Genomic DNA, 115343 nt, shown 5'->3' on the forward strand with positions numbered 1-115343 from the left:
GTGCTGGTGGGGGAGGCGGGGGCGCACGTGAAGCTGCGCGGCTTCGGGCGCACGCGGCCGGTGATGTCAGAGTCGGCCCGGCTGTCGGTGCGGGAGCTGACCGAAGGCGACGCGGGGCTCGGCTCGCCCGCGTACATGGCGCCGGAGCGGGCGCGCCACGTGGCCGACGCGCGCGGCGACATCTACTCGCTGGGCGTGGTGCTCTTCCACATGCTGATGGGGCGGGCGCCGTTCGAGTCGGACGACCTGCTCGAGCTGGTCTTCGCGCACCACAAGGAGCCGCCTCCGCGCTTCTCGGAGCTGGGGCCTCGACTGGCCGTGCCGGAAGCGGTGGAGGCGGTGGTGCGGCGGTGTCTGGAGAAGCGGCCCGAGCAGCGCTTCGCGTCCATGGAGGCCCTGCTGGAGGCGCTCGGGGACGTGGCGCCGCGCCAGGTGGAGCCGGAGGAGGCGCCGGTGCGCGCGGCGTCGGACGCGCACCGGACGCGGGGGCCTAGTTGGTGGGGCCGTTGGCGGGCTTCTTGAGGTACTGGTCGAGGAACGCGCGGGTGCGGGAGTAGGCCTCCTCCTCGTTCTTCTTCTTGGTGAAGCCGTGGCCCTCGTCGGGGAAGAGCACGTACTCGACGGGGACCTTGCTCTTGCGCACCGCCTGGACGATTTCGTCCGACTCCGCCTGCAGCACGCGCGGGTCATTGGCGCCCTGGATGACGAGCAGCGGCTGGCGAATCTTCTCCGCGTGGAACAGGGGGGAGATTTCGCGCAGCATCGCCTCCTGCGTCTCCGGGTTGCCCACCTCCTGGTAGAGCGCCTGGCGCCGGGACTCCCAGTGGGCGGGCATGCTCTTGAGGGTGCGCAGCCAGTTGGACACGCCGAAGATGTCCACGCCCACGTTGAAGACGCCCGGGTGGTACGTCAGCGCGGCCAGCGTCATGTAGCCGCCGTAGCTGCCGCCGATGATGCCCACGCGCTCGCCGTCCACGTACGGCAGGCTGGCCAGGTACTTCTTCGCCTCCACGCAGTCGAGCAGCGGCTCCTTGCCGTGCTTCTGGTCGTCCGCCGTGTAGAACGTCTTGCCGTAGCCGGAGCTGCCGCGGTTGTTGATGGCCAGCACCACGTAGCCGTGGTTGACCAGGTACTGAATCATCGGGTTGTAGCCCTTGCGGGACTGGCCACCGGGGCCGCCGTGCACCCAGATGAGCGCGGGCGCACGCGTCTGGGCGGTGGCCTGGTGCGGCTTGAAGAGGATGTTGGGAATCTCCAGCCCGTCGAACGACTTGAAGCGCACCACCTCCGCGTCGACCAGGTCCTTGGCGTCGATTTCGGTGGTGAGGTTGTCCGTCAGGCGCGTGGCCTTCTTCGTCGTGAGGTCGAAGACGTAGAGGTTGTTGGGCGAGCGGTCCCCGCGGTGGTGGAAGGCCAGGCGCTTCTCACCGCGGCCGATGGACACGCTGGTGATGTCGCCCTCGGGCAGCCTGGGCAGCTCCAGCTGCTTGCCCGTCTTCGTGTCCTGCACGCGGATGAGGGTGCTGGCGTCGGCGTTGATGCCGGTGACGCGCAGCGCGCCGTTGCGGGAGAAGTACGTGTACATCACGTCCCAGTCCGTCTTCTCCACCTCCTCCATCTTCCCGGTGGCGAGCACGTAGCGCACCACGCGGGTGAACTCGGAGCCCTCGTCGGTGATGAGGTAGAGCGCGGTGGAGGTGGTGTCGAACTCGGCGGGGCTCCAGGTGGCGGTGCCCTGGTGCTGGCTGATGTGCTTGCGCTCCTTCGTGGCCAGGTTCAGCAGGTACACGTCGCTGTCGGCCGTGGTGTTTGTCTTCTCCACGGCGATCCACTTCTCGTCCGCGGACACGGCGCCCACGTCCAGGCCGTCCTCGTTCTGGTACAGCCGCGTGCGCTCGAACGACTTCGCGTCGTAGCGGTACAGGTCCATGAAGCGCTCGTCGCGCTCGTTGGTGAGGACGTAGAAGCCCGCCTCGTCCTGGCTCCAGCCGAAGAAGACGGCGCGGTGCTTGTCGCCCGGGGTGATGTCCTTCTCCTTCCCGTCGGGCGTGCGCACGTAGAGGTGGTGCTGCTCGTTGCCGCCCTGGTCGCGCGTGAAGAGGATGCGGTCGTCCTGGGGGAAGTAGCTCACCGCGAAGGTGCTGTCCGTGGTGGAGCGGGTGAGCTGGGTGGGCTTGCCGCCCTTCACCGGCGCGGAGAAGACGTTGTAGATGCCCGTCTGGTTCGACGAGTACAGCACCCGCTGCTCGTCGAAGGAGAAGGACGCGCCCCGAATCAGGGTCGTCTTCATGAACTGCTGGATGGTGTAGTGCTTCGAGGGGCGCGTGGACGCGCGCTCGACCCGGGCCTTGCCGGAGGCGGCGGCCTTGGGCGCGGCGGGGTTGGCCAGCGCGAGGGTGGGGACGAGGGTCGCGAGGGCCATGGCCCGCGAGACGGTGAACCAGGACGGCATGGTGGACTCCAGTGGGGGTGTGGAACCCGGAAGCGGCGCCGCCGTCCGGTGTCCCACCTTGTACACGAACGGCGTCGGGCGGGATTGCATGCGCTCGTGAGGCCGCTTCAAGGAGCGAGCGGGCAAGGGTTTTTCGCGGGAAGAGGAGCCGGGGCCCTCCGGGGTTGTGTTGGACGATGCAAGACCCCCAGAGGACCCTGGTCCGACGCGCGCTCGAGCCTGGCTGTCACGCCGAGCGCAACCAACTCGTCCTGCCCGTCCCGGAGCGTCCAGCCGAGGAGGCTCTCGCGGAGGCGCGCGTGTGGCTCGACGGCATGCACGCGCGGATGATGGAGGCCGACGATGACGTGCTGCACCAGGACATGCACTCGCTGCACCTGGGGCTGCTCACGCTGCGGCGCCGCTGGAGCCCGGAGGACTGGAAGGCCTTCTGCCAGGACACCGCGCGCAAGCACCCGCTGCGCTCGTTCCTCCACCAGTGCCCCTTCACCCGCCGCGCCTTCGAGCGGCCCCGGGGGTACGCGGGCGACGCGGCGCTCATCGACTACCTGTACCTGGACCGCGCCGCGGACGAACTCCACGCGGGCCGGGAAATCTATCGGTACATGCACCAGCAACCCAGCGCGGTGAGCGTGCGCGAGCGCCGGGACCTCCTCGCGCGCGAGCTGGACGCCACGGCCGAGCGGGTGCCGGGCGAGGCGCGCATCCTCTCCGTGGCGTGTGGCCACCTGCGCGAGGCCGAGGCCTCCGCGGCGGTGAGGGAGCGGCGGGTGAGGGAGCTCATCGCGTTCGACCAGGATGCGCTGAGCCTGGCGGAAATCTCCCACCACCAGCCGCTGGACGTGGTGAAGCCGCACTGCGGCTCGGTGCGCGCGCTGCTCGCGGGCAAGGAGTCCTTCTCGGACCTGGACTTCGTCTACTCCGCGGGCCTGTACGACTACCTGTCCGACTCCGTCGCCACGCGGCTGACGGGGCTGCTCTTCAACATGCTGCGCGCCCAGGGGCGGCTCCTGGTGGCCAACTTCGCGCGCTTCCCTCCGGAGACCGGCTACATGGAGGCCTTCATGGACTGGTGGCTCCTGTACCGCGAGGAGGACGACTTGCGCGGCTTCCTCGGCGAGGTGCCGCTGGAGCGGCTCGACTCCGTGCGGCTGTTCCGGGATGGCCAGGACAACGTCATCTACCTGGAGCTGGTGCGCCGCTGACGCCGTTCAGTGCACCGGGGGACCCGGGGACTCCTGTTGGGAGGAGGGCCCGGAGCAGGGCAGGGTGACGGTGAAGGTGGAGCCCTCGCCCGGCGTGCTCTCCACGTCGATGGCGCCGCCCAGCGCCTGGACGATTTCGCGGACGATCCACAGGCCGAGCCCGAAGCCGCCGTAGTGGCGCACGGACACCGCGCGCTCGAAGCGGCCGAAGATGCGCGCGCGGTCCTCGTCGGCGATGCCGATGCCGAAGTCGCGCACCCGCAGCAGGGCCTGTCCGTCCTTCTCCTCGCGCAGGGTGATTTCAATCGGCTTGCCCGCGCCGTACTTCATCGCGTTGGAGAGGAGGTTGCCCACCACCTGCTCCAGGCGCATCACGTCCCAGGCGCCGGTGAGCCGGGGGACGCGCGCGTCGAGCCGCACCGGGCACTCCGCGCGCACGAGCGCCTCGCGGCTGCGCTCCAGCTGTCCCTGGACGAGCGCCACCAGGTCCACCTGCGAGAGCTTGATGTGCAGCTGCCCCTGGGCGAGCCGGGAGATGTCCAGCAGGTCGGACACCAGCCGCCCCAGCCGCTGCGTCTGCGCGGAGGCGGACTCCAGCTTGGTGGAGAGCTTGCGGGGGGACAGGCCCGCGTCGCCGCTGGCGCGGACCTGGGCCTGGAGGCCCTGGATGTGGAGCTGCAGCGAGGTGAGCGGCGTCTTCAACTCGTGGGCGGCGATGGAGAGGAAGTCGTCGCGGCGGCGCACCGCCTCCTGCTCGGCCTCGAAGTTCTCCGCGTTCTCCAGGGCGGTGCCCGCGAGCACGGTGACGAACTCCGCCAGGTGCTCCTCCACCTCGCCGAACAGCGCGCCCACCTGACGGTGCGTGGCCAGGACGCAGGCCACCGTCTTGCCCCGGACCTGGAGCGGCGCGCACAACAATGAGCGCACCCCGGCGAGCTCCATGCTCTCGCTCGCCCCGCCCGGCAGTCCCTGGCCCATCACGGTGATGCGGCCGGTCTCCATCGCGCGGGCGATGGCGGTGCGGCTGGGGCCCTCGGTGTCCTCGTCCCCGGACAGCTCGCGTGGGTCCACGATGGCGCAGTGCTCGGCGCGCAGCAGCTCCAACATCGACTGGCGCACGGCCTCGAACACCGCCTCGCGCGACAGGGCCGACGCGAGCCTCCGCCCCGCCTCCAGCACGCGCGGGAAGCGGTCCACCAGCGAGAGCGCGCGGGTGCCACCCGGCTCCGCGACCTCGGGCGACAGGCCGTCCTCCATCTCCGCCAGCTCGCGCGTGGCCAGCGACAGGTCCGCCTCCGCGCCGGGCCAGCCGAGCGCGCGGCCCAGCTCTCCCCGGGCCTTCAGGCTCCGGGCATGCTCGTGGCGCATCCGCAAGTCGCGCGCCGCCTGGAGGGACTGCTCGAGCCATTGACGGGCCCGGCGCTCCTGGCCCCGCAGCGCGGCGACCAGGGCCCGCTCCCGCAGGGCGTGAGGCAGGTTGTTGCGGTAGGTGCGCGCGAGGGTGTGCGCGTCCTTCGCCGTCTTCTCGGCGCGCTCCAGCAGGGCGCGGCGCCTTCCGGCGGCCAGGGGTGAGGTGGCCTCCGCGAGCTGGCGCAGCGCGGTGGCGAGCAGCGGGGTGATGGGGGCCACGTACTCCTGGCGCAGGTGGGCCTCGTCGACGAGCCGCGCGGCGCGCTCCAGCACCTTCACCGCGCCCTCCGCATCCCCCTGGCGCATCCGGTGGAGGGCGTCCGCCTGGAGCACGCCCGCGAAGCTCTGCGGGTCCGGCTGGTCCGGGTTGGTCAGCTCGCCCTCCAGCAGCGTGCCCGGCAGTCTCCCGTCGGACGCCTTGGCCCAGGCCTCCAGGCCCAGCCGCACCGAGTAGCGGTCGCCCAGCGCGAGCGCGGCCGCGTGCAGCCGCTGGCTCGTCTCCAGCGACTCGCGCAGCCGGCCCAGGCGGTAGAGGGCCATGGCCACCTGGAACGTGGCGTTGTTCACCTCCCACGGGTCCCCGGTGCGCTCGAGCAGGCGGATGGCCTGGGTGCACTTCTCGATGCAGTCCTCGAAGCGCGAGGACGCGTAGCAGGCGAGCCCGTAGAAGTGCAGCGTCTGGCCCTGGCCCCAGACGTCGTTCTGCTCCTGGCGCAGGGACAGCGACTTCTCCGCGTACGCGTAGGCCCGCTCGAACCAGGGCAGGGTGGTCAGCGCGGGCGAGTGCTCCGAGTACGCCTGCGCCAGCTCGGGCGTGGGCGGATAGCGCTCCGCGAGGTTCAGGTCCCTCAGGTGCGCCCACAGCACCGCCGCGCGGCCCCGCCGGTACCAGTAGCCGTACGCGAGCCGGCTGTAGAGCCGCACGGCCTGGAGGTCCTCGGTGCCGCTCTCGATGGGACGACGCGCGAGGAACCAGCGCGGCGCCACCGTGTGCGCGGCCTGCGCGAGGATCTCCCACGCCGCGCTCGCGCCGGTGAGCACACCCCGGGGCGGCACCCAGCGTCCCATCAGCTTCAGGCCCTGCTCCAGCGCGACCGTGGCCTCGCCGAAGTCGCCGCGCTTGAAGGCGAGCTCGCCCAGCTGGCCGAGGATGCGCGCCTGCTCCTGCTCCTGCCGCGCCAGCGACTGCGCGCGCTCGAGCTGCTGACGGGACTCCTCGTAGCGGCCGCGCAGCATGAGGACGTTGCCCAGGCCCGCGGCCACGAGGAAGCGGGTGCTCGCGTCCGCGCCCGCCGCGCCGCGCTCGGCGATGCGGTAGTTGAGCTCCGCGGACTCCAGCGCGAATCGCCCGCGCGCCAGCTCCGCCGCGACGAGCGCGTGAGGCAGCGCCTGCGGGTACTCGCCCGCGGCGTCGAAGTGGTAGGCCAGCTCGAACGGGTCCTTCGTCGGCTGGGCCGCCGCCGAGCGCGCGGCCTGTCGGTGCAGCTCCCTGCGACGCAGCGGCGTCAGCATGTCCAGCAGCACCTCGCGCAGCTTGTCGTGCACGAAGGTGTAGCGCGTGCCCTCCTCCCACAGCATGTGACGGCGGCGCGGCTCCTCCAGCGCGGCGCTCAGGTCCTCGCGGGACACACCCGACAGCGCCTCCAGGCGCGACAGCTCGAAGGACTTGCCCAGCACCGCGCCCACCGACAAGAGGCGCCGCGAGGCCAGGGGCAACAGGCGCAGGCGCCGCACGAGGAACCCCGCGGCCTGTCGGGACGAGCGCGCGTGCGCCATCGCCGCCGGCTCCACGCTCCAGCCCGAGGGCCCCGGCACCAGCACGCCGTCCTCCACCAGCCCGTGCAGCACCGCGCTGGCCATGAACGGATTGCCCTCGGACAGCCGCGTCACCAGCTCCGTGGCCTCGCGGGGCAGCGTGCCCGCCATGGACTCCGTCAGGCGCGTCACCTCCGCCGCGCCCAGCGCGGACAAGCGCAGGTGCACCGTGGGCGCCAGCTTGCGCAGCACGTGCGTGGGGCCGATGTCCTCGCCACGGAAGGCGACGATGACGAGCACCCGTCCCTGTCCCTGTCGCCTCGCCTGGGACCAACCCTCCAGGGCCCGCAGGGTCAGCTCATCCGCCCACTGACAGTCGTCGAGCACCACCACGGCGGGCTCGTCCCGCGTGCCCAGCGCGCCGAGCAGCGCGGTGAGTGCCTGGATGCCACGGCTCTCACCCAGGGACTCGGGCCCCAGCGCCCGCGCGGAGGCGTGCGGCGCGGGACACAGGAGCGGCTCCAACTGCGGCAGCACCATGCACAGCCCCGCCTCCTGTCCGACGAGCCGCCCCCGCAGCGCCTCGGCCAGCGCGGGCCGCGCCGCGAGCGCCTGGGTGATGGCCGAGGCCACGCCGGTGAACAGCTGGAAGGGCCGCCGCGCCGCCTGGTCCTGCGCCTGTCCTTGCAGCACCCACGCGTGGTGTCTTGGAGCGCGGGCGGAGAGCTCCTCGAGCAGCCGGCTCTTGCCGCCGCCGGACTCGGCCTCCACCACCACCAGTCGCCCCGGGTCCGTCAGCGTGTGCTCGAGCTCGCGCTCCAGCGTGGCGACCTCCTCGTGGCGGCCGACGAAGGAGGGCTCGGTGAGGCTGCGCCGGGCGTCCCTCGCGCCGATGATGAGCTCCGGCTCCGCGTGGCCCTGGGAGAGCGCGTCCTCCAGCTCCAGCAGGTCCGCCAGCGCGGAGGCGGCCGACTGGTAGCGGTCCGAGGGGTCCGTCTGCAGCAGGCGCGAGACCAGCTCCTCCAAGGCGCGCGGCGCGTCCACGCCCACCGCGCGCAGCCGGGGCCGCGCGGACAGGTGCTGCCGGAGGACCTCGCCCACCGAGTCGCCCGTGAAGACGGGGACCCCGGAGAGCGACTCGAAGAGGACGACGCCCGTGGAGTACAGGTCCGAGGTGGCCTCCACGGGGCGGTGCAGCAGGCCCGCCTGCTCCGGGGAGAGGTAGCGCGCGGTGCCCACCGGCAGGTCGCGCAGGGACGCATCCAGGCGCTCGCTGCGGGCGAGTCCGAAATCAATCAGCGTGGCGCGCGACAGCGGCTCGCCGGACACGATGAGGTTGGCGGGCTTCACGTCGCGGTGCAGCACGCCGTGGTGGTGGGCCTCGGCCAGCGCGGACAACAGGCCCCGGCCCAGCGCGAGCGTCTCGGGGACGCTCAGCACGCCGCGCTCCAGGCGCGCCTCCAGGGACTCTCCCGTCAGCCAGGGGGTGACCAGGTACAGCCAGTCCTCCGAGGTGCCGATGTGGCGCACGGAGACGATGAAGGGGCTGTCGAGCCGCGCGAGCGTGGCGGCCTCGTGCTCCATGCGGTGACGCGCGGCGGGGACGAGCGCCGTGGTGGAGGTCACCTTGATGGCCACGCGCTCCCCGGTGCGCACGTCCACACCGGCCCACGTGGAGATTCCCCGACCGACCTTCAGACGCTGGACGAGCTCGAACCGGTGGCCCAGTCGGCGGCCCGGCCGCGGCTCTCCTGGAACGGCGCTGGCGGATTGGATGCCTTCAGCCATTCAGTGCCCTCGCGCTCCACCCCGCGACGCAAAGGCGCCGTGGTTGGCCGCGCGTCCCGTCCTTCCCGGCAACGTTGGGTGTCGGACGGGCGCCGCCAAGGGAGTGGCCGGAGCACGCTTCCCGTGCGCCGACTCAGCCTTCAACAGCCGCACGCGCTCCGCTTCCCTCCTGCTTCTCGGCCATGCGGGCAGGCTGCTCGGACAGCGGGGGGGCGGGCGCGTCTGACTCGGGTGTGCCCGCACGTCGTCCGGCGGGCGACGGGGCAGGGGGCCGACCTTCCGGCAGGTGGGTGGCACATGCTACGCCGGTGCGTGAAGTCGCCGCTCCTTCCCTCCCCCTGAGGACCTGCTCCATGACGAAGTTCTCGCAGACGTTGCTGGCCGCGCTCGCGCTGTCCCTGCTGCTCCCCTTCGCCTCCGCGCGCGCCTCCGACTATCCGCCCGACTACCCCATCTGCAGCGTCTACGACTCCGTGACGACGGGGCCCTTCGAGGTCATCCGCCACACGCGCCGGCTGCCCGGCCGGCTGGCCACGCTCACCGTCAGCTACCGGGGCTTCCTGCGGGGCCTGTACCCGGACCATCAGATCTCCATCTACGTCAGCCTCAACGGCCGTCAGCAGACGCTGGCCGCGAGCGCGGGCGCGAACAACGACGCCTATGTCTTCCTGAACGCGGGGCCGCGCGCGTGCACCAAGTGCATGCGGTACATGAACACGCCGCTGTGCAACGCGCACTTCGCGGCCGGAGGCCAGGAGGGTGTCTGGGTGTGCGAGCAGCCCTCGGCGGTGGAGAACGACTTGTTCTTCTATGCCTTCGACCAGAACGGCAACCAGAACGCGTGGGACATCCACGTGGCCGCGACGGCCGGCGGCCAGTGGGACAGCAATCTGGGCAACAACTACTTCGCGCGACTGCCGGCGCGGTCGAGCTGCTGGTAGTTTTCCGCCGAGAGCGTTCGCGGGCTGCACCCGAAGCTTGACTCCCCGAGAGCCCCGGCGGAAAAGCCGGGCTCATGAGGCGGCCCCCGCTGTATCCACCGGGCCGCGGGGAGCCCGGGATTGAAGCTCGCGACGCTCAAGGATGGAACCCGTGACGGGCGGCTCATCGTCGTCAAGCGGGACAACTCGGCCTATGCGCTGGCCACCAACGTGGCGCTGACGCTGCAAGCGGCGCTGGATGACTGGGACACGAAGGAGCCGCAGCTGCGCGCGCTCGCCCAGCAGCTGGAGACGGACAGTGTGCAGAGCCGTCCGCTGGACGTGAAGGCGCTGCATGCGCCGCTGCCGCGCGCGTACGAGTGGATTGACGGCAGCGCGTACATCAACCACGTCATCCTGGTGCGCAAGGCGCGCAACGCCGAGCCGCCGGCCACGCTGAAGACGGACCCGCTGGTGTACCAGGGTGGCTCGGGTGACTTCCTGGCGCCCACCGCGGACATCCCGCTGGCGGACGAGGCGTGGGGCATGGACTTCGAGAGCGAGGTCTGCGTCATCCTCGGCGACACGCCGCAGGGGACGAAGGCGGAGGACGCGGGCAAGCACGTCAAGCTGCTGATGCTGGCCAACGACGTCTCGCTGCGCAACCTCATCCCGGAGGAGCTGGCGAAGGGCTTCGGCTTCTTCCAGAGCAAGCCGGCGACGGCGTTCAGTCCGTTCGCGGTGACGCCGGACGAGCTGGGCTCGGCGTGGCGCGAGGGGCGGGTGCACCTGCGCATGCGCTCGGTGCTCAACGGCGTGCAGGTGGGCGACACGGACGCGGGCCCGGAGATGCACTTCTCCTTCTTCGACCTCATCCAGCACCTGTGCAAGACGCGCAGCTACACGGCGGGCACCATCCTGGGCAGCGGCACGGTGTCCAACGCGGACCGCGCGCGGGGCATCTCGTGCCTGGCCGAGCAGCGGATGATCGAGACGATCGAGGAGGGCAAGCCGAGGACGCCCTTCATGAAGCCCGGGGACACCATCGACATCGAGATGTCGGGTGAGGACGGGCAGAGCGTGTTCGGGCGAATCTCGCAGAAGGTGGTGAAGGTCCCATGAAGGGCCTTCGGCTGCACAACTACTGGCGCAGCTCCGCGTCGTGGCGGGTGCGCCTGACGTTGCACCTCAAGGGCCTGCCCTTCGAGTACGTGGCGGTGCACCTGCTGAAGGACGGTGGGCAGCAGAACTCGGACGCGTACCGGGCGGTCAATCCGATGCGCACGGTGCCCACGCTGGAGTGGACGGAGGCGGACGGGACGGAGCGGCGGTTGTCGCAGTCGCTCGCCATCGTGGAGTTGCTGCAGGAGCGCTTCCCCACGCCGCCGCTGTTCCCGGAGGACAGCTACCTGCGGGCGCGGACGCGGATGATGGCGGAGTACGTGAACTCCGGCATGCAGCCGCTGCAGAACCTGGCGGTGTTGCAGCGCATCAAGAGCGAGCTGAAGGGCGACGACAAGGCGTGGGGCGCGTATTGGAACGCCCGGGGCCTGGAGGCGCTGGAGACGATGGTGCAGCCCACGGCGGGACGCTTCTGCGTGGGGGACACCGTGTCGCTGGCGGACGTGTGCCTAGTGCCGCAGCTGTATGGCGCGCGTCGGTTCGCGTTGGACTTGTCTCCGTACCCGACGCTGCTGCGCATCGAGGCCGCGTGCGCGGAGCATCCCGCCTTCCAGGCGGCGCACCCGGACCGTCAGCCGGACGCGGCGCCGGCCTGAGGCGTGGTCGAGGAGCGCCCCGCCGTGGATGGGGCGCTCCGAGCATTCAGGGTGTCGGCGCGAAGGTCGTGTCGATGCGCAGCGCGCGAGAGAGCGTGAGCGTCACAGGCGTCTTCGCGGCGATTTCGAGCAGGCGCGCCTTCTGCTCCTCGGTGATGGCGGGGCCAACCGAGAGCACTCGCTCCACGCGCTCCACGTCGTTCTCGCGCAGCAGCTTGAGCTTCACGGTGAAGGGGCTCAGCTCCCAGCCCTTGCGCGCCGCGTACATCTTCAACGTGATGGCGGTGCACGCGCCCAGTGAGCCCACCAGCAACTGGTAGGGCGCGGGGCCCTGGTCCGCGCCGCCCAGCGCCGCGGGCTCGTCCGCCTGGAAGTGGTGCTTGCCGGTGCGAATCGCCTGCGTGTAGCCGGACTGGCTCTCGACGACGGCCGCCGCGAGCAGCGTGGAGTCATGGGTGGTCATGGCGGACATGAATCCAGGACACGGCCCGGGTGACAAGCGTCCACCCGTCCCACATGCGTCGAGCCACACGGATGTTTCGAGCCACCCTCCCTCTTCCGGGGGTAGCGTCCTCGGTGGATGTCACCCCTGGAGCCCCAGAGCCCCTCCGTGCCGGACCGCGCCGCCGCGCTGCGCGAGCTGGCGTTGCTCTTCCTTCGCCTGGGCACCACGGCCTTCGGCGGCCCCGCCGCGCACATCGCCCTGATGGAGGACGAGGTCGTCCGCCGTCGGCGCTGGCTCACGCGCGAGGAGTTCGTGGACCTGCTCGGCGCGGCCAACCTCATCCCCGGCCCCAACTCCACCGAGCTGGCCACCCACATCGGCCACCGTCGCGCCGGCTGGCCCGGCCTGCTGGTCGCGGGCACGTGCTTCATCCTCCCCGCGTTCCTCATCGTTCTCGGCGTCGCGTGGGGCTACGCACGCTTCGGCGCGCTGCCGGACGTGGGCGCGCTGCTCTACGGCGTCAAGGCGGTCATCATCGCCGTGGTCGCTCAGGCCCTGTGGGGACTCACGCGCACCGTGGTGAAGGGCCCACTCGCGGCCGTCGTGGGAATCGCCGCCGCCACCGCGGCCTTCCTCGGCGTCGATGAGCTGCTCCTGTTGCTGCTGTCGGGACTGGCCGTGTTCGGCTGGCGCGCGGCGACACGTCGCGGAGGAGCCTCGGGGCCTTCGGCTGGAATGCTCGTCGCACCATGGAGCGCGGTGCTCCCGCTGGGCGCCGCGTCGGCGGCAGTGCCCTTCACGCAACAGGGCCTGTTCCTCTTCTTCCTGAAGGTCGGCTCGGTGCTCTACGGCAGCGGCTATGTGCTGCTGGCGTTCCTGCGCTCGGACCTGGTGCAGCGGCTGGGCTGGCTGACCGAGGCACAGCTGCTCGACGCGGTGGCGGTGGGACAGGTGACGCCCGGGCCCGTGTTCACCACGGCCACGTTCATCGGCTACGTGCTCGGTGGGCCCGTGGGCGCCACCGTGGCCACGGTGGGCATCTTCCTGCCCGCCTTCGTCTTCGTCGCGCTCAGCGGCCCCCTGGTGCCCCGGCTGCGCGAGTCCTGGGTGGCGGGGGCCTTCCTGGATGGCGTCAACGTGGCGTCCCTCGCGCTGATGGCCGTGGTGACGTGGCAGCTCGGCCGCGCGGCCCTGGTCGACGTGTGGACCGTGGGGCTCGCCGTCGTGTCGGCCGTGCTGCTCATCCGCTTCCGCGTCAACTCCGCCTGGCTGGTGCTCGGCGGAGGCGCGGTGGGGTGGCTCGTCCGAAGTGCTAGCGGGGCGTGAGCTTCGCCTCGCAGCGGAAGACCTCGACACCGGACAGGTCTGAGCGCCGGTCGATGCATGTCAGCCTCAGGTGCTCTGCCTCGCGCGTCGCCTCGCAGTGACGGTTGCCGTCCACCGCCGTCCCACCCGCGTCGGGCCGCACCACGCCGCCATCCGCGTCCACGTGGAGGGTGTGCGCCCGGTCATGCAACGACCAGTCACCCCGCTTCAAATCCACCTTGGCGCTGGCGCCACCGTACTCGGGGAAGCCCAGGGGCTCGTTTCCCACGGCCGTCAGGTCGCACGAATCCTCGGGGACCCTCAACTGGAAGGAGCCGTTGCCGCCGCAGGTGTTCTCGGTCACGTCGAAGGTGACCTCCTGCGCGTCCTTCTCACAGTCGGGCGCGGAGTCCGCGATGAGCAGGACACCGGTGGCGGCGAGCACTGCGACGGAGGCGAGGTTCCTCAAGAACGGCATCATGATGGAACTCCTGGGGATGCGAGGGGCACGGCCCGCGCCTGGGACAGCAGCGAGGCGCGGCCGTACAGCACGGCGAGGACGACGAAGGGCAGGGTGAGCAGGTCCGAGACATCCGCCACCGCGCGGAAGCCACTGAGCCCCAACGGCGCGCCGATGGGACGCAGCCACTCACAGAACAAGTCCGCGAACGGCTGGGACACCTTGAGCGCGGTGAACAGCCCCGTCGTCATCAGGGCACCCACGCCCAACCTCACGCGGAGACTCCAGCGCGTGACGAGCGCCAGCAGCGCGGACACATAGAGCGGCAGGAAGAAGCAGATGGCCACATCCGACAGCTTCCCGGTGAGCGTGTTGTGGAAGGTCGGCTTGAGGACGCGGTCATTCACCGCCATCAGCACCACGGCCGCCAGCGGCACGGGCGCGAGGAACTCCGACATCGACGGCAGGGGCCTGGTCCCCCACGCGCGCCAGCTCACTTCAGCGCCTCCGAGCCCATCAGCGCCTTGAGGAGGATGGCATCCGTCAACATCTCCACGGGCGCCCGGTCATCCGTGAGCGGCTGCGCCGAGGCCACCGGCTGCAGCTCCCCCACCACGCGTGTCGCCAGGGGCCGCAGCGACAGCGGCAGCGAGGACGTCCGCGCGCTCAACCGCTCCCCCATCCCCTCCGGGCCCGCGTAGAGCAGCGTGTTGCTCTGGTTGCGCGCATCCGCCGCCAGCACCTGCGGGAACACCGTCGCCAGCGTCCCACCCACCGCGCGCACCACCGCGCGCTCATCCCGGAAGCGGCCCACGTTGAAGCACGCCACGCCGCCCGGCTCCAGGTGCGCGGCCACTTCTTGAGCGAACTCGCGAGTCGTCAGGTGGAAGGGCACGTACGGGAAGCGGAACGCGTCCACGATGATGGCGTCGTAGCGCCGCGTGTCCCGGCGCAGGAACGTGCGCGCGTCCGCGATGTGCACCTCCACCTCCGTCCCCAGGCCGAAGTGCTGGCGCGCCAGCTTCACCACCATCGCGTCCAGCTCCACGCCCACCACGTAGGCCCCCGGGTACGTCTCCCGCAGCCCGCGCGCGCTCGTGCCCGCGCCCAGCCCCAACACCAGCACGCGCGGCGTCCGAGGCTCCGCGCGCGCCATCGCCGGCGTCAGCAGGTAGTGCGCGAACACCTCGTCTCTCACCGGCTGGCCCGGCACCCACGTGCTCTGCACCGCGAAGCCCTCGTCGAAGACCAGGCTGCGCGTGCCGCTCGGTGACTCCAGCACCTGGAGGAAGGCGTGTGGCGACTCGGCCACCTCGAGCGCCTGCGGATGTCGGGGCAGCGCGTGTGTCCCCAACACCAGCGCCGCCGCGGGCACCCCCACCGCCACCGCGCGCCACCGCCACCCCAGCCCCCACGTCGCCGTCAGCCCGAGCATCCCCGCGAAGCACGCCATGGCCCGCGCCGTGCCCAGCCACGGCAGCACCACGAAGGCCGCGAGCAACGTCCCGACGATGCTCCCCAGCGTGGACGCCGACGACAGCCTTCCTGCGTGCGCCCCCGCCGATGTCACGCCCCCCAGCCCCACGCGCACCAGGAACGGCCCCACCGCGCCCAGCGCGAGCAGCGGCGGAATCGCCACCACCACCACCAGCGCCACCCGCCCCATGGCCTCCATCGGCCTGCCCGTCATCACCGCCGTCGTGGCCCCCGGCAGCAGCACCCTCGCGAGGAAGGGCAGCGCCGTGAGCAGCAGCGCCGCCACGCCGAGCGCCACCCGGAGTGGCTCCAGCCTCGCGGCCCGGTCCGCCACCCTGCCGCCCAGGTGCGCCCCCAGCGCCAGCCCGCCCAGCACCAGGGAGATGAGCGCCGCCCACACCGGGGTGCTGCTCCCGAAGTAGGGCGCCACCAGTCGCGAGGCCGCCATCTCCGACGCCATCACCGTGGCGCCAGAGAGGAAGGACAACCAGGTCAGCGAGGAGGGCTTCATGGGCGGGGGCGCCAACAGCAAGCCCCGTTCCATATTCAACAGCCCGTAAGTCCGGGCCCCACGGGCAGACACACCGCGAGGCCCGCGACACCCCCGTCAGCGAGCCGTGGCCCGACTGACAGGATTGTCGTGCTCACCCCTTGAAGGGCAGGGCGGCCACCTTCACCGTCGCGGGGCCCTGAGCCAGGGTCAGCTCGGTGCCGGGCTCCAGCGAGTCGCGGTGCACGTACCCCAGGGCCACCCGCTGCCCACCCTGCGCGGGCGAGCGCACCACGCTGGTGAGCCAGCCCACCTTCTTCTCACCGCGGCGCAGCTCCGTGCCCGGCGCCGCCTCCACGTCGCCCAGCAAGAGCCCCGTCAGCTTGCGGTTCATGTGCCCGCGGAAGGTGGCCCGGGCGATGACCTCCTGCCCGATGTAGCACCCCTTGTTGTAGGAGATGGCGGACGGGCCCAGGTCCGCCTCCAGGGGGATGGTGGTGTCCACCATGTCCTGCCCGTAACGGGGCACCCCGGCCTCCACCCTCAAGAGCTCCAGCGTCTCGAAGCCCAGGGGCTTGAGGCCCAGGTCGGCGCCCGCCTGGCTCAAGGCCCGCCACACCGCCTCCAGGCCCGCGCGTGGCACCCACACGTCCACCCCGTGCGGCTCCAGCCGGGTGTTGCCCACCAGCAGGACGTCCTGCCCGGCCAGCGTCCCCGGGCGGGTGGCGTGGTGGGGCAGGGGGGCGAAGTCGGTGCCCAGTACGGCCGTGAGGAGCGCGCCCGTCCGGGGCCCGAGCAGCCGCAAGAGCCCGTGGTCGGCCGTGGCCTCATGCAGCTCGGCGTCCTCGGAGATGAGGTATTTCTCCAGGAACTCCCGGACCTTGGCGCCGGTGCCGGGCTCCACGTCCACGAGCAGGTCCGCCTCCCGCTTGAGGATGCGGGCGTCCGCCACCATGGCCCCCTTCACGTTCACCAGGGCGGCGTAGGCTGCGGTCCCGACGGGGAGGTTGTTCACCTCCTGTGTCACCATTCCATGTAGGAAGGTGACCCGGTCCTCCCCGGTGATTCGGAGGACCTCACGATAGGAGGCATCGTGCAGGGCCACGGCCTCACGGGCGGCCTTGTAGGCGTCCTCGGCGTTCCCGTAGTCGGCCACGACCTCCCGGCCGCCGACCTCGATGAAGCGGCCCCGCGCTTCTTCGTGAAGAAAATGCAGCGACAGCGGTTCCATGTCCGTCGCTATATAGAGGCGAAGGAGCGAATGCCACGATGGATGTGAAGCACCTGTCGTCCTTCCAGGACTTCTCCCCGGAGAAGCTCCGGAAGCACAACGTCTTTCAATCCGAGCGCTTCTTCCTGGATGTCTACTGCCTGGCGCCCGGGCAGGCCCAGAAGCCGCACCACCATGTGACCTCCGACAAGGTCTACGTCGTCCTCGAGGGCACCTGCCGCTTCCGCGTGGGTGCCGAGGAGGAGGTCCACACCGTGGGCGCGGCCGTGTTCGCCCCCGCGGGCGCCGAGCATGGGGTCACCAACGAAGGCCCCGCTCCCGCCCGACTGCTCGTCCTGATGACCCCGCCCCCGGAGCATGCATGAGTTCGAAGTCCTCCTCCCCCAAGGCCCCCGCCACCCCCGCGCCCTCCAAGGCCGCCGTGGCGCTGCTGGTGCTGGGCGTGGCCGCGAGTGCCCTGTCCATCTTCCAGTGGAGCCAGCTGCTCACGCTGCGCGCCGGCGGCGCCACCGTGTGCGGCGTGTCCGACACGGTGAACTGCGAGACGGTGTGGAACTCGCCTTTCGCCACCCGGTTGCATGAGCTGTTCGGCATCCCCGTCGCCGGCCTGGGGCTGGTGTGGGGGCTGACGGTGGTGGCGCTGTCGGCGGTGTACCTGGCGCGCGAGCGCTCGGGCAAGTCGGTGGCCCCGGCGTCGCAGGGGCTGAAGCTGACGGCGCTGGCGGGCGTGGCGTCGGTGTTCGTGTTCGCCTTCGCCAGCTACCAGACGGGCGTGGTGTGCCCCACGTGCCTGGGCACGTACGCGCTGGTGGCGCTCATCGCGGGCGTGGCCTTCAAGGGCCTGCCGAGCGTGGCGGGCGAGTGGGGCCCGGCGCTGGGCTGGACGGTGGGCGCCACGGTGCTGGTGTTCGTGGCGGTGGCCCTGCCGGGTCGCTCGCTGTCGACGCCCGCGCCCAAGGCGGGGGCGCTGCTTCCGCCCGCGCCCACGGAGGCGTCGGTGAACGCCACGACGGGGGCGGCGAGCGCGAACAGCTCGCCCGCGTCGCTGGAGGCGTACCTGAAGGGGCTGCCGATGGACCAGCAGCAGTTCATCTCCAACGCGCTGGCGATGTACCGCCGGGACACGCCGAAGCCCGCGGCGGCGCCCGCGCGCCGCCTGTATGGGCCGGCGACCGCGCCGGTGAAGATCGTCGAGTGGACCGACAGCAAGTGCCCCCACTGCAAGTCATTGGTGGAGGAGCTGGCGGTGCTCAAGAAGCGCGTGCCGGAGGGCAAGCTGTCCCTGGAGGCGCGGCAGTTCCCGCTGGACGGCGCGTGCAACCCGGCGATGCAGCGGCGCGGGCCGGACGCCCCCACGGTGCGGTGCGTGGCGGCGAAGGCGCAGATCTGCCTGGAGGGCGCGTCGGACTTCTGGGAGCTGCGCGAGAAGCTCTTCGCGGCGCAGGCGATGCTGGACACGGAGCGGGTGATGGAGATCGCCTCGTCCGGCTCGATGTCCCGCTCTCAGCTGGAGTCGTGCCTGGCGAGCGCGGACACGGCGGCGAAGCTGCAGGAGGACACGTCGTACGCGCTGCGCTACCACTTCACCGGCACGCCGCTGGTGGTGGTGAACGGCCGTCAGGCGCTGCCGTCGGCGCCGTTCCTGTACGCGCTGGTGATGGCGGAGGGCAACCCGAGCGCGCCCGCGTTCGACGTGCTGCCGCCGCCGCGCGCCATGCCGATGGACGACCACGCGGGCCACAACCACTGAGTCCCGGACGCCATGGGCAAGCGTGACAAGAAGGACGCGCCCGCCGCGCCCCCGGCTCCGTTCCACAACCCCTTCGCCGCGCTGGCGGCGAAGCGGGAGGAGCTGCCGGTGGGGACGGTGGCGCCCGTGGCCGCGCCCCCGAGCAAGTCCGAGCCGAAGGGCCCGGCGCGCGCGGTGGTGCGCATGGAGCGCAAGGGCCGCGGTGGGAAGGAGGTCACCGTGGTGGAGCACCTGGAGCTGCCCGCGCCCCAGCGCGAGGTGTGGCTCAAGGCGCTGAAGAACTCGCTGGGCTGCGGCGGCGTGGTGGAGGACGACACGCTGGTGCTCCAGGGCGACCAGCGCGAGCGGCTCCCCGCGCTGCTCGAGGCGCGCGGCGTGCGCAAGGTGACGGTGGGCTGACGAGGCGGGCCCTTCGCTTCGCGGCTCGGTGGACGTCGTCCCCTGGCCACGAAAAAGCCCGGGCGCCTTCGACAGGCGGCCCGGGCTCGGGGTGCCACGGCTTCGTGACGACTACAGCGCGGCGATGATGGCGTCGGTGAACTCGCGCGTGGTGGCGCCGCCGCCCAAATCACCCGTGCGGACCTTGGCCTCGGTGTAGACCTTGTGGATGGCGTTCTCCATCCGGCGGGCCTCGTCGCGCATGTCCAGGTAGTCCAGCATCATCACGGCGGACATCATCAGCGCCGTGGGGTTCGCGATGCCCTTGCCCGCGATGTCCGGGGCCGTGCCGTGCACCGCCTCGAAGACCGCCGTGCGCTCGCCGATGTTCGCGCCGGGCACCACGCCCAGGCCGCCCACCAGACCCGCGCACAGGTCGCTCACGATGTCGCCGTACAGGTTCTCCAGCACCATCACGTCGAAGCGCGTCGGGTCCTTCACCAACTGCATGCAGAGGTTGTCGATGATGACTTCCTCGTAGTGGATCTCCGGGAACTCACGGCCCACCTTGCGGCAGCAGTCCAGGAACAGGCCGTCCGACAGCTTCATGATGTTGGCCTTGTGGACGGCCGTCACCTTCTTGCGGCCGTGCTTGCGCGCGTACTCGAACGCGAACTTCGCGATGCGCGTGGAGGCCTTCTCGGTGATGATCTTCAGCGCCTCGACGACGCCCGGGACGATGATGTGCTCCAGGCCCGAGTAGAGGCTCTCCGTGTTCTCGCGCACCACCACCAGGTCCACGTTCTCGTAGCGCGTCTTCACGTTCGGCACGCTCTTGACGGGCCGCAGCGACGAGTACAGGTCCAGGCGCTTGCGCAGGCCGACGTTCGCGGAGGGAAGTCCGCCGCCCACCACCGTGCCCGTGGGGCCCTTGAGCGCCACGCCGCTGCGCAGCACCGCCTCCACCGACTCGTGGGGCAGGTTGGTGCCGTACTTCGCCACCACCTCCGTGCCCGCGTCCTTGTACTCGAACTCGAGGGGAACCTTGAGCGCCTCGAGGACGCGAATGGTGGCCGCCATCACCTCGGGGCCGATGCCGTCGCCATTGAGGACCGTAACAGTGCGCGTGTTCGCCATGGGTGCGGATTCACAGCACAAATCCCCCGCTCCCGGAAGAACGAAAACTTCCAGCCGGACAGGTCGGCACATGGGGGCCATGAGCATGCCGAACCCTTCGGGGCCACCCGGCCTGCGAGCGAGGGCCGGGGCCTCAGTGCTCGGACGCCGCGTCCGGGCGACGGGGGGCCCTGCGGGTCGGCCGGTGCCGGCGGCGGATGGCGTAGGGCCGGTAGAAGGACTCCCACAGCGCGGCGCGTCGTCCCCGGGGCCGGGTGCGCAGCTCGCCCAGGGGCGCCCGGATGAAGAACGAGGAGATGAACAGGTAGGCGGCGCCGATGGTGATGAGCGCCAGCACCGCCATGACCAGGAACCCGGGTATCCACGCCACGTGGGCCCGGGCGACGAACTCGCCGAAGTCCTCGGGCGGCTTCGGGTGGCTGTAGACCTTGAAGAACCAGGTCATGAGCAGGACCAGCAGGATGGGCCCGTAGGTGCGGTTGAGCCGCGTGGAGATGGCCGACATCAGCGACAGCTGGATTTGCGGCCGGGACATCTCCACCGCCAGCTCGCGCAGGGCGTCCGGGTCCACCGGCTCGCGGCGCAACATGGGGGCCCACCAGCCGTCCTCCAACAGGCGCACCCGCCGGTTCCACAGGTCGTAGTAGCGGTAGCGGCGCGCCTCGACGAGCAGGAAGGACACCACCATCCAGATGCCGACGAGGAAGGTAACGTGGGAGCTCTGCGGCGTGGCGAAGCCGAGCGAGATGACGGCGGCCGTCGTCGTCAGCGCCCAGTTGGTGGTGGTGTCCAGGCGCGTGCGCCAGGTGTCGGAGCGGCTCAGCTCGCCCCGGAAGAGCTGCGCCATGGCCTGCTGCGACAGCCATGGCGACTCCAGGAGGTCGTTCTTGATGGGCTCGTTGAGGGGCATCCGTTCCTGGAAGGTGGGCTGACGCGCCAGCGGGTGCAACGGCTCGCCCGGACGCCAGGGGGCGATCCGCGCGCCTTCCGCGAACGGCCCGTCGAGGGGCAGCCGACCGGACGTGTCTGGACGGCGTCGGGGACGGGCAGGCGGGCGGGCGCCTGGGTGGCCATGGCGGGCGGCCATGCACACCTTGGCTTTTCAACGTGGCCCGTCTCGACCCCATCGAAGCCTTGTCGGAGCTGCTCCAGGGAGAGCAGGAGCGTGTGACGCGCCTGTGGGCGAAGCGTCTGCGCGCGGAGGTGTACGAGGTGGAGATTCCGGGCCGCGACTTGCGCGCTCCCCTGCGGCGACTGGTGGGGGAGATGGCGCGGCTGCTCAAGGACCGGGGCGAGGACGCGGTGCGGCTGTGGCCGGAGGTGGCGCGCTCGCACGGCGCGGACCGGTACACGCAGAACTTCGAGTCCGAGGACCTCACCCGCGAGTTCAAGTCGCTGGAGGAGGTGCTGCTGCACGTCTACGCGCGCCACCACGGTGGGCTGATTGAGCCCGAGGTGGCGGGCCTCATCGCGGAGCTGGTGTGGGAGGGGGACGCGGCGGCGCAGGCGTCGTACGCGCGGATTCTAAAGACGGAGGAGGTGCGCTTCCGGGAAGCGGCGGTGATGGAGTCGGTGCTCAACCACGTGGACGTGGGCATCCTCCTGGCGGAGGTGGACGGCACGGTGTCCTTCGCCACGCCGCCGGTGAGCCGGCTGATGGGCGTGCCGATGCGCGCGGTGGTGGGCGGGCGCGCGGTGAACACGCTCGCGCCGGTGCTGACGCAGGTGAACGCGCGGCACGCCTCGGGTGAGCCCTTCAAGGTCGCGGACATGCCCTTCGTGCGCGCGCTGAAGGAGCAGGGCCCGGTGCGCGGGGTGATGATGGTGGTGGAGCGCCCCGGCGGTGGCGAGGTGACGCTGGAGATGAGCGCCACGCCCGTGTGGGAGGAGGAGGGCGAACTCGCGGGCGCCATCCAGACCTTCACGGACCGCACGGAGTCGGCGAACAAGACCAAGGCGCTGGAGAGCGCGTACGGGGAGCTTCGCCGGCTGCAGGGGCGGCTGTTGCAGCGCACGCGTCAGCAGGCGCTGGGGCAGCTGGCGGGTGGCGCGGCGCACGCGCTCAACAACTTCCTCAACGTGCTGCGGCTGCGAATCACGCTGTTGCAGCGCGAGTACAAGCCCGAGCACCTGGACGCGCTCGACAAGACGGTGCAGCAGATTGGCGAGCTGGTGGCGCGGCTGCAGGAGTTCAACGTCCAGCGCACCGAGGAGCGTCCCGTCGACGTGAAGGTGGACCAGACGGTGCGCGAGTCGCTGGAGCTGGCGCGCGGCGAGCTGGAGCAGCGCGAGCACCCGGTGTACGTGGAGCTGGACCTTCACGACCCGGGGGCGGTGCGCGCGGACGCGGCCTTCTTCCGCGAGCTGGTGGTGAACCTGCTGCTCGCGGCGCGGGACAGGATGGAGGAGGGCGGGCACCTGAAGGTGACGACGCGCGAGGAGGGCCCCGCGTGGCTCTCGCTGCGCATCCAGGACCAGGGCCCGTCGTATGCGTCGGAGGAGCTGTCGCACCTGTTCGACCCGCTGCGCAGGGACCCGGGGGCGCCGCAGCTGTCCTTGTACCTGGCCGTGGCGCGGGCGCAGGTGCAGCGCTGGGGCGGCGAGCTGACGGCGGAGAACGTGTCTTCGGGGAGCGGCGCGACGTTCGTGGTGCGGCTGCCCCGGGTGCGCGTGCAGTCGCCGAACGAGCCCACGCCGCCTCCGGAGAGCGTGACGAGGCCCCCGGTGTCGGCGCCCCGGCGCTTCCAGCAGACGCGCCGCGTGCTGGTGGTGGACGATGATTTGGACAACGCGCGGATGATGGCCGAGGTGCTGGGGGAGGAGGGCTACGAGGTTCAGGTGGCCCACGACCCCACCGTGGCGTTGGGCATGTGGGACCGGCGCCGCTACGACGCGGCCCTGCTGGACGCGGTGATGCCGGAGATGAGCGGCTGGGAGCTGGCGCGCGAGCTGCGCGAGAAGTCTCCCCAGGCGCTGCTCGCCATCGTCACGGGCATGGACGTGCGTGGTCAGAACCGCGCGAATCTGGCCCTGGTGGACGCGGTGTTCCGCAAGCCCATCGACGTGGGCGCGCTGGATGACTTCCTCGCGCAGACGGATGGTGGGGAGGATGAGGAGGACACGTCGCCGGACGAGGAGGCTCCCGCCAGTCCGGGGCCGGATTCACAGCACTAGCGTGCTGCTGTGACTGTTCCGCGGTGGAGCACCGACAGGGGCCGCCGCCGGCCCTCCACCGCGGCCTTCGCCTCGCGCCGTCATGCGCCAAGTCAGGACGGGCATGGTGCCCGCAGGACCCTCTACCCACCATCCAACATCAGGGCATGTGAGTGTTTCCTGTTGGGTTGTTTGTCCATTCCGTCGGTGGGTATTCCCTGACGCCGTGGGGTGGTTGTCTGGCGTTGGGTTTGCGGGCGCGGTGCGGGGTGGTTCTTGAATCGGGCCCGGGCGTCTAGAGTCGCGGGCGTGAGCTTCTTGCTGGAAGTGGAGCGCATCCGCCGCAAGGTGGAGGCGGGTGAGGTCCTGAGTGACGCGGAGCTGGAGGTGCTGCGCGCGCGGGTGAGGGATGAGGACGGGCCGACGCCGCGCCTGGCGGTGGCGCATGCCCTCATCAACGCGGGCGCGGAGCGTGAGGCCCTGCCGCTCCTGGAGGCCCTGCGGCGGGACTTTCCCCAGCACGTCCCGGTGCAGTTGGGGCTCGCCCGGGCGCTCCTGGGGTTGGAGCGGCACGGAGACGCGGAGGCGCTGCTGCGACAGGTGCGCGCGCGGGAGCCGGACGACCCGGAGGTCCTCAAGGTGCTGGCCGTGCTGGCCCTGCGCAGGGGCGAGATGGACAAGGTCCAGGCCTACGTGAAGGACGCGCTGGCGAGGGATCCGTTCGACGCGGAGGCGCGGCTGTTGAAGGAGGAACTGGAGGCCGCGGACCTGCCTCCGCCGCCGGTGCCCCAGGAGCAGGTGCTCCGCCCGGAGTTCACCGCCGCGCTGGCGGGGGCGCTCACCCGCGCGCGCGTGGCGTTCCGTCGGCAGGGCAAGGACCTGCTGGTGAAGCTGGCGTCGGGCGGCGTGGGGCGCGTGGACCTGGGCTCGCTGTACGCCGCCTATCAGGAGGCGCCGGGCACGCAGGGGCTGGCGGCCTATGTCGAGGCGCTGGCGGTACGGCTGGGCGGACTGGACTCAGGGCTCGGGGCGTCGGATGCGGCGTCGCTGGAGGCGAGGCTTCGGCCCGTGCTGCGGCCGGCGGACTTCGCGGCGAAGGCGGTGGGTGCGCTGCACCGTGAGGGGCCCGCGGGGCTCTCGGTCTTCTATGTGCTGGAGGACGCGGACTTCGTGCGCTACCTGCCGGAGTCGGCGCTGAAGGACTCGGGCCTGACGGTGGAGGCGGTGGACGCGGCGGCGTGGAGGAACCTGGAGCCCGCGCCCGTGAAGCCCGTCATCATCGACCGGGGCGAGGTGCGGCTGGCGGAGGGCTTCTCCGGCCTGTGGGCGGTGGCTGGCGGGGATGGGCTGGACGGCGCGCGGATGCTCACGGCGGGGCAGCGACGGCTGCTCACGGACCAGGTGGGCGAAGGCGCGCTGTACGTGTCCCTGGTGCGGCGCGAATTGGCGCTCGTGGCTCGGGTAGCCGACAAGTCGGCCTGGGAAACCCTGGCGGATCTGGTGCCGACCTCGGAGGGAATCGAAGGCCTTTACCTCCTGTCCCCTGAAGGGCTCACCAGAGACCGGGCCGCCGAGGACTGAGGGGCGGACGGACGCGCCTGAGAACCTGGTTCCGGTGGGGGCGCAATGGCTGCGCGTGGGAGGAACGCAAAGGCCTGCGGCTTCCGCGATGTGACAATGATTGGCGTGAGCGTTTTCTCAGGCTCGAGTATTGAGTTGATTTGAAGCTTCATGTTACTGAAACGCGGTCTGTGAGCCCTGTGAGGTGGGTTTGACTCCGGGTGAGCAGGCATGGATTCTGTGTGGATTTCGCGCTGTAAAGAATGGGACCATGAAGCTCTCGAGTCGAAGCCTGGAAGTCTTCGTCGTGGCAGGACTGTTGTCACTGGGGTGCAGTGGAAGCGGAGAAGAGCCCACTTCGCCAGCGAAGGAGCGCGGAGTCGAGGCCTCCCCTGTCTTCGGTGAACACCGCGTGAGGGAACCCGCCCAGAAGGGGCTGGCGGCGGTGGGGATGGACTGTACGGCGAGTGGAAAGGCCGAGTGCGCTTCCGGCCTCTGTCTGCACACGGGCAAGGACCCGGGCGAAGGGTACGTATGCAGCAAGCCCTGCGCTGCGCCCGCGGATTGCCCCTCGGAGTGGCGCTGTGCCCAGCTTCAGCCGGCCTCTCAGGCACGGGTGTGCATCCCGCCCGCGCGCTGAGCGCCGCCGCTCTTCACCGACAAGCCTTCCCTGACATTTTCGTACGCCTGTTCCAGACAACCGGACGACTTTCCATGCCTTCTCTCTTCAGGAGCTTGATGCTCCTTGCGGTCCTCTTGTGCGCTGAGTCCGCGAACGCGCAGCGTTGTTCTCCACCGGCATCGCGCGCATGTACCACCGAAGGTGGCTGCATCGGGCAGCAGACATGTCTTCAAGACCCGGAGCGGCCGGGCGTGGGCGAGTGGAGCGAGTGCGGCGCCACGTACGCCCACCAGGCTTGTAGCCAGTGCGGCACGGGGGGCTATGCGGTCTGCAACCAGTACGGGGAGCTGGGCCCCTGCAGGCCCGTGACGCCACTGGGCGGGGAGGTCTGTGGCAACCTCTGTGACGACAACAACAGCGGCGTCGCGGACGAGACTTGCGCCGGCTCGGAGACGTTCGACTATTGCGAGCCGAAGAGTGGAGGCGGCTACACGCGCTGGACATGCGCCTGTGGGGACAACCTCGATGTCGGCTACTGCCTGGGCTCGGCGGACTCCCAGTACGCTTGCTCCAGCCCGGAGGGCTGCATGAAGGCGCCGGCCTTCGGGACGAGTGGCGCCTCCCAGGGCGGAGGTAACTTCCGCTGCTGTGTCTCCAGCCTGCCGTGCACCAGCGGGGGGTACGTCTCGGGGGAGTTCCATTGCGCCTATGGAGGCAACCAGCAACTCCAGTACGAGTGTGCACCAGGGGCCTCCTGCGCCGACGCCAACCAATGCGGCAATATCTGTGAGGCCTTGGCTCCGAGCATCAATGCGACGACGGGGCAGGCCTCCGGGCATGGCACCGTGTGCCGGCCCGGTAGCTATAGCGATGCCTGCACCGCGGCACAGGGAGGGCTGGGTTCGGCGTCCTCCACGGGGGGCGTCAGGGCCATGGAGGACCGGGAGGCCTGTGCCGAGGTGGTCCATCCTGACGGCTTCGTGGAGAGTGAAGTCTGCACCGCGATGCCCTCCGTCACGCTCCCCGTGCCGGGACATACCCTGAACACCCGGCGCCCTGGCGGCGTGAGCGCACCTCGTTCTGGTGGCGGTGGCGGTGGCGGTGGCGGCCCGGGTCGAAAGAACATCCCTTCGCCGGAGCAGTGTGGTCCGGCTGCGGGAGGCGCCTCGACCTCCGCGCTGGCACAGTCGCAAGCGCCGGGCATCGCGCTGAGCGACCTGACCACCCGCTATGCGCAGGTGGACGTCAGCCTCCAGGGGTCGGTGGGAGAGCTCAGCTTCGTTCGCAAGTACGTCTCCAGTGATTGGACCTGGAAGTACATGTCCATGTTGAACGCGGGCGCCGCGCCCTTCCTGGCCAGCCCCTTCGGCGCGAGCCCCACGTCCCGTGGCTCGTTGCGCTGGTGGCATGGCTTCTACAGCTTCGTGCGCCCCAAGAGCTTCATCCCGGGGGTGAGCACCTGGGCTGTCAGGGACACGGATGGCGCCGCGCTGGAATATACGGCGTGTGACCCGGGCACCACCGGGTGCTTCGCCACGCCGCGTCCCACGACGCAGTGGTCCTCCTCCCAGTTGTTCTGGACGGGGGGCGCGCCGGGCAGCTTCATCCTCATCCAGCCCGGAGTGGGTCGCTTCGTCTACTCCTCCGTGTGGCAGGCGTCGCAGCCCTTCTTTCCGAACAAGTACTTCCTGACGCGGGTGGAGGACGAGGTTCTCTCGGGGACGGGCTCGCCTCGCGTCCGCCTGACGCTGCAGTACGCGGCGCCCTCGCTGCCGGACTGCCCCGGCCTGAGCGCCACGGGTAATGGCGTGCCTTTCCTGGACACGGTGACGTCGGCGGATGGCGCGAGGCTCAAGCTCTACTACAAGCAGGTGAAGAGCCACCATGATGCGGTGGACCCGGCGGGGAGCCCCCAGGGCAACGAGTGCGTCATCGACAGGCTGGCGCTGCGCGACAACCCGAACTCGGGAAGCACGGCGGAGACCGTCGTGGCGCGCTTCAACTACGTCAAGGTCGGCACCCTCGAGTACGCGGGGGCCCTCCAGTCCGTCGTCTACCCGGAGACTGGAGACGTCCTCACGTACGCGGACAATGGCGGGACCTCCTGGTCGGTGAGTGAGAACGAGGAGGAGGTCGGCGCCCACACCTATCTGGATGGAAAGGTCTCCGCCGCCACGACTGCCTCAGGCGGGGCGATGTCCATGGGCACGTCGACGGGGGGCTGCCCCCTCTCTCAGTCCACGGGCTCCATGGACTGCACCCCCACCGCCACGCAGTCCATGCTCGCGGGCGACAGTGCCGGCACCCAGGTGGAGGTGAAGCGGACCTACAACACCCGGTGGCTCACCCAGCTCCCCTACCTGGACGTCAACGGGGCCACGGAGACGTGCGTCTCCGGTAACTGCGCGAGCTTCGCCTCCGGGACCTATGTCTCGCTGCGGGAGGACCTGCAGGGCAGTTTCCTGTACCACTGGTACGACCAGAGCAAGTCGGGGCGGTCGCACATCTTCAGTCCCGTGGTGGCGACCAACAGCACCGCGTCGTCCGTGATTCCCCAGCCGCTGGCCTTGGAGTCACGCTCTTTCGGCGCTTCGGCGCCCGGCAACCCCTCGTCGGCGGTGTACAGCGAGCGGACCGAGTACGCGTACGGCGCCTTCGCCTCGGGCGCGCCGGTGGAGCCGTTCAAGCCCCTGGTGACGGAGCGGGACGTGCGGGCCTCCGTGCTGGTGCCGGGGCAGGAGACGGTGGTGACGAGCTCCTATGACACCCTCACGCACCGACTGAAGTCCACCATTCACGAGGGCTACACGGAGAGGTTCGACGTCGGCACGCAGACCTGGAGCGGCCCCGTGAAGCGCTACGTGGGAACATTCTACTTCAATCACCACAAGTGCTCGGGGCAGACGGACACCGGCGACGCACGGGTCCTCGAGGTGCATGGACCCTGCGAGGTCGCGGGCCTGGGCGCCACCGACTGCGCCGGCAATGACTTCCCCATCACCCAGTACCACTTCTACGGGGGCCCGGCGGTCGAGCTGTCCAACCGCGCCAACCGACTGTGGAAGATCAAGAACTTCGTCAACCACGGAGGGCCCACCCTCTGCTCGAACCAGGCGGCGCTCGAGACGGTCTTCAACGATTACGACGCGCGAGGCAATGCCACGCAGATCACCGACCCTTCGGGCGTGGTGACCTCGTACCTGTACACGGGGGGGCGGTTGGACCGGACGACCGTGAACGGGTTGGCGACGAACTACCTGTATGACGGCGCGGATGTCACCGCGGTGCAACTGCCGACGGGGGGCTACTCGGTGCGCTGCTACCGCAAGTGGACCGCGCCGGGGACCGCCTGCAACACGGGCTTCAAGACGAGTCACGTCCAGTGGGAGGCGATCGCCGCGGACGCGCAGGGGGTGGACTGGAGCGAGGCGGTCGTCTTCACGCGGTGGACCACGGCAGGGGAGCCGCTGAAGACGGCGGAGTATCGCAGCCGCGGTGCCAGTGGCGTGGTGGAGACGCGCAGGGTGGTGGAGTACCACCCTGACCCTCATGGCCGTCCCACGTACTCGCGCTTCGGGACGGGGAGCGGCGCGTTCACGAGTGTCGCCGCCTTCAACAAGGACGACGAGGTGACGGGCCTCGGTCTGCCGTTCAACGGCGCCCCGGACTTCTGCTTGAACACCCAGACGCAGGCACTGTCCGAGCTGTGCGCGAGGTTTGGCCGTGATGGAGGCGGACGGCTCACGAGCTTCACGGAAGCTCCGAGCACGGGAGTCACGCAGGCGTCCACCTTCGCATATGACGTCCATGGTCAGGTCCGCTCGGTGCGAACGGGCTGCTCCGACGCCGCCACCTGCCAGACCCCTGAGTCGACGTATCAATATGACGACTTCGGCAACGTGGTGAGGGTGCAGTTGCCCGGCACGCTGGGCCCGGTGCGCTATGCCTACAACGCGCGCGGCAACCTCGTGCTGAAGCAGACGGAGACCATGCGGCAGGCTGGCGAGTGGCAGCAGTACTCCCATGACCTGCTCTCTCGGCCCAAGGTCGTCACGCGCGAGGCTCCCAGCACCCCCGGACATGACTCGGAGGACCTCTATGCGCTGGGCTATGACTCGGAGGGCGGGCCGCTGCCGGCTTCATGCAACCGGTATGACGGCGAGGTGGTGAACCAAAACTCCCTGGGACGGCTGAGGTTCCGGGAGGACTCCTTCGGCCGTACCTGGTACCGCTATGACGCCTCCGGCCGGGTCCTGGGGGAGATGCGGCAACGGAGTGGGGAGGCCGCCTGCGACCGCACGCTGGAGACGATGTACCAGTATGACGCCGCCGGCAGGATGGTCGGGATGACACATCCCCATGGGCGCGCTGTCCGCTATGTGTACGGGACAGGGGCGAGGGCGCATCGTGTCTCCTCCATCGCCGTGTCGTTCTTCACCACGGGCGGTGCGGCGGAGCGGACGGTGGTGAGCAACATTGCCTGGGAGCCGTACGGTGGATTGCGCGGCTATCAGATGGACTTCTCGAATGGGGGCGCTCAATCGGTGGAGTACGCGCTGGGCGACGATGGCTCGGTGGCGCCGTCGGGCTGTGCGGCTGCCTTCCCCTCGGCGATGGCCTCGGACAAGACGGGCCGCCTGCGCTCGCTGCGAGTGTCCTCGGGAGCCTTCACCCCAGGCGCTGGAAGTGGGGGCACGTACAAGCGGACGTACACGTGGCAGGCGGACCAGGTGGCCCGCATCGACACCTGTCTGATGGGGGGCACCACGCCCCGCACCGAGCTGTACAGTCATGATCGGACGCTGCGGCTGACCTCGGCGACGCGGCCCGGCATGAACGACGACGCCGCGGGGGGGGCCTTCGCGTCACAGTCATTCGGTTACGACCGCCGTGGAAACCGTACGGTCCAGTCGTCCAACTCAGTCAACCTCCTGATGACATACGGCACCGCTCCAAGCGCGGTGGACCAGTTGCTGAGCGTGACGCCCCAGCATGACGCCCACCAGCGGGTGAGCTACGCGTACGATGCGGACGGGCGGGTGGAGCGCAAGGAGTCAGGTCTCTATAGCTCCAATCTCCCCGCCCATGTCCTGGACATGGACTACGGGCCGGCTGCGGCCACGGGCAAGGGCTCGGCGCGCGAGACGGTGTTCCGCACCGTGTCGGTGAACGGGCTGGCGTACCAGTACTTCTACGACGCGTTTGGCCGTCGCCGTGCGAAGTCGCATCCGGTGAATGGTGTGAAGGACGAGTTCTTCCACGACGTCTCCAACTCGCTGCTGGTGGACCAGGGATGGAAGGACGTGCTGGACCCCGACTACCGCACGGTGGACGACTACGTCTGGCTGGCGGGGCGCCCTCTGCTGGTGGTGCGCGGCAGGCTGGATGCGAGCGCGAACGTGCGTCTACCGGACACGTCCATGGAGTGTGGACGTGACGGAGAGCAGGTGGCTTGCGGTGAGCGCTTCATCGTGACGGACCACACCGGCAAGCCGGTGCTGATGTTGGACTCCGTCGGGCGCGTGGCGGGAGCGGCGGACTACGAGCCGTCCGGCCACGTCAACCGCAGGGCGGTGCACGAGGCCACGCCCCATCCCTATCCGGACGATGACAGCGAGTCGATTGCCGCCTTCAGTCAGCCGCTGGACACCAGCCTGGTGAAGGTGCGGATGCGGGCCATCTTCCAGTTGGTGGACATGGATGATGACGTGAACGGCCCGGACTCGGTGACGCTGTACGACAACGGAGTGGGAGTTCCTCTCTCCAGCTACAGCGGGGTGGAACTGGGGCGGGTGGTGACGGATTGGGTGTTGCCGTCCACGGGCAGCATCACGGTGGGGTACGCCGCGAGCCCCGCGGGTCCGCAGCCCAATGTCCATACGGGTGTGGTGGTGGAGGCCTACGAGTACCAGCGCTACCAGAATGGCGCGCAGCCCTTCTGGATTCCCCTGCGCAGTCCCGGCCAGTACCACGATGCGGAGACGGACCTCTTCGAGAACTGGAACCGCTTCTACGACCCGAGCATCGGACGGTACCTGCAGCCGGAGCCGTTGCTGATGGATGCCCGGTTCGCGGCCACGCGCGCGGCGGCTGGTCTGAGCACGCCCACCTACGCGTATGTGAGCAACAACCCCATCAACCGGGTGGATCCGACCGGACTGTACGACACGGGGGTCGGCGACATCCTCGCCTACAACGAGATGACTCCTGAGGAGCAGGTTCAAGTGGATGCCGCCCAACAGACTGTCGGCGTCTTCTATGGGACCTTCTTTGCCGCCTACTCGGCCCCGGCGGTCCTCGCCTCAGTGTCCGCCGTGTCGGCGCCCGTCGTGAACTCGGCGACCAGCAGATACGTGTCTGCCTGCACGACCTTCCGGACCTATTGGTTCCGCTACGATGCTATTGGGGATTGGAAGAACAACGGAGTCAAGCAGAGTGGGCCTCATTTCCATATGGACCCGTTCCCTGGCAGCAAGGAGTTGATGCGGTGGCACCTCCCGCATCAGTTCAACCAGTGGAGGCACAACTTCATGTCGATCTGGAGGCGGCCATGACCGAGGAGAAGGGCCTGTCATTCGAGGAATGGGCGCTTGGGCCCAGCGCCAGGGCGCCTGGATGGGATGCGGTCGAGGAGTTCATGTCGAGTGAGGCCTTCCAGAAGACTGCTTCGGGGGTGCTGATCTTCGACAGGCCCGATGCTCGAGGTGGATTCGTCTTGTCGCTGAGGCTGGCTGCTCCCCTTCAAGGGGCTTCGGGGCGCAGCGAGGTGGTCAAGGCGATGAGGCGCGATGCGCTCTCGGTCTTGCTCCTGGATGAAGAGTTCGTCTTCCAGGAGCATTTCCCCACCTACGACAGGGTCGCCATCGGCGCCCTCACGGATCAGGAACATCCGAACCTGTTTGGTGACCATGTCGCGGGGCTCGCGAGCGCCATGGCGTCATCCCGGTCCGCGCTGGTGATTTGGCACGATGGCGATCCCATCATCCTGATTCGGAAGGGGGCCTCTCCCGAATGAAGGTTTGTGCGACCGTCACCCCGCCGAGCCAGAGGCCGGCAACCGCTCCACGAACAACACCTCGCGATAGCCCACGGTGACGAGCAGCGCGCGCAGGGCCCGCTCGGCGGAGTCCCGCGCCCGCTGCTGCAGTCGCGTGTCCGCGCGCACCTCCCGCTCGAACGCGAGCCGCGCCTTCTCCAGCAGCTGCGCCGTCTGCTCGCTGTCCAGGTTGGAGTCGATGACCTCCGTCTCCCCGGGGCGCAGCGCCACGCGCACGTCGATGGGCGGCATCACCACGTACACCTTCGTCCCCGCCACGTGCAGGTTCGACGGACCGAACCGCTGGAAGTCGAATCCCAGGTACGCATCCGCGAACACGATGGCGCGGCCGTGCGGATTCTGGATGGCGTGCCGCGCCCAGTTCATCACGTCCTTCCACAAGGCATCCGTCACCTGCGGCTCGGGCGTGAAGGTCACCTTCTTGTAGAGCGCGACCTCCAGCGTCTCCAGTCGCGCCACCTCGCGCATCTGGCTCACCACGGACGCGGTGTCCGGCGGGGCGGGGACGCGAGGCCTGAGCAGCCAGCCGGCCCCCAGGGCTCCGGCCGCGATGCCCAGCAGGACGGCGAGGATTCGCGTGAGGTGCGTCATCATGGCCCCCGAGTTTATCCCCTTCCGCGCCGCCCGCGTCTGGGGCACGGTGCGCCCAGGTGGAGTCGGCACGCTGCTGGAAGGAGCACGTGTGGAGTTGTCGGTCCAGGAAGTGGAGGCGCTGGGCGCGCGGGGGTATTTCACGCGCCCGGCTTTCCTCGGGGATGAAGCAGCCCTCGCGGCGCGGGCAGAAGCGCTGGCGAGGGCGGAATCCGGAGTACTTCATGCCGCGGGCATCCGGAGAGGCGCGGACCGGACGCTCGACACCCGCGTGAGGGGAGACCTCATCGGCTGGGTGACGCCTGAGCCCGACACGGCGCTCGGCGCCCTCTGGCGACAGTTCGAGCAGCTCGGCCAGGCGCTCTCGGCGGGCGCGTACCTGGGCCTGGGACGCTTCGACCTCCAGCTCGCCTGCTATCCCGGCGGCGGAGCGCACTACTCACGCCACTTCGACGCCTTCCCCGGCAAGTCCAACCGCAGGGCCACGGCCATCTGGTACGCCAACCCGGACTGGCGCGCCGAGCACGGAGGCCTGCTCCGCCTGCACCTCGAGGGAGAATCCCCCGTGGACGTGCCGCCGAGGCTCGACACCCTGGTCGTCTTCCTGAGCGAGCGCATCGAGCACGAGGTGCTACCCACCCACGCCCACCGCCTGGCGCTCACCGCCTGGTTCTACGGTCGCGACGCGGGCTGACTCACAACGGCGGCGCGAGCAGCACGACGGAGTAGCCCACCGCCGTGCGTGTGCCCGGGTTCTCGTACGAGTGCTTCTGGTCTCCCCGGAAGACGACCACGTCCCCGGGCTTGAGCAGGAAGCGCTCGCCGCTGGCCACCAGCACCAGCTCGCCCGACTCACAGGCCAGGTACTCCCGGGTGCCCGGCGTGTGGGGCACGCCCGTGATTCGCACGCCCGAGGGCAGCTCCACCCGGTCGAACTCCATGCCCGGCAGCGGGTCCGGCAGCAGCTTGCGAAGCTGCCCCGCGCCCCGCACCCGCGTCGTCAGGCTGTCGCGCGGATAGTGCCGCGCGCTGGCCCGAGGCTTGGCCACCAACTCCTCCAGGGACACCTGGAGCGCGGAGGCCACGCGGTGCAGCACGGACAGGGTGGGGTTGGACGTCCCTGATTCCAGATTCGCCCACGTGGCCCGGGGCACTCCGGCGAGCTTCGACAGCTGGGCCTGCGTGGCGCCTCGCGTCTCGCGCAGCGTCCGGATGTTGCGGGCGAGCCGGCTCGGCAGGTCCTCTTCTTCCAGGGGCATGGGATGGCAATCTGCCAAAGGATTGGCGTGGACGCCATTTCATCAACGTCCCTTGGCTATCCCTCCCGGCAAGGAGGACATCCGAATGGACTTGAAGGGAAAGGCAGTCCTGGTGACGGGCGCGAGCCAGGGGCTGGGCAAGGCCCTGATGGGCCACTTCGCGCGTCGGGGCGCGCGGGTGGTGGGCGTGGCCCGGCACGCGCAACCGATGGAGGCCGTGGCCGAGGCCCTGCGCGCAGAGGGACTTGAGGCGCACGGGCTCGCCTACGACGTGGGCGACAAGGAGTCCATCTACCGGCTGGTGGGCGTGGCGGCGTCGCTGGTGGGGCCCGTGGACGTGCTGGTGCACAACGCGAGCACGCTGGGGCCCACGCCGCTGCCGCTGCTGCTCGACACCGCGTGCGAGGACCTGCAGCGCGTGCTCGAGGTCAACCTGGTGGGACCCTTCCGGCTCTCCAAGGCGGTGGTGGGCAACATGGTGGTGCGCGGGGGCGGGCTGGTGGTGACCATCACCTCCGACGCGGCGGTGGCGTCCTATCCGCGCTGGGGCGCCTACAGCGTGTCCAAGAGCGCGCTGGAGCACCTGGGCCGCATCTGGGCCGCGGAACTGGAGGGCACAGGGGTGCACTTCCTCAGCGTGGACCCGGGCGAGATGGACACGCGCATGCACGCCGACGCGATACCGGACGCGGACCGCTCCACGTTGGCCCGGCCCGAGGACGTGGCCGCTCGCATCGTGGCGCTGGTGGAGCGCCCGCTTCCGCCCAGTGGCTCCCGGCTGGAGGCCTCGCGCCTGGAGGCCGCATGAAGCCCGCGCGTTGGCCTGGAGAGCATCCGGAGGAAGGGCGGCTGTTGCACGTGGAGCCCCGAGCGCGCCGCTTCCAGGACGCCCACCTGAGGGAGCTGCCCTCCCTCCTGCGCGAGAAGGACCTGCTGGTGGTGAACGACGCGGCCACGTTCCCCGCCTCGCTGCAGGGGCGCACGGCGGCCGCGGAGCGCATCGAGCTGCGCCTGCTGTCGCACGAACCGGACGGCACGTGGCTCGCCGTGCTCTTCGGCGCGGGGGATTGGCGCAAGCGCACCGAGGACCGCCCCTCGCCGCCCGTGCTCGAAGCCGGGGCGCGCTTCACCGTCGTGGGCCTTTCCGCGCGGGTGGTGGAGGTGCTGCCGCCCTCGCCGCGCCTGTTGCGCGTGGCCTTCGAGGACGACGGCGCCGACCTCTGGTCCGCGCTCTACCAGGGCGGCCGCCCCGTGCAGTACGCGCACACCCTGGCGCCCCTGTCCCTGTGGCACGTGCAGACGGGCTACGGCGCCAGGCCCTGGGCCGTGGAGGCGCCCTCGGCGGGACTGCCCCTCACCTGGAACCTGCTGCTCGCCCTGCGCCGTCGCGGCGTGCGGCTCGCGTCCCTCACCCACGCGGCGGGCCTGTCCTCCACCGGGGACGCGGTGCTGGACGCGGCGCTGCCCCGGCCCGAGCGCTCGGACATCCCCGCCGTCACCGTGGCCCAGGTGGAGGCCACGCGCGCGGAGGGAGGACGCGTCGTCGCGGTGGGCACCACGGTGGTGCGCGCGCTGGAGGGCAGGGCGGCGATGAATGGCGGAAGGCTCGTGGCGGGAGAGTCGGTGACGGACCTCCTCCTGGGGCCGGGCTTCGTGCCGCGCGTGGTGGACGGCCTGCTCACGGGCATGCACGAGCCGGGCACCAGCCACCACGCGCTGCTCCAGGCCTTCGCTCCACTGTCCCTGCTCGGAGACGTGGCCGCGCACGCGGAGGCGAAGGGCTACCTGGGGCACGAGTTCGGGGACTCGTGCCTCATCCTGGATTCATGAGGGCCAAGGCTCACTGGAGCTGCGAGGGCTCCAGCTCCACCTTCACCCAGCCGGGCTTGCGCAGGTCGAAGTTGCGGTAGGCGTCCAGCGCGCTGGCCATGGGCTCCACGTGCGAGAGGATGGCCGTGGGGTCCACCTCGCCGGTGCGCACCAGCTCCAGCAGCCGGGGGATGTACTTGCGGTGGTTGCAGTTGCCCATGCGCAGGGTGAGGTTCTTGTTCATCGCCGCGCCGATGGGGAACGTGCGCACCTGCTGCGGGTAGACGCCGATGATGGACAGCGTGCCCGCCTTGGCCAGGCCCTCCACCGCCCACTGGAGCACCTGCGCGGGTGCGTCGCCGGGCACCCAGTTGTCGCCGTCCGGGTTCGTCTTGGGCGCGGCCTCCTTCACCTCGCGCTTGTGCTCCGCCTTCTGCGCGTGGGCCTCCTTCGCCGCGGGGCCCGCGTGCGCGTGCACCGCGTCCACGCCCACCGCGTCGATGGCCCGGTCCACGCCGATGCCGTTCGTCAGGCGCAAGAGCGTCGCCACCGGCTCCTCTTCATCGAAGTTGATGACCTCCGCGCCCTGGGCCCGCGCCAGCTCCAGCCGGTCCTCGTGGCAGTCGATGGCGAAGACGCGGCCGGCGCCGAGGAGCTTCGCGCTGACGATGGCGAACAACCCCACCGGGCCGCAGCCGAACACCGCCACGGTGTCGCCCGGCTTGATTTCCGCCAGCTCCGCGCCGAAGTAGCCCGTCGGGAAGATGTCGGAGACGAGGATGGCCTGCTCGTCGGTGACGCCGTCCGGAATCCGCACCAGCCCCGCGTTGGCGAAGGGCACGCGCACCTTCTCCGCCTGCATGCCGTGGAAGGGGCCCGTCGGCGCGGGGCCTCCGAAGAAGGCCGTGCCCGCGGCGGCGCCGTTGGGGTTCGCGTCGTTGCACTGCGAATGGTAGCCCGCGCGGCAGTACACGCAGTTGCCGCAGGCGATGGTGGACGGGATGACCACGCGGTCGCCCACGTTGAAGTTGCGCACGTCGTCGCCGAGCGCCTCGATGTAGCCCACGCCCTCGTGGCCCAGGATGGTGCCCGGCTTCATCCCCGGCATCGTCCCGCGAATCATGTGCAGGTCCGTGCCACAGATAGCGCTCGCCGACAGCTTGACGATGGCGTCCGTGGGCTTCTCCAGCCGGGGCTCCTCCACGTCGTCGAGCCGGATGTCCCCAATCCCATGGAATACGATGGCCTTCATCGGACTGCTCCTTCCCCCGCCGGGGGCCCGTGTCTGGAAAGACGAAAGGGCCCGCCCGCGGACGGACCCACACGCCTTGCAGCGTGGGCATCCGTCCGGGTGGGAGCAAAGCGCGCACAGCCTCCTCTTCCGGCCAGCAGCCGGGGGGCCGTGCGTCAGCGTCCCGCGGTGTGGTGCACGTGGAAGGTGAGCTTGCGGCCGAAGACGCGGCGGAAGGGCACCACCTCGCGCTCCGCGTTCCACAGCTCCAGGTCCACCGGCTGACGCGCGTGCAGGTGCAGCGCCACGCCGTCACGGCCGTTGGTGGCGCGGAAGTCCTTGATGGGCTGGTGGTGGCTGTGGTCCAGCGAGTTGGCCACGCGCAGCAGGGTGGCGAGCTTGCGCACGGTGCGGGCCTCGGTGGGCGTCAGCCCCGCCATGCCCGAGTGCGCCAGCTCCGGAGGGCTCCTGCGGTGGTAGCGCGCCACACGGGCCACCAGCTCCCGCTCGCGGTCCGACAGGCCCGGGATGTCCGCGTGCCGGATGAGGTAGTACGTGTGCTTGTGGTGCCGCTCGTAGTTCACCGCGTGGCCGATGTCGTGCAGCAGCGCGGCCGTCTCCAGATACGGGCGCACCGACAGCGGCAGCTGGTGCAGGGCGGCCAGGTCGTCGAAGAGCCTCAGCGCCAGCCGCGTCACCTGCTTCGCGTGCTTCTCGTCGAAGAAGAAGCGCTGGCCCATGGCGATGGCCGCGTCGGACAGGCTGTGGTCATCCGGCGGGTGGTGCGCCTCCTGGCGGTAGAGCAGGTCCACCAGGATGCCGTCGCGCAGGCCTCGGTTGACGACGCTGACCGACTCGATGCCCAGGTACTTCGCCACGCCCTCGAGGATGACGGCGCCGGAGACGATGATGTCCGCGCGCTTGGGGTCGAAGCGCTTCCTGCGCCGCTCCACCGGCATCTGCGCCAGCGCCTCCACCGTCTGCGTGAGCTGGCGCACGGTGGCGTTGCCGCTGTTCTCCGCCGAGGCGAAGGACACCACCGCGTTGATGGTGCCCGACGAGCCGAGCGCCACTCGGGGCAGGTGCGGCAGCTTGGGCGGCAGCGTCTTGCCCAGCACCTCCGACACGAAGCCGCGCATCAGGCGCAGCTGCTTCGTCGTCACCGTGCGCGACGCGTCGAACACCTCCGTGAGCCGCACCGAGCCCAGCCCCAGGCTCCACAGGTTGTCGGGCCGCTCGCCCACGGCGGTGGCCACCTCCGTGCTGCCCCCGCCGATGTCGATGAGCAGCGAGCGGGTGCCCGGCGGCTTGCGGTGCAGCACGCCCAGGCAGATGAGGCGCGCCTCCTCCTTGCCGCTGACGACCTCCAGGTTGAGGCCCGACTCCTCGCGCACGCGGCGGACGATTTCCGGGGCGTTGCGCGCCTCGCGCAGGGCGCTGGTGGCCACCGCGCGCACCTGCGCCTTGTGACGGCGGCACAGCGCTGAGTACCGGCGCAGCGTGGAGAGCAGCCGCTGGGCGGTGGCCTCCGGCATGGTGCCCGTGGCGAAGACGCCCTCACCGGGACGGATGGGATCTCGCTCCTGGTGCAGCGTCTCGAGCGCCCCGTCGGCATCCGGCCGGGCGAGCTCCAAGCGGACGGCGTTCGTCCCCACGTCGATGGCGGCGAGTACGGGCTGGAGGGGGTGGCGTCTTGGCATGGTCGGGCGTCAGCGCAGTGTAGAGCCCCCGGACGCCCCGCGCAGCACGTCATCGACGGGAGCGACCACTCGGCGGAGCGCTCCCCACTGCCCGTGTGACGTCCACGTGACGCCAGGGGGCTTCAGCGCTTGCGACGCCGGCCGATGAAGCTGGCGAAGCGCTCCGCGAAGCGCGCCACCGCCAGGCCCACGACGTCCAGCAGCCACCGCTGCAGCCCCGAGCGGCCGCATTGCTCGAGCAGCACGTGCCGGGACATCGCCACGTGCTTCTCCAGCCACAGCGCCGCCTGCGCCGCCACGCCGGGCTCCTCGGCCTCCACCAGCGTCTCCAGATTCACGAGCGAGAGCGGGTCCAGGTTGAAGCTGCCCACGAGCAGCGTCTGCCCATCCACCACCGCCGCCTTGGCGTGCAGCGTGGACGCGGTCCACTCGTGGATGCTCACGCCCGCGCGCAGGAAGGTGCCGTACAGCCGCATGGTGGCGGCCCTGGCGAAGATGACGTCGCTGCGGCCCGCGAGCAGCAGCGACACCCGCACGCCCCGGCGCGCCGCGCGCGTCAGCGCCCGCACGAAGGCCGCGTCGGGCAGGAAGTACGCGTGGGCGAGCAGCACCTCGTGCTTCGCGCCGTCGATGGCGGACAGGTAGCGCCTCCTCAGCCGGTGGCCTCCCGCGAAGCCGGACAGGAACAGGCGCACCTGGCCGGACGTCAGCGCCGCCGCGCCCGCGGTGAGCTTCTCGCCGAGCTGCCGGCAGATGTCGCCTCGCAGCTCCACCGCCAGGTCCGCCCACCCGGGCACGTCCCCCTTCGCCGCATACGCATCCCCGATGTTGATGCCACCCAGGAACGCCACCGTGTCGTCGACGAGCAATATCTTGCGGTGGTTGCGCCACGAGCGCCCCAGGCACAGCGACGTGAGCGGGTTGTACACCCGCACCTTCGCGCCCGCGGCCCGCAGCGTCTGGGTGAGGTACGCGCTGTTGCCGATGCTGCCCCAGCCGTCCACCACCACCTTCACCGACACGCCCCGCTTCGCCGCGGCGACGAGCGCGTCCACGAAGAGCGCGCCCACGCCCTCGCGCTCGAAGGTGTAGACCTCCAGGTGGATGCGATGCCGGGCGAAGGAGATGGCCTCCAGCATCCGGGGATACGCCTCCGTCCCGCCGTCCAGCAGCGTGCACCGCTCATCCTCCCGCTCCGGAGCGAGCGCTCCGGGGACGGGGGCGGGGACGGGCGACGGGAGGACGGCGGCTTCGGGACGCATCACCTGGCCACCCTACAACTCTCCCGGGCGGAGGGGGACGGGCCCCGGGTGGAAGCGGGGGACTTCACCCGTCGTGCTTGCGTGCTCCCTTGCCCTTGCCCTTGTGACGGCACTCGTCGCCGTCCCAGTACTGGCTCGGGTGGCACTGCTTGCTGTTGTGTTTGGACTTCTTCGACTTGGACGGACGGTGGTCGTGGTGCACGTCCCGGTGGACGATGCAGCCACCGAACATGCAGAGGGCGAGGAGGGGGGCGAGCAGACGAAGTGTCATGGTGTCGAGGGGGAAAGCGGGGGCCTGTGGACCTGGACCCGGCGGGTGTCGAAGCGGCCACGTGAGACATCGACGGTGCGCGTCCACTTCTGTACCCTTCGCACGTGCCTGCCGCGGAAAGAAGCGTGCGTCATCGCAAGATTGGCGCGTATCGAGTGCTCGGAGAGCTGGGCCGAGGTGGGATGGCCGTCGTGTATCGCGGCCTCCACGAGATGATTCAGCGCGAGGTGGCCATCAAGGAATTGCTGCCCGAGGGCAAGCGAGACCGCGAGACCCTGTCCCGCTTCCGTCGGGAGTCGCTCGCGCTGGCCGCCTTCCGTCACCAGAACATCGTCACGCTCTACGACCTGGTGGAGAAGAACGACAGCCTGTTCATGGTGATGGAGCTGGTGGACGGGCCCACCCTGCACACGCTCATCAAGGAAGGGCCGCTGCCCCCGGACGTCACGGGCGTCATCGCCGCGCGCATCGCCAGCGCGCTGGACCACGCGCACTTCCGGCACATCATCCACCGCGACCTGAAGCCCGCCAACGTCATGCTCACCAAGTCCGGCGACGTGAAGCTGATGGACTTCGGCATCGCCAAGGACGTGGGCCTGGAGGCCCTCACCCAGGCGGGCATGGCCGTGGGCACCCCGTCGTACATGTCCCCGGAGCAGGTGACGGGCGCGCCGCTGGATGGCCGCACCGACCTCTTCTCGTTGGGCGTGCTGCTCTACGAGGCCCTCTCCGGCGCCCGGCCCTTCCACGGCAAGACGGCGGGCGAGGTCTTCGCGCGCATCCGCGACGGCAAGTACACGCCGCTGAACAAGGTGGCCCCCAACGTGCCCACGCCCCTGGTGCGCATCATCCAGCGCGCCATGGAGGTGAAGCCCGAGGACCGCTTCCCGGACGCCGCCGCCATGCGCCGCGAGCTGGACGTGTTCCTCGCCCAGGAGGTCCAGGTGTCGCACGCGGGGCTGCTCGTCGCCTTCCTGCGCCACCGCCAGAAGCTCACCGAGACGGAGGCGCAGCAGCTCTTGCGGCCCCAGGAGCTGGACGCGGCGGCGGAGGTCTTCGACACCTCGCGCTCGCGCTCCGGCGGCAAGCTCAAGTGGGCGCTGGCCGCGCTGGCGCTGGCGTCCGCCGCGGGCACCGGGCTCTACTTCACCCAGGCGCAGTGGGCGCCGCTCGTCCAGCAGCTCACGCGCTGACGAGGACAGGAGGCAGTCATGGGACGCATCGTCACCTTCGTGCTGGGCTTTGGAGTCCTCGTCGCCGCCGCGTGGTACGTCCTGCAGCGGCCGGCCAGGACGGACCCCGAGGCCGCCGCCGCGCGGCGCCTGGAGAACGTGCACAAGGCCGCTGATCGCGTGGAGACGGACCTCAACAAGAAGGCCGACGCCATCTTCGACAAGGTGGAGTAGGCCCCACGCGTCCGGAGGGACGGCGCCTCGGGGCGACCGTCCACCCCGCCGGGTGCTTACGCCTTCTTCTTCTCGTGCGTGACGGTGACGATGGTGCCGATGCCACCGCGCACGAACCAGTCACCGACCACCGTCAGCTTGCGCGGCTGGATGGCCTTGATGATGTCCTCGGCGATGGTGTTGGTGACCTTCTCGTGGAAGGCCCCCTCGTTGCGGTACGCCCACATGTAGAGCTTCAGGCTCTTGAGCTCGATGCAGCTCTGGTCGGGGACGTACGTGATCTTGAACCGGGCGAAGTCCGGTTGCCCCGTGAGCGGGCAGAGGCAGGTGAACTCCGGGACGTCGAACGCGATTTCGTAGTCGCGCTCGGGCGCCGGGTTGGGGAAGGTCTGAAGGTCCTTGGTCGGCTGCGAAGGCATGGCGCTGTCGTCTAGCACACCATCGCTACGTGTCATCCACGACGTGGAGTGGGGCCTTTCGGGAGGCCCGCCGGGGGTTCTGTCGAGCCCTCAACGCGGCACCCGTCCACCAACGGGGAAAGCGGGGGGGCCCTCGGTTGCGCCTTCGCCGCGGGGTTCATAATCCCGGGAAGGCCCCCGCCACCTTCCCGAGCACATGACGCTTCCCCCTGACGTCGAAGAAGCCTTCTCGTGTCTCCCCCAGGCCCTGGTGCGCGTCGGTCCCGACCTGTGCGTCCAGTGGTGTGAGGCGAGCTTCGCCCGCAAGACGGGCCTGGCGCTGAGTCCCGGCCACAGCCTCCTGTCCGCGCTGGAGCAGGGCCGGAGCCTGGAGGCCATCGAGCTGGCCGTGCGCGAGGGCCGCGCCCACACCGGCCATGTCATCACCCGCGAGCTGCACCAGGTGCGCGTGCAGGTGAAGCCGGGCCGCGAGGAGGAGGTGCCCGGCGCCTGGCTGGTGGTGGAGCCCTCCGGCGTGGATGACGACGGGGCCTTCTCGCTGGCGGTGCGCGAGATTGCCCGCGCCGTGGGCGAGTCGCTGGAGGTGGACAGCGTCTGCGCGGCCGCGGTGGTGGCGCTGGTGAGGTGTGCCCAGGTGCGCCGCGCGGAGGTGTACCTCTGCGAGGAGGACGGCACGGAGCTGCGCCGCTCGGCGGTGTCGGACCTGGCGGGGACGGAGTCGCCGGAGGACTCGTTCGACCCGTCGGAGGACCCGTTCCACCAGGCGCTGACCCTGCGCCAGGCGCAGCTGGGCATCCAGCGCGGGTATGGGGACTCCTTGGGCTCCATCTTCGCGGCGGTGCCGCTGTGCGCGCCGCGTCGGACGGTGGGGCTCCTGCTGCTCTACAAGGAGCAGGGCACGTCCTTCTCCGCGAGGGAGCTGGAGCTGTGGACGGCGGCGGCCAACCAGCTCGCGGTGGCGGTGGAGAACGCGCGGCTCCTGAGGGAGGCGAAGGCGGCGCTCCAGGTGCGCGAGGAGTTCATGTCCATCGCGAGCCACGAGCTGAAGACGCCGCTCACGCCGCTGAAGCTGGGCCTGTACACGATGGAGCGCCGGCTCACGCTGGGGCAGCCGTTGGAGCTGTCCACGGTGCTGAAGTCCAAGCGCCAGGTCGAGCGGCTGGTGGGCCTGGTGGACGACCTCTTGGACGCGTCGAGGCTGGACGCGGGTCGGCTGGCCCTGGATTTGGCCCCGCTGGAGCTGGGGCAGCTGGTGGCGGAGGTGGTGGACCACTTCCGCGCGGCCTTCGAGCGCCCGTTCGCCGTGGAGGTGCCTCGCGAGCGGGTGTGGGTGCGAGGCGACAGGGACAGGCTGGAGCAGGTGTTGGTGAACCTGCTGGAGAACGCGCACAAGTACAGCCCGCCCGGGGAGCCGATTGTGGTGCGGGTGGAGAAGCTGGCGAGCGAGTCGCGCATCCACGTGCAGGACCACGGCATCGGGATTCCGGGCGCGGACCAGTCGCAGGTGTTCCAGCGCTTCTACCGGGCGCGCAACGTGTCGCACCGCAACTTCGGGGGCCTGGGGCTGGGGCTGTTCATCAGCCACTCCATCGCGAGGCTGCACGGGGGCGCGCTGACGCTGGCGAGCGCCGAGGGGCATGGGAGCACCTTCACCGTGAGCCTGCCGCGCATGCCGGCGCACGAGGTGAAGATGTTGCCCCGGCGGGTGCTGCTCCTGGACGAGGACTCGGCGCAGGAGGCGATGGCCGAGCGCGTGCTGTGCGCGGAGGGCTTCGAGGTGCTCACGGCGAGGGACGGGGCGGAGGCGCTCCGGCGGGCCACGCACCTGCCGGTGGACCTCATCGTGCTGTCCACCTCCGCGACGCATGGCCAGGCGGGGGTGTTCCTGGAGACGTTCGCCACGCTGCCGCGCGCGCGTCCGGTGCCGATTCTGCTGGCCGGGGATGCCCGGCCGTGGTGGGCGCAGGAGGAGACGTCCCTGTGCACGCGGCCGTACGTCGCGGACGAGCTGGTGGCGCGCGTGCGCAACGTGCTGACGCAGGAGCGGCGCAGGACGGCGACCGCGCCCCACGTCGTCGAGGAAGTGGCCCAGGTGGGCCTGCTGACCCGGGCCTGAGCCCGCTGAGGGGCCGCGTGGCCTCGCGGCACCCGCGCGCCGGAGCTCTATCTCGCGGCCCCAGCGCTCGAGTGGCGAGGGGGCCGCCCCCGCAAGGCCTCAGTTCGCGGGAGCGAGCACGCCGAAGTCCACCGGCGTGAGCCCCAGCCGCGACAGGGCCTCCTTCGCCTTGGGGTCCACGAACGTGGCCAGCTCCACCTCGCGCTGCGCGGCGTAGCTGCTCTTCACCTTCTCGGGGCGGTAGCCCGGGTGGCACATCAGCTCGATGACGCCCTCGGAGGGCAGCGCCACCAGCTCCGCCTCCAGCCGCTCCAGCGTCCAGTACGGGTCATCGCTCGTGTCCCCGACGAAGTGCGTGTTCGTGGGCACGCCCAGCTTCTTCAGCGCGTGGCGCATGATGGAGTCGAGCGCGCGCACCGGCACCTTCGCGTCCCTGGCGGCCTTGGCCACGCCCTCCAGCACATTGGCGTGCAGGTGCAGGTGCCGGTGCACGTCGATGTGCTTCGGCGCGCGTCCGGTGAGCTGGGTGAAGCGCTCCAACTGGGCGCGGGTCTCCGCCTCCACCACCTCCGCGGACAGCCCGGCGGCGCGGCCCTCGGTGAACTGCCCCTGGGCGCCCAGCGACTCGCGGGGGAACTCGCTCCACACGGGCTGGCCCCGGGCCAGGTCCAGGTGCAGCCCCAGTGACAGGCCCCCCGACTCCTGGGCCGCGGCCTCGGAGTAGGGCGTGTTCACCATGAGGGAGGCCGAGGAGACGACCCCCTCTCGCATGGCCTTGAGGATGCCTCGGGTGATGGCGGGGTCGTGCCCCAGGTCGTCGGCGTTGATGACGAGCGTGCGTGTGCTCACGAAGAAGTCTCCTGTGCGTCAGGGGCGCGGCCGGCCCTGGAAGAAGCGCCAGGCCTCGAGCGAGGCGTCCAGGTCGCGTGTGGGGTTGCCCGAGCTGACGGGGCTGCCGGGCCACGTGTGGTTTCCACCCTGCACGGTGCACAGCGACGCGGTGGCGCTCTCCGGAGCACATCCGGTGAACGCCACGCAGGTGCTGTTGCCCCGCTGATACGTCTGCTGCTCCGGCCCACCGCAGCCGTTGCGCTCCGCCTGGCCGCGCACCGAGTCCCGCGCGGAGGGGTAGGGGCGACCGAAGGGGATGTTGCTGCCCCCCTCGTAGAGGATGACGGTGTCCTCCGTGCCGTGGATGTGCAGCACCGGCACGGGCCGGGACGGCGCGCACCCGCTCGAGGGCGCCATGCCGGACACGGGGGCGACGGCGGCGAAGCGTCCCGCGCGCTCACAGGCCAGCCGGTACGAGAAGAAGCCCCCGTTGGAGAAACCCGTGGCGAACGTGCGCCGGGGGTCCACGCACACGTGCGTGTCCAGGTCCGCCATCATCGCGTCCACGAAGCCCACGTCGTCCACCTGGGATAGCTGGGACGAGCCGCAGCACGCGCCCCCGTTCCAACCCCGGGTGTTGTCCTGCGGCGGAGGCGGCGGGCCGCCGTTGAGCTCCTGGGCGCTGAGCCCGCGCGGGTACACGACGAGGAAGCCCTCGGTGTCGGCCAGCGTGGACAGCCCCGTCTGCCGCTCCAGCTGCTCCGGGTGGGAGCCATAGCCGTGGAAGGCGACCACGGTGGGCGTGGGGCGGGTGGCGTCGTAACCCGGGGGCACGTGCACCCGATAGGCGCGCTCCCGTCCGTCGTGGGTCACTGTCCAGTCGTGGGTACCGGGGCCCGCGGACAGTCCCTGGCAGGCTGCGCGGTCCGGCACCTGGGGCTCCGGCATGGGCGTGCCCGCGTCCGGCGGCGCCTGGGGCTCCGGCAAGGTGTCGGGGGACGAGGAACAGCCGGGAGCCGTCAGGAAGAGCAGTGCCAGGAAGGGGCCGCGGTGCATGGAGGGGAAGCTAATTCCCCGCCTGGCACTCCGCCGCGAGCCGCGTCGCGCGGTCGGGGAATCGTTCCTCCAGCGTACGCTTCACCTCGGCCACCGCCACCGCGTTGCCACCGTGAGCGTGGAGCTGACAACGTGCGGCCAGGGCCCGAGGGTCCTCCGGCGCCAGCTTGTCCGCCTCCCGATAGGCGCGCTCGGCCCCCGCGCTGTCGCCCTGTCGGAAGAGGACGGCCCCCAGGTAGTAGTGCGCCACGGCCAGCCGGCCGTCCTTGCGCAGCGCGCGCCTGAGCAGCGCCGCGGCCTCGTCCACGCGCTCCTGCCGGAAGCGCACGAAGCCCAGCTCCGCCAGGCTGACCGCGTCGTCCCGCTCGCGGGTCCAGGCCGACAGCACCGAGGCCGCCTCGTCCAGCCGTCCGCTCTGCGACAGCATCCGCCCGAAGCGGGGCGCCACCTTCGGCGAGCCCGGCTTCAGCACGTACGCCTTCGCCAGCGCCGCCACCGCGCCCGGCAGGTCGCCCTGTCGCTCGCGCAGGTCCGCCAGCATCAGCGCGGGGCGCAAATCCTTGGGCGCCAGCGCGAGCGCCTCATCCAACGCGCGCTCGGCCCGCTTGCCGCGGTTGAGCTCCGTCGCCGCGCGGGCCGCGAGCAGGTGCGCCTCCAGCTCCTTGGGGAAGCGCGTGGTGAAGGACTCCGCCAGCTCGGCCACCTCGGGGAAGGCCCCCGCGTCGACGAGCAGCGCGCCCGCCTGGGCCAGCTCCTCTGCCGTGGCGCGCACGTCGGTGCCCAGCCCGGAGAGCAGCGCCTTCTTCTCGGCCGCCGTGTCCGCGGCCGTCGCCTTCGCCAGCCGCTCCTGGGGCGCCGCCTCTGCGCGCTTCAGGTACCAGACACCTCCGCCCCCGAGCGCCGCCAGCCCGAGCGCCCCGGCCAGGATGGCCGCCACGCGCGAGCCCCCACGGCGCGAGGGTCCGCCCTCGCCGATGCCGGAAGGCGTGCCGCGCGTGGGCGGCGTCGAGTCCGTCGGAGAGGGGACGCGCGCGGGCTTCACGACCTGCGGAGCGACGGGCTCGACGGTCGCCGTGCGCGCGGGCTCGGGGAAGGTCTCGTCGTGGACCGTGGCGCCCACGTCCGGCAGCACGGGCCAGCCGGTGGGCACCGTCATGGCGGCGTGGGGGGCCACGTGGGGCTCGTAGCGGCGCGGGCCCGGAGGCGTGCCTCCGTGGGACGGGTCCGCCATGCGCGCGCGTCGGAGGGCCTGGCGCTTGGGGTCCTTCTCCGGCGGGAAGAGGGTGTCGACGTAGGCGGCGACCTCCTCCGCGGAGGCGACCTCGGCGGGGCCGCCGATGGCCTCGATGGCGTCGATGAAGGACTCGAGGCTGTCGAACCGCGCGGCCGGGTCCCTCTGGAGCGCGGTGAGGCACACCAGCTCCAGCGCGCCGGGGACGGACGGGTCGAAGCCGGTGGGCGGACGGACGCGGCCCTCGGCGATGCGGCCCAGGACCTCCTCGGCCGTCATGCCGGTGAAGGGCCTGCGGCCACACAGCTGCTCGTACAACATGACGCCCGCGGCGAAGAGGTCCGCGCGGTGGTCCACGGGCTTGCCGGAAATCATCTCCGGCGACATGTAGAAGAACTTGCCCTTGAGCACGCCGGGCTCGGTGCCCGCGCCGAGCGCGTCCGCCTTGGCGATGCCGAAGTCGATGACCTTCACCGCGCCGTTGACGCCGACGTGGATGTTGTCCGGCGTGAAGTCGCGGTGGACGATGCGCAGGGGCCGGCCCGCCTCGTCCACGGCCCGGTGCGCGGCGTCCAGGCCGCGGCAGGCCTCCACGAGCACGCGCAGGGTGATGCCCAGGGGGACGCGCTGGCCGCGCTCGGCGGCCTCCTGGCGCAGCTCCGCGAACGAGCGTCCCTCGAGCAGCTCCATCGCGATGAAGGGCTCGGTGCCCTCCATGCCCAATTCGAGGATGGCGACGACGTTGGGGTGGCGCACCTGCGCGGTGATGCGCGCCTCGTTGAGGAACATCTGCACCACACGCCGGTCCGAGGCGAGGTGGGGCATCAGCCGCTTCACCGCGACGGCGGGCCCGCGATGGCCATCATCCTCGAAGCGCCGCCCCAGGTAGACCTCCGCCATGCCGCCCGTCGCGATGCGCGCGGACAGACGGTAGCGACCGACCCAATAGGTGTTCGGACCCGACTCCAAGATGGCGCCAGTCTATGTGGAGAGCCTGTCTTCGTGCCCCCTCAGAAGTTCGAGGGGGCATGCCCGCTCGGTCTCGTCCGGGCCCGCTCGCCCGGCGCTCCTGTCCTGGAGGCTGACGCGGTCCGCGTGGGAGCACGGGGTTTCCACGTGGCGAGGGCCTCACGGCACACGTCCTCTCCACGACGTTCGTGCGCGTCGGCACGGTGTCCATCGGTGACCTGGGCTCGGGCCTCGTGAGCGCCTGGGCGGCGATCTGCCGACACGTGCCAGTCCAGGGCCCCGCCTCGTCGCATGGGAACGCTCGTTCTTCCGGGCGAGGCTGGCCCGCAGGGTCTGGGCGGAGCTCGCTGTCGGAGGAGGCGCTCCGCGGGGGCCCATCTCGTCGGAGAGGCATGCCCCGCCGAGAAGCGCTCATCACTTGGGGGCTCGCCACCGGAGCGCCGATGGGTGGGTGAGGCTCGAACGAGGTGGGCGATGCGACGCTCGACAGGGGGCCCCGTCTCGTCAGGACGAAGCTCGACCAAGCCTGGAGGGCGCGATGCCCGGCGGCGCGAACCATGTGCCCTGGTGTGTTCGTGCGACGCGCCTCCATCACCACTCCCACATCGTGGTGTGCGCCTGGGTGTGCCGGACCCCGTGCCCTCGACTCGGTGAGGGCCACCGCGTCCGACGTCGCGGGTGGTGCGGTGTGCCTTACGCGGGGTGTGGGCGCCCCATCTGCTCGCTCGCGCGATGAGGGAGTGAGAGTGCTAACGTCCGGGCCCGCTGCCGCGCTTCGTTCTTCGTTCGGAGGGATGTTGGGAACCGTCCTCAAGGGTGGTTACGTCGTCGAGTTGGAGCCCGCGGTGGTGGAGCGCGTGGACCTGCGCATCGAGGGTGAGCGCATCGTCGCGCGAGGGCCGGACCTGGCGCCCCAGCCGGACGATGAGGTGGTGGCCCTCTCCGGCAAGCTCGTCTTCCCGGGCCTGGTGAGCGCGCACCACCGGCTGCATGCCGTGCTCGGACGGGGCATGCCGCGCAAGGCGATGGAGACGTACCAGGACAGCCTGGAGAAGGTGCTCTGGCCCTACGAGGACGCGCTGGACCTGGACGCCGTCCAGGTCGCCGCCTGCGCGGGCGGCCTGGAGGCGCTCCAGTGCGGCACCACCACGGTGGTCAACCTCCACTCCTCCCCGAGCGCGGTCTCCGGCTCGCTGGTGCGCCTGGCGCGCGGACTCCACGAGGTCGGTGTGCGCGGCGTGCTGGCCTACGCCGTGTCGGACCGCAACGGCGCGGTGGGCCGCGAGGAGGGCCTGGAGGAGACGGTGGGCTTCGCGCAGAAGGCGCAGGGTCGCTTCCGCGGACAGGTGGGCGCGGGCCCCTGCTTCACGCTGGGCCCCGACGCGCTCCAGGGACTGACCGAGGCTGTGAAGACCGCCAACACCGGCCTGCACCTCCCCCTGGCCGAGGACCCGCTCGACGAGCGACTGTCCAACGAGCGACACGGTGACTCGCCGGTGCCCCGGCTCCTGGCCGCGGGGCTGTTGTCGCCGCGCAGCCAGCTGGCGCACGTGGGGCACCTGGCGTGGGCGGACCTGGCGCAGGTGATTGCGACGGGCGCGTGGATGGTGCACACGCCGCGCGCCAACCAGGGCCTGGAGGTGGGCTACGCGCCGGCGCTGAAGTTCGGCGCGCGCGCCACGCTGGGCGCGGATGGCGTGTCCGCGGACCTCTTCGCGGAGGCCCAGGCGGCGTACCTGCGCTCGCGCGAGGCGGGGCAGGTCATCGACGTGCTGCGCTACCTGGCCAACGGCCACCGGCTGGCGTCCGCGCACTTCGGCGTGCCCATGGGCTCCATGCGCGAGGGCGCGCTCGCGGACCTGCTGGTGCTCGACTACCTGCCCGCCACGCCGCTGACGGCGGAGAACCTGGCGTGGCACGTGGTGTTCGGCCTGGGCAGCCGCCACGTGGAGGCGGTGATGGTGGACGGGGTGTGGCGCATGTGGGCGCGCCGGCCCTTGTCGGTGAACCCCTCGGTGGTGGCGGAGCAGGCGCGCGAGGCCGCGGCGGCGGTGTGGGCGCGGATGGGTGAGACGACGTAGGCCCTCGGGGTCGCTTGCCCGGGAGTGACGGGTCCGCTCTTATCCGAGGCATGCTCGCTCCCGTACTGCTCGCAGGCCTGCTCAGCGCCGCCATCCCCGCCGTGGGGGACACCGCCCCGGACTTCACGGTGAAGGACACCGACGGCAAGGTCTACATCCTGTCGGAGATGGTGAAGCAGGGCCCCGTCATCGTCGCCTTCTTCCCCAAGGCCTTCACGGGCGGGTGCACCAAACAGCTCAAGGCCTTCACCGCCCGGCACGCCGAAATCGAGAAGCTGCAGGGGCGCGTGCTCGCCTTCAGCACGGATGACGCGGAGACGCTCAAGCGCTTCAAGGCGGAGCTCGCGGCGCCGTTCCCCTTCATCCCCGACCCGCAGGGCAAGGTCGTCGAGTCCTACGACGTGAAGATGCCCCTGGTGACGGTGTCCAAGCGCTACACCTTCGTCGTGGGCGAGGGGCGCAAGGTGCTCAAGGTGGACGCGGGGGGCGACGCCATCGACCCGTCGGGCGCCATCACCTCCTGCTCCCAGGCCCAGCCCGCCGCGAAGGAGCCCGCTCCCGCCACGCCGGCGCCCGAGGCGAAGCCCAGGCCGTAGCGCCCGCGCTTCAGCGTCCGGAGCGCGGCGGCAGCTCGCGGTTGTCGAACATCTGCGCGGGCGAGTCGTCCACGAAGGTGTCCTCGAACCGCCCCTGCGTGTACTCGCGGATGACCTTGCGCCAGAAGGACGTGGCCGCGTGGTTGGCGGGCAGCTGGGACACCTCCCACAGCCCGCGGAAGCGCTCGAACACGGCGACGGCGGCGCGCCGGCCCAGGCCGTAGCCCCGCTCGCCGCGCAGGATGAAGAACTCGCTCATCCGGAAGTCGCGCCCCGGCGTCATGTACGGGAACGGCGCCTGGGCCACGAAGGCGAAGCCCACCGTGCGGCCTTCCCAGCGCAGGAGCAGCGGGTGGACCTCCGACGACGGCGCCAGCCACGTCGGCAGGTAGTTGGGTGCCCAGTGGCCCTGCTCGTCCAGGCGGTAGCCGACCCCGAACTCGCTCAAGTCGTGCAGATAGAGCGGGTACAGGTTGCGCAGCAGCGGATGCTCGGCTGGGGTCGCGCGGCGTAGCTCCAAGGACGCCTCCGGAAGGGGCGCAGCATGTCCCATCCCCCGCGTGGCGACCACCCTCGCCACGCGGGCTCTTTCGTGGGGTGACACTGACCCCCGGCTCGGGGTCAGCGTCAGTGCGTGACTTCGGACGCGCCGACGGGCGCGTCACCGCGCGCGTGGTGCCGGGCGTGCTGGGCGAAGAGGAAGCGACGCACCGCCGCGCGGGTGAGCAGCCCCCGGGTGGCGATGCCCGTGGGCGCCGCGACGGGCAGCGCGTCCACGTCCTCCTGGTCCATCAGCCGCAGCGCTTGCGCCAGGTCCGTCTCCGGCGTGAGCACCGGCAGCTTGCGCGACAAGTCACTGGCCACCAGCAGCGGGTAGACGGACTCGTCGCGCCACACCTCGCGCAGCTGCTCCACCTGGACGATGCCGTACACCTCGCCCGCCGTGTCCAACACCGGCAGCGCGCCCGTCTCGGACGTGAGCAGCAGGTCCGCCAGCGGACGCACCGGCAGCCCCGCGGGCACGGGGGCCACGTGCTCCATCAGCGTCTGCACGTGGGTGCTCTCCAAGAGGTCCGCGTCGCTCAGGACCTTCGCCGCCTTGCGCTCGATGAGGTAGTGGCACAGCGCGGAGGCGATGGTGCACGTCACCATCAGCGGGAGGATGATGTCGTGGTTCCCGCTCAGCTCGTACAGCATCATCATCCCGGTGAGCGGGCCGCGGTTGAGCGCCGCCACCGCGCCGCCCATGCCCACCAGCGCGTACGCCCCGCTGGGGCCGGTGCTGGCCGGGAAGAAGTAGTGCACCAGCGTGCCGAAGGCCCCGCCCGCCATGGCGCCGATGACGGCCGCCGGGAAGAAGGTGCCGCCCGAGCCGCCCGAGCCGATGGTGACCGCGGTGGCCACGAGCTTGAGCAGGCACGCCGTCACGAGGAAGAAGAAGGGCAGCTTCCCCACCGCCGCCAGGTTGATGTAGTCGTGCCCGCTGCCCCACACCGTGGGGCTGATGAACGCGAGCACGCCCGCGCACAGCCCGCCCAGGCCCGCGCGGAACGGCAGCGACTTCCTGCCCAGCCACGGCGACAGGGTGCCCGGCATCCGTCCATGGAAGAAGTGCTCCACCCCGTGCAGGAGCCGCACGAAGGCGAAGGCCAACAGGCCACAGCCGATGCCCAGCGCCGCGTACGCCAGCACCTCCGAGCCGCTCACCAGCTCGTACGGCACCTGCCGCAGCATGGGCGCCTCGCCCAGCACGCCCTGGCTCACCAGGGTGCCCGCCACGCTGGCCAGGATGATGGGCGAGAAGACGCGCAGCTCGAACTCGCGGAGGATGATCTCCATCGCGAACACCGCGCCGGCGATGGGCGCGTTGAAGGACGCGGAGATGCCCGCGCCCGCGCCGCAGGCCAGCAGGATGGACAGCTCCCGCCGGCTGAAGCCCAGGACGCGCCCCACGCTGGAGGCGAACGCCGCGCCGCCGTACACGATGGGCCCCTCGCGTCCGGCCGAGCCACCCGAGCCGATGGTGATGGCGGACGCCACCAGCTTCAAGAGGCCCCGGTCCGCCGGCACCACGTTGGCGCCGCTCTTCACCGCGCGCACCACCTCCGGCACGCCGTGGCCATGTGTCTCCGGCCTGTCGCGCAGCAGCCGTCCCACCGCCATGCCGCCCAGCGTGGGCGCCAGCAGCATCAGCCACCAGGGCAGGTGCGGAATCGCGTCCGCCAGCGAGTGCGAGTGGCCGAAGACGCTGTTGAGCGCGGCCAGCGCCACCAGCGGGTAGTAGAGCGACAGCGCGCCCAACGTCAGCAGGGCGAGCAGCCGCAGCCGTCGCTTCACCTCGTCGCGAGGGCCCCCCGGCTCGATGACCCGCGCGAGCAGCAGCCCGCCCAGCGCCAGCGGCGCTCCGACGATGGCGTACTCCGGATGCCACCGCGCGGAGGCGAACGCCTCCCACAGCGTCAAGAGCTGGCTGCGGCGCAGCGTGTGCGCCAGCTCGGCCGTGCCGAACGTCAGGCCCGTCACCAGGCCGATGAGGTTGGCGAAGATTCCAGCGGCCAGTCCGCTGTAGAGGCCCACCACCGCGCCCGCCACCGGCAGCACCGAGGGGCCGGGCAGGCGCAGGCGGTTGGAGGCCTGCAAGGTCGCGTGTATCAGACGGCTCAGGTGTGCTCGCGCCCGCGCCCACAACGCGCGCTGGGAGGACGTCCCGGGCGGAGGTTCATCGGCATTCATTGGTCCTCCCACTAACCCATCGCGAACGCGGATGCTTCAACGTTCGTGAAGGGCCTGTCGGAACCTGGGCACGGCTCCGAGCGAGGGAGGAGCAGGCGGCCTAGGGCGCGTGGCTGCGGGTGGGCAGCAGGGCGCGCAGCAACAGGGTGATGCCCCCGAGCGCCAGCCAGGGGACCACGTGCCCGGCGAGCAGGTGAGGCGTCGTCCCGTCGGCGCAGTGCAGGTGGAGCACCAGCAGGCTGACCCCTCCGGCCGACAGTCCGGCGGCGAGCGCGCGCACCGGGTGGTACGCGGAGCGACACAGCAGCACCAGCGTGAAGGCGAGCGGCACGGCGGTCACCGCCAGCTCGGTACCCGCGCAGCCGAGGATGCCCGCCATGAGCGGAGCCGTCCGCACCCCGGAGCCCGACAGCACCACGGTGGCGCCCACCGAGAGCATCACCGCGATGACGCCACCCCAGGGCACCGTCCTGCGATGAGGCGCCAGGGCGACATAGGCCCCGGAGGACAGGAGCGCGGTGAGCAGCAGCCCCACGCCCACGATGACGGGCACGTCGGCCCGGTTCGCCACCCAGGCCCCGTGGGCCAGCACGGCCAACGCCGTCATCGCGATGGCGCCGTGCACCCCCAGGAGCAGCAGCAGCTCGTGCCACCAGGGCCGGGCCCGGGGCCGCCGGGCCAGCGCCTCGTACGCGAAGCTGTGGGCCGCATCCAGGGACGCGCCCTCGCTCGCGAGCCGCTCGGTGGACGGCGCCAGCACCTCTCGCGCGAGGGGGTGGGAAAGCTTGCCAGGCGCCCCCATCAGGTCGAAGCCCCCCGTCATCGCCCGGCAGTCCGCGCAGGTCGCCACGTGGGACTCCAGCTCCGGGGGCAGCATCTCGCCCAGGCGGTCCATCACCCGAGAACACTCCGGCGTCATTCCATCGTCTCCGTGCGCAGGGCCGTGAGCAGCTCGCGCAGCCGCGCATAGCCCCGGTGGGCCCGCACCTTCACCGCGCTTTCGGTGAGGCCCAGGGTGTCGGCGATTTCCGCGAAGCCCATCCCCTCGAAGCGGTGCAGCAGGATGGGGATGCGCTGTCCTTCGGGGAGCTGGTCCAGCGCCTGCCGCACGGCCCGCTCCAGGCCCACGTCGCGCGGGCCGGTGCGCTCGTCGGCGACCACGGGCAGCTCGCCCTCGGGCGTCAGCTCCTCGGGCCGGCGTCCCCGGCGCTGGAAGTCCCGCGCGGCGTTGGTGGCGATGGCGTACAGCCACGGCTTGAAGCGCGAGCCCGGCTGGAAGCGCCCTCGCGAGCGCACCAGGGACATGAAGGTGTGCTGCACCAGGTCCTCGGCCGTGGCCTCGCTGCCCGTCAGGCGGGTGAGGTAGCCGCGCACCGGCCCCGCGTGGCGCTGGAAGAGCGCGTCGAACGCCGGGGGATGTCCCTCGCAGAACCGCGCCATCAGCACCTCGTCGGGATCGGCGGCGACACAGGCGCGCACCGGGTCCTCTCCGGTACGCGCGGGCGCTGAGGCGGGTTTCATCGGCGGAGGCGGAGGCGGAGCCACGGACCGGCGCACTCTATCCCGTCACGGTGGACCCGGAAGCAAGGCGCGCCGCCCGGCTGCCGCTCACGGCTTGAGCAGCGGCTCGGGTGTGGGTGCGGAGGAGGGCAGGTGGTCCGCGGCGGCGGCCAGCGCCTCGCGCACCTTGCCCTCGGCGGCCGTCTTCGCGGCGAGGAGCTGGGCCTCCGCCGCGGACCTCGCGGCGACCAGCTGCGCCTCCGCGGCGGACTTCGCGGCGACCAGCTGCGCGCGAGCCCCACCCGCGCCGAAGAAGCTCGTCGGCGCGGCCAGCTCGGCGCGCTCCTCGGCCGTGTACTTGAGGTACGAGTACTTCGTCGCCTCCGACGGCAGCCGCAGGCCCTCCACCACCTTGAACCAGGAGAGCACCTTCAGCGAGTAGTAGCTGAGGTCCACCTCCCACCAGAACCAGCCCTGGTTGGCCGTGTTCTGGTGGTAGTGGTGGTTGTTGTGCCAGCCCTCGCCCAGGGTGACGAGCGCGAGCAGCCAGTTGTTCCGGCTGGTGTCCGTCGTCTTGTACCGGCGCTTGCCGAAGATGTGGCTCAGGGAGTTGATGGTGAACGTCCCGTGCCACAAGAGGGTGGTGCTCACGAAGTAGCCCCACACCAGCATGGAGAACCCGCCGATGAAGTAGAGCGCCACGGCCAGCGCAATCGACGGCACCAGGTGGAAGCGGTTGAGCCACACCAGCTCCGGGAAGCGCGCGAAGTCCTTGATGCCCTCCATGCGCGTCTTGCCGTACTTGTCGCAGAGAATCCAACCCACGTGGCTGAACCAGAAGCCCTTCTGCACGGGCGAGTGGATGTCCTCCCCCTGGTCCGAGTACCGGTGGTGGTGGCGGTGGTTGGCCGCCCACCAGAGGACACCCTTCTGCGTCGACGTGCTGCCCACCAGCGCCAGGATGAACTGGAAGACGCGCCCCGTCTTGAAGGCCCGGTGGGAGAAGTAGCGGTGGTAGCCCGCCGTGATTCCCCACATGCGGACGATGTACAGCCCCACACACACCGCCAGGTCCACCGGCTTCGCCCCCACGACGAAGGCGAACAGGCACATGACGTGGACGCCGAAGAACGGGATGGACGACAGCCAGTTCAGTCGCTCGTCGTCCGCTGGAGCCGCGGCAGGAGAGGATGTCTGCAAGGGAGCCTCGTGAGCGGAAGGAAGGCGGCGGACCCGAAGGTGCGCAGCCTCATCCCGCATCAACACCCCCTCCTGTCATGCCTCTGTCAGGAGGCGACGGATTGCTTCAGCTCCGTCAACCACTCCTCGAAAGCGGGCTGGCCGTGCAGCGCCGTCAGGTCCGAATCGGACGCCGCATACGCCGCGTCCCGGAAGCCCAGCTCGCTGGCGCGCCGCAGCATCCTCATCGCGTCCGTGACGTTGCGCGCCCGGGCATGGGCGCACGCGGCGTCGTACGCGATGCTCGCGCTCGGCGCGTGCTCCAGCGCCGCCTCGCCCACCGCCGCGGCCTCCGAGTACGCGCCCCGGATGAACAGCACGCGCTCGGCGCAGGAGTACGCCGCCGCGGGATCCACGCCCGGCAGCTTGAGGGCCTCCGGCGCGCGGCCCAGGCGGATCAACGTCCCGGCGTACTCGTGCATCACCGTGCGGTCCGACGACGTCTGCCAGGCCTGCTTCCACCAGTCCAGGGCGCGGGCGTCATCCCCCACCAGGGAGAAGGACGCCGCCACCGCGTGCGGCTCCACTTGCAGCCCCTGCACCTGGGAGAAGTGGTCCAGCGCCTGCCGCCCCTGGCCCTCCTTCAGCGCCACCCAGCCGAGCAGGTGGTGGGCATGGCTCGCCAGCTCCGGCGTCAGCGCGTCGCCACCCTCCAGCACCTGCGCCCCCAGCCGCCGCGCGTCGTCCATCCGCCCCGCGTCCAGGGCGAACTTGCCCTCGCGCAACTTCTGCGCGAGCGGGTTCTCCAGCGCGCCGCTGCTCAGCGTGCCCGAGGAGCCGGAGCCCAGCGCCTCGGTCAGCATCCGGAACGCCTGGTAGCCGTACATGGCGAAGAAGATGCCGGCGAAGAGCCAGCCGGTGCTCAGGCTGTAGCCCACCACCGCCACGCACACGAGCAGGGCCAGCCCCTGGGACACCACCATGCCCCGGCGCGGCCCGAAGATGCGCGTGGACAGGGTGTTCACCAGCCGCCCGCCGTCCAGCGGCAGCACGGGCAGCATGTTGAAGATGGCCCAGATGAAGTTGGCCCCCGCGAAGGTGCGCAGGAAGAAGTCCAGCGCGGGTGAGCCCCCGCTCAGGAACAGGTACCCCACCAGGCACACCACGCCGAGCATCAGCCCGAACAGCGGGCCCGCCACGGTGATGACCACGTCCCGCTTCCAAGGAAGGGGGCCGGGGGTGTCGGTGGGCAGGGTGTGGCCGCCCAACCAGACGAGCGCGATGCTCGGCCGATAGCCGAAGAGGCGGCTGGCCAGGGCGTGCCCCAGCTCGTGGACCAGCACGGACACGAAGACGATGAGCATCCAGGAGAGGACGAACACCCCCATCGCGCTGGCCTGCCCCAGCGCGGGAGCCCCCGCGACCTGGGCGAAGGGCCAGCCGTTCTGGGCCGCTCTCATCGACGTGTACGCGATGATGGCGGAGACCAGCAGGTGGCTGGGATGGACCTCGACGGGAATGCTCCCGAGACGAAAGCGGAACATGGAGACGGACCTTAACCGTTGAAGGGCGGTTGCGCAGTCCGGAGCGCACATCCCGCGACCGGTTCTTTCGATTCCGCTAGGTTCCTCAGGCCCCATGCTGCGACTCGGCCCCTTCACGCTCGCGAACCCCTACGTCCTCGCCCCCATGGCCGGCGTGTCCGAGATGCCCTACCGGGTGCTCGCCTTCCGCATGGGCGCCGCCCTGTGCCCCACCGAGCTCGTCAGCTCCCAGGGCCTGATGCGGGCCAACCAGCGCACCTTGATGTACCTGCGCTTCGACGCCCAGGTGGAGAAGCCCTACTCGCTCCAGCTCTATGGAGGAGACCCGGAGGCCATGGGGCTCGCCGCCAGCGTCGGCAGGTCCCACGGCGCCCAGCTGCTCGACATCAACATGGGCTGCCCCGTGAAGAAGGTGACCAAGAACGGCGCGGGCAGCGCGCTGCTCTCCGACCCGCCCCGCGCCGCCGCCATCGTCCGCGCCATGCGCGAGGCCTCGGGCCTGCCCGTCACCTGCAAGATTCGCTCGGGCTGGGACGCCCGCTCCCGCAACTACCTCCAGATGGCGGAGGCCCTCCAGGAGGCGGGCTGCGCGGGGCTGGCCATCCACCCTCGCACCCGCGAGCAGGGCTACTCGGGCAGCGCCGACTGGAGCGTCATCGCCGACGTGAAGCGCCACTTCCCCGAGCTGCCCCTGTTCGGCAACGGCGACGTGAAGAGCTGCGAGGACGCGCGCCGGATGCTGGAGACCACCGGGTGCGACTTCGTGATGATTGGCCGCGCGGCCCTGGGCAACCCTTGGATTTTTCGCGAGCTGAACGGAGGCGAGCCGCCCACCCCCGAGGAGCGCTGCGCCCTGGTGCTGGAGCACTTCCATGCGCACCTGGCCTTCGTGGGGGACCCGCTCGGCGCGGTGCGCTCGTTCCGCCGGCACCTGGGCTGGTACGCCCATGGCCTGGTGGGCGCGGCGGTCTTCCGGGCCCGGGTGAACACCCTGGACGCACCGGAGGCCGTCGCCGACGCGGTGCGCGCCTTCTTCGCCACCGCGGACCGCGCCTCGAACTCGGGCGCGGCCTCCGAGGAGGAGCAGGACGTCGACTACCGGGCCGCGCTCGGCTGAGCGGGCCCGGAACTTCTTACAGCGGGGCCACGAGCTTCCGCCCGGTGGCCACCCGCCGGAAGTAGTCGCACGCGGGCGTGGGCCTGCGCTCCAGCGTGTCGAAGTCGACGTGGTAGAGGCCGAAGCGCGGGCCCCAGCCCTCCAGCCACTCGAAGTTGTCGAGCAGGCTCCAATAGAGGTAGCCCTGCACGTCCACGCCCTCGGCCCGCGCGGCGAGCACCTGTCCCAGGTGGGTGTGCAGGTACTGGGGCCTGCGCGTCCCGCTCCGGTCGTCGATGCCGTTCTCCGTAATCCACACCGGCTTGCCGTAGCGCTTCACGTCGCGCAGCGTCTGGAGGAAGCCCTCGGGCCAGTCCTCCCAGCCGATGTCCGTCAGGCCCCGCCCCTGGGTGTCGCGGTACTTGAACTCGATGAACGGCGGCCGGGGCACGAAGCGCAGGTGCGCGCGGCTGTAGTAGTTCACCCCCACGAACTCCGCCGAGTCGCGCGCCTCCGGGATGTCCACGCGGGTGGTGGCCACCCCCGGCATGTTCACCCGCAGCTTCCCGGTGGACAGCGCCTCATGGAAGGCGTGGTTGTACGCCTGGCCCCCCAGCCGCACCAGCGCGCGGTCCAGCGGGTTCCACCAGCGGTCCGGCGCGAAGGCCAGCATGTTCTGGGAGATGCCCGTCTCCACCCGGCCCAGCCTCTCGCCCACTTCCCGCCGGGCCACCACGTGCGCGCGCACCAGGTTCTCCAGCGCCTTCATGGTGAGCGCCCCGTCGGCGATTCCCGGGGGGATGGCGCCCTGCAGGTAGCCGCCCAACAGGAGCACCATGGGCTCGTTGAAGGTGATGACCCGCGCGCCCAGCCCCTCGAGAAGCGCCGCGCACCGGCGGGAATAACGGCGGAAGACCTCCACGCTCTCGGGCTGGTGCCACGGCGTCTCGCGGTGGAACCAGGTGGGGTGGGTGAAGTGGTGCAGCGTCACCACCGGCGTGAGGCCATGGGCCTTCATCTTGAGGAGCCGCTCCCGGTACCCCTCGAGCGCCGCCTCGTCGAAGCGCCCGCGCTCAGGCTCGATTCGCGCCCACTCCAGGGAGATGCGGAACGCGGTGGCCCCCACCGCCGTCGCCAGCCGGTAGTCCTCCTCGTAGCGGTTCCAGTGGTCCACCGCCCGCCCGCAGCGCGCGTGGGGCTCCTTCAATCTTCCAGCGCGCTCCCACTCGGCCCAGTCGTTCTCGATGCCGCCCTCCACCTGGTACGCCGACGTCGCGACGCCGAAGGTGAAGTCCGCGGGGAAGGTGCGCTCGGGGGTCCTCATCGTGGCCGCGCACCGTAGACGCCGACCTCCCTCGCGAAAAGCGCCGCGTGCCGCTCGGGCCTTTGCGCGGCAGCCGACAGTGCGTCCGCGCGAGCGCGGAAGCGAAGGCCTCCGTCGCGTCCGGAGCCGGAAAATCGGCCTCGCGCGCGATTCGGCGACGCGCCTCCGAAGTGTCCGCGAACCTCCGTTCGAGGCCCTCGGCACCGCTCGATGCCGAAAAATCGGCCTCGCCGCGCGATGCAATACATCACCATGCGTTGACACACTGGTGTGTCGCCCGTACCATTCACTTCAAGCACTCACTTTCATCAGGAAGAGTGCAGGGCCCCGGTTGACTGGGGCCAAATCACATGGAGGGTTCTGATGGCCGCCAAGAAGAAGACCGCGAAGAAGACCAGCGCGAAGGCTAAGAAGACGACCACCCGCAAGACGGCTGGCAAGACCGCGACCAAGAAGGCCGCGGCCAAGAAGGGCGGCGCCCGTAAGACGGCGGCTCGCGCCAAGAAGGCCCCCGCCCGTAAGAAGGCGGCCCGGGCGAAGAAGACCAGCGCGACGGCGGCCCCGGTTACGCCGGAGTCCTGAGCAGCAGGTCGTCATTCGCGGACGTCGGTTGACGTCCGGTGAACGGCTCGGCGAAACCCGCCGGGCCGTTTTTCTTTTGTCCGGACAGGAGGTTGCCCGTGTCGCTGCGTCCCGTGGAGCTCTCACAGGTGGTGGCGGAGGTGGGCAGTCAGCTGACGGGAGCGGTGGCCCAGAAGGCCTGGTGCCCCCTGCCGAGGCTGGCCTACCTGGAGCTGCGGGTCCCCGGACGCTCCATCCTCCTGTGCCTGTGCGCGGAGGGAGACCTGGCCCGCGTCTCCGCCGCCACCTCCCGCTTCCCCACGCCGGGCGAGCCCGCCCCCTTCCAGCGCTGGCTCCGCCACGAGCTGACCGGCGCGAAGCTCACCGGCGCCCGCTTCATGGAGGCCGAGCGCGTGGTTCGGCTCGACTTCGAGCGCGAGGAGGTGCGCCGTCACCTCGTGATGGAGCTGGGCTCTCCGGGGGGACTCCTCCTCTCGAGCGAGCAGAACCGGGTGCTGATGCTCTCGGGCGAGGGCTTCGGACCCCGCCGCAATCTGTACCCAGGCGCTGCGTGGACGCCGCCGGAGCCCATGCCCGCCGAGGCGCTGGAGAAGGCGCTCAAGGTCGCCTCCCGCCTGGTGCCAACAGAGGGAGAGGTGCTCCCTTATTCCCACGCGGCCGAGCGGCTGCTCGGCGCCCGCGACCAGCAGAGCCGCGCCGAGTCCATCCGCCGTCGCCTCGCGCAGCCGTACCGCGCCCGCCTCAAGCGCTCCTCGCGCACCCTGGAGAAGGTGAGGGCGGAGGCCGCGCGCGGGCCGGAGGCGGAGAAGCACCGCCGGCTGGGAGAGCTGCTCGCGCAGAACCTCTTCCGCCTCAAGCGCGGCGCCACCGAGGTGACGCTCACCGAGTACACGGAGGAAGGCGCCCAGGAGGTCCGGGTGCCGCTGGACCCGAAGCGCACGCCCAAGGAGGAGGCGGACTGGCACTTCCACCAGTACCGGCGCCTCCTGCGCGGCGTGGAGCAGGCGCGCCACCGCGAGGCGGAGCTGGCGCGCGAGGTCGCCCACGCCCAGGCCGCGCTGGAGCAGGTGGAGCGCATGGACGAGGCGATGTTGTTGGCCCAGGTGGAGGTGCTGCACGTCTCCGCGGGCGGCGAGGCGACGCCGGAGGGCCGGCCCTTCAAGGAGTACGTGGGCCACGCGGGCGCGCGCATCTGGGTGGGCCGGGGCTCGGAGGACAACGACACGCTCACCTTCAAGCTCGCCCGGCCCTGGCACCTGTGGCTGCACGCGCGCGGCGTGCCGGGCAGCCACGTGGTGCTGCCCCTGGAGAAGGGACAGGAGCCCGCGCAGGAGGCGCTGCTCGACGCGGCGCACCTGGCGCTGCACCACTCGGGGGCGAAGGGCGAGCCGCGGGGCGAGGTGAGCTACGTGCCGGTGAAGTTCGTGCGCAAGGTGAAGGGCGGCGCGCACGGGCAGGTGACGTACACGCGCGAGAAGACCTTCGTGGTGCGCATGGAGCCCGAGCGGCTGGAGCGACTGCTCAAGTCCCGTCACACCGAGGTGCCCGCTCCGTGACGGATGCCGCCCCCGGAGTGTGAATCACCCGGGGACTCGGGGCGGACGCGGTTGACGGGCTGACGGAGGGCAGGCGGGCAGGGGCCTGCGGCCTTGAGTCCGGAGCCTTGGCGGGTACGATGCGCGACGAGTGACCTCCGAGTTTTTCCGTCAGATGTCCCTGTTCCCACGCGGCCTCTCCGCGGCCAGTCGGGCCACGGCGGCGGCCGCGGAGCCGCGTGCCCCGGACGTCGTCGCGGAGCTCGAGGCGCAGCTGGCGCCCCCGGCGCCCCGTCCTCCTCCGCCCCGCAACCGGGTGCCCGAGGAAGCGCCGCGCATGCTCAACGTCTCCTCCACGCGCGAGGACATGTGGAACCGCGCGGAGTCGCTCGCGTGGCGGCTGAGCGCGGAGCTGGGGATGCCGGTGAAGCTGGCGGTGACGGACAACCGCTCCACCATGGTGTCCTTCCGTCGGGGAGGCAACGCGCTGCAGCTGCGCCTGCACCACATGTTCCTGGACGCGCCGGAGACGGTGGTGCGCGCGGTGGCGGACTACGCGGGCCGGGGCCACCGCACCGCGGGCGTGCTGCTGGACGAGTACATCCGGGGACAGCAGCCGCGCATCCGTCAGGTGCGGCGCGAATCCGACGCGGACCTGAACCCGCTGGGTCGCTGTTTCGACCTGCAGGCGCTTTACAACGGGGTCAACGCGACATTTTTCGACAACGTCATCCAGGCGCGCATCGGCTGGGGGCGCATGCCGCCCCGGCGGCGTCGGAAGTCCATCCGCCTGGGCGTGTACGACCATCAGACGCGGGAGATTCGCATCCATCCCGCGCTGGACAGGCCCGAGGTGCCGGCCTTCTTCGTGGAGTTCATCGTCTACCACGAGATGCTCCATCAGCTCTTCCCGAGCACGGGGCGGGGCGGGCGCCGCGTCCACCATCCGCGCGCCTTCCGGGAGCGCGAGCGCACGTACCCGCACTACACGGCGGCGCTGCGCTGGGAGCGGGAGAACCTGGGCGTGTTGTTGCGCGGTTGATGGCTCTTCTGCTCGCTGGCTCATTTACCGGTTTACCGAGCGAAGCGACCCGTGGTGCGTGCTTGACGCCTCCATGAGGTCCACCCATCCTCCCGAGCCATATGCGACGAGCGAAGATTGTCTGCACCCTCGGGCCCGCGAGTCAGAGCCAGGAGATGTTGGAGGCGCTGCTGGAGAACGGCATGGACGTGGCGAGGTTGAACTTCTCCCACGGCAGCCACGAGCAGCACGCGGAGAACATCGCCAAGCTGCGCGCGGCCTCGCTGAAGGTGCGCAAGGCGGTGGGCATCCTGGGTGATTTGCAGGGCCCGAAGATTCGCACGGGCCGCTTCACCCAGGGCAGCACGGAGCTGAAGGAGGGGGGCACCTTCCACATCACCACGGACGAGACGGTGCCGGGCACGGACGACATCGTGTCGACGACGTACCCGTTCCTGGCGGCGGACGTGAATCCGGGGGACCGCATCCTGTTGGATGACGGCCTGCTGGAGCTGAAGGTGCTCCACACGGACAAGCAGAAGCTCATCAAGACGGAGGTCATCCACGGCGGCACGCTGAAGAACAACAAGGGCATCAACCTGCCCGGCGTGGCGGTGCGCGCGGAGGCGCTGACGCCGAAGGACCGTGAGGACCTGGTCTTCGGCATCAAGGCGGGCGTGGACTACATCGCGCTGTCGTTCGTGCGGCAGCCGTCCGACCTGGACACGGCCCGGCAGGCGATGGCCGAGGTGGGCCGCACGGTGCCCATCATCGCCAAGCTGGAGAAGCCGGAGGCGATCGCGCGGCTGGACGCCATCCTGGACAAGACGGACGGGGTGATGGTGGCGCGCGGCGACCTGGGCGTGGAGATTCCGCCCGAGGAGGTGCCGGCGGTGCAGAAGGACATCATCCGGCGTTCGAACCTGCGCGGCCTGCCGGTCATCGTGGCGACGCAGATGTTGAACTCGATGATCGACAACCCGCGGCCCACGCGCGCCGAGGCGAGCGACGTGGCGAACGCGGTGTTCGACGGCGCGGACGCGGTGATGCTGTCGGGCGAGACGGCGAGCGGCAAGTTCCCCATCGAGTCCGTGCAGATGATGGAGCGCATCATCCTGGCGGCGGAGTCCTCGTCGCGGGTGCAGGGGCTGTCGCCGCGCATCGACGCGCCGCTGGGCGTGCCCTCGCATTTCCCGGACGTCATCGCGCGCGTGGCGTGCGAGGCGGCGAAGGCGAGCAACGCTTCGCTGATTGCGGCCTTCACCCTGTCGGGTGTGACGGCGCGGCTCCTGTCGCACTACCGGCCGACGGTGCCGATTGTGGCGTTCAGCCCGAACCAGGAGGTCCGTCGGCGACTGGCGCTCCTGTGGGGCGTGGTGCCGCGGGTGCTCGAGCCCATCCAGGACACGGAGGCGATGGTGCGCCGCGTGGAGGAGGAGCTGCTCGCGCGCGGACTGGGTCGCAAGGGTGACCGCATCGTCATCGTCTACGGCGCGCCCGTGGGGCAGCCGGGGAAGATCAACAGCCTGCGGCTGCACACCATCGGCTGAAGCCTGACGCCGTGAGGACCTGGGGCTCGCTGCTTCGCGCGGCGGGCCCCGTTTGTTTCCTGGGGTCAGTGAAGTGCCGTGCTTCGAGGGCCGAGTACTGGACGAGGGCGGAGCCGGAGCGAACCGTCGCCCGCCAGGCCAGGCCAGGCCAGGCCTGGACTCGGCGAGGGTGGAGCTCCTACGCCGTGCTTCGACGGCCGAGCCCTCGGCGAGGGCGGAGCTGGTGAATGAGCTGTGCCAGAGAAGCCGGTCCGCTACTTCGGCGCGTGCTTCAGTGCGCGGCGGGGAATCTCGGCCTCGACGAAGATCTTGAACAGCTCGGGGTCGAGCTGCCCGTTCTGCGTCTCCTTCTTGAGGATGTCGAGCGCGAGCGTGTGCGGCACGGCCTTCTTGTAGGGCCGGTCGCTGGCGGTGAGGGCGTCGTAGATGTCGGAGATGGACATCATGCGCGACTGGACGGGGATGGTGCGGTCCGGGATGGCGCGGGGGTAGCCGGTGCCGTCGAGCTTCTCGTGGTGCGCGTACGCGATTTCGGGCACGCGGCGCAGGGCGCGCGTCCACGGAATCTGGGTGAGGAAGCGGTAGGTGTGCTCGACGTGGCTCTCGATTTCGCGGCGCTCGTCGGCGGAGAGGGTGCCGCGGGGGATGGAGAGCGACTGGATTTCGCGCGGCAGGAGCAGCGGCTGCGTCTGGCCCGCGTCGTCCTGGAAGTTCAGGTGGCCCAGCTCCGTGAGCCGCTCGAACCCACCCTGCGCCAGCACCGTGGGCCGGTTGCAGGTGAGGACGAACTCGAACACCTCGTGCAGGTGCTTGAGCTCCGTGTCGAGCCGCTCGGTCTCCTCGGCTTCAATCTCCGCGAGCGCCGAGTCCCCGCGCTTCTTCACCGCCTCGAACCGCCGCCGGTAGCTCTGCAGCTGCAAATCCTTGCGGGCGAGCTGGAAGCGGGCGCGCAGCACCTCGAGCTCATGCGGATAGAGCTTCTCCGCCTTGACGAGGACGTTCTCCCGCACGCCGACCTTGCCGAAGTCGTGCAGGAGCGACGCGTAGCGCAGCTCCTGGATCTCGGTGGCGGAGAAGCGCACCTGGGTATACGGGCCGGTGGACTGGTGCTCCAGCGCCTGGGCCAGGGACACGGTGAGGTCGGCGACGCGGCCCGAGTGACCCGCCGTGGTCGGGTCCCGCTGCTCGATGGCGACGACGGACGCGGAGACGAACCCCTCGAACAGGCGGTTGATCTCCTCGTGGAGCAGGGCGTTCTCGATGGCGCCCGCGGCCTGCGCGCCCAGGGCGAGCAGCAGCTCCTCGTCCTCGGCGTTGAAGGCCAGGTCACCGAGCTTGTTGAGAGCCTGGATGACGCCGGTGACGTCGCCATTCGCGTCGCGCATGGGGACGCAGAGGATGGTCTTCGTCTGGTAGCCGCTGGAGACGTCGAACGAGCGGTTGAAGCGGGTGTCCGCGTAGGCGTCGGGGATGTTGATGATGGTGCCGGTGTGAGCGACCTGTCCGGCGATGCCGCTGCCCACGGGGAGCCGGATTTCGTTCTTCGAGCCCTGGGCCACCTTGCTCCACAGCTCGTTGCGCTCGCGGTCCAGGATGAAGAGCGAGCACCTATCCGCCTCCACCACCTTGGTGGCCTCGTAGAGGATGAGCGGCAGCAGCAGGTCCAGGTCCCGTTCGGCGCTCATGGCCTTGGCCACGTCGAGGATGGACGTGAGCTTCGCCAGGCGGCGGGTGAGGTCGGGCTGCGGCGGAGTCGGCTGCTGCGCGAGGGCGGAAGAGGGCACCGGGTGGCTCCGGGCGAGGTGTGTCCTGCGGTTGGGCAGGATTCCAAGGTTGTAACACGCCCGGGCAGGTGGTCGCCCTGGGGCCCGACCTGCTTGGTTTTCTGCTTTAGAACGGACGTCGGGGAATTCCTTCGCTGTCGGGGTGAAAGGGAGCGGGGTATGTAGCGCCCCCATGAGCCGCCGCCCTGTCCGAATCTCGCCCTCGCTGTTGTCTTCAGACTTCGGTCGCCTGGCCGAGGAGGTCCGCGACATCGAAGCCGCGGGCGCCGATTGGATTCACGTCGACGTGATGGATGGGCGCTTCGTGCCGAACCTCACGATTGGCCCCGTGGTGGTGGAGGCCATCAAGCGGGCGGCGACGAAGCCGTTGGACGTGCACCTGATGATTGTGGAGCCGGAGAAGTACGTGGAGGCCTTCGCGAAGGCGGGGGCGGACGTGCTGACGGTGCACGTGGAGGCGAGCCCGCACCTGCACCGCACGCTGCAGCAGATTCGTCATGCGGGGGCGAAGCCGGCGGTGGTGTTGAACCCGAGCACGCCGTTGTCGGCCATCGAGGAGGTGCTGGGGGACGTGGAGATGGTGTTGTTGATGAGCGTGAACCCCGGGTTCGGGGGGCAGGGGTTCATCGAGTCCACGGTGGACAAGGTGCGCCGGCTGCGCGCGATGTTGGACGCGCGGGGGCTGGACACGGACATCGAGGTGGACGGGGGCATCAACGCCGAGACGGCGAAGAAGGTGGTGGAGGCGGGGGCGACGGTGCTGGTGGCGGGCAGCTACGTCTTCGGGGCGAAGGACCGGGCGGCGGCCATCCGTTCGCTCCGGGGGTGACGGCGGGGTTTCAGGCCCGGGTGCGAGCCACGGTGGTGGCGAGTCGAGCGACGCGGGTCATGAACGTGGGGTCGAAGGGCTTCACCTCGTAGTCGTCGGCGCCGAGCTCGAAGCAGACGTGGCGGGTGAACTGGTCCTCGACGCCGCTGAGGATGATGACCTTGCACTCGCGGGTGGCGGGGTCCTGCTTGAGCTGGGCGAGCAAATCCCGCCCGTCCTGGTGCTGGTTGATGTCCAGGATGATGACGGCGGGCCGGTGGAGGCGGGCCAGCTCGAGGACGCGCTCCGACGTCGTGTCCGAGATGCACGTCAGGCCGGACCGCTTCGCCTCCCGGGCGAGGGCCGACACGATGAGCGGTTCATCATCGGAGATGAGGACGACGGGGGGCATGTTCGTATGGAGCTGCACGGCCAGCTGCCTTCTCGGCCCAGAGGGGACTGGTGAATATATCCGGAACTATCGGAATGTCAGGACAATTGTTAGAGGAGGCAAGGGGCGAGGGGAGGAGCGAGGGTCTTTTCGGACCGCAGGAGGGTGTGGAGGTGGGGAGGGGGAAAGAAAAGGTGATCCGAGGACGTTGACTCAGCCGTGAGGCTCGGGTACTACCGCCGCACTTTCGCCGGTCCCGAGGAGTACCCGCCGGCGGACGGACATATCGGGGAGTGGCTCAGCCTGGTAGAGCACTTGGTTCGGGACCAAGGGGTCGCAGGTTCAAATCCTGTCTCCCCGACCACCTAAGTAGTCAGAATTACTTGGTTACGGGCTGGAGATCTTAATGGTCTCCAGCCCGTCTCCATTTTGGGCCTCCGGCTTCGGCCCCTCCAGCATCCGGATGGCCGCCGACTTGGCCGCTGGGCTCAGATGCATGTACCGCTGGGTGGTGGCGAGGTTCTGGTGCCCGGCCAGCTCCTGGATGGCCTTCGCCGGAGCGCCCGCCATTGCCAGCCGGGAGCAGAAGGTGTGGCGGAGGATGTGGATGCCCCGTCACCTTCAGTCCGGCCAGCCGCTGGATGCGGCTCATCCACTTGTTCAGCAGTACCTGGGTCACCCTTCGGGTGGCCGTCGGCCCGCCAGAGGATGCGCTCGCCCCGGAGGTGCCGCTGCTTGCGGACGGCGTCCGCCAGCCGGGCGGTCATGTTCACCTGCCGGGCCCGTCCGCCCTTGGGCAGGGTGACGTGCCCTTCCCACTCCGAGCGGCGGACGTGGATGACGCCCCGGATGAAGTCCACATCCGTCTGCTCCAGGGCGATGATTTCGCCGCAGCGCAGCCCCGCTTCTCCGCCGAGCAGGATGAAGACGAGGTGCTGGTGGTCCACCTTCGCCGCAGCGTCCACCAGCCGCTCGAACTCGTGCGGCTCGTAGAACTCCATGGTGGAGGGCGCCACCTTCAACAGCTCGATGGTGGCGGGCATCTGCTCGATGACGCCCCACCTGAGCGCGGCCTTGAAGACTGTGTTGAGCACCACCAGCACGTTTGGAGTTGCGTCGGGTTCGTTGAGTCCATTCAACTGTGGGAGAAGGACCCAACGATGCCGAAGCCGAAGCCCCATACCCGCCGGAGTTCCGAGCGCGAATCGTCGAGTTGACGAAGGCAGGACGGACGACAAGCAGCCTGGCCGAGGAGTTCCACGTCACTGACACGACGGTGCGCAACTGGGTACGCCAGAGCGAACTGGACGAGGGCACGCGACAGGATGGGTTGACGACGGACGAGAAGCAGGAGTTGGCCCGCTTGCGGCGCGAGGTGAAGGTGCTGCGCGAGGAGCGTGACATCCTCTCAAAAGCCGCGGCCTAGTTCGCACAGGAAGGCGTCGGGACGCCCAAGAGGCGTTCCGATTCGTGAGCGAGAACCAGGCCAAACATGTGGTGTCGACGATGTGCCGGGCGCTGGGCGTCACCGAGGCCGGCTACTACGCCTGGAGAGGCAGGCCCGCCTCAAAACGGGCCTAGGAGGATGCCCACCTCTCCGAGCGCATCCACGCCATCCACCAGATGTCGGACGGCACCTATGGCGCACCTCGCGTCCGGGCGGAGTTGGCCGACACTCACGGCCTCCAGGTGGGACGGCGGCGCGTCGCCAGACTGATGAGGGAGGCGCGGTTGGCGGGAGTCAGTCGGAGGGGATACTGCGTGACGACGAAGCGAGATGACGCGGCACAACCCGCTGCAGACCTGGTGGAGCGCCGATTCGAGGCCCGAGAGCCAAACGAGTTATGGGTCGCCGACATCACCTACATCCCGACGTGGGCGAGCTTGCTCTACCTGGCTGTCGTCATCGACGTGTGGAGTCGCAAGGTGGTGGGCTGGGCCATGGCGACTCACCTGAAGTCAGAGTTGGTCATCGCCGCGCTGGACATGGCCGTCGCCCAGCGCCAGCCCCGAGACGTCATCCATCATTCGGACCAGGGATGCCAATATACCTCGCTGAGCTTCGAGCAGCGGTGCAGGCAGGCTGGAGTCCGTCCCTCCATGGGGTGCGTCGGCGACGCGTACGACAACGCGCTGTACGAATCCTTCTTCGCGAGCCTCGAGTGCGAGTTGCTCGACCGACGGACCTTCCGCACTCACGCAGAAGCCAGGATGGCTGTCTTCCAGTACGTCGAGGGCTGGTACAACCTGCGCCGGAGGCACTCCGCCCTCGGCTACCAGTCTCCTGCTAACTATGAGAAGAGGTACTCAACTGCGGCTTGACCCACCAAGTCGCCGGGACTCAATGAGACCGGTGTAACTCCACCGTCCCTACCGCGACCCCTTGTTGGGCCGTCCCCTGGCCGGCTGCTGCGGTGGCAGCAAGCCGGCCAGTCTTTCTCATTGCGCGTCGGTCAGTTCTCCCCGGCTCATGCCTCCTCAACGCCGGACGCCCTCGACCTATTTTGCGGACACGCTCAAGTCTGGATGGATGCGCATGGCGCATGGACAGGGATGTGCGGGGCGTCGGCCCCACGAGCCTTGGCGGGGGCGTGAGGAGGCTGAATTGGGCGAGCCGAGGAACTCTGCGAGCAGGGCTCGCGCGGCGCGTTCGGAGGTGACGGCCTCGGCGATAACGTCGGTGACCGTCACGTCCCCGAGGTCCTCGCGCGTCGGGTAGGCCATGAACGAGAAACACCAGTGCCGGTCCGGTACGCCGGGCTGTTGGTTCTCGACCCACACGCGGAGGATGCGCCCGTCCGGCAGCAGGTGCTCGCTGCTTCCGCACTCGTCATTGCCCCAACTGGAATCCTCCCGGCCCGCTCCCTGCAGTCAATTGGGAATGAGGATGTCGGGGAGCGCGGTAGACGGGGCCTCGGTCGGTGGTCACGAGCCAAGCCCCTTTCGAGCGGCGGAGCGCCCTCGCGAGCGTCGCAAGGAGTTCTGGATCGGGGGCGGCGAGTCGTCCTCGATGACGACCGCATCGGGCCTGCCGGCATCCCGGACGGTGAAGTAGAAGCGCTGCGTGAGGTTGTTTTTGGGGAAGAGGAGCGAGAAGCCCATGGTGACCGCCTTCTCCGGTTCGGTCCTGGTGTCCCGGCACGGGTAGAAGAGGATGACTGCGCGGTTCTTGCTGTGAAGCTTCTCGGTTTCGGGACTACGGCAGGGGAGATCCTCGGCGCCCGAGATCGCCGCTGCCACGGCACGATGTCCGGGGTCGCTGTAGGCCTTGAAACGCAAGGTCCCCTCCCCGATGCGGCCACGGTGGATGACCGGGAACCGGTTCTTGCCCGCCTCCCAGACCTCGCCTTCGGTCTTGGGGGAGTCCACGACGGGGGCGAGGAATAGCCAGTCCTTGATGTTGGGGTCGCCCATGCCTCCCCGGATGAATTCGAAGACCGGCTCCAGCTTGGGATCCTGCGACCACGCGTAGCTCTCGAGGAACTTGAGCACCGCGCCGGTCTCGAGGACCGCAACGCGCGCTTCGAAGCCCACCGCCTTGCCCTTTTTCTCCGTCGCGAGCCCGATCTTCTTCAGGGCCTGTGCACCAAGCAGGGACCTCACGAGCTTCTCGTTTGCGAGGCAGGGAGCCTTCGGGGCGAGTGTGCTCTCGACGAACTCGCCACCCAAGTTCTCCGACTGGAGCTTGGCGTTGTACATCTTGTTGCGCGCGGTGGGCATCAGGAGGTAGCTGGGCACCAGCGGCGGGATCTGCTTCGGGGTCAGCGGTGGGTTGCGCTCGCGCGAGTAGCGTTGGAGCTTGTTGCGGAACAGCTCCTCGTCGAGGCAGATGGACTCGAATGCCTCGTAGAGGTCGATCGTCGTCTTGCCGTCCGGCTCGCTTCTCCCGATGAAGAGACGGACCAGGTCGCGATAGCCGCGCCGGAAGCCGAACCAGCGGCCCATCTGCATCAGGGTGTCCGCGTTCTTCGCGCGCCTGCGGTAGTAGCTGATGGTCAACCCCTCCACCGTGTAGCCTCGCGACAGCTTGGTCCCGCCGACGAGGATGCGCCACACGCTCTCCTTGTCGAAGTTGGGGGTCTGGTCCCGGTTGGCGAGGTCCCCGTTGACGATGCTGACCGGCTTGTCCCCAATGGCCGCGAGGCATTTGGCCACGAAGGGCTCGAGGTCCTTGAACCTCGCGGGCATCGGGAGGCCCGGCTCCTGTGCTGAATGCACGGGCAGAAAGTCCTCCTCGAAGAGGCTGCGGAGGCGTACCAGCCCCGCGCCGTGATAGGCGGCATTCTCGAACGTGTCGCGGACGAGCTTTGCGTCTTCCTCGTGGTCCTGCATCTGGTGAGAGCGGTGGACGAGCATCGTGTGATGCTTGAAGCGGAGGTCCCGACTCGCCCGGCTCCGGTAGAACTTTATTGCGCCCGCGAGGACGAAGCTGTCGATGGCCCGCTGTAGGTTCTCGGCCTCGGAGTCATCACCCTTGACGCTGCGCACGAAGGCGCGTTCCTTCGACGCGAATCCCTTGGGCGCGTTGCCCCCGAGGTCATGGAAGTCCGCAACGCCCATGTACCCGACCGGTCGGTCGAGGGAGATGATGTAGTCTTTGGGGAAGAGGTCTTCCGCGTCGTCAGGGTTGATGAAGACGTTTGCAAAGGGCGTTGCCGTGTACCCGATGTACTGGGCCCGGGGCAGCGCGGCGAGAAGGCCCACGATGGCCTTGTTCGTCCCCGTCCTGTCTCGGTCTCCGCCAGGCTTGACTGTGTTCACCGATGCTTGGTCCGACTCGTCGTCGATGATGAGGGCCGGCACCTCGTCGAGGCGTCCACGCAGTGCACCGAGGTCATGAGCGAGCCGCCGGAGGACCGTCGTATTCTTCTTCACCACCATCAGGCGAGCCTTGGAGGGGTGAAGGTTGGCCGGGTCGTTGTAGCGCCGGCCATTGAGCACCTTGTGGAACTCGAGGGCATCAATTCCCCGAGCCAGCTTCCGGTAGTCCTCCTTGGACCCAGTAAGCCTCTGCCAGTCGAAGGCGCCGAGATTGCTCGGAAGCTCGCCGTGCGAGATGAAGCTCTGCCATTCGGCATCGTCGCTGTAGTCGTGACGGCCATGCTCGTCGGGGTGCAGGCCGATGATTTCCTTGCCGATGAGCTCCTTGTCGACGCGACGCTGGGTCTGCTCGCGCAGCACGTTCAGCGTCCCAGCGAGGACGATGACGAGCCGATAGCCCGCGTCCACCGCCTTGGCGACGACGGCGGTAAAATTCGCTGTCTTGCCGCTCTGGACGTAGCCCACGACGAGGCCCTTCGTCTGGTATGCCTCCCGGCGCTCCGGGTCACTCAGACGCTCGACGATCTGGTCGGTGGTGCGGTCGAGGTCGATGATGTTCCCCTCGGGCCACCCGTTCACTTCGCGCAGCTGACGTTTGTAGGCTTCCCAGTAGAAGGTGTGCTTCGCCTTCCGCTCCGCAATGTACCAAGGCTCGTGCTTCTCCGCGATGACGGTCGGCTCCTCCACGTCCGTGCGCGCAGGGATGAGGGTGTCGCAGAGAGCGCGGAACCTGGCATCCACCGCGAGGAGTTCATAGATGTGCTGACGCCGCTCCCGGGAGTTGGGGGGCGTCCCCGCGGTCCACGGCGCGTCGAGGAAGTCCCAGCGATGCAAGTGGCGCGCGAACAGGTTGCGACCGGTGGCATTCGCGTCATCTGAGAGGAGCTGGCCCGTCAGCCGCTCCATGCCGTCAGCCGGAAACGCGAGCCGGCGCTTGCGGGTAGCCTCGCGGAGCTCGTCCTCGAGCGACTGCGGGCCCAAGTCTTGGGCACTCTCGCCCATGGTGCTCAGGGCAGTCCGGATGACCAGCAGCATTTCTTCCGGCGACATTGATTCCTCGGCGGGCGGGTTGAAGCGGAGGTTCACGGCAGCAGGGTCAGGAAGTCGGGCGTCCCGTCCTCGAAGCCGAGTCCCGACAGCCGCACACGGTATCGGACGTCGCTGAGCCGAGCGGCGAGGGACTCGCCCAGTGCCATCCGGACATGCTCCGAGACGAGCTTTGGGCACCTGTGGTCGACTGGGACGAGAAGGGGAGGGGTGCGCAGGCGCAGGCGTCTTCGGTAGTGAGGGGCATCCTCATCCCGGTATCCGGTCCGGACAAGGAGCCGGTCGAACTTCGCGGCCGGGCCTGGGACGGCCGAGAGGAGGGCCCGAAGCCGGGCTACGCGCTCTGGAAGCGTCTCCCCGGAGCGGGCCCCCGCGGGTTCCGCCTGAAGGGACAGGAGGAAGAGTGCACGGCCGATACTGGGTTCCAGCTGGTGCAGGCCGCTGATGACGTGCACGCGCTCTGCCGACCGGGTCGTCTTCACCTCGATCTCGACGTCGCCTCGGCGGAAGTCGTGGGGTTCCCCGAGGGGACCCACCCATGCGTCGACCGCTTCCGCGCCCTCCGACCGGTGAAGTCGCTCCAAGCACCAGAGCTCCCCGAAGAGGCCTGTCTGCGCCTCGACGCTCATCACGGAGGCTTCCAGCAGCAGCGCGTTCCAGTCCTCGATGGCCTCCGCAATGGCTGCGGCCGGCGGGCGGCTGCCGAGCTGGATGCGGTCGGCGATATCCACCATGAAAGCGTAGAACTGCTGGTGAAGGGCAGCCGTCCGGGTGGAGACCTCGACTACGCGGTTACCCCTGACCAGTCGTAGCCCGACCTCGATGGCAGCGAGAGGGCTCGACAGCTCCACCTTTCCCGCCGGAGCCACTGTCCTCAGCCCGAGCCGAGAGGCGTCCGCGTCGACGAAGAGCTCGACGTCGGGGGAGCCTGCGTGGCGCACCGGATGGAGCGCGGGTACTCCCGGCGAGAGTAGCGTCTCGCGGAAGTTGTCCCACGTCATGTGGCGCTCGGGGCTCATGAGTCATCCGTCCGGAGCACCTTCATGGCGTGGGCAAGCGCGCGGTTGCAGGTGTCCAGCCACTCGCGTTGCTTGCGCGAGACCCGACCGCTATCGAGGTCCTCCTGCAGCAGGAGGAACAGCAGCACCTTGAGGAGCGGGGCATCCGCTGCCGAGGGGCGCCGGTTTCCGAGGACGCGGTTGCGGTATGTGCGGTTGAGACGGATGACGAGCCCTTCGCGGTCGATCTCGAAGAAGTCGCCTCCCTCGATGTCCGCCCACTCGAAGTTCACTTGCCGCACTCGCCGTTCGTTCGGAGCGAGTGTCTCCCGGAGGTTGTCGCGAAGGTACGCAGGGAGGCCGTCGACCGGAACGAGGGGGAAGTTGTCTGGGTTGGCGCGCTCCTGCTTGCGGTAGATGCTCTGCGCGGTCTTCAGGTACTCGGAGAACTTGGTTTTTCTCCCGTCGACCGCGTTCCGGAGTGCCGTCGTGAAGACCGGGGGCGCCTTGATGCTGGACTTCTGGACGTCGAGGCTGAAGTGGGAGTCGAGCTTCGGGGGCAGGTCGATGACCACGCGAGCGAGCGAGGAGTGCGGCTCTGTGTCGCGGATGTCATTCCACCCCCCGGCCTGGATGAGCCGGTCGTTGCGGTAGAAGTAAAAGCCTTGACGATTCGCGGCGCTATCGAGCTTGTAGGTGCGTTCCGGCGAGTTTGCCGGCCAGACGTGCGCCTCCATGAGTAGCTCGCCCAGGTCGCCGAGATCTAGCGGGAACGCGCGTGGATAGGCAGGGTCTCCGCTTCGGTCGTAGCTGAACGGGTTCAGTGCCTCCACCTCGAAGCGGACGTCGTTCGGCTCGGCTCCTGCCTGCTGGCTGTCAAGCCAGATGCGGATCCGCTTGTCTTCCAGGAACCGATGAAAGTGGAGCCCGAGGTGGAGACGCAGCCGGTCCATGAGCCGCTTGATGGTGGCGTCGAGCCCTCCTTTCCCGACGCGGATGCGGTCGAGGTCAGACCACGCCACGACCGTCCCGTTCCGTGAGACGTCGACCGGGCCCCACGAGCCTTTCAGTAGGCGTGTGATCTCCGGCCGGGGGACCATGTCGCAGCGCCAGTCGTCGCTGATGCTCTCGACCGTCCAGCGACGGCCACTCGCGATTCCGGCGTTCCGCGTACCGACGGTCAGCTCGGTGGCTTGGCTCAAGGAGGCGAGCTTGAGGCCCATCCCGAACTTGCTCAGTGACTCCAAAGACTTCTCGGTGTCGGCGCCGAAGCGCATCGCCTCGTGGAGGCGTCGCTCGGACATGCCGGTCCCGTCATCAACGATCAGAACCTGCTCGATGGCCTCGTCGGTGCGGACCAGTCGCACCAAGACGTTTCGGCTCTTCGCGCTGATGGAGTTGTCGATGATGTCGGCGACCGCCTGCTCGAGGCTGTAGCCGATGGAGCGGAGCGCCTGGATGAGCATCCGCGGGTTTGGAGGAATCCGGTCGTCTAAGGCCATTTGCCAGGAGGTGTCAGGGCGCCGTCGCCCGCAGGGAAGAGTCACGCGCGAGACAGCCTGGATCTCCGGTCTGCATCACCTCGAAGACTTGGTGCCGGACGCAGGCCGTGACGGCCCACGCCATCGGCCGGAGCGACCCTCCCGACCTGCCCGTGCGCTGTCGGTGCGACTTTACAGGGGAACACGCTCCCGTTGTCACGCTGTTCCTGCTTCCCGGACCTCGACCGGGCTGCCAGGAACCTGGCGCGGTCCTTGGGTCAGGGACGGGACCGGACGTACCATGCCGGGCGGCCACCACTCGCCCGGGTTCCGTCCTCGCAGAACATGGGGCTGAATCCGAGCGACCGGACGCCCTCCATGACCGCGGACAGCTCCTCCCCGCCGATGACCCAGATGGCGCCGGTTGGCCGGAGGTCGTGGACCTCGCGGCTCGAGAGCGCTCGGGCCAGCGCGGGGAGGTCCTCAAGTGGCCGGCTGCCCTCCCGGGGCTTCGGTCCTGCCCGAGGCATCGATTTGCCGGGAATTGCGGCCGCCGCGCCGAGCTGCTTCACTGCAGGCACGTCCAGCGCCCTGACGAGCGTCCAGCACTCCTCGCGCTTGCACCACTCCGTCACGTTGCGTCCATCCGCGCCGTGGCGGAGACATTCCTCGACGGGCGCGAGGATGGTGGCGAAGGCGTCCTCTACCTCGCGGGACGCGCGCTGCTCTACCCAGACCCTGTCCAGGCTGACCCTGTTTCCGGCGTGGTGGCCCAGGTAGGCCACCGAGTACGACACCACGTTGGCGCGGTACGCGCCGATCTTCATCTCCCGGGCGAGCTGCTGGCAGGTGCGAAAGAGGATGCCCCTGGCGACGAGCTGCTGGAAGTAGCGCTCATCGGGGACCACCTCGGCTCCGGGGCGTGCGAGGCCCTCCGCGAAGGTGCGGAAGTTCTTCTGGGCGCCAAGACTCACCGTATGGGGGCGCCCCTCCCAACAGTGGATGAAGGTCGCAACGTCGGTCTTCGTAAAGACCTGCTCGGCCGGGTGAGTCCGCTCGAACTCCTTGAGCTCGGCCCCTGCCCGCCGTGCTCTCGCAACTTGGTACTGCCCGCGGGCACGCTCGTAGAACCACCGCGTCTGGCCCCCGGGGCTCCAGATGGAGCGGGAGAGCCGCTCGAGGGCAAGATGGTAGGGCTCGTTGGCCGAGAAGTCGGCGTCGTTGACCTTGTTCTGGCTGTTGGCGAAGCGCGAGATGCGCGGGACCATCTCTTCCACCAGCGAGGTGGGAACGACGGTCAGCTTGGCCTGTACGAAGACGCGCGAGAGGTCCGCCGCATCCTTTCGCCCGGCGCGGTGGAGCGATGCCGTCGTCTGCCCCCCGTTCACGATCTGCAGACCGCGGACCCACGTGATCCGGGCCCCTCCATCCGGAGCTCTCTCGGTGCGCACCTCCTCGGCGATGGCCGACAGGCCGTTGTTGAAGGCGAAGAACTGCTCGGGGGCCTGGAGGATGGTGTCGCGGATGTCGCGGTTCACCTGGCCCCGAGCTTGGAGGAAGGACCGAACGTTCAGCTCGAGGAGGCGCTCGCCGTACTCGTCGTAGAGTCGGTGCAGGACGTCGCCGGGGATGACTGCGAGGTAGCCGCTCGCCGCATCTCCCTCCGCCGCGACGGGGAGGCACGGGATGGTGGTGCCGTAGTCTGCAGCGAAGTCGACCTCGATGCTCTCCCTGGGACGACCCGAGCCGATGCATCGGGCAAGCTTCTCGATGTCGTAGATGTGGATGCGGGGCTCGATGGTTCCTTGCTTGGAGGGCCTGATGGCCTTGTTCCCACGGAATGACTTTGCGATTCCCTCGATGAGGACGAACAGTCGGACCTGCTCGATCGTGGAGGCGACATCGTGGATGCGGAGGGCCATGGGATAGGCCGGGTCATCCTCGTCGAGCTTGAGGTGCAGACCGTCGAGCGCGGCGACCATGAATCTCCATGCGAGGTCCACGGCCCGCTGCACGTCCCGGGTAGGCACGTCCGGGCAAGCATCGTCAGGAGCACAGGCGGAGACGGCGAGGTCCAGCCGGTCGCCGTCTTCGCTCACGAAGTATCCGTTGACCTTGGCCGACGCGGTGCCGACCTTGCCGTCAAAGAGGCGGACCTCCAACTCCTCGACGGCCCCCACGGCTTCGAGCACCTCGACGGCCGCGCGGGTGAACGCGGCCTCCCGCGCCGACCGGGACGGGGGCCCGCTCTTCCCGTGACGCTCCTCGTCGAGCCGCCGCCCGACGGTGTCGCGGAAGCCCTGAAGAAACGTGGCTACTTCCTGAGTATGGGCCATCCGGCGTTTTCTCGACCTCCCTGGTCAAACAGTCTAGCTCGGCCCGGCGACATCTGTCGCGAGCGTGAGAGTCACTCCTCCGCCCCAGGATTTCCTGAGACACCTTTCTGGGGATAGCCTCCCCCCTCGTGAGGTGGATGTGAAGAAGCAGAAACAGGACAGGACGGAAGAGCGCGGCCGGTTCTCGGCGAAGCGGAAGAAGGAGGCGGTGCTCCGATTGCTCAAGGGCGAGGAACTCGACGCGCTCTCGCGGGAACTGGGCGTCACCGCTGCGGTGCTCAGCGAGTGGCGGGAGAAGTTCCTGGCCGGGGCCGAGGCCAATCTCAAGAGCCGAGAGCCCGAGCCTGCGGACGACGAGGTGCTGCGGCTCAAGGCCATGGTGGGAGCTCTGATGATGAAGACCGAGTTGCTGGCTGAGAAGGCCCGGCTGCTGGAGGGCAACGCCCCGTGTTTTCCCTGGAGGAAGTCGAGAGGGTGAGCGCCAGTCTCTCGCCTTCCAGCGGCAAGCCGTACGGACTGGCGCTCGTGACGGCCACCTAGCACATGTCTCGTGCCACCGTGTACCGGCATCGAGCCTGCCGCCAGTCTTGAAGCCCGTCCGGCGACCCGGCGTGGCCCCAAGACGGCGCTGACGGAAGAGGCGCTGCTGGAGTCCATCCGCGGCGTGCTGGCGGCTTCGCCCTTCCTGGGCGAGGGGCACCGCAAGGTGTGGGCCCGGCTGCGCGCCCAGCAGGTGCGCACCTCGAAGGCCCGCTGCATGAGGCTGATGCGTCAGGCGGGGCTTTTGGCACCGGGCCGTGCCCGCCGGGTGCTGGGGCCACGCCACCACAACGGCACGATGACTACCGACAAGCCCGAAGTCATGTGGGTCACAGACGCCACGTGCACGGTGACGGCGCTGGAGGGCCAGGCCACCGTCTTCATCGCCATCGACCACGGCACCGCGGAGTGTGTCCGCATCCACGCGGCCAAGGTGGGCACCCGTTTCGATGCCCTCGAGCCCATTCGCTAGGGCGTCAAGGCTCACTTCAGTGCGTACTGACGGGGCGTGGCGACGGGGCTGTCCATCCGCCATGACAACGGCAGCCAGTACACCCCCGACGCCTTCCAGGAGGAACTGTGCTTCCTGGGGGCTGCGTCCAGCCCCTCCTTCGTCCGCAGTCCCGAGGGCAATGGTTGCGCCGAGCGCTTCATCCGCACCCTCAAGGAGCAGTTGCTCTGGGTGCGCACCTTCTCCACCGTGGAGGAACTGCGGCGGGCCCTGTTGGAGTGGGCCCAACGGTCCACCGAACACTGGCTGTTGGAGCGCCACCACTTCCTCTTGCCGAGTCAGGCCCGGCGAGAGCTGATGCAATCGAGCTAGGCAGCCTGATTACAACCAACTTGGTGTCTCAACAATCCGGTGCGGTACACTGCTGCTTCCACTGCTCGTCCGTCAGCTCGTCTCGGTGCACTCACCAGGGGTGCTCAGCTCTTCCTTTCCCTGCAAGCACAACCCAGCCCACAGTGCTGGCGGCCGCTCGCCCTCCAGCACCTTTCTTCAGAAAATTTGGGACACCCCCTAACCCTCATGCTGCCGCACCGCGTGGGCCTCCCGCAGGAACCGCTTTGGGTTGCCTATCTGTCCCTCCTCAGTCAGCACTCCCGCGAGGTCCGCCTCGTCCGCCAGCAACTCCGCTCACAGTTGGGGGAGCGTACCCACCGCGAACATCGCCTGCCGCCGTTGAACAGCGTCAGATACTTCTTCACCTCCAGAACCACCTGCTTCAGGCCTGTTTCTCCAGTGCCTGCTTCGACGGCAACCGTTCGCCCTCGAAAAGAGCATCGAGCGCGCCAATCAGCCGACTACGCGACCTTGGTTCGGACCGGCGCCTTCCGTGGCTCTTGGGCGAAATCCGGTATTGCTCTGGGGGTGATCCCCAACCGGCGAAGCAGTTCGTGGGCGATGTGCCAAGCCAGCAATGGGGGAACGCTATTCCCAATCTGCCGAAAGGCTGGATTCATCGTGCCTGCGAACCGGAACCCGTCGGGGAAAGACTGGAGGCGCGCAGCCTCCCGCACCGAAATCACCCGCCGTTGAGCTGAGTCATAGTGGATATGGCTGTAGGTGTCCTTGCCCAGGTGAGCCATCAGCGTTCTCACGGGCTCATCGGCAGCCATCTTGCGCCACTTGTTGGGAAACTTTCCGGGATCATACGGAGGGACATATTCGGCCTTGAGGTCTTCGTAGGCGTCAGAGCCCTCGGGGAGGCATGCGCCTGCTCGTTGGCGTTTCTCCCATTCCTTCTGGAACAGCTGCTTGGCGCGCTCATGCACCTTCGGGTAGTCTTCGCCCGGTTCCATGAGCGCAAACAGTCGGTAGTCCCGGTTGCTCAGACAGCGGGTGACATGGTCCCGGAGATACCCATCTGAACCGAACCCTGGCCACTCCCGCATGAGACGTACGTAGTCACTGTGAGGAGAGGTTGTATGGGGAACTCGACCGTCGAGATAGCGAGCCCCACGACGATCCAGGTTGTTGAGGTGATCTGTCAGCTTTGGCAAATCGCCAATTGCGTCCGAGGCCGACACGGCAGGTAGGGCATCACCGTCAACAGTCGGAGGCGGTACGTACCATGAGCCCTTCCCTGAAACATCCTCCAGGACGTTCTTCAAGGCTACCCGCCGGCTGCTGGAGTAGCCCCGCGGAAAATCTACCTTACGCGTCGGCACGGGGAACCTCGGGTCACTCCCGGTTCCCTTGTGGACGGCGATCAGGAAGAACCTCTCGCGCATCTGCGGAACACCGTAGTTCGCGGCATTCAGGAGGGAATAGACGCAGCGGTAGCCCATGGACTCAAGCGATTCGCAGATCTCATCTCCCAGGTTATGTCCCCCCCAGTTGAGGATGTCGGGGACGTTTTCCATGACCAGGGCGAGGGGCTTGAGCACCCGTACGTACTTGAGATACGGCACATAGAGTGTAGCGCGGGGGTCCTGCTTGAATGCCTCAGGGTGCTGGTACACTTCCCGGAGCTTCGCGCGGCCAACCCGGGTGAAGGCCGGGCACGGAGGTCCGCCAACAATCAGATCCACTCCCTTGTCCGGGGAGTGCCTCTGCAGGTGGTTGAGCAGTTCCCTGGGCTTGTGCCTCAGGATGTCCTTCGCCATGGCATGTCGGGCATCAGGTGATCCCGCAGTCAGGGGGTGGAAGTTCAGAGCGTGCGACTTGGACGCATGGGTATCGATCTCGACACCGCCGACGCTGGTGCAGCCCGCACTGACGAATCCGAGCGTGAGTCCCCCGCACCCAGAGAACAGATCCAGCAGCCGAGGCCGCCCACCCTGCTTGAGCCGCGCGAGCTTTGCCTCGATCTCTGGATCCATGTCGTCCGGGCTTATACCGCAGCGTGCCCGCGCGCCATATTTCCCGACCTGTCGTACCGATCCGGCGCTCATGTTCGCTTCCACTTCTTCGTGCTTCGTCGCACGATGGAGGCTCGCTTCGAATCACCGTTCCGGAGGTCCTCCATGCGGCGCTCTTCCATGTCCTCCTCCCCGGCCTGCGGGATGACCCGTACGATCCGCCATGACGGAAGGGGAGACCAGGTCTCCCCCTGAAGTGCTTGCCGCACACACTCCACAAGGTCCTGGAGTGACTCGAAGACCTGATGCTCCCAGAAGCGGCAGACACGCCATCCCGCCTCTTCCAGCAGGAGCGTCTGCCGACGGTCGCGCTCTACGTTCTCCCGCAGTTTTGACGACCAGAACTCGTCGCGAGTCCGGGGCCGCACATAATGTTCAGGGCAGCCGTGCCAGAAGCACCCGTCAATGAAGACGGCAACCCTGGCCTTGGGGAACACCACGTCGGGCCTCCCATGAGGAGTCCTCGCATGCAGTCGGAATCGCAATCCGGTTCGCCAGAGCGCTGAACGAAGTAGGAGTTCTGGTGAAGTGTTCCGGCCGCGAATCCGCGACATCTGTTCGGAACGAGAGAGGGGCATACTCGACCCTACCTTATGGGTAGTCATCAAGCCACATGAAATTCCGAACCTGCTTCGACATGGAAGGTTGGGACATGGCGCTGATGGGCTGATGGACAATGCACACTCCAGCACCTCCATTCAGATGGCCTGTCGTTTCCCTCAGCGCACAAGGAGTTTCGGAAGGTGATGCTGCAGCTGTGAAACCACTCGATGACCGCGCGTCCGCGGGCCCTTGCGCGGGCAGGGCCCGTGCGTGAGAAGGCGACGAGCAGTTCGTCCTTGCAACTCTCGCAGCGCACCCGTGCGAAGCCGTGTGCCAGCACTCCGCACCGTCCCCTCCGGCTGCCTCCGCCGGTACTCCCACCCGCGCTCCTCCACCTGCTCCTCCCCAGCCACACCTCGCCAGGGCTCGCGCTACGGAGGGGCTCCCACGGGCTTCCGTGGAGCCCCTGGTTGCTCGGGTGGTTCGAGGCGCGACTAGGACAGTGCGTCAGGAGGGGCGACCCCTGGACCGCTTCCCCGTCCTTGGTTCGGGACTAGGTGGCGGCGACTTCCAGTCCCTCATGCCTCGCCCATGCAGGGGTTCAGTGAGCCCCTGGCTGCGTCTCCAAAATGTCTCCAAGACTGGAGGGGACTCCGGGTGACAGGTGGGACTGCCGAGGATTCACCCGTGGGCTCGAGGTGCCCGGATTTACTCACGATTCAGCGAAAGGCGTGTGCCGTCGCGGGTTTGGGGCACCCCGTGTCCACGGGTTCAAATCCTGTCTCCCCGACCATGATTTGACGGGCTGGAGATCCTTCAGGGTCTCCAGCCCGTTGCCGTCCGCCGAGTCCGCAGGGTAGGAGTCCTCGTGTCTCGGCCCTCTCTATTTGGCCGGTTTTGACGGGACCCTCTTTGGCCGGTTTTCACTTGACCATTGAGGGTGGCCCTTCGGATTGAGCGGGACCATCCGGGGCCGCAGCTCCTCGAAGGCGTCGGTGACGTCGTCCGCAGGGAAGAAGGAGCGCTGCTGGCCGTCGGCGAGTTGGTACAGGCCAGCCTCTTCGGAGAAGAGGGTGATGGCCAGGTACGAATAGGTGGCCTGTGTCCAGCCGTCGTCTTGCAGCCCGTCGAACACGCCTTGCGCGATGGTCTGATGGAGCTGCTCCATCTTGCTGGTCACCCGACCACAAAACGAGTGGACCCTGTGTGCAAGTGGAAGCACGGCGGGGCTCGAAGCGGCGCTCCCCAACGTCGTCTATGTTCCGGCACTTCGCGAAACGACCGAAGAGACGGACGTGGAGGCGAAAGCCTCATCGATCCGCAAGATCGTGAACTCGTTGTTCGACCAGCACCTGGCGAACCACGACCGGGTCGTTCAGTTCAAGAAGGCCGCGTCGGAACTCCAGGACCTCTTCGCCACCGAGGGCAAGCACCGGATCGTCGCCAGCATGGAGGAGAAGCTCACGGAGAAATTCAAGGAACTCATCAACATCAGCGCCGAGTTCACGTTCGACGCACCCGATGTGACCGCGGACCTCGCGAGCAGCACCCGATTCCGGGTGGTCGATTCAGGCCTGCCCACGCGTCCAGACCTCCAGGGCCATGGCGCGCAGCGGTCCATCGTCCTGGCCCTGCTCCAACTCTACGTGGAGCAAACGAGGCAGAGTGCGTCGCACGAGCAGCAGCACATGCTCTTCTTGATTGAGGAGCCGGAGATCTATCTGCACCCCGGGATGTGCCGGAGGATGCGCGACACCCTCCTGAAGATCGCGCGGAGCGGCGTTGGCCAGGTCATCTGCACGACGCATTCGCCCGTCTTCCTGGACCTCGCGGATCGCCACGATGGCATCGTCATCCTGCGCAAGAGGGACGGTCATCCCGTTGCCACGCAGCGCATCCAGGACGTGTTCGCGCAGTCCTACGAGGACCGCGAACAGCGCTCGAGGCTCCGGATGTTGCTCAACTTCGACCCGGCCGTGAACGAGGCGTTCTTCTCCGAGCAGGTCTGTCTGGTCGAGGGGGACTGCGAAATCGCGGCGGTTGAGGCCACTGCGAGGAAGCTCCAGGACCTCGGTGAGCTGGACATGTCCCGGTACCTCCTGGCGAGGCGTGCCACCACCTTCATCAACTGCCGGGGGAAATGGACGATTCCGGCGTTCCAGAAGGTCCTCAATGCCTTCGGTATCGAGTACCGCGTCATCTACGACAAGGACCGCGGAGCGAATGCGGACCTGGCGAACGCGAAGATCGACCAACTCCTGATGGAGGAGGGTCGCAAGCTTGCCCACGAGCCGAACTTCGAGGAGTACATCTTCGGTGAGACATGGGGGAAGGACAAGCCGTGGACCGTCACCCAGAGAATCGGTGAAGCCACGTCGCTCAACGAGCGGCTATTGGCTTTCTTTGCCTTCGCGGTGGGACGACCGCTTGCCCAACTGAAGCCGCAGCCCGTGGTTGCCGCCAGCGTTCAGGCTCTTTCGCATCGAACCCAAGGACCTGCTCGGCGCAACCTCCGGAACAGGCTCAAGGAGTACACGGTTCCACAAGAGGTGCTGCAATCCGCACGCAACCTGAATCAACTCTTCCGTATCGCTGCCGGTCCAAACCGCGATCCAAATCCGGATTCGCACCACCCGCTCCCCAGTATCGACGGAACGAAGGTCGATGCGTTCGCCATCGTTACGGGCTCTTCGATGGCGGACACCTTGCAGGACCAGGACATCGTGGCACTCAGGTTCCTGGACGGGGTCTATCTGGATCCGGTTGATATCTCGGAGCCCCCATCCAACTCCTCGTTGCCGGGCATCATCGAGAACGATGGCATCTATGTGCTGGCGGCCAATGACTACATCGACCAGCGGGCATACACCATGAAGCGCGTGAGAATCGCCACCAAGCCCGACGGGACTTGGAACTGCGAAATCCATGCGGACAACCCAGAGACGCTCTGGGGCCATCGAGGCCGTTTCAACATCGTGAAGACGGACCGGGTTCACTTCGCCGCGCAGGTGATTGGGCTGGTTCGTGGTGCGGCCCCGGAACCCGAGCCTTCGGTACGTTGAACTTCGGCTCCATGCCCACGCGACGGGTACAATCCCCCGGGTTTGCTGCCTGTCGTAGAGGCCGGATTGGGAGTACGCGGTGCCGCATTGGCGGGAGTTGCTTCCTGATAGACGAGGCAGCCTCCCCCTGGGTGGAGACCTCGTACGCACGGACGCGTCGGGCCCGGCGGACGCCGCGGTTGCCATTCTTGGCGTGTACCCCGCCGCGACGAAGCTCTCCAGGTGGGAACATGATGGGCTGGTGTGCAACCTTCCGACTCAGGTCGAGCGGACCTCTTTCGAGCCTGTCTCTCGCTCCGGAAGGGACCTGGATGCGCGCTACCTCGCGCCGCTCGGTCTCAATCGGAGCTCCGTCCTCATCACGGACCTCTGGCCCTACTACCTGTCCACCACGGTGACTGGGAAGCGCGGCCGCTCGATGGCGGACAACGTCGCGCGTTACGAGGCAGAGACAGGGAGGCGGACTGCCGTGGAGCCACGGCCTGCGCCAGATGAGCTCCTGGCGCGCTCCCGGGAGCTACCGGGTAATCTCGACCGACTCGCAGAGGTTCTCGGGAACCCAGCGCCGAGGCTCTTGCTGACGCTCGGCACCGAGGCAGCCGCGTTCGTTCGAGGACTGACGTCGATACGAGATGCTCAGAAGCTTCTCTATGGGGCGGCCGTTGAGCTGGAGCCATGGGGGCGGCCGCTCTCGATCGTGCATCTGACGCATCCAGGAAATCTGATGCGCAAGCACTCGGGATGGCAGCGGCGCCACGAAGACTGGTGCTCCGCTCTCGGGCACACGCTTGTCGCTCAGGCGCGTCGACGTTGAACTTGCGCTGGATATTGCCCCGCCAGGTCGGAGCTCACGAGGGCATCCAGCCTGAGTGCCTGGCGGGGTGGAGATGGTCCAGTTCCGCGTGCCAGTGGGTGACCTGGTCCGAAGACACATCGAGGCGCGCGAGCCATGCCTGGAAGTAGCGCTCCAATTCGACGGACCGGGGATGTACTCCCCGGTGATGTCGAAGGAAGTCCTTGTAGTTCTGGACCTTGTCGGCGCGGAGCATGTCGTTGACCTCGGGCTCCGTGCTGAGCGCGATGTCTTCGGGCCCCATCAAGTCCGGTCGAGGGGACAGGGCCGCGTTGGCCGTCTCCCGGTAGTCCAGCGCGAGCGCGAGGACTCGCGGGTCGTCACTCACGCCATCGACCGGGGGCAAGGAGAGGTCCGCTCCCGTGGCGAGCGCTCGGGCCCAGGCTGCGGCGCGTTCGTCATGGTCCTGCACCAGGGGATGCAGGCAGTACGCGCGTTGAGCCCGGTCGCTCGCGCCCAGGGCGCGTAGCACCCACAGCCCTTCGTCGATGTGGTGCATGTACGGTACGCCGGAGCGTCGAGCGCGACGCTGTCCGTAGAACGTCTGAATCGCGAGATACTCGCGGGCACTCGCGTCCATCCCGTGAAGATGTCAGTCGGCGGCGGTGGGCGCCATCTTCAAGCGCCACGGTGTCGTGGGGCATGGCGCGACCGGTGCCGGACGCGTACCGTCCAGGGCACTCCGAACTCCATGCCGACCGTCCTGGCGCTACTTCACATCCTGGGCTGCGTGCTGCTCGCCGCCGTCTTCTTCGCTCCCGCCGGAGTGCCCACGCTCGTCCATCTGCTCAAGGGCATCCTGCGCGAGTACAGCCTGGTGATGCTGGTCCCCGCGCTCCTCACCGCGCTGGTGGCCGTCTGGTGCGCTCACGTGGACGTGTGGAAGTGGCTGCGCTGGGCGACCCCCACGTCCGCGCTGCTCGTCGGAGTCCTCGCGGCATGGCCCGCTGTCTCCGCCTGGCGGATGGCCCGTGCGAACGACCTCCCGCTCGACCTCCGCGCGTATCTCCGTCCTCTCGTCGGTGCTCGCCCCCTCCCGAGTCAGACGGTTCGCTTCGCCGAAGCCGCGGGGCGCGAACTGCACGCCGACATCTTCCTTCCCCCAGGCGCTCCATCCACTCCACGCCCGGCGGTGCTCTACTTCCACGGTGGCGGTTGGCGCGGCGGCGAGCGCGCGTATGCCCGTGCCTGGGCCGACTTCTTCACCGCGAAAGGCTACGTCCTCATCGCCCTCGACTATCGGCTCTTCCCTCCCGCCACCGGCATGACCGCTCCGGGAGACGTCAAGTGCGGCATCCGCTGGGTCAAGGACCACGCGGAGACCTACGGCATCGACCCGTCCCGGCTCGTCCTGTTCGGTGAGTCCGCGGGTGGGCACCTCGCGATGCTGGCGGGGTACTCCGCGGGCGATTCCCGCCTCCCGTCCTCCTGTGGCTCCACTGGAGATACGTCCGTCGCGGCCATCATCAGCTTCTACGCGCCGGGTGACCTGGTGGCTCACGCAGCCATCAACGCCGACACGCTCGAGGGCTTCACCGGTGCACCGCTGGACGGACACCGCGAGCTGTACGAGCTGCTCTCTCCCATCCACCACATCGGTCCACGCGCTCCTCCCACGCTCCTGCTCCACGGTGGTGCCGACAGCGTCGTGCCGCCCGAGGCCTCCCAGGCGATGGCCGCCCGGCTCGCGCAGTACGCAGTACCCCACGCGCTCTTCACGCTCCCGTACGCCGAGCACGGCTTCGACATCTGGGACGGCGGCTTCGGCCGACAGCTCGCCCGGGGACGGGTGGGATATTTCCTCCAGAAGTACGTGCCCGTCGAGTGACGCGGGCCGGGCGTGAATGAAATCCCCGGCCCCCCGTCATGAAGAGCACACGGTGAGCGGGACAGCGAGAGCGGCCCCGCCGCGGTGATTCCAGACAAGGAGAGGTCCCATGTTGGCGGTTCGCGGTGGCTCCGAGGGTGTTCGTGCGCGTGAAAACCGGTCGTCCGCGAAGGGCAGGGGATGGATGGCGCTCGCGCTGCTGCTCCTGCCCATGACGGCGGCGGCGGGTCCCGGGCCGGATTACCGCTGGGACGAGTCTCGCAACCGCCCCGGTCCCAACCGCTGCCACAGCTCCTCTGAGTGCGACGGCGCGCGCACCTGCAGCCCCGCCGGTTGGTGCCAGGGCGAGGCCCGCCCGACTCCGCCGCCCCCGCCGCCGGGCCGGGGCCATGGTCACGGCCGCGATGAGCCGCGCCACCAGCGCACCTCCTTCATCCGCAGCAAGCTCGGGGGGCTCGTGCTCGACATCGAGGGCAACAACCGCTCGCTCGGCGCCGGACTCATCGCCCACCCCGCGAAGTCCCACCGCGAGGGCAACGACAACCAGCAGTGGGAGCTGGTGCCGACCCGCGGCGGCTACCTCATCCGCAGCAAGCTCAACGGACTCGTGCTCGACATCGATGGCGCGAACAAGGCGCCGGGAACCCGGGTCATCATGTGGGAAGCCCACGGCAGCCCCAACCAGGTGTGGAAGCTCGTGCCCGGTCGCGCCCGCGGCACCTACTACATCCAGAGCGCCCTCAATGGCTTCGTGCTGGATATCGAGGGCGCCAGGAAGGATGGCGCGGGTCGGCTCATCGTCTACCCGATGCATCGCAAGGCGGCCGACAACCAGCTGTGGCGCGTGGACCTCTGAGTCACCCACCTGAATCCGTGGGACCGTGGCGGCACTGCTCGAACAGGGTGCCGCCTTCGCCGTTGCTGGAGCCGCCTCGATGCACGTGGCCCGCGAGGGCAGGCGCGTGTCGGCTGGTTCACGACGGCGGCTCGCGGCGCGCAGTGCTCCCGCCCGAGGCTCCGTGTCGGGCTTGTGAGCCGTTGGCTCGCTCTTCGAGACTGGACGCCCACGCCGACACCTTCGTCCAGCTCCCGCGCGCGCGGCACTCTCCTGGGAGTCGTCATGCCTGTCTCGCGCAGGTGCGCTGTGTCCCTCGTGTCCCTGGCCGTCCTCGTCTTCGCGTGCTCTCGCGGGTCGCCCCAGCCGCAGCAGGACGAGCTCCCTCCGTTCTACCGCACGCCTGACTCGCTCCCGACCTCCTCACCTGGCGATGTCCTCCGGCACGAGCCGCTCACGGGCTTCGCCGCGTTGGAGCAGGCGGGGAGCAACGTGCGCGTGCTGTACCGCTCGGATGCGGTGAAGGGGGACCGGCCCATCGCCGTGTCCGGAATCATCGCGCTCCCGAAGGGAGAACCGCCGGAAGGTGGCTGGCCGGTGATTGCCTGGGCACACGGGACGGTGGGCGTGGCCGACAAGTGCGCGCCATCGCGCGATGTGCTGGGCTCGAGCGCCCATTGGTACAATCAGGCGCCGCAGCGGTTGCTGAACTACTTCCTGGGCGAGATGAAGTGGGCCGTGGTGATGACCGACTACGAGGGGCTCGGCACGGAGGGGCGGCACCCGTACCTGCTGGGACGCTCGCAGGCACGAGGCGTGCTCGACAGCGTGGTGGCGGCGCACAAGCTGTACCCGGGCAAGCTGTCGAAGAAGTACGCCATCGTGGGCCATTCCCAGGGAGGACAGGCCGCGCTGTTCTCCGCGGCCGAGGCCCCGGAGCGGCTGCGAGGCAAGGACCTGGAGCTGGTGGGCGCGCTGGCCTATGCGCCAGGGTCCGCGATGCACCTGACGTTCCCGCTCGCGGTGCAGGTCGCGGAGGCCTCGCCGGACGCCGCGTTCATTCCACTCTTCCTCACCGGGGCCGCGGAGGGAGACCCGGACGGGGTGAAGCTGGAGCAGCTGCTCAAGCCGCAGGCCCTGAAGCTGTACGCGGAGGTCGACACGAAGTGCCGCACCGAGCTGAGCCTGACGGACTCGTGGGGGAGCTTCATCCCCAAGGGCAATGTGATGAGCGAGACCGCGAACTGGCCGCCGTTGCTCGCGCAGCTGCGCGCGATGCACCCGGGATATCTGAGCATCGGAGTCCCGGTGCGCCTGGTGCAGGGGCGCCTGGATGCGCGCGTGAATCCGGCGCAGACGTGGGTCGTCCGCAACGAGCTCATCGCGCGTCAGGCCTCGGTGGAGTACGTGGGGTGCCCGGTGGCGGACCACTTCGGCGTGTTGGGCGATGACATCCCTGGCACCGTGGCCTGGCTGACCCAGCGCTTCGGAGGAAGCGCTCCTCCCGATGTCCTGAGCTCGTGCCAGGTCCTCACCGAGCTGTCATCCGTGACGCCCTAGCGGGAACCCACGCGCACACACCACGCCAGGGTGGAAGCCTCAAGACCCTCCTCGGGACTCACCCCACGTCGGCTGAATCCAGAGCGCTTCGCGTGGAGGTCGGGGCGCGACCTGCCGCGGACAGACGCGCCTCGTGGGCTCCAGAGGAGGTGCCTCTGTGGGGATGCGCCTCGCCGCAGGGTGGATTTTTCTGACGGCGGTGGTCGCATCCTGTGTGTGTTTGACTTGGAGCGGCTGAAAGGAAGACGCTGGTTGGACTCATGGCTGTCCATGAGCCCACGAGGAGAGGTGACCATGCGAGGCTTCATTGCTTTGGCTGCGTTCCTGACCCTGTCTGGCTGGACCGGGCGCACGGAGGCGCCGGCGGCATCCCCCGAGGAGTCGACCTCCGCGGAAATCATCTGTGCGAACATCACGAGCGAGTCCCTCTGCCGCATCAAGGGATGCGTCTGGGATTCGGAGTTCGGCACCTGCGGCGATTGAGCCGAGCCCCTCGGTCCAGGCCCTCGGGCAGGTGAGTCAACCGGGCCATTGACATGCGGCCCGGTCTTCCCTGCACTGTCGTCATGGCAGCGCCTCGCGAGGTCCCCATCATCCTCGGCGTCTTCGTCGCCCTGGCCGCGATGATGGCTCACGTCATCGCGACCCGGCTGGATGTGTCCTCGCCTCGACCCGAGGGCCCACGTGTCGCCCCGGAGGCTCGGGCCCCATCGGCCTGGGACTGGGGTGTCATCGTGGGCGTCGGCGCCCTGGGGCTCGTGGCGCTCGGCGCGCAGGTCCGCTCCCGACGCTCGCGGTTGCTCCAGGAGGCCGCGATGCCCCCGCCCTCGGCGGAGGAGGCTGCGTCTCCAGGCCCGTCCGTCGCGCAGGCGCGGGCCTTCCTGGCGTGGCGCGGAGCGCGAAGGGTGCTGGCGCGACGCACGGGCCTCGTCCTGGCGGAGTGGAGTGCGTTCACGGCGCTGTCGCTGTGGCTCATGCTCCGCGCGCCTTCCGGGGACTGGCTGTCGTTCGCCCTGCCGTGCCTCCTGCTGGTGTTCCCCGCGCGCGTGTACGTGCGCTATCGGGAGGGGGAATCCCTCTGGGTGCCATGGATGCTGGGCCTGTCGGTGGTGGTGCTCGCCGCGACGCGCGAGCCTCGGTGCACGTGGGGGCTGCTGCTCATCGCCGGCGTGTGCCAGGTCTGCGTGTGGCGGCAGGAGCGGGGCACGTCGTCCGGGTGACGCCCTCGGCTCAGGCTCCGGAAATCACGGCGATGGCGGTCTCGGGTGTCATGCCCTCGGCCACCAGGGAGAGCAGCAGCGACTGTCTGAACTCCTGGGTGCGCAGAATCCAGCCGGGGATGATGTCCGGGAGCGAGGCGCTGACCATGCTCGCCGGTCCCAGGAGGGTGCGTCCCCATCGCTCGATGATGGTGCGGGCGAAGGCATCACTCTCGGGCGTGCGTCGCGCCGTGCTCCCCGTCCTGGGACGACGGGCTGGCGTGGACGTGGCCTCGGGCTCGGGTGCCAGCAGGCCGGTGAACACCCGCATCAGCGTGGAGGTGACCACGCCCACGCCGCCGCCGAACGCGGACAGGCCGCCCTGCAGGAGCGTGCCGCCGATGATGCGGGCCATGCCGCCCTCGACGAAGCGCAGGCCGGCGTTGCCCGCCATGTGCTCGAGCAGGGTGATGGGGAGCAGCCGCGCCGCGGCCCCGCCCGAGGGCAGGAGCCTCGCGAGCGTCTGCGCCGGGAGCCCCGTGGCCTCCAGGATCGCGCCCTGCATGATGCCGCAACTCGTGGGCGTGCCGCGCAGCCAGCGAAGGATGGCATTGCCTCCACGCTGGGCGACGGCGACCGCCTGCTCGATGGTGACGGCGGCCTCCGCGGCCTCGATGACCACGTAGGCGTTGGCTCTCCGCGCGACGCTCTCCGCCAGCTGGGGCGTCAGGGCCTGGGGCACCTCCTGGAAGAGCACGCGCAGCGGACCGCCGTGGAGCTTCATGATCTGCCCCGCGGCGTTGCGGGCGTAGATGACGGCGTGATTCAGCCCGCCTTCCGTCACCGCGACCATGGCGCCGCGTCCCAGGGCTCGCTCCAGCTCGGTGGCCGCGGCCGCCCGCGTGGCGAAGACCGCGCCGCCCTCGCGACCGAAGGCCGCCGCCGTCTCGCGCGCCGTCGCCTCCGTGAGGATTTCGCCGCCCTCGCGAACGACCAGCTCGCCCGCGGCGCGCCGGGCCACGGCGGTGCGGTAGACGGAGACGGGGACGCGGATGAGCGCCCGGCCCGCGACGCCCGCGGCGCCCAGCGTGGCGAAGTCGACCATCAGGAAGCCGGTGCCCAGGGCGCGCTGGAAGAACGACTCCGCCTCGCGAATCTGCTGGACCGAGCCGTAGACAGGCACGAGCGCCCAGAGGCTCCTGGAGGGGTCCGGGGCGCCCTCCGCGTGGCGCCGCTGGTTCTCCTCGGTGCTGTCGGAGGTGGCCCACGTGACGACGCCCGCCACCAATCCGATGCCCGCCAGCACGAGCCACGGCGCGATGCGGTGCAGGTCCTCTCCGGCGCCCTCGGTCAGCTCGTAGGGTGACTGGATGAGGGCCGCGCGGGTGGCGCGCTCGGCCTCGCGCTCGGAGGGCCAGGAGGGCTCGCTGATGCGGCCCCGGCCACCCCCGAGCCGCGCCTGGACGGTGTGCGCCAGCTCGTGCCCCAGGATGTGTCGCCCCGCGCCGCTCGCGACGTCGACGTCGCCTCCCAGGACGATGTGGTCGCCCAGCGTGAAGGCCGCGGCGCCCACGGACCTGGCCGCTTGTCTCGCGCCGGGGCCGGTGTGCAGGCGGACCGGTGACAGGTCGTAGCCGTAGGACTGCTCGAACGGCGCCCGGAGCCAGGCGGGGACAGGGTTGCCACCCGCGAGTCGGGACAGGGAGGGGGAGGCGTCGCCCACGGGCGCGCGGGGCGTCAGCGCGGCGCGGAGCAGGTTCGTTCCGAAAGTGCCCACCGTGGCCGCGACGGAGGTCGGGATGGCGCCCAGCGCCGGCCCCGGGCTGACGGGAGCGCTGGGGGCCTGCACCCTCCCCAGCGGCCGGGTCGTCGCGCCGCCGGGCATGGGACGCAAGGCGTAGGCGGGCGGGTACAGCGCGACGGTGCCGATGTCGAAGCGAGGAGCCCTGTCGGCGGACTCACCCGGGGAGACGTCCGAGGTGGGCGCGGCGGAGGGCTGTAGGGCCACCGCCCGGGTCACACGTGGAGGCGTGGCCTTCGGCGCCGGTGCGGGCGTTGATGCGCGAGTCGCGGAGTGCAACGAGCCCATGGACGTCCCCCTCGTCGGACCTGCGGGGACATTGTACCCGAAAGGGGGGCGGAGGGCTGTCCGCCCCACCTCGGCGCGACGTCCCGGCTCAGCGCGCCTGGGAGATGCGGTTGTTGGTGCCGGTGTTGCTGATGCGCGGCTTCTTGCCCTTCTGCGGGCCCTGCTTCCAGACGACGTTGTTGTCGCTGCCCGTCGTCTCGATGCGGCGCACGGTGTGGGCGCTGACCTTGTTCTCGCTGCCCGTCACCTCGATGTACTCGCAGGTCCCGGTCAGGATGACCTGGTTGCTGGAGCCGACGATCTCCACCTTGCCGCCTTCGCCGCAGTCGTGCTTCACGGTGCGGTCGGAGTCGACCAGCTCGAGCGAGCCCTCGCTCTGGGACGTCGTCTCCGCCGCGTCGTCGTCATCACGCGCCGCGGCGCCGTTGGCCTGGATGTCGACGCCCCCGCCGCGAACCCGGGCCGAGCCGTCGCGAGCCTCGATGGTGGTGCCTGGCGCCTTCACCCGGACGTTGCCGTCCTTGCCGACCTTGACCGACGCGGCCTCGTCCTCGTCCTGGGCGCTGGCGGACATCGACCCGAGCACACATGCGATGACGACGAAGGCCTTCGACTTGAATGGGTTGCGCATTGCGGTGGACCTCTTGTGTGGATGCACGCGCAATGTACGCACCGGCGGCGCGGAGATTCAAAATCCGCGCGATGCCTCGGGCGCCAGCCCCTGGATTGCAGTGGCCCTTCATCTGGGCACCCGCAGCGGCAGGGGCATGGCGGCGGTGTCCGAATCGTGCTTTCACGGGCGCCCATGACGGATGCGGACACCCCAGGTCGGTGGCTCGTCGAGCAGGCGGTCCGGCGACTCGTGGCGGAGTGGTCGTCCCGTGACGAGCAGCGTCGTCCTCGGGGGGCCTGGGTGGTTCTGTGGGGGTCCATCGCGCGCGACGAGGACCTCGAAGGGGCCACGGTGACGGTGCCGTTGCTCGCGGCCTGGTTCCTGACCGACGCCGGCTTCGTGCGGCGGGACGTGTGGAGCTACCTGCGCCACCGCGCGCTGCGGTGCTCATCCGTGTTCTCTCCGCTGGCGACCGAGGTGGGCGTGCTCGAGGTCGCGCTGTACCGCGGTGGGACCCAGGTGTACGCGGCGAGCCACCTGGGGCCCCGGGACGCCTGTGGCGTGCGCCTGGAGCGGGGGCCGGACGGGCGGTTGATGGAGCAGCGTGTCTGGGTCTCGTGACGGTGCGCCGGGGGCCGATGTTGGATGTCAAAGGGGCCGAGGAGAATCGGCTCAGTGCGTGCCGGGACTTTCCTCCGCGGACTTCAGGAACGTGTTCCACGCGGTGAAGAAGCTCGCATTGAAGAGCCTTGCTCTGCCATCCGAGACATGCACGCCGACGAGGTAGTGCTTGCCTTCGCGTGTCACCCAGACAGGGCCTCCGCTGTTCCCGGTGGCCGTTTCGATGTCGTACGTCATGAGGTTGTTGTCGATGCCGACGACGACGCCGCTGCCCAGGTGGAGCGTGTGCGCATCGGAGATGTCGCCGCCGGGATACCCTCCGAGGAAGAGCGCTTCGCCGACGCGGGGCACGACCTGCGGGTCCACCAGGAACGGGTCATCACTCACGACGCTCGTCCCCAGGTCGATGAACGCGAAGTCGAACTCGAACTTCCGCTCCGAGCCATGCAGGCGCCATGCGTAGCCTGGCGCGGAGACCCGCTGCTGGATGTGTTCCCGATTCAAGCTCGCGATGACCGTCTGCGCCGTGGCCGTCTTCTGGTTGCAGCTGACGTCCACGTGGTCGAGCCACCCCAGGGGATAGTCGTAGACGTTGTGCGCCGCCGTGATGAGGTATCGACCCTGGGCCAGCGCGGCGCTCCCATTCGAGTAGACGTCGCCGATCCACAGCTTCTTGATGTTCCGCCGCCGGGTCGTCAGATGACACACGGCTTCCAGGGGTCTGGAGAGCTGTGTCACCGGCGACTGCTGCTGCCTGGCGGAGGAGGGCGTGGTTGGATGCGATTCATCCGGATACGGGTACGCGCCGAGGATGGAACAGCCAGCGGTCGATGCGGCGAGCACTGCCCAGAGCGCGGGATGTTTGCGGAGCATTGTTCCTGGAAGGGGCTGTGGGAGGGGAGCGGCGTGCGACAACGGCGTGGCCTGGGGTGTGTGGGGCGTTACACCCGCAGCGTACCTGCCTCGACGCCCCTGGCTCGTGCCTTCCATCGCATCTTGAACCGAGAGAATTCTCGGATTGCGATGGTGTCGAGACCCGGTGCGATTTTCGCGCCGGCTCCTCGGGTGCGTGGCAGTTTTCGGGACCATGTCGCGTGCCCGGGAACCGAAGAAGGTGGATGTCGCTGCGCTGATGAAGAAAGCGGATGCGCTGCTGGACGAGATGCCGCCGCAGCTCGACCAGGCGGTGGTCCTGCTGCGTCAGGTGGTGGCGGAGGACCCTGAGCATCTGCTGGCGCTCCACTCCTTGAGCTGGTCGCTGGACGCGACCCGGCGCATGGAGCCCCATCGCTGGGCGCTCGAGGTGAAGGCCGAGCACTGGGCACTGCGGGACCGCATCCTCGCGCTGACCCGGGGCACGAAGCCCGGTGGCAAGCTGACGCTCGCGCAGAAGGCCCGCGCGTTGGCCCTGAGTCAGTGGGCCGAGGACGTGGTGCGAGGCACTCCGACTGTCGCCCAGCTCGACGAGGTGGAGGCCGCGCTCGACGAATCCGAGCGCCTGCGGCCCCTGCCGGACCAGCAGCGCGGACTCCGTGGGCTCCAGGCCTGGCGCGCGCTCACCCAGGGCAAGAAGGAGCAGGGCTACCGCGAGCTGCTCTCCCTGCTGGAGGAGAACCCCGGCATGTCCGCACAGGGCGTGACGGACGACGACGACCCGCTCAACTTCCAGGGCCTGGAGGGCGCCTTCTCCGACGAGGGCTTCCACACGTGGCTGCGCAAGCAGAAGCCCGCGAAGAAGAAGGGCAAGGCGCTCGACAAGGGACTGCTGCTCGCGGCGGGGCTCGACGCCCAGCCGTTCTTCGGCCCGGGCTTCGTGGGCAACAGTCGCACGGGCCGGGTGCTGGCGCTGCTCGCATTGGGCGCGGACCTGGAGGCGAAGGACTCCCGCAAGCAGGGCGTGCTGCACCTCGCCGCGATGGTGGATGACGCCGGGCTGGTGAAGGAGCTGCTGCGCCTGGGGGCCTCCACGGATGCTGTCGATGGAGACAAGTCCACGCCCCTCCATGCCGCCGCCGAGCACGGCAGCGTGGCCTGCATCGGCCCGCTCGCGAAGGGAGGCGTGCCCGTGGATGCGCTCGACGGCTCGGGGCGCACCGCGCTCTTCGAGGCCCGGACGGCGCAGGTGGCGAAGGCGCTCATCGACGCCGGGGCCAATCCCAACGCGGGCAAGGGCTGGACGCCGCTGCACCAGCACGCGCGCTTCAAGGAGCGTGGGCCCGTCATCGAGGTCCTGCTCGCGGCCGGCGCGGACGTCACGCTGAAGAACTCCAGCGGACAGACGCCGGTGCAGGAGGCGCTGGAGCACAAGCACGCGGCCCTCGCACAATTGCTGGGCGCCAAGGCGCCCAAGGGCAAGAAGGGTGCCCTGGATGTGCGCCCCCTGCTGGAGGCGCTGGAGCGTCGGCGCAAGGCGGTGCTCGCGTCCTGGTACTACGAGGGCGAGGACGTGGACGCCATCGAGCAGGTCCTGAAGGGACTCGAGCTGCAGGGGGCCACCTCGTGGGACGAGCTCGCGGCCGCGCTCCGGGGCGAGTTCCCCTGGACGGTCATGGCCCTGGTGGAGCTCGCGCGGGACGTGCTCCCCGCCGAGGAGAAGACGCCTGGCTTCACCCAGGCGCCGCGCTTCGTCCGGGGGAACCTGGTGGTGAAGGGCGACGTGCACCTGGACGCGCCCCTGCTGGTGACGGGGGACCTGACGGTGAACGGGGTGCTGCGCAACGCGGGCCTGGAGGGACTGCTCGCGGTGGGAGGCACGCTGCGCGTCAGCGGGTTGGACACGGACGGCGAGGTCATCGTCGGCAAGGACGTGGAGGCCCAGGTCGTCTGGGGCCACGGCAACGACGCCTCGCTGCGGGTCGGCGGCGTGGTGAAGGCCGAGGTGGTCATCGCGGATGACCACGACGTGCAGGCGAAGGTGAAGGCGGAGCACCACTACGCGAATGGTGGGTTCGACGCCTCGGACGCGGCGCTCAAGAAGGTGTTCGTCCCGAAGGCCTTCAAGAGCAGGACGCTGGACCGGGAGAAGCTGTTCGACCTGCTGAGCAAGACCGGTGTCGTCCGGCTGTAGTCGGGCGCGCCTGCGCAGCGCGGTTCCAGCCGTGACGGGCCCGTGGGTCCATGTGGACGCACGGGCCCGGGCCGTCAGCGCACCTGGCTCACCAGCCACGTCTGGGCATCCGGGCGGCTCCAGAACTCATCCCAGCCGCTGTGGGTGGTGCCCGGCGTCACCGTGACCTGAATCTCCCCGGTGTAGTTGGGGCACTGGCGCAGCTGCGTCAGCACGCCGTCGGTGGGGTTGGTCCACTTCCACGCGTTGAACGTCCCGTCGCCCGAGTTGCCCGCGGCCCACAGCGGGAAGTCCGCGATGCTGCACAGCGGGTTGGCCACGGGCGACGTGTACGCCAGCGGCATCCCGCCCGCATAGGTGCTCCGGTACTTGAGCAGCTGGTCATTCACCCCCGCGCCGCCGAAGGACAGGCCCGTCATCGTCACGCGGTCCGGGTCGATGTTGAAGCGGGTGATGGCCTCGAGCACCAACGCGTGCGTGAGGTCCACGTTCCAGTACGTGTCGTACGGCGGCGTCGCGCCGATGCGCGGCGCGTGCGGCGCGATGACCACCGCCGGGTACGTGGTGACAATCGCCTTGCCCGGGATGAGCTGCCGGATGAACCCCTCCGGATTCGAGAGCACCGTCGTGTGGTCCGAGCTGAGCGTCGTGCCGCCCCGGCCATGCAGCGACAGGACCAGCGGGTACTTCTTCAGCGGGTCCGCGCCGTACTCGATGGGCAGGAACACCGCCGTGTCATACGTCCCGCCGCGCGACCACACGTGAATCTTCCCCGCGCGCGCGTCCGCGGCCTGCGTGCCCGCGTGCACCTTGACGCTCACCGTGTCCGACACCGCGGCCCCGCCGTTGTCCGTGGCGGTGAACCGGAAGATGTACGAGCCCGGCGTCAGGTTGCTCGCCGTCACCGTCCGCGTCGTCGCCCCCGTCAGCGTGGCCGGCGTCGGGCCGAAGGCCTGCTGCCACTGGTAGGTGGCGATGGTGCCGTCCGTGTCGCTCGCCGTGCCCTGGAGCTGAACGGAACTGGCCGGCTGCACGATGGCCGTGTCGTTCCCCGCGAAGGCCGTGGGAGGCTGGTTGGCCAGTCGCACGCCGCGCAGCTCCAGCTCCCGCACCCGGCACAGGCCGTCGCTCGACGCGCGCTTGCACGACAGGCGCACGTAGCGGGTCTCCAGCGGCTGCGCCAACGCGAGCGTCCAGGTGGGCTGCGCGTTGTTGATGACTGCGCCACCGGGCACGGGCTCGAAGCTGGCCGTGGTCGCCAGCCGGTGGTGGAAGTCGAAGTCGAGCATCTGCTGGCCCACGGTGTTGTCGCGGCCCGAGTACAGCGTGATGCCCTCGATGCGGTGGACGGCCTGCAGGTCCACCTCAATCCACTCGGGCGTCGTCGCCGAGGGCACCGAGGCTCCGGCCCACCGGTCCTCCGTGTTCAGGATGCCGTTGAAGGCCTTCGCGTTCGCGAACTGCGTCGGATACCCGTTGGGGTGGATGGAGGACGCCGTCGAGGGCTTGTTGAGCGCGACGTTCGTCGTCTGCGCCCAGGCGGGGAGGGCGACCAGCGAGAGGACCGCGGCGAGGAGGCTCGGGGGATGCCAGCGCATGAGGGGGACCTTTCAGCAGGGGGAGGTGACGAATCGTCACCGTGTTGCAAACGCACCGGCGCGGCGGAAGTCGCAAGGACGGGGTGCCGCCGCCCTGTCCCCGGCACGGTGGATGCCGGGGACAGGGGGAGACGCGCCTACTGTCCCAGCACGACGCGGAAGATGCGCTCGTTGCTGTTGTTCGGGATGCTGTCCTTGTCACCCTGGTTGGTGGTGGTCAGCCAGAGGTTTCCGTCCAGCGTCGGCTCCACGGTGCGCAGCCGGCCGTAGGTGCCGACGAAGAACTGCTGCACGTTCGTCAGCTCCGTGCCGCTGATGACCTCGCGGTAGAGGCGGGTGCCCCGGGCGCAGGCCACGTAGAGGACGTCGCGCACCACGGCGATGCCCGAGCACGAGCCCGCCGCGGTGGTGTAGGTCTGCTTCGGCGCGATGTAGCCGGGCGTCGCGCAGCCCGAGCCCCCCTGGGACACGGTGCCCTCGCAGTTGGGCCAGCCGTAGTTGCCGCCGCGCTGGATGAGGTTCGTCTCGTCCATCACCGAGTTGCCGAACTCCTGCTCCCACAGCCGCCCCTGCGAGTCGAACGCCAGCCCCTGGGGATTGCGGTGGCCGTAGCTCCACACGTAGTTGCCGAAGGGGTTGTCGGACGGGACGGTGCCGTCCGCGTTGAGCCGCAGCACCTTGCCCGCCAGGTTGTTGAGGTCCTGCGCGTAGGCCGCGTTCTGCGCGTCACCCGTGGCCGCGTAGAGCTTGCCGTCCGGTCCGAAGCGCAGCCGCCCGCCGTTGTGGAACTTGTTGCGGCCGATGCCCTGCAGCAGCACCTGGAGCGACGCCGTGTTCAGCGCCCCGTTCTCGTACCGCAGCCGGACGATGCGGTTGTCCGTGGGCGAGGTGTGCATGACGTACAGCCAGCGGTCCGTGGCGAAGGTGGGCGAGAGCACGATGCCCATCAGCCCGCCCTCACCGTCGGTGCTCTGCACGTTGGGCACCGTCCCCACCGACGTCTTCTGTCCCGTCACCGGGTCCAGCCGGATGATGTCCTGCGCGTCCCGGCGTCCGTAGAGCACCGCGCCGTCCGGCAGGCTGACCAGGCCCCACGGGATGTCCGTGTCCGTGGCCACCTGGGTGACGGAGCAGACGGGGTTGGTGCAGGCCTGGCCCGTCGTCACGCTCGCCGTGGTGCTCTGTGCGGACGCGTTGCCCTGCGCGTCCCGGGCGAGCACGCTGTAGACATGGGCGGTGTTCGCGGCCAGGCCGCTGTCGACGAAGGTCGTCGCGGGCGGGGCGCCGGGCACCGTGGCCACCTGCACGCCGCCCCGGAACACGACATACGCGCTCACGCCCACGTTGTCCGTGGACGCCGTCCAGTTGAGCGTGACGCTGGTGCCCGTGGCGGTGGCGGTGAGGCCCGTGGGGATGCTCGGGGCCTGGGTGTCCACCTGGCACGGCGGCGGGGTGATGCTCAGCGTGGCGCTGCCCTGCGACACGTTGCCCGCGGCGTCGCGCGCATTCACATACAGGCCCCACGTGGCGCCGGGGACCACCGTCAGCCCGGTGGAGAGGACGGCGCCGGAGACGGACTTCATGAGCTGACCGTCGTGGTAGACGTCGTAGAAGGCGACGCCCTGGTTGTCCGTGGACTCGGCCCACGACAGCGTGGCCGTGTTGCACGTCAGGTTCGTCACCACCAGCCCCGTGGGCACGGTGGGCGGCTGGGTGTCCGCCGGCAGGTTCCACTGCTGGTTCGTCTGACCGTTGCAATCCCAGACGATGACCGGTGAGCTGTTCGCGGTGGCCCCGCCGGACACGTCCAGGCACAGCGAGGACGCGGTGTGGACCACCGTGCCGTTGGCGTTGCGCACCCAACGCTGGGCGGCCGCGCCCGTGCAGGCGCTGATGACCGCGCGCGCTCCGGCGGTGGCGGTGGTCGGCTGCACGCACCAGGCGCCGTCGAACACGCGCAGCTCGCCCTCGGGCGTGAAGAGGAACCGCTGGTTCCCCTGCCCGTGGCAGTCGTAGATGTTGAGGCCCTGGCCCGACGTCTGGCTGTTCTGCGACACGTCCAGGCAGCGGCCGGACTGCGCGCTGATGAGCCGCGTGCCCGCCGTCACCGCGGCGGACTGCGACCCGAGCTCCTCGCCGCCTGGCTCCGGCGTGGCTTCACAGGCGGCGAGGGTGGTGAGACATGCGGCGAGGATGATGCGGCTTGCTGCGACGGGCGGCGGACGACGAGTCATTGCCACGCTCCTTGTTTTCCGTCTTTTCACGGTATCCAGGTGCAGGCTCAAGCAATCTTCGGGTGTCGTGCGCCGCGGATGTTGAACTCCAGGCACGAGCGGCGCGCCCCTGTCGCACCTCGACGGGGTTTTCGCAATCCGATGACATCTTTGCGGCGGGAGCGGAAGCTCGCGCGAGGGCTCGGCGCTGAACCCAGACGGGCCCGAGGGCCTCGTCGCACCGTCCTCGCCGCGCAGGATTTGCGCGTCTTTTCGGTGAGCGCGCATTCCTTTCGCCTTGGGTGTGGCCGTCACCCGGGGCCGGGGTTTTTGTCCAAGTCTTGTTCAAGTTCTACTTCCGCATCGCATGGGCATTGCTAGGTTGCGCGGCGTGCTCTGCGCGCCCCGCACCGTCCTGGCCGTGAGTCTCGGCATCGCGCTCGGCGTGGCGGTGGGCCTGGGAGGCTTCACCTTCGTCTACGCGAAGGGCGCGTCGTATCTGCGGGACGACCCGGCCGCGTGCGCCAACTGCCACATCATGAATGAGCAGTACGACGGCTGGCGCAAGAGCAGCCACCACGCGGTGGCCACCTGCAACGACTGTCACACGCCGGCGGGCTTGATTCCCAAGTACTACACGAAGGCGAGCAACGGCTTCTGGCACTCGTACTACTTCACCACCGGCACCTTCCCGGACCCCATCCGGCTGCGTCCGGGCAACCGGGTGGTGACGGAGAGCGCGTGCCGCAAGTGCCACGCCTCGATTGTCGAGGCCATCGAGACGCCCCCCGCGGGCCACGCGCAGGTGGCCCCTGGTGAGCAGCTCCAGTGCCTCACCTGTCACAACTCGGTGGGCCACCCCGAAGGCTCGGGCAACCCCGAGCTCATCCGTCAGGAGATTGCACGATGACCGAGCCCCAGAAGGCTCCTGGGAAGCGGCGCTGGTTGAGCGGCGTCCGGCTGGTGGTGGCGGTGGCCGTGGCGGCCGCGCTGGCCTCGGCGGGCGTCACCGCGCTCCTGGTCAACATCATGGAGCGCAAGCAGGAGGCGCGAAATCCGTTCTACCGGGTGGTGGAGCTGGACGACACCATCACCGACCCCGCCGTGTGGGGGAAGAACTTCCCGCTCCAGTACGACAGCTACAAGCGCACCGTGGACCAGCAGCGCACCCGCTACGGCGGCAGCGAGGCGGTGGCGCGCACGCCCACGAAGGCGGACCCGCGCTCGGTGGTGGCGCAGAGCCGGCTGGAGGAGGACCCGCGCCTCGTCACGATGTGGAGCGGTTACGCCTTCGCCACCGACTTCCGCGAGGAGCGAGGACACGCGCACATGCTCGAGGACCAGGTCTTCACCGAGCGGCAGCACGTGACGGCGCAGCCGGGCACCTGCATCCACTGCCACGGCAGCGTGTACGTGCCCTACAAGAAGCTGGGCGACGGGGACCTCATCAAGGGCTTCGAGAAGATGAACCAGCTGCCCTTCGCCGAGGCCCGGAAGCTCGTGGACCACCCGGTGTCCTGCATCGACTGCCATGACCCCACGACGATGCAGCTGCGCGTCACGCGCCCCGGCTTCATCGAGGGCATCGCCGCGCTCAAGGCCAGCCAGGGCGTGCCCGACTTCAAGGTGAACGAGCACGCCACCCGCCAGGAGATGCGCACGTACGTCTGCGGGCAGTGCCACGTCGAGTACTACTTCAAGGGCAAGCAGAAGCGCCTGACGTACCCGTGGGCCAAGGGCATCCACATCGAGCAGATCATGGCCTACTACGACGAGGACGGGCACACCGACTGGACGCACAAGCTCACGGGCGCGAAGGTCCTCAAGGCGCAGCACCCCGAGTTCGAGATGTACAACCAGGGCATCCACGCCAGGAGCGGCGTGGCCTGCGCGGACTGCCACATGCCCTATCAGCGCGAGGGCGCCATGAAGGTCAGCGACCACCACGTGCGCAGCCCGCTGCTCAACATCAACCGGGCCTGCCAGACGTGTCACAAGTGGAGCGAGGCGGAGTTGCTCAGCCGCGCGGAGGCCATCCAGACGCGCACCTTCGAGACGCGAAACATCGCCATGGACGCGCTGGTGGACCTCATCCACGACCTGCAGAACGCCCAGAAGGCGGGCGTGTCCGACGAGGCGCTGGCCAAGGCGCGGGACTACCAGAAGCGCGCCCAGTTCTACCTGGACTTCGTGGAGGCGGAGAACTCGATGGGCTTCCACGCGGACCAGGAGGCGGTGCGCATCCTGGGCAACTCCATCAACTTCTCGCGCCTGGGACAGAACGCGCTGCGCCCCGAGGGCGGGGCCTCCACCTCGCCGGACACGCGGCCCCAGGGCGCGCCGGGGCCGGTGCCGCCGCCCGCGGAGGGCACGCGGTGACGCGTTGTTGAGACACGGGGCGGAGGGGCTTCCCGCCCCGTGCTTCACGTCACGCGAGACGACTCAGGGACAGAAGCAGGCGCCCCGGCAGTCGAAGTCGCGATAACAGCTGTGGGGGCCACTCGCGGCGGTGCAGGTCTCCAGCGTGCCGTGCTCGTTGCTCGTGGCGTCGCGCGTCCACTCCCGCGGGCAGCTGGCCATCGCCGAGACTTCGCCCTCGGAAGAAGGCGCCTCGCTGGAGACGGCCCCGGGCGAGCGCGTCGTCAGTCCAGCAGGGAGGGGATGGGGAGGATGGCGTCGAGCGGCTGGCCTCGGCCGAGCTGCCCGTCGGAGTTGCTGCCCCAGGACCAGACGGTGCCATCCGGCTGGACGACCAGCATGTGCTCGCCGCCCACCGCGAGAGACGTCGCGCCGCTGGTGATGCCGGACACCTGGACGGGGGCCGCGCCGCCACTCCAGGCGCCGTTGCCGGCCTGACCCCAGGGCGTGTTTCCGCCCGTCCACAGCTCGCCGCTGAGGGTGATGGCCGCGGACGCGTCCTCGCTGGTGACCACCTCGAGCATCCCCGGGATGACCATGGGACGCGGGCTGTAGTTGCTGGGGCTGCCCAGTCCCATGCCGGCACGGGAGGCGCCATGGCCCCAGCTCATCCCGCTCCCATCCGCCAGCAGCGCCATGCCGTGGTGGGTGCCGCCGCCGATGGCGAGGACATTGCTCAGCCCCGGAATCAGGACGGGTGTGAGCCGCTGGGTGGTCGTGGTGTCGGCGAGCTGGCCATAATCATTGCGTCCCCAGGCCCAGGCGGACCCGTCGTAGCGGATGGCGTAGGACGTGTGAGGTCCCGCGACGACCTTCATCACGTCGCTCAGGTTGGAGACCTGGACGGGCGTGGTCCGGGAGACGAGCGTTCCATCCCCCAGGGCGCCGTGGGTGTTGTCGCCCCAGGCAAAGATTGTCGAGTCGTCGCGCAGGGCGAGGCGGTGGGTGGCGCTGGTCGAGATGGCGATGATGTTCTGGAGTCCCGGCACCTGCGTGGGCGTCAGCGTGCCGCCGCCCCAGGCCCAGACCGTGTTGTCGTCGCGCAGGGCCAGGGACGTCCGGCCCGCCGCCGCGATGGCGATGACGTTCTGGAGTCCCGCGACAGGCGCTGGGAGGACGCGGCGCGAGGTGGTCCCATCGCCCAGCTGCCCCGCCTCATTGGAGCCCCAGGACCAGACGGTGCCCTGGGCGCTCAGCAGCAGGGAGTGCGCGGCGCCGGCCGCGACGGCGAGGGCGGGCTCGGTGAGCGGGATGAGTCCGGGGAGCGGATACAAGGTGACGGCGCCGTCACCGCGCTCGCCCTCATGGCTGGTTCCCCAGGTCCAGAGGGTGCCATCGCTGCGCAGCGCCAGGGCATGCGTCTCGCCTCCGGCGACCACCGAGACGCCCGTCAGCCCCGACACCTGGACCGGGGTGGCGCGGCGCTGCTTGGTGCCGTCTCCGAGCTGGCCCTGGGTGTTCTCGCCCCAGCTCCACACCGTGCCGTTGGACTTGAGGGCGAAGGAGGTGTCGAGGCCCGCCGAGACGTCGGTGACACCCGTGAGCCCGGCCACCTGGACGGGGGAGAGGTGGAACGTATAGGTCGTCGGGTCCTGCATCCCCCAGCTCCACACGGTGCCGTCCGACTTCGCGGCCAGCGTGTGCCTGGGGCCGATGCTCACGGCCACGACGTTCGTCAGGCCGGGCACCTGCACGGGGACCATGCTGTTGCCCTGGGTGCTGCCGATGCCCATCATCCCGAACTGGTTGCTCCCCCAGCACCAGAGCGTGCTGTCCGAGCGGATGGCACAGGAGGTCATGTACCGGGCGAACACGGCGACGACGTTCGTCAGCCCGGGGACGGGCGCGGGGGCGTAGCGGGTGCTGTCGACTCCTCCGTCGCCGAGCTGGCCTTCACCGTTGTAGCCCCAGGCCCACACCGTGCCATCGCCCTTCACCGCGAGGGTGTGCATGTCTCCGGCGGCCACCGCCACGACGCCTGTCAGGTTCGGGACCTGGACGGGCGTGGGGCGAAAGCCGACGGGGCCGTAGGGAAAGTCAGGGGTGCCCAGCTGTCCATGGGTGCCATCGCCCCAGGTCCAGACGGTGCCGCCCGAGCGGAGCGCCACGGAGTGGTAGTCGCCCGTGGCCACGGAGGTGATGGACGTCAGGCCGGGGACCTGCACCGGCGTGGCGGTGCTGGCCGTGCCGGGCTGGCCGAGCTGGCCTCGGAGGTTCTGCCCGGCGGCCCACACCGTTCCATCCGAGCGGATGGCGAGCGAGTGGCGGCGATTCGCGGCGAGCTTGACCCGGGGCCGCGTGCGGGAGATGGCGGCCTCATGTCTGCCTTCAGCCGGATTGTCGACGCCCGCCTCCTGCTGACCACAGCCCACGGACAGCAGGAGTCCCAGCGTGATACCCAATACACCGCGCAACCGTGACGACGACGGATGTGACATTCGACCCTCGTGTGAGATTGAAGCGGCGTCGAGACGAGGGCTGGGACTTCTTATTTAATGAGGATAGTCAGAGAGAGGCGTGGTCGCGGTGGACCCTTGCGCCAGTCCTCGAGGATGCCTCTGTTTCAGGCGTCGCGCGTGAGGCGGAAGCGCTCGTAGCGCTCTTCCAGATAATCGGGACGGGGGCGCTGGGCGGGGAGCAGGGGCAGGACTCCCAGCGGCTTGCCCGCGAAGCCCTTGAGCCCGTGCTCCAGCGTGGGGCCGTCCTGCTCGGCCATCAGTCGCCGGGCGATTTCGATGACGCCATCGGGGCGGATGCCCAGCAGGTCCGTGTCGAAGGCACCGTGGTGCAGCTTGCACAGCGAAAGGCCGTTGGGCACCTCGGGTCGGCCACGCACGTCCCGGTCCGGGAGGATGTGGGCTGCGTCCAGCAGCTCCCGACGCGGGAAGCGGCAGATGGCGCAGCGCTGCTCATAGGCGCGCAGCACGTGCTGTCGGAAGGCGACCTGGTGCAGGCGCTTCTTCACCTGCACCGTGGTGTAGCGACGCTCCAGGCCGAGCAGCTTCGAGTCCGCCACGTAGCTCCCCGGTGCTCGCACCTGCGCTTCCGGCAGGCCGGACGCGACGGTGAAGGACTTCGTGGCCAGGTCCACGCCGGAGATGTAGACGGGCCAGATGGGCGCGTAGAGGCCGGGCTCGATTCCGTAGAAATAGATGAGCGGCGCGTCCAGCTCCATGGCGCGCACGAGCCTGCGGTTGTCGCGTCCGTCGACGTCCTCCCCCTGGAACCGATAGTCGAAGCCCTCGTCCGAGGGGAGGTCGTCGTAGCGCGCCTCGCGCCCATGGCGTGGCACGGTGGTCTTGATGGAGAGCGCCGTCTCTCGCATCTGCCGGGGCCAGAAGATGCCGCGGGCCCGGTTGGCGAAGTGGAGCGTCTCGCCCTGGTAGGTGAAGCCCGCGTCGATGACCTCCCAGGGCAGCACGTCCCCATGGCGACGCACCCGCTCCTGCAGGGCGTTGATGGCGGCGACGCGGATGGGCCAGTCGGAGTCCGGGGACATGGGCACCCACCGCCGTGGGAGGCTCCGGGGCGGGGATGACCAGGCTACCAGGTTGGCGTCCAGGCGGTGTGTCGGCGCGCGTCGACGCCACTCGAGAGCCTGTGGCCGCGCGGCCACGCCGAGTCCGGGCAGCCACGGCTTCACGGGGGGGCGCCATGGGCTTGGGGTTTGCTTGGGTGGGAGGGGATGAGTCCCTCCAGCCACGTCGTGTCGCTCGTCTGCGCTGTCCTCGGTGCCGCTCCGTCGCCGCCCGCGACGGTGCGGGTGATGGCATACAACGTCCTCTACTCCTCGCCGGCGGAGGACATCGACAAGTCCCTGGAGGTCATCGAGAAGGAGGCACCGGAGGTCCTCTGCCTGCGCGAGCTGACGCCTGGGTTCGCGGCCGCCTTCCGCAAGCGCTTGGGGAAGGACTATCCCCACCTCGAGCTCATGCCTCGCAAGGGGGCCTGGGGCGTGGGGCTCGCCAGCCGACACCCGCTGCGGCGGGTGGAGCGCTTTGCCCAGAAGCCACACCGCATGCCCGGGCTCGAAGCGGACGTGGTCGTCGGTGGGCGGGCGCTGAAGGTCGCCTGTCTCCACCTGATGCCGCCAGGGGCCTCGCATCGCCCGGAAGACAGCCTCCTCGAGACGCTGAGGAAGAACGCCACGCTCCGCAAGCACCAGGCGGAGGCCCTGGTGAAGCGCTACGCCAAGGAGCGCGGCCCGGTGCTCCTGTTCGGAGACATGAACGAGTCGCGCACGCAGGAGGCGATGACGACCTTCGCCGCCGCGGGCTTCACGCATGCCTGTGATGGGCCGGACGCGCTGTGTGGAGACACCTGGCCGGGCGCGGCGTCCGTGGTCCCCAGCTTCGTGGAGATAGACCACATCCTGGGACGACAGCTCTCGTTATCGGACGCCAAGGTGCTGCACGGTGGTGGCTCTGACCACTTCGCGGTTCGCGCGTCCGTCACGCTTCCTCCGTGAGCGTTTGTCCCTCCGGGCGGAGCGTTCGTCACGCGCCCGGGCGGTTTCGCCACATCCCCCGCATCGGGTTCGTCGGCGCCCGGTACGACACGCTCCTCCAGCGCCACCGGCGTCACCGGCGGCCCGTAGCGAGGAGCGTGTGCATGCATCGCCCGATGTCCTTCAACAGCCTCTTCCTGGCGAGCGCCCTCACCCTGGCCTTCGTGCCCGGGTGTCAGGACGCCCCGCCTGTCATCGACCCCGAGCCCCTGGGCACCGTCTCGCAAGGGCTCACCTGCGGCGGCAGCCTCATCCCCGTGATGTCGGCCCGCGACAACCCCGTCAGCGGCCTCGTCATCGCCTCCAGCGAGTTCAACGCGTCCAACCCCGCCTGGCACGCGGTCGACGGCAGCGACAGCACCATGTGGCTCACCGCGAGCGGCCAATCCACCGCCTGGCTCACCTACGAGTTCTTCGACGGCGCGCGCACGCTCTCCCACTACGCCATCAAGTTCTCCAATGGCTCACTCAACAACCGCGCGCCCCGCGACTGGACGCTCCAGGGGTGGTCCGGCAGCGCGTGGAACACGCTGGACACCCGCACGCAGCAGACGAACTGGGGCGGCGCCGAGGAGCGTGAGTTCTCCATCACCACCCCCGGCGCCTACAGCAAGTATCGTCTGATGGTGACCGAGGACAACACCGCCGGCACGGGCGTGGATGTCCTCTCCATCGGCCGGCTGTCCTTCTACAACTGCGCCTGTGCCACCATCGTCAACCAGGTGCCCGCCATGACGAGCGCCACCGCGCCCTCGGGCACCGTCACGGGCTCCGGCTTCCTCCAGGCGGGCAATGAGCCGTGGAAGGCCTTCGACAACGTCGACACCTCCGCGTCCATGTGGCTCTCCTCCAAGGCGACGCCCTCCTGGCTCTCCTACGAGTGGCCTGGCGCCTCGCGCATGCTCACCCGCTACGCCCTCAAGTTCCCCAACGGCGAGGCAGCCACCCGCGCTCCGAAGAGCTGGACCCTCCAGGCCTGGAACGGCACCGCCTGGGTGGTCGTCGACAGGCGCGTGGACGAGTTCAACTGGGCGAGCGCGGAGCGGCGCGAGTACCCGCTCAGCCTCCCCAGGGCCTTCAACCGCTTCAAGCTCGACATCACGGATGACAATGACCCGCGCGCCGGCGTGGAGACCGTCGCCCTCGCGCGCGTGGAGTTGCTCGGCTGCGAGCGCGACACCACGCCGCCCATCGTCCCCTCGTTCTCCGCCTTCACCCCGCCGTCGCCCGGCAACCAGACGGCCATCACCCTCAACGGCGTCACCGAGGGGAACGCCACCGTGCGCCTCTTCTCCGGCGGCACCTGCGCGGGCTCGCCCATCGCGACGCTCACGGCCACGGGCTCGGGCGCCTTCTCCCGCGCGCTCACCGTGGCGACCAACACCACCACCACGTTCTCCGCGAAGGCCGAGGACCTGGTCGGCAATGTCTCCGCGTGCTCGGCTCCCGTCAGCTACACGCACGACAACGTCGCGCCCGTCACCCCCTTCCAGCTCGCCTTCGTCCCCAGCGACACGGGCTCCGAGCTGAACCCGCAGCTCGAGGGCCGCACCGAGGCCGGCGCGGTCGTGCTCGTCTTCCGGAGCGCCAACTGCTCGGGGTCCGTGCCGACCACCGCCACGGCGCACGCCACCACCGGCGTCTTCAGCACCAACCGGGCGGTGTTCGCGAACACGGTGACAACCTTCTCCGTGCGCGCCGTGGACGCCGCGGGGAACCTGTCGGGCTGCACGTCCGTGGCGTACACGCATGACTCCGTCGCGCCGGCCGCGCCGACCTTCACGACGGGGCTGGTGCCCCTGTCCCAGGGCTCCATCGTCGCCGGCATGCGCGTCCAGGCCGAGCCCCGCTCGCGCCTCTTCCTCTTCTGGGGGAATGACTGCGCCAACCCGACGAGCACCGATGTCGCGGTGGACAGCGGCGGCAGCGCGCTGGTGCCCCTGGTCGCGAGCCAGGTCGGCGTCCCGATGTCCCTTCGCCTCCGGGACATGGCGGGCAACCTGTCGCCGTGCGTGGCCGTCGAGGAGACCTGCTTCGCGGGTTTCCGCGACTGCGACGGTGACCCGGTCAACGGCTGTGAGACCTCGGTGATGGAGGACGCGGCGAACTGCGGCGCGTGCGGCACCGTGTGCGCTGGCGCGCCCTCCGCCAGCGGCGTCTGCGGCGCGGGCACCTGCGGCCTCGCCTGCGCGGTGGGCACCTTCGACTGCGATGGCAGCCCCCTCAACGGCTGCGAGTCCAGCACGGCCTGCGCGCCCGGCGTGTGTCAGGTGTCGCCGGAGAACGAGCTGCTCATCACGGCGCTGCCCGTGGTGGAGGACCCGGTGCGGACCGTCAACGGCGGCGCCTGGACGTTCGGCACGCTGATGCGGCGCATGAACGGCGGCCAGAATCCGTCCGAGATGATTCGCACCTGGCTCAAGACCTGGGAGACGAACCAGGTCATCGCGGGCCTGCCCGTCGCCGGACGTCCGAGCATCCTCCCCGACGTGCTCACGCCCTGGGAGACGCGCAGCGGCGGCCCGTCCGCGCCGCTCGACTTCAACACCGCGCCCTTCCGGCTGCTCGCCATCGTCAACCGCATCGACCTGCGCAGCGAGGGCACGCACTCGGGTGAGGGGCGCTTCGTCTTCGGTGTCACCACGCCCGCGGGGCTCGACCTGCCCTTCACCGTCATCCTCGAGTACATGCTGCCCGGCGACGGCCCGGAGGACATCCAGCGCTGGGCGCGGGACTGGCACGAGCTGGGCTCGCTGCCGCTCGGCAGCCCTCTCTACAACGCGAAGCTCCAGGCCCTCACCGACCGCTTCACCGAGCCCTTCGTCGCGCAGGGCCGCTTCATGGGCAGCGCCATCCACCAGGTGCGCACCAACGAGAACGCGCTGAACCCGCTGTGGGAGCTGCGCGAGTTCCACTTCGGTCCGAACGGGCTCGTCCCTTCCCCCGTGGCCCTCACGCCGGAGCTGAGCCTCAACAACTCGCCCCGGCTCGCGAGCTTCGTGCAGGAGAACGCCGTGGCCATCCTGGCCGGCACGCACGAGGTGCCCTCGCTGTACCAGGGACAGGCCTTCGTCGCCGGCTCGGCGCTGACGCCCTTCGGCCTGACGTGGTCCGTCCCCGGCGCGGACCCGGAGGTCCGGCATCGCTTCTCGCTCAACACCTGCAATGGCTGCCACGCGGGTGAGACGCAGACGCCGTTCCTCCACGTCTTCCCGCGCTCCGCGGGAGCACCCTCGTTCCTGTCGCCCTTCCTCGTCAGCGCGCAGCCCGTGCCGGACCCGCTCACGGGCACGCCGCGCGTCTTCAACGACCTGGGACGACGGGATGACGATTTGGAGACGCTGGTGTGCGGCGCTCCGCAGGCACTGGCGCCGAGCCTGGGCTCGGTGGGGGAGGGGCTGCTCGCGCCTCGCTCGCTGAGTGGCTCGTCGGCGCCGAAGCAGGACGCGGTGCCGGGCTTCCCGCCGCGCTCGAACCTGCCCCCGGGCCGCGTGCACTGACGCGCGGACGTCGTCACCGGAAATGAACGGGCCGGGCTCCATGTCACGTGCATGGAGTCCGGCCCGAGTGTTTTCGCGAAGTGGGTCCGGCTACTTCTTGGAGCTGCGCAGGTAGCGATAGAACTCCGAGTCGCTCCCGAGGAAGAGCGAGGTGGAGCGGTCCATCACCTGGGGGTAGGCCTCCAGGGTGCGCATGAACTGGTAGAACTCCGCGTCGCGACCGAAGGCGTCGGCGTAGATGCGCGTCGCCTCGGCGTCGGCCTTGCCGGTGATTTCCTGCGCCTTGCGGTAGGCCTCGGAGCGGATCTCCTTCAGGTCGCGCTCGCGCTGACCGCGAATCTCCGCGGCGCGGCCCATGCCCTCCGAGCGTGAGCGCTCCGCGGTGCGCCGCCGCTCGGAAATCATGCGCTCGAAGACCTTCACCTGGACCTCGTCGACGTAGTTGATGCGACGAATCTGCACGTCGACCAGCTCCACGCCGAACTCCTTCACGATTTCGGCCGCGCGCAGGCGGATCTGCCGGGTGAGCTTGTCGCGGCCCTGGGCCACCTGCTCCAGCGACTCGCCGCGCTCCTCCTCGGTGGTGTACTCGTCGTCCTCGAACGGGCGGTTGGTGGAGCGCACCGCCTCAATCAACGCGAAGGACGCGATGGTGTTGCGCGTCTCGCCGTCGATGATGTCGTCCAGCCGGGACTGCGCGTTGCGCTCGTCGCGCAGGCGCTGGAAGAAGCGCAGCGGGTCGACGATGCGCCAGCGGCCGAAGGTGTCCACCCAGATGTACTTCTTGTCCTTGGTGGGAATCTGGTTCGGGTCGCCGCGCCAGTCGAGCCAGCGCTTGTCGAAGCGGTTCACCGTGTCGACGAAGGGCTGCTTGAAGTGCAGGCCCGGCTCGGTGATGGACTGGCCGCGGGGCTGGCCGAAGCGGGTGATGACGGCCTGCTCGTGCTCGCTCAGGGTGTACGTGCTGGAGAAGCCCAGCACGATGGCGAGCACCGCGACGCCGAGGACAATCGTTGCCACGCGGCTCATCGCTGGGCCTCCGTCGTGTGCGCCGCGCCGGCGGCCGCGGAGTCCGGGCCGTCCATGCGCAACATGGGCGTGAGGCCCTTGAGGTTCTCGTCCATGACGACCTTCTGGCCGGTGCTGGTGAGCACCTGGCTCACGGTCTCCAGGTACATGCGGCGGCGGGTGACCTCGGGCGCCTTGCGGTACTCCTCGTAGACGCGGGTGAAGCGCTCGGCCTCGCCCTTGGCGCGGTTGACGCGCTCGATGGCGTAGCCCTCCGCGGAGCGCAGCGCCTCCTCGGCCTCGCCCTTGGCGCGCGGGATGGCGCGGTTGAGCTCGGCGAAGGCCTCGTTGATGGCGCGCTCCTTCTCCTGGATGGCCTGGTTGACCTCGTTGAAGGATGGCTTCACGGGGTCGGGCGGGTTGACGTCCTGGAGGACCACCTGCTGGATGTCCACGCCCGTCTCGTAGCGGTCCGCCAGGTCCTGGAGGAGCAGCTTGGACTGGGTGGCCACCGTCTGGCGGCCGGTGGTGAGGACCTCGTTGACGGAGTGGTCACCCACGACGGCGCGCATCGACGCCTCGGAGATGTCTCGCAGCATCCCCTCCACGTTCTTCACCTTGAAGAGGTACTTGTACGGGTCCTTGATCTTGTACTGGACGATCCACTCGACCACGGCGACGTTGAGGTCGCCGGTGAGCATCAGGGACTCGCGCTTCATGTCGGAGCCGCTGGCGGCGTAGGACGTGTTGCGCGCGCCCACGGACTCGGTGCGGAAGCCGAACTCCGCCTTGAGCTGGCGCTGCACCGGCACCTTGACGATGCGGTCGATGCCGTACGGCAGCCGGAAGTGCGGACCCGGCTCCACCGTGTCCACGAAACGCCCGAGCCGCAGGATGACGCCGACCTCGTCGGGCTCTACCTGCGCGTAGCTGGTGAACAGGCCCACCAGCAGGGCCAGGCCGACGCCACCGAAGAGCAGCCGGCGGCCCAAGCCTCGTTTGAGCTGCCTGCGCAGCTCATCCAGCACATCACCAGGATCCCGGCCATTCGGCTCGGGCTTCAATACGCGGGGGTCCCATGCCATCCTTCAGTCTTTGGACTACATAACATCCAGATGCAAGCGGGAACCCGGTCGCCGAGTGAAACAAGGGGCCACCTGGTTCCCTGGTGGCCCTCGTGAGATGGCGAGCACTCGGGGCCGGTCGTCCGGCTCACCGCGCGAGGCGAAGGCGCAGGGAGGGGGCGAGCTTGAGGGAGAAGACGCCGAGCACGCTCACGGCCTGGCTCGCGAGCATCACGAAGCCCAGGGTCGACAAGGTGGCGGAGTGGACGAGCATGAGGGCCACGCTCCCCAGGACCCAGGTGCCGTCCACCAGCAGGTGCACCAGGAGCATGCTCGTGGCGACGGGCGATTGGGTGGAGGCCCAGACGTTGATGCCGGCCCATGGCACCAGGAACACGCCCAGGCCGAAGAGGAAGGACGGCGGCAGCGT

88 protein-coding genes, 1 tRNA gene and 2 pseudogenes (2 of these 91 running past the window's edge) are annotated in these 115343 nt (G+C 69.6%); 42 read left to right on the top strand and 49 right to left on the bottom strand.

Going from position 1 to position 115343, the window contains the following annotated elements:
* Window positions 1–522, top strand: the 3' portion of a protein-coding gene (locus K8640_RS11865) for a serine/threonine-protein kinase (RefSeq protein WP_305070653.1). Its footprint begins 474 nt before the window's first position; only the last 522 of its 996 coding nucleotides appear in the window; the start codon falls outside the window, past its left edge; its stop codon occupies window positions 520–522.
* Here the strand turns inward: K8640_RS11865 and K8640_RS11875 are convergent.
* Window positions 491–2452 (bottom strand): alpha/beta fold hydrolase, encoded by a 1962-nt coding sequence (locus K8640_RS11875; RefSeq protein ID WP_223747155.1) that lies wholly within the window; start codon window positions 2450–2452, stop codon window positions 491–493. The two genes, K8640_RS11865 and K8640_RS11875, sit on opposite strands and share 32 nt — an antisense overlap.
* Window positions 2453–2628: 176 nt before the next feature.
* On the opposite strand from K8640_RS11875, the gene K8640_RS11880 reads away from it, so the two are divergent.
* Window positions 2629–3657: a class I SAM-dependent methyltransferase gene (locus K8640_RS11880; protein WP_223747156.1), complete on the top strand. Its 1029-nt coding sequence runs from the start codon at window positions 2629–2631 to the stop codon at window positions 3655–3657.
* Between the two features lie 6 nt (window positions 3658–3663).
* Here K8640_RS11880 and K8640_RS11885 read toward each other — a convergent pair whose 3' ends face one another.
* Entirely contained in the window at window positions 3664–8610 is a 4947-nt protein-coding gene (locus K8640_RS11885; protein ID WP_223747157.1) for a protein kinase domain-containing protein, read from the bottom strand.
* A gap of 353 nt (window positions 8611–8963) precedes the next feature.
* Between K8640_RS11885 and K8640_RS11890 the strand changes: the two genes are divergently transcribed.
* The 3 genes from K8640_RS11890 to maiA all read left to right on the top strand — a co-directional run bounded on the left by K8640_RS11890 (window position 8964) and on the right by maiA (window position 11308).
* Window positions 8964–9551, top strand: a complete 588-nt coding sequence (locus K8640_RS11890) for a hypothetical protein (protein WP_141326173.1) — start codon at window positions 8964–8966, stop codon at window positions 9549–9551.
* A 120-nt stretch (window positions 9552–9671) separates the two neighbouring features.
* Entirely contained in the window at window positions 9672–10652 is a 981-nt protein-coding gene (locus tag K8640_RS11895; RefSeq protein ID WP_074953112.1) for a fumarylacetoacetate hydrolase family protein, read from the top strand.
* Window positions 10649–11308, top strand: coding sequence for a maleylacetoacetate isomerase (maiA, locus tag K8640_RS11900; RefSeq protein WP_223747158.1), 660 nt, complete (start codon window positions 10649–10651; stop codon window positions 11306–11308). Before K8640_RS11895 ends, maiA begins: the two co-directional genes overlap by 4 nt.
* A 46-nt stretch (window positions 11309–11354) precedes the next feature.
* Here maiA and K8640_RS11905 read toward each other — a convergent pair whose 3' ends face one another.
* Complete coding sequence (locus K8640_RS11905; RefSeq protein ID WP_223747159.1) at window positions 11355–11771, bottom strand: OsmC family protein; 417 nt, start codon at window positions 11769–11771, stop codon at window positions 11355–11357.
* A gap of 117 nt (window positions 11772–11888) precedes the next feature.
* Between K8640_RS11905 and chrA the strand changes: the two genes are divergently transcribed.
* On the top strand, window positions 11889–13079 hold the full coding sequence (gene chrA / locus K8640_RS11910) for a chromate efflux transporter (protein WP_223747160.1): 1191 nt from the start codon (window positions 11889–11891) through the stop codon (window positions 13077–13079).
* Here chrA and K8640_RS11915 read toward each other — a convergent pair.
* The 4 genes from K8640_RS11915 to K8640_RS11930 form a co-directional block, all read right to left on the bottom strand.
* The gene (locus tag K8640_RS11915) at window positions 13066–13539 is read right to left on the bottom strand and encodes a hypothetical protein (protein WP_223747161.1); all 474 of its coding nucleotides are present in this window, start codon (window positions 13537–13539) and stop codon (window positions 13066–13068) included. The genes chrA and K8640_RS11915 overlap by 14 nt on opposite strands.
* On the bottom strand, window positions 13536–13976 hold the full coding sequence (locus K8640_RS11920) for a hypothetical protein (protein WP_223747162.1): 441 nt from the start codon (window positions 13974–13976) through the stop codon (window positions 13536–13538). The genes K8640_RS11915 and K8640_RS11920 overlap by 4 nt, the downstream gene beginning before the upstream one ends.
* 35 nt (window positions 13977–14011) lie before the next feature.
* Window positions 14012–15505 (bottom strand): fused MFS/spermidine synthase, encoded by a 1494-nt coding sequence (locus K8640_RS11925; RefSeq protein ID WP_223747163.1) that lies wholly within the window; start codon window positions 15503–15505, stop codon window positions 14012–14014.
* Window positions 15506–15638: 133 nt separating this feature from the next.
* Window positions 15639–16715 (bottom strand): folate-binding protein YgfZ, encoded by a 1077-nt coding sequence (locus tag K8640_RS11930; protein ID WP_223747164.1) that lies wholly within the window; start codon window positions 16713–16715, stop codon window positions 15639–15641.
* 38 nt (window positions 16716–16753) lie between these two features.
* Between K8640_RS11930 and K8640_RS11935 the strand changes: the two genes are divergently transcribed.
* The 3 genes from K8640_RS11935 to K8640_RS11945 are packed head-to-tail and all read left to right on the top strand — an operon-like array spanning window position 16754 to window position 18864.
* The gene (locus tag K8640_RS11935; RefSeq protein ID WP_223747165.1) at window positions 16754–17080 is read left to right on the top strand and encodes a cupin domain-containing protein; all 327 of its coding nucleotides are present in this window, start codon (window positions 16754–16756) and stop codon (window positions 17078–17080) included.
* Complete coding sequence (locus tag K8640_RS11940; protein WP_223747166.1) at window positions 17077–18465, top strand: thioredoxin domain-containing protein; 1389 nt, start codon at window positions 17077–17079, stop codon at window positions 18463–18465. Before K8640_RS11935 ends, K8640_RS11940 begins: the two co-directional genes overlap by 4 nt.
* A 12-nt stretch (window positions 18466–18477) precedes the next feature.
* On the top strand, window positions 18478–18864 hold the full coding sequence (locus K8640_RS11945) for a translation initiation factor (RefSeq protein ID WP_141332825.1): 387 nt from the start codon (window positions 18478–18480) through the stop codon (window positions 18862–18864).
* Between the two features lie 111 nt (window positions 18865–18975).
* Here the strand turns inward: K8640_RS11945 and K8640_RS11950 are convergent, their stop codons facing one another.
* On the bottom strand, window positions 18976–19980 hold the full coding sequence (locus K8640_RS11950) for an isocitrate dehydrogenase (NAD(+)) (protein WP_223747167.1): 1005 nt from the start codon (window positions 19978–19980) through the stop codon (window positions 18976–18978).
* Between the two features lie 133 nt (window positions 19981–20113).
* On the bottom strand, window positions 20114–20890 hold the full coding sequence (locus K8640_RS11955; RefSeq protein WP_223747168.1) for a DUF2270 domain-containing protein: 777 nt from the start codon (window positions 20888–20890) through the stop codon (window positions 20114–20116).
* A 197-nt stretch (window positions 20891–21087) separates the two neighbouring features.
* Here K8640_RS11955 and K8640_RS11960 point away from each other — a divergent pair, with 197 nt between their 5' ends.
* The 4 genes from K8640_RS11960 to K8640_RS11975 all read left to right on the top strand — a co-directional run bounded on the left by K8640_RS11960 (window position 21088) and on the right by K8640_RS11975 (window position 32330).
* Window positions 21088–23154 (top strand): response regulator, encoded by a 2067-nt coding sequence (locus K8640_RS11960; protein ID WP_223747169.1) that lies wholly within the window; start codon window positions 21088–21090, stop codon window positions 23152–23154.
* 288 nt (window positions 23155–23442) lie between these two features.
* A complete protein-coding gene (locus tag K8640_RS11965) occupies window positions 23443–24714 on the top strand; it encodes a tetratricopeptide repeat protein (protein WP_223747170.1) in 1272 nt (423 codons plus the stop codon).
* A gap of 852 nt (window positions 24715–25566) precedes the next feature.
* A complete protein-coding gene (locus tag K8640_RS11970) occupies window positions 25567–31869 on the top strand; it encodes an RHS repeat-associated core domain-containing protein (protein WP_223747171.1) in 6303 nt (2100 codons plus the stop codon).
* The gene (locus K8640_RS11975; protein WP_223747172.1) at window positions 31866–32330 is read left to right on the top strand and encodes a hypothetical protein; all 465 of its coding nucleotides are present in this window, start codon (window positions 31866–31868) and stop codon (window positions 32328–32330) included. The genes K8640_RS11970 and K8640_RS11975 overlap by 4 nt, the downstream gene beginning before the upstream one ends.
* A 15-nt stretch (window positions 32331–32345) precedes the next feature.
* On the opposite strand, the gene K8640_RS11980 is transcribed toward K8640_RS11975, so the two are convergent.
* Window positions 32346–32963 (bottom strand): DUF4230 domain-containing protein, encoded by a 618-nt coding sequence (locus tag K8640_RS11980; RefSeq protein WP_223747249.1) that lies wholly within the window; start codon window positions 32961–32963, stop codon window positions 32346–32348.
* A gap of 1 nt (window position 32964) precedes the next feature.
* Here K8640_RS11980 and K8640_RS11985 point away from each other — a divergent pair, with 1 nt between their 5' ends.
* Window positions 32965–33657, top strand: coding sequence for a 2OG-Fe(II) oxygenase (locus K8640_RS11985; protein ID WP_223747173.1), 693 nt, complete (start codon window positions 32965–32967; stop codon window positions 33655–33657).
* A gap of 1 nt (window position 33658) precedes the next feature.
* Here the strand turns inward: K8640_RS11985 and K8640_RS11990 are convergent, their stop codons facing one another.
* Window positions 33659–34216: a helix-turn-helix domain-containing protein gene (locus tag K8640_RS11990; RefSeq protein ID WP_046718499.1), complete on the bottom strand. Its 558-nt coding sequence runs from the start codon at window positions 34214–34216 to the stop codon at window positions 33659–33661.
* 91 nt (window positions 34217–34307) lie between these two features.
* Here K8640_RS11990 and K8640_RS11995 point away from each other — a divergent pair, with 91 nt between their 5' ends.
* Together K8640_RS11995 and K8640_RS12000 are read left to right on the top strand one after the other, a co-directional pair.
* The gene (locus K8640_RS11995) at window positions 34308–35030 is read left to right on the top strand and encodes an SDR family oxidoreductase (RefSeq protein ID WP_223747174.1); all 723 of its coding nucleotides are present in this window, start codon (window positions 34308–34310) and stop codon (window positions 35028–35030) included.
* Window positions 35027–36052 carry an S-adenosylmethionine:tRNA ribosyltransferase-isomerase gene (locus K8640_RS12000; RefSeq protein ID WP_223747175.1) on the top strand — a complete coding sequence of 342 codons (1026 nt, stop codon included), beginning with the start codon at window positions 35027–35029 and terminating at the stop codon, window positions 36050–36052. Before K8640_RS11995 ends, K8640_RS12000 begins: the two co-directional genes overlap by 4 nt.
* A 10-nt stretch (window positions 36053–36062) precedes the next feature.
* On the opposite strand, the gene K8640_RS12005 is transcribed toward K8640_RS12000, so the two are convergent.
* From K8640_RS12005 to K8640_RS12020, 4 genes are all read right to left on the bottom strand, one after another.
* Window positions 36063–37283, bottom strand: coding sequence for a zinc-dependent alcohol dehydrogenase (locus K8640_RS12005; RefSeq protein WP_223747176.1), 1221 nt, complete (start codon window positions 37281–37283; stop codon window positions 36063–36065).
* Between the two features lie 155 nt (window positions 37284–37438).
* Window positions 37439–38962: a Ppx/GppA phosphatase family protein gene (locus tag K8640_RS12010; RefSeq protein ID WP_223747177.1), complete on the bottom strand. Its 1524-nt coding sequence runs from the start codon at window positions 38960–38962 to the stop codon at window positions 37439–37441.
* A gap of 122 nt (window positions 38963–39084) precedes the next feature.
* Window positions 39085–40224 (bottom strand): phosphatidylserine/phosphatidylglycerophosphate/cardiolipin synthase family protein, encoded by a 1140-nt coding sequence (locus K8640_RS12015; RefSeq protein WP_223747178.1) that lies wholly within the window; start codon window positions 40222–40224, stop codon window positions 39085–39087.
* Window positions 40225–40288: 64 nt separating this feature from the next.
* Entirely contained in the window at window positions 40289–40495 is a 207-nt protein-coding gene (locus K8640_RS12020) for a hypothetical protein (protein ID WP_223747179.1), read from the bottom strand.
* 182 nt (window positions 40496–40677) lie between these two features.
* Here K8640_RS12020 and K8640_RS12025 point away from each other — a divergent pair, with 182 nt between their 5' ends.
* Together K8640_RS12025 and K8640_RS12030 are read left to right on the top strand one after the other, a co-directional pair.
* Window positions 40678–41688 (top strand): serine/threonine-protein kinase, encoded by a 1011-nt coding sequence (locus K8640_RS12025; protein WP_370640338.1) that lies wholly within the window; start codon window positions 40678–40680, stop codon window positions 41686–41688.
* A gap of 18 nt (window positions 41689–41706) precedes the next feature.
* Window positions 41707–41901, top strand: coding sequence for a hypothetical protein (locus K8640_RS12030; protein WP_141325293.1), 195 nt, complete (start codon window positions 41707–41709; stop codon window positions 41899–41901).
* Between the two features lie 56 nt (window positions 41902–41957).
* On the opposite strand, the gene queF is transcribed toward K8640_RS12030, so the two are convergent.
* Window positions 41958–42320, bottom strand: a complete 363-nt coding sequence (queF, locus tag K8640_RS12035; RefSeq protein ID WP_141325292.1) for a preQ(1) synthase — start codon at window positions 42318–42320, stop codon at window positions 41958–41960.
* A gap of 196 nt (window positions 42321–42516) precedes the next feature.
* Here queF and K8640_RS12040 point away from each other — a divergent pair, with 196 nt between their 5' ends.
* Window positions 42517–44436, top strand: a complete 1920-nt coding sequence (locus tag K8640_RS12040; RefSeq protein ID WP_223747181.1) for a hybrid sensor histidine kinase/response regulator — start codon at window positions 42517–42519, stop codon at window positions 44434–44436.
* Between the two features lie 99 nt (window positions 44437–44535).
* On the opposite strand, the gene K8640_RS12045 is transcribed toward K8640_RS12040, so the two are convergent.
* From K8640_RS12045 to K8640_RS12055, 3 genes are read right to left on the bottom strand one after another with little or no spacing between them, the layout of a single operon-like run.
* Window positions 44536–45285 (bottom strand): carbohydrate deacetylase, encoded by a 750-nt coding sequence (locus K8640_RS12045; RefSeq protein WP_223747182.1) that lies wholly within the window; start codon window positions 45283–45285, stop codon window positions 44536–44538.
* An 18-nt stretch (window positions 45286–45303) separates the two neighbouring features.
* On the bottom strand, window positions 45304–46323 hold the full coding sequence (locus tag K8640_RS12050; protein WP_223747183.1) for a PHB depolymerase family esterase: 1020 nt from the start codon (window positions 46321–46323) through the stop codon (window positions 45304–45306).
* A 10-nt stretch (window positions 46324–46333) separates the two neighbouring features.
* Complete coding sequence (locus K8640_RS12055; protein ID WP_223747184.1) at window positions 46334–48523, bottom strand: serine/threonine-protein kinase; 2190 nt, start codon at window positions 48521–48523, stop codon at window positions 46334–46336.
* A 797-nt stretch (window positions 48524–49320) separates the two neighbouring features.
* Between K8640_RS12055 and K8640_RS12060 the strand changes: the two genes are divergently transcribed.
* Complete coding sequence (locus K8640_RS12060) at window positions 49321–50604, top strand: amidohydrolase family protein (protein WP_223747250.1); 1284 nt, start codon at window positions 49321–49323, stop codon at window positions 50602–50604.
* Between the two features lie 50 nt (window positions 50605–50654).
* Entirely contained in the window at window positions 50655–51200 is a 546-nt protein-coding gene (locus K8640_RS12065; protein ID WP_223747185.1) for a peroxiredoxin, read from the top strand.
* 10 nt (window positions 51201–51210) lie between these two features.
* Here K8640_RS12065 and K8640_RS12070 read toward each other — a convergent pair whose 3' ends face one another.
* The 6 genes from K8640_RS12070 to K8640_RS12095 form a co-directional block, all read right to left on the bottom strand.
* Complete coding sequence (locus K8640_RS12070) at window positions 51211–51720, bottom strand: GNAT family N-acetyltransferase (protein ID WP_046716146.1); 510 nt, start codon at window positions 51718–51720, stop codon at window positions 51211–51213.
* Between the two features lie 107 nt (window positions 51721–51827).
* A complete protein-coding gene (locus tag K8640_RS12075) occupies window positions 51828–53933 on the bottom strand; it encodes a chloride channel protein (RefSeq protein WP_223747186.1) in 2106 nt (701 codons plus the stop codon).
* A 100-nt stretch (window positions 53934–54033) separates the two neighbouring features.
* Window positions 54034–54852 (bottom strand): DUF1109 domain-containing protein, encoded by an 819-nt coding sequence (locus K8640_RS12080; RefSeq protein ID WP_223747187.1) that lies wholly within the window; start codon window positions 54850–54852, stop codon window positions 54034–54036.
* Window positions 54849–55373, bottom strand: a complete 525-nt coding sequence (locus K8640_RS12085; protein WP_223747188.1) for an RNA polymerase sigma factor — start codon at window positions 55371–55373, stop codon at window positions 54849–54851. The genes K8640_RS12080 and K8640_RS12085 overlap by 4 nt, the downstream gene beginning before the upstream one ends.
* A gap of 168 nt (window positions 55374–55541) precedes the next feature.
* Window positions 55542–56633, bottom strand: coding sequence for an acyl-CoA desaturase (locus K8640_RS12090; RefSeq protein WP_223747189.1), 1092 nt, complete (start codon window positions 56631–56633; stop codon window positions 55542–55544).
* Window positions 56634–56719: 86 nt separating this feature from the next.
* Entirely contained in the window at window positions 56720–58156 is a 1437-nt protein-coding gene (locus K8640_RS12095) for a site-2 protease family protein (RefSeq protein WP_223747190.1), read from the bottom strand.
* A 94-nt stretch (window positions 58157–58250) separates the two neighbouring features.
* On the opposite strand from K8640_RS12095, the gene dusB reads away from it, so the two are divergent.
* A complete protein-coding gene (gene dusB / locus K8640_RS12100; RefSeq protein ID WP_223747191.1) occupies window positions 58251–59273 on the top strand; it encodes a tRNA dihydrouridine synthase DusB in 1023 nt (340 codons plus the stop codon).
* Between the two features lie 16 nt (window positions 59274–59289).
* Here the strand turns inward: dusB and K8640_RS12105 are convergent, their stop codons facing one another.
* On the bottom strand, window positions 59290–60576 hold the full coding sequence (locus K8640_RS12105; protein WP_223747192.1) for a glycoside hydrolase family 1 protein: 1287 nt from the start codon (window positions 60574–60576) through the stop codon (window positions 59290–59292).
* A 363-nt stretch (window positions 60577–60939) separates the two neighbouring features.
* Between K8640_RS12105 and K8640_RS12110 the strand changes: the two genes are divergently transcribed.
* The 4 genes from K8640_RS12110 to pyk all read left to right on the top strand — a co-directional run bounded on the left by K8640_RS12110 (window position 60940) and on the right by pyk (window position 65264).
* Window positions 60940–61158, top strand: coding sequence for a hypothetical protein (locus K8640_RS12110; RefSeq protein WP_046716140.1), 219 nt, complete (start codon window positions 60940–60942; stop codon window positions 61156–61158).
* Between the two features lie 98 nt (window positions 61159–61256).
* Window positions 61257–62714, top strand: coding sequence for an NFACT family protein (locus tag K8640_RS12115; RefSeq protein WP_223747193.1), 1458 nt, complete (start codon window positions 61257–61259; stop codon window positions 62712–62714).
* A gap of 154 nt (window positions 62715–62868) precedes the next feature.
* Window positions 62869–63735, top strand: coding sequence for a hypothetical protein (locus tag K8640_RS12120; RefSeq protein WP_223747251.1), 867 nt, complete (start codon window positions 62869–62871; stop codon window positions 63733–63735).
* 101 nt (window positions 63736–63836) lie between these two features.
* On the top strand, window positions 63837–65264 hold the full coding sequence (gene pyk / locus K8640_RS12125; protein WP_223747194.1) for a pyruvate kinase: 1428 nt from the start codon (window positions 63837–63839) through the stop codon (window positions 65262–65264).
* A 254-nt stretch (window positions 65265–65518) separates the two neighbouring features.
* Here pyk and K8640_RS12130 read toward each other — a convergent pair whose 3' ends face one another.
* Complete coding sequence (locus K8640_RS12130; protein ID WP_223747195.1) at window positions 65519–67048, bottom strand: HD family phosphohydrolase; 1530 nt, start codon at window positions 67046–67048, stop codon at window positions 65519–65521.
* Window positions 67049–67220: 172 nt separating this feature from the next.
* Here K8640_RS12130 and rpe point away from each other — a divergent pair, with 172 nt between their 5' ends.
* Entirely contained in the window at window positions 67221–67877 is a 657-nt protein-coding gene (gene rpe, locus K8640_RS12135; RefSeq protein ID WP_141325276.1) for a ribulose-phosphate 3-epimerase, read from the top strand.
* Window positions 67878–67887: 10 nt separating this feature from the next.
* Here the strand turns inward: rpe and K8640_RS12140 are convergent, their stop codons facing one another.
* Window positions 67888–68268, bottom strand: coding sequence for a two-component system response regulator (locus tag K8640_RS12140; protein ID WP_046718495.1), 381 nt, complete (start codon window positions 68266–68268; stop codon window positions 67888–67890).
* A 266-nt stretch (window positions 68269–68534) separates the two neighbouring features.
* Between K8640_RS12140 and K8640_RS12145 the strand changes: the two genes are divergently transcribed.
* Window positions 68535–68611, top strand: a tRNA-Pro gene (locus K8640_RS12145).
* Window positions 68612–68634: 23 nt separating this feature from the next.
* On the opposite strand, the gene K8640_RS42490 is transcribed toward K8640_RS12145, so the two are convergent.
* Together K8640_RS42490 and K8640_RS12150 are read right to left on the bottom strand one after the other, a co-directional pair.
* Complete coding sequence (locus K8640_RS42490) at window positions 68635–68817, bottom strand: hypothetical protein (RefSeq protein WP_255652940.1); 183 nt, start codon at window positions 68815–68817, stop codon at window positions 68635–68637.
* Window positions 68736–69341: a tyrosine-type recombinase/integrase gene (locus K8640_RS12150; RefSeq protein ID WP_370640334.1), complete on the bottom strand. Its 606-nt coding sequence runs from the start codon at window positions 69339–69341 to the stop codon at window positions 68736–68738. The genes K8640_RS42490 and K8640_RS12150 overlap by 82 nt, the downstream gene beginning before the upstream one ends.
* A 47-nt stretch (window positions 69342–69388) precedes the next feature.
* Here K8640_RS12150 and K8640_RS12155 point away from each other — a divergent pair.
* Window positions 69389–70569: pseudogene (locus K8640_RS12155) on the top strand (IS3 family transposase).
* Between the two features lie 603 nt (window positions 70570–71172).
* Here the strand turns inward: K8640_RS12155 and K8640_RS43085 are convergent.
* From K8640_RS43085 to K8640_RS12175, 4 genes are all read right to left on the bottom strand, one after another.
* Window positions 71173–74154 (bottom strand): Z1 domain-containing protein, encoded by a 2982-nt coding sequence (locus K8640_RS43085; RefSeq protein WP_223747196.1) that lies wholly within the window; start codon window positions 74152–74154, stop codon window positions 71173–71175.
* Window positions 74151–75134 (bottom strand): PD-(D/E)XK motif protein, encoded by a 984-nt coding sequence (locus K8640_RS12165; RefSeq protein ID WP_223747197.1) that lies wholly within the window; start codon window positions 75132–75134, stop codon window positions 74151–74153. The genes K8640_RS43085 and K8640_RS12165 overlap by 4 nt, the downstream gene beginning before the upstream one ends.
* The gene (locus K8640_RS12170) at window positions 75131–76579 is read right to left on the bottom strand and encodes an ATP-binding protein (protein ID WP_223747198.1); all 1449 of its coding nucleotides are present in this window, start codon (window positions 76577–76579) and stop codon (window positions 75131–75133) included. The genes K8640_RS12165 and K8640_RS12170 overlap by 4 nt, the downstream gene beginning before the upstream one ends.
* Window positions 76580–76872: 293 nt before the next feature.
* Window positions 76873–78930, bottom strand: a complete 2058-nt coding sequence (locus K8640_RS12175) for an AIPR family protein (RefSeq protein WP_223747199.1) — start codon at window positions 78928–78930, stop codon at window positions 76873–76875.
* A 133-nt stretch (window positions 78931–79063) separates the two neighbouring features.
* On the opposite strand from K8640_RS12175, the pseudogene K8640_RS12180 reads away from it, so the two are divergent.
* Window positions 79064–80293 (top strand): annotated as a pseudogene (locus tag K8640_RS12180) (transposase).
* Window positions 80294–80775: 482 nt separating this feature from the next.
* Here K8640_RS12180 and K8640_RS12185 read toward each other — a convergent pair.
* From K8640_RS12185 to K8640_RS12195, 3 genes are all read right to left on the bottom strand, one after another.
* Window positions 80776–82368, bottom strand: a complete 1593-nt coding sequence (locus tag K8640_RS12185; protein WP_223747200.1) for a DNA cytosine methyltransferase — start codon at window positions 82366–82368, stop codon at window positions 80776–80778.
* Window positions 82365–83033 carry a very short patch repair endonuclease gene (locus K8640_RS12190; RefSeq protein WP_370640335.1) on the bottom strand — a complete coding sequence of 223 codons (669 nt, stop codon included), beginning with the start codon at window positions 83031–83033 and terminating at the stop codon, window positions 82365–82367. The genes K8640_RS12185 and K8640_RS12190 overlap by 4 nt, the downstream gene beginning before the upstream one ends.
* Window positions 83034–83761: 728 nt before the next feature.
* A complete protein-coding gene (locus K8640_RS12195; RefSeq protein ID WP_223747202.1) occupies window positions 83762–84046 on the bottom strand; it encodes a hypothetical protein in 285 nt (94 codons plus the stop codon).
* A 1-nt stretch (window position 84047) separates the two neighbouring features.
* On the opposite strand from K8640_RS12195, the gene K8640_RS12200 reads away from it, so the two are divergent.
* A complete protein-coding gene (locus tag K8640_RS12200) occupies window positions 84048–85940 on the top strand; it encodes an AAA family ATPase (RefSeq protein WP_223747203.1) in 1893 nt (630 codons plus the stop codon).
* An 848-nt stretch (window positions 85941–86788) separates the two neighbouring features.
* Here K8640_RS12200 and K8640_RS12205 read toward each other — a convergent pair.
* The gene (locus tag K8640_RS12205) at window positions 86789–87292 is read right to left on the bottom strand and encodes a hypothetical protein (RefSeq protein WP_223747204.1); all 504 of its coding nucleotides are present in this window, start codon (window positions 87290–87292) and stop codon (window positions 86789–86791) included.
* Window positions 87293–87484: 192 nt separating this feature from the next.
* Here K8640_RS12205 and K8640_RS12210 point away from each other — a divergent pair, with 192 nt between their 5' ends.
* The 5 genes from K8640_RS12210 to K8640_RS12230 all read left to right on the top strand — a co-directional run bounded on the left by K8640_RS12210 (window position 87485) and on the right by K8640_RS12230 (window position 92236).
* Entirely contained in the window at window positions 87485–88621 is a 1137-nt protein-coding gene (locus K8640_RS12210; protein WP_223747205.1) for an alpha/beta hydrolase, read from the top strand.
* 109 nt (window positions 88622–88730) lie between these two features.
* On the top strand, window positions 88731–89477 hold the full coding sequence (locus tag K8640_RS12215; protein ID WP_223747206.1) for an RICIN domain-containing protein: 747 nt from the start codon (window positions 88731–88733) through the stop codon (window positions 89475–89477).
* Window positions 89478–89774: 297 nt separating this feature from the next.
* Window positions 89775–91016: a lipase family protein gene (locus K8640_RS12220; protein WP_223747207.1), complete on the top strand. Its 1242-nt coding sequence runs from the start codon at window positions 89775–89777 to the stop codon at window positions 91014–91016.
* A 294-nt stretch (window positions 91017–91310) separates the two neighbouring features.
* Complete coding sequence (locus tag K8640_RS12225; RefSeq protein ID WP_223747208.1) at window positions 91311–91499, top strand: hypothetical protein; 189 nt, start codon at window positions 91311–91313, stop codon at window positions 91497–91499.
* Window positions 91500–91582: 83 nt separating this feature from the next.
* Entirely contained in the window at window positions 91583–92236 is a 654-nt protein-coding gene (locus K8640_RS12230) for a hypothetical protein (RefSeq protein ID WP_223747209.1), read from the top strand.
* Window positions 92237–92246: 10 nt separating this feature from the next.
* Here the strand turns inward: K8640_RS12230 and K8640_RS12235 are convergent, their stop codons facing one another.
* A complete protein-coding gene (locus K8640_RS12235; protein WP_223747210.1) occupies window positions 92247–94223 on the bottom strand; it encodes a DUF4157 domain-containing protein in 1977 nt (658 codons plus the stop codon).
* 169 nt (window positions 94224–94392) lie between these two features.
* Window positions 94393–94935 (bottom strand): DUF3060 domain-containing protein, encoded by a 543-nt coding sequence (locus K8640_RS12240; RefSeq protein WP_223747211.1) that lies wholly within the window; start codon window positions 94933–94935, stop codon window positions 94393–94395.
* A 282-nt stretch (window positions 94936–95217) separates the two neighbouring features.
* On the opposite strand from K8640_RS12240, the gene K8640_RS12245 reads away from it, so the two are divergent.
* Complete coding sequence (locus K8640_RS12245) at window positions 95218–95538, top strand: hypothetical protein (protein WP_223747212.1); 321 nt, start codon at window positions 95218–95220, stop codon at window positions 95536–95538.
* A gap of 51 nt (window positions 95539–95589) precedes the next feature.
* Here the strand turns inward: K8640_RS12245 and K8640_RS12250 are convergent, their stop codons facing one another.
* Window positions 95590–96411 carry a serine protease gene (locus K8640_RS12250; protein WP_223747213.1) on the bottom strand — a complete coding sequence of 274 codons (822 nt, stop codon included), beginning with the start codon at window positions 96409–96411 and terminating at the stop codon, window positions 95590–95592.
* A 259-nt stretch (window positions 96412–96670) separates the two neighbouring features.
* On the opposite strand from K8640_RS12250, the gene K8640_RS12255 reads away from it, so the two are divergent.
* On the top strand, window positions 96671–98605 hold the full coding sequence (locus tag K8640_RS12255) for an ankyrin repeat domain-containing protein (protein ID WP_223747214.1): 1935 nt from the start codon (window positions 96671–96673) through the stop codon (window positions 98603–98605).
* Window positions 98606–98679: 74 nt separating this feature from the next.
* Here K8640_RS12255 and K8640_RS12260 read toward each other — a convergent pair whose 3' ends face one another.
* Together K8640_RS12260 and K8640_RS12265 are read right to left on the bottom strand one after the other, a co-directional pair.
* Window positions 98680–100203, bottom strand: coding sequence for a PKD domain-containing protein (locus K8640_RS12260; RefSeq protein WP_223747215.1), 1524 nt, complete (start codon window positions 100201–100203; stop codon window positions 98680–98682).
* A gap of 137 nt (window positions 100204–100340) precedes the next feature.
* Complete coding sequence (locus tag K8640_RS12265) at window positions 100341–102437, bottom strand: PQQ-dependent sugar dehydrogenase (RefSeq protein WP_223747216.1); 2097 nt, start codon at window positions 102435–102437, stop codon at window positions 100341–100343.
* Between the two features lie 370 nt (window positions 102438–102807).
* On the opposite strand from K8640_RS12265, the gene nrfH reads away from it, so the two are divergent.
* The gene (gene nrfH, locus K8640_RS12270; RefSeq protein WP_223747217.1) at window positions 102808–103326 is read left to right on the top strand and encodes a cytochrome c nitrite reductase small subunit; all 519 of its coding nucleotides are present in this window, start codon (window positions 102808–102810) and stop codon (window positions 103324–103326) included.
* Window positions 103323–104795, top strand: a complete 1473-nt coding sequence (locus K8640_RS12275) for an ammonia-forming cytochrome c nitrite reductase subunit c552 (RefSeq protein ID WP_223747218.1) — start codon at window positions 103323–103325, stop codon at window positions 104793–104795. The genes nrfH and K8640_RS12275 overlap by 4 nt, the downstream gene beginning before the upstream one ends.
* 63 nt (window positions 104796–104858) lie before the next feature.
* On the opposite strand, the gene K8640_RS12280 is transcribed toward K8640_RS12275, so the two are convergent.
* The 3 genes from K8640_RS12280 to K8640_RS12290 all read right to left on the bottom strand — a co-directional run bounded on the left by K8640_RS12280 (window position 104859) and on the right by K8640_RS12290 (window position 108333).
* A complete protein-coding gene (locus K8640_RS12280; RefSeq protein ID WP_223747219.1) occupies window positions 104859–104996 on the bottom strand; it encodes a hypothetical protein in 138 nt (45 codons plus the stop codon).
* A 62-nt stretch (window positions 104997–105058) separates the two neighbouring features.
* On the bottom strand, window positions 105059–107272 hold the full coding sequence (locus K8640_RS12285; protein ID WP_223747220.1) for an RCC1 repeat-containing protein: 2214 nt from the start codon (window positions 107270–107272) through the stop codon (window positions 105059–105061).
* Window positions 107273–107397: 125 nt separating this feature from the next.
* Complete coding sequence (locus K8640_RS12290; protein ID WP_223747221.1) at window positions 107398–108333, bottom strand: HNH endonuclease; 936 nt, start codon at window positions 108331–108333, stop codon at window positions 107398–107400.
* 186 nt (window positions 108334–108519) lie between these two features.
* On the opposite strand from K8640_RS12290, the gene K8640_RS12295 reads away from it, so the two are divergent.
* Both K8640_RS12295 and K8640_RS12300 read left to right on the top strand, forming a co-directional pair.
* The gene (locus K8640_RS12295; protein ID WP_223747222.1) at window positions 108520–109302 is read left to right on the top strand and encodes an endonuclease/exonuclease/phosphatase family protein; all 783 of its coding nucleotides are present in this window, start codon (window positions 108520–108522) and stop codon (window positions 109300–109302) included.
* Window positions 109303–109445: 143 nt separating this feature from the next.
* Entirely contained in the window at window positions 109446–112841 is a 3396-nt protein-coding gene (locus K8640_RS12300) for an Ig-like domain-containing protein (RefSeq protein ID WP_223747223.1), read from the top strand.
* Between the two features lie 90 nt (window positions 112842–112931).
* On the opposite strand, the gene hflC is transcribed toward K8640_RS12300, so the two are convergent.
* The 3 genes from hflC to K8640_RS12315 all read right to left on the bottom strand — a co-directional run.
* On the bottom strand, window positions 112932–113870 hold the full coding sequence (gene hflC / locus K8640_RS12305) for a protease modulator HflC (protein WP_141327784.1): 939 nt from the start codon (window positions 113868–113870) through the stop codon (window positions 112932–112934).
* Complete coding sequence (gene hflK / locus K8640_RS12310) at window positions 113867–114934, bottom strand: FtsH protease activity modulator HflK (protein ID WP_223747224.1); 1068 nt, start codon at window positions 114932–114934, stop codon at window positions 113867–113869. The genes hflC and hflK overlap by 4 nt, the downstream gene beginning before the upstream one ends.
* A gap of 127 nt (window positions 114935–115061) precedes the next feature.
* Window positions 115062–115343 carry the 3' portion of a hypothetical protein gene (locus K8640_RS12315; protein ID WP_223747225.1) on the bottom strand. It continues 102 nt past the right edge of the window, so only the last 282 of its 384 coding nucleotides appear in the window; the start codon falls outside the window, past its right edge — the gene reads right to left on this strand; its stop codon occupies window positions 115062–115064.

Origin of the sequence: Myxococcus sp. XM-1-1-1, from assembly GCF_020037095.1 — a bacterium.
In the GTDB taxonomy this organism is placed as follows: domain Bacteria; phylum Myxococcota; class Myxococcia; order Myxococcales; family Myxococcaceae; genus Myxococcus; species Myxococcus fulvus.

Excerpts from the sequence above, each read along its gene's own strand:
- K8640_RS12250 (WP_223747213.1), bottom strand. The coding sequence starts at position 96,411 with ATGCTCCGCAAACATCCCGCGCTCTGGGCAGTGCTCGCCGCATCGACC.
- K8640_RS11885 (WP_223747157.1), bottom strand. The coding sequence starts at position 8,610 with ATGGCTGAAGGCATCCAATCCGCCAGCGCCGTTCCAGGAGAGCCGCGG.
- K8640_RS12065 (WP_223747185.1), top strand. The coding sequence starts at position 50,655 with ATGCTCGCTCCCGTACTGCTCGCAGGCCTGCTCAGCGCCGCCATCCCC.
- K8640_RS11985 (WP_223747173.1), top strand. The coding sequence starts at position 32,965 with ATGGCCCCCGAGTTTATCCCCTTCCGCGCCGCCCGCGTCTGGGGCACG.
- K8640_RS12285 (WP_223747220.1), bottom strand. The coding sequence starts at position 107,272 with ATGTCACATCCGTCGTCGTCACGGTTGCGCGGTGTATTGGGTATCACG.
- K8640_RS12050 (WP_223747183.1), bottom strand. The coding sequence starts at position 46,323 with ATGCACCGCGGCCCCTTCCTGGCACTGCTCTTCCTGACGGCTCCCGGC.
- K8640_RS12225 (WP_223747208.1), top strand. The coding sequence starts at position 91,311 with ATGCGAGGCTTCATTGCTTTGGCTGCGTTCCTGACCCTGTCTGGCTGG.
- K8640_RS12195 (WP_223747202.1), bottom strand. The coding sequence starts at position 84,046 with ATGGAGCAGCTCCATCAGACCATCGCGCAAGGCGTGTTCGACGGGCTG.
- pyk (WP_223747194.1), top strand. The coding sequence starts at position 63,837 with ATGCGACGAGCGAAGATTGTCTGCACCCTCGGGCCCGCGAGTCAGAGC.
- K8640_RS12240 (WP_223747211.1), bottom strand. The coding sequence starts at position 94,935 with ATGCGCAACCCATTCAAGTCGAAGGCCTTCGTCGTCATCGCATGTGTG.
- hflK (WP_223747224.1), bottom strand. The coding sequence starts at position 114,934 with ATGGCATGGGACCCCCGCGTATTGAAGCCCGAGCCGAATGGCCGGGAT.
- K8640_RS12000 (WP_223747175.1), top strand. The coding sequence starts at position 35,027 with ATGAAGCCCGCGCGTTGGCCTGGAGAGCATCCGGAGGAAGGGCGGCTG.
- K8640_RS11930 (WP_223747164.1), bottom strand. The coding sequence starts at position 16,715 with ATGGAACCGCTGTCGCTGCATTTTCTTCACGAAGAAGCGCGGGGCCGC.
- K8640_RS11890 (WP_141326173.1), top strand. The coding sequence starts at position 8,964 with ATGACGAAGTTCTCGCAGACGTTGCTGGCCGCGCTCGCGCTGTCCCTG.
- K8640_RS12010 (WP_223747177.1), bottom strand. The coding sequence starts at position 38,962 with ATGCCAAGACGCCACCCCCTCCAGCCCGTACTCGCCGCCATCGACGTG.
- K8640_RS11915 (WP_223747161.1), bottom strand. The coding sequence starts at position 13,539 with ATGATGCCGTTCTTGAGGAACCTCGCCTCCGTCGCAGTGCTCGCCGCC.
- K8640_RS12110 (WP_046716140.1), top strand. The coding sequence starts at position 60,940 with ATGGCCGCCAAGAAGAAGACCGCGAAGAAGACCAGCGCGAAGGCTAAG.
- chrA (WP_223747160.1), top strand. The coding sequence starts at position 11,889 with ATGTCACCCCTGGAGCCCCAGAGCCCCTCCGTGCCGGACCGCGCCGCC.
- K8640_RS12230 (WP_223747209.1), top strand. The coding sequence starts at position 91,583 with ATGGCAGCGCCTCGCGAGGTCCCCATCATCCTCGGCGTCTTCGTCGCC.
- K8640_RS12020 (WP_223747179.1), bottom strand. The coding sequence starts at position 40,495 with ATGACACTTCGTCTGCTCGCCCCCCTCCTCGCCCTCTGCATGTTCGGT.
- K8640_RS12205 (WP_223747204.1), bottom strand. The coding sequence starts at position 87,292 with ATGCACCACATCGACGAAGGGCTGTGGGTGCTACGCGCCCTGGGCGCG.
- K8640_RS12265 (WP_223747216.1), bottom strand. The coding sequence starts at position 102,437 with ATGACTCGTCGTCCGCCGCCCGTCGCAGCAAGCCGCATCATCCTCGCC.
- K8640_RS11945 (WP_141332825.1), top strand. The coding sequence starts at position 18,478 with ATGGGCAAGCGTGACAAGAAGGACGCGCCCGCCGCGCCCCCGGCTCCG.
- K8640_RS12290 (WP_223747221.1), bottom strand. The coding sequence starts at position 108,333 with ATGTCCCCGGACTCCGACTGGCCCATCCGCGTCGCCGCCATCAACGCC.
- K8640_RS12170 (WP_223747198.1), bottom strand. The coding sequence starts at position 76,579 with ATGCTCATCCAGGCGCTCCGCTCCATCGGCTACAGCCTCGAGCAGGCG.
- K8640_RS12175 (WP_223747199.1), bottom strand. The coding sequence starts at position 78,930 with ATGGCCCATACTCAGGAAGTAGCCACGTTTCTTCAGGGCTTCCGCGAC.
- K8640_RS12080 (WP_223747187.1), bottom strand. The coding sequence starts at position 54,852 with ATGACGCCGGAGTGTTCTCGGGTGATGGACCGCCTGGGCGAGATGCTG.
- K8640_RS11955 (WP_223747168.1), bottom strand. The coding sequence starts at position 20,890 with ATGCCCCTCAACGAGCCCATCAAGAACGACCTCCTGGAGTCGCCATGG.
- K8640_RS11935 (WP_223747165.1), top strand. The coding sequence starts at position 16,754 with ATGGATGTGAAGCACCTGTCGTCCTTCCAGGACTTCTCCCCGGAGAAG.
- K8640_RS11880 (WP_223747156.1), top strand. The coding sequence starts at position 2,629 with ATGCAAGACCCCCAGAGGACCCTGGTCCGACGCGCGCTCGAGCCTGGC.
- K8640_RS12275 (WP_223747218.1), top strand. The coding sequence starts at position 103,323 with ATGACCGAGCCCCAGAAGGCTCCTGGGAAGCGGCGCTGGTTGAGCGGC.
- K8640_RS11875 (WP_223747155.1), bottom strand. The coding sequence starts at position 2,452 with ATGCCGTCCTGGTTCACCGTCTCGCGGGCCATGGCCCTCGCGACCCTC.
- K8640_RS11980 (WP_223747249.1), bottom strand. The coding sequence starts at position 32,963 with ATGACGCACCTCACGCGAATCCTCGCCGTCCTGCTGGGCATCGCGGCC.
- K8640_RS12095 (WP_223747190.1), bottom strand. The coding sequence starts at position 58,156 with ATGTTCCGCTTTCGTCTCGGGAGCATTCCCGTCGAGGTCCATCCCAGC.
- queF (WP_141325292.1), bottom strand. The coding sequence starts at position 42,320 with ATGCCTTCGCAGCCGACCAAGGACCTTCAGACCTTCCCCAACCCGGCG.
- K8640_RS12040 (WP_223747181.1), top strand. The coding sequence starts at position 42,517 with ATGACGCTTCCCCCTGACGTCGAAGAAGCCTTCTCGTGTCTCCCCCAG.
- dusB (WP_223747191.1), top strand. The coding sequence starts at position 58,251 with ATGCTGCGACTCGGCCCCTTCACGCTCGCGAACCCCTACGTCCTCGCC.
- K8640_RS11940 (WP_223747166.1), top strand. The coding sequence starts at position 17,077 with ATGAGTTCGAAGTCCTCCTCCCCCAAGGCCCCCGCCACCCCCGCGCCC.
- K8640_RS12185 (WP_223747200.1), bottom strand. The coding sequence starts at position 82,368 with ATGAGCGCCGGATCGGTACGACAGGTCGGGAAATATGGCGCGCGGGCA.
- K8640_RS12280 (WP_223747219.1), bottom strand. The coding sequence starts at position 104,996 with ATGGCCAGCTGCCCGCGGGAGTGGACGCGCGACGCCACGAGCAACGAG.
- K8640_RS11905 (WP_223747159.1), bottom strand. The coding sequence starts at position 11,771 with ATGACCACCCATGACTCCACGCTGCTCGCGGCGGCCGTCGTCGAGAGC.
- rpe (WP_141325276.1), top strand. The coding sequence starts at position 67,221 with ATGAGCCGCCGCCCTGTCCGAATCTCGCCCTCGCTGTTGTCTTCAGAC.
- K8640_RS12005 (WP_223747176.1), bottom strand. The coding sequence starts at position 37,283 with ATGAAGGCCATCGTATTCCATGGGATTGGGGACATCCGGCTCGACGAC.
- K8640_RS12140 (WP_046718495.1), bottom strand. The coding sequence starts at position 68,268 with ATGCCCCCCGTCGTCCTCATCTCCGATGATGAACCGCTCATCGTGTCG.
- K8640_RS12190 (WP_370640335.1), bottom strand. The coding sequence starts at position 83,033 with ATGGAGGTGCTGGAGTGTGCATTGTCCATCAGCCCATCAGCGCCATGT.
- maiA (WP_223747158.1), top strand. The coding sequence starts at position 10,649 with ATGAAGGGCCTTCGGCTGCACAACTACTGGCGCAGCTCCGCGTCGTGG.
- K8640_RS12260 (WP_223747215.1), bottom strand. The coding sequence starts at position 100,203 with ATGCGCTGGCATCCCCCGAGCCTCCTCGCCGCGGTCCTCTCGCTGGTC.
- K8640_RS12075 (WP_223747186.1), bottom strand. The coding sequence starts at position 53,933 with ATGAATGCCGATGAACCTCCGCCCGGGACGTCCTCCCAGCGCGCGTTG.
- K8640_RS12015 (WP_223747178.1), bottom strand. The coding sequence starts at position 40,224 with ATGCGTCCCGAAGCCGCCGTCCTCCCGTCGCCCGTCCCCGCCCCCGTC.
- K8640_RS12295 (WP_223747222.1), top strand. The coding sequence starts at position 108,520 with ATGAGTCCCTCCAGCCACGTCGTGTCGCTCGTCTGCGCTGTCCTCGGT.
- K8640_RS11950 (WP_223747167.1), bottom strand. The coding sequence starts at position 19,980 with ATGGCGAACACGCGCACTGTTACGGTCCTCAATGGCGACGGCATCGGC.
- K8640_RS11975 (WP_223747172.1), top strand. The coding sequence starts at position 31,866 with ATGACCGAGGAGAAGGGCCTGTCATTCGAGGAATGGGCGCTTGGGCCC.
- K8640_RS12210 (WP_223747205.1), top strand. The coding sequence starts at position 87,485 with ATGCCGACCGTCCTGGCGCTACTTCACATCCTGGGCTGCGTGCTGCTC.
- K8640_RS12030 (WP_141325293.1), top strand. The coding sequence starts at position 41,707 with ATGGGACGCATCGTCACCTTCGTGCTGGGCTTTGGAGTCCTCGTCGCC.
- K8640_RS42490 (WP_255652940.1), bottom strand. The coding sequence starts at position 68,817 with ATGGCGGGCGCTCCGGCGAAGGCCATCCAGGAGCTGGCCGGGCACCAG.
- K8640_RS12085 (WP_223747188.1), bottom strand. The coding sequence starts at position 55,373 with ATGGCGCGGTTCTGCGAGGGACATCCCCCGGCGTTCGACGCGCTCTTC.
- K8640_RS12165 (WP_223747197.1), bottom strand. The coding sequence starts at position 75,134 with ATGAGCCCCGAGCGCCACATGACGTGGGACAACTTCCGCGAGACGCTA.
- K8640_RS12025 (WP_370640338.1), top strand. The coding sequence starts at position 40,678 with ATGGCCGTCGTGTATCGCGGCCTCCACGAGATGATTCAGCGCGAGGTG.
- K8640_RS11920 (WP_223747162.1), bottom strand. The coding sequence starts at position 13,976 with ATGTCGGAGTTCCTCGCGCCCGTGCCGCTGGCGGCCGTGGTGCTGATG.
- hflC (WP_141327784.1), bottom strand. The coding sequence starts at position 113,870 with ATGAGCCGCGTGGCAACGATTGTCCTCGGCGTCGCGGTGCTCGCCATC.
- K8640_RS11925 (WP_223747163.1), bottom strand. The coding sequence starts at position 15,505 with ATGAAGCCCTCCTCGCTGACCTGGTTGTCCTTCCTCTCTGGCGCCACG.
- K8640_RS12215 (WP_223747206.1), top strand. The coding sequence starts at position 88,731 with ATGTTGGCGGTTCGCGGTGGCTCCGAGGGTGTTCGTGCGCGTGAAAAC.
- K8640_RS12300 (WP_223747223.1), top strand. The coding sequence starts at position 109,446 with ATGCATCGCCCGATGTCCTTCAACAGCCTCTTCCTGGCGAGCGCCCTC.
- K8640_RS11995 (WP_223747174.1), top strand. The coding sequence starts at position 34,308 with ATGGACTTGAAGGGAAAGGCAGTCCTGGTGACGGGCGCGAGCCAGGGG.
- K8640_RS12120 (WP_223747251.1), top strand. The coding sequence starts at position 62,869 with ATGTCCCTGTTCCCACGCGGCCTCTCCGCGGCCAGTCGGGCCACGGCG.
- K8640_RS12105 (WP_223747192.1), bottom strand. The coding sequence starts at position 60,576 with ATGAGGACCCCCGAGCGCACCTTCCCCGCGGACTTCACCTTCGGCGTC.
- K8640_RS12255 (WP_223747214.1), top strand. The coding sequence starts at position 96,671 with ATGAAGAAAGCGGATGCGCTGCTGGACGAGATGCCGCCGCAGCTCGAC.